This is a genomic window from Corallococcus caeni (assembly GCF_036245865.1).
Taxonomy (GTDB): domain Bacteria; phylum Myxococcota; class Myxococcia; order Myxococcales; family Myxococcaceae; genus Corallococcus; species Corallococcus caeni.
The window spans coordinates 1-114,315 of sequence record NZ_BTTW01000003.1; the positions used below are offsets into that span (position 1 = coordinate 1).

Genomic DNA, 114,315 nt, shown 5'->3' on the forward strand with positions numbered 1-114,315 from the left:
TGGCGGAAGGCGTCGCCGTCGCGCAGTTGGCGGTGGCGGCAAGGCCCATGTCCACGCTGATGACGTTGCCGTGCGCGTCGTGCTTGAAGCACGTGCGCGTCGTGGTGCTGCCCGTCGGGTGCTCGTCCACGCGCAGCAGTCGGTTGGCGCCGTCGTACTGCATGGCGGTGCAGGCCGCTGACGTCGGCTGACCGTCCGTGCCCACCGCGCACCATGCCGGAGGCGCATTGAAGGGCTTGCCTACCCCCGTGAGGTTGTTGGTCGCGTCGTAGCTGTTCGCGGACGTGAAGCTGCCCGTGCCAGAACCCGTCTTCGTCCAGGTGGGACGGCGGTGGGCATCGGCGGCGTAGGAGAGCAGCTTGCGCGTGTTGCCCGAGGCGTCGAGGTAGCGCTCCTCGTTCACCGTGCCATCCGGCCAGTAGGTGTACGTCACCTTCTCGGACCAGCTGGCGGCGGTCGCGGTGGAGGACTTCGCCTTCCACTGGAGCTTGTCGGTGAGAGTGCCGCCGGTGCAACCGGAGGTGGAACCTTGGCGGTAGCAGGAAACCTCGTAGTTGCCCTCCGGCAGCTGCACATAGGTCTTGTTCCCCGCGGAGTCGTAACCGTAGCTGGTCACCACGTCCGGCTGGCCCGTGACCCGCACGGTCTGCGTCAGCAGTTGGTTGCCCTGGTAGGTGGAGAGGAGGGTGACGCCGTTGGCATCCACCTGCTCGGTGACGTGCCCGCCAGCGTCATAGGCGTTGTAGAGCGTCTCGATGGGCGTGCTGGTGAGGCCGGCCGGGTATTGGGCCACCTTCTGCAACTGGTTGCGGCGGGGCGTCGTCTCCGTGTCCGCCCAGTAGTAGTTGCGCGTCACCGGGAAGGGAGTGCCGGAGGCGCAATCCGTGGCGGCCTCGCTGGAGACGAAGCAGGGGCCATGCACTTCCAGGGTTCGGCCCAGCGCGTCCGCGGTGCTCTCGCCCGTGCGGGTGGTGAAGTAGAAGGTGCCCACCCAGCGCTGCTGGCTGCTCCAGGTGCCCGTGCCCGCGTCGAAGACGCGCGTCCAGCCAGAGCGGAGGGTGGCCGAGAGGCGGCCAGAGGAGTCGTAGCGGTTGAAGGTGCGAGCCTTCTGTCCGGCTGCACCCAGCACGCTGGCCTTCTCCGAGGAGGCCAGCAACTGCTCCCCGTTGGGGCCATAGGTGTAGCTGAAGGTTTCTTCTTCCAGCGCGCCGGTGCCCGTCATGTCCTGGGCGCCGCGCTTGACGCTCGTCTTCTCCAGCAGCGAGGCCGGCATGCCGGTGCCCACCGCCGGGGAGGCGTAGGCGTAGACCTCCCAGAAGTCGCGCTTGTCCTTCTTGGCCTTGAGGAAGCCGGGAGAAGTGCTGGTGGCGCACTCCCACTCGTTGCGCTCGTTGCCGGGGCTGCACGCGCCCGCGACGGTGCAGGAATCCACCGTCCGGTAGAGGCGGGGGCCGGTGGCCTGGCTGGCGTTGGTGAGCGTCTCGAAGGACTGCGTGAGGCCCGCGGAGCCGCTGGTGCCGTCACCGCGGCCGGCGTTGCTGTTGGTGATGTCGCGCTTGCTGGGGGCGACGCCGCAGCAGTTGCTGCCGGGCTGGCAGGTGGTGCTCTGCGAGGTGCCCAGCGCCAGCTGCTCTCCGGCGCCTGTCACAGCCGACACCTTGCCGGTGGACCGCCCCTGCCAGTCCAGCGAGTAGGTGTGCGTCATGACGAGCATGCTGCCAGTGGAGACCTGCAGCGCGCTGTTGGTGAAGGTGTACGTGCGCACGGTGCTGGGGGTGGTGGCGGAGACAATCTGCCCGGTGATTTCGGTGCTGCCCTCCTGCTGGTAGGCGTAGGTGACGGCGGGAGAGGACTCACCCCGGCGCGTGACGCTGCGAAGCACGCAGTGCGTGCCGCCGTAGGGGTAGGGCAGGGGGAGGGAGACGTACTGGAAGTCCATGGCACCGGAGGAGCCGGTGACGGAGGCCAGGTAGGGGACGCCCGCGGTGCTGCCCGTCGCGCCGGCCTGGCACGTCAGGCCCGAGGGGGCTGCATAGGCCAGGGTGGCCAGGGTGACGTCCTTGGGCGAGACGATGCGGCTGAGGAAGTAGCGCGTCTGGCCGCCGACGGACTCCAGGTGCTTGGCCTCGAAGACGAACTTGCGGCCGCCGACTTCCACCAGCGTGAAGCCCGTGGCCGTCTTCTGCAGACGCTCGCGCTTGCTGCTGGAGTTGGTGGAGGCGGTGGCCGTGCAGGGGGTGCCGGTGCAGGGGGTGAAGTGGGACTGCGAGCCATTGCCCCGGACGACCGTCCAGCGGGAGGACGTCAGGTGCACGAAGCTGAAGTACTCGTGCGACCAGTTGAGAGAGGGCTGGCTGGCGAGGCTGCCACCGAAGGGCTTGGTGATGTTGCCGACGACGTTGCCGGTGTAGGACCAGGCGGCGGGGTCGGACGTGTAGAAGCGGCGCAGCGTCAGGGCGCCGGTGGCGCTGCCCAGCTGCACGTCGGTCTCCACGAGGATGCTCTCACCCGTGGCGGCGTTGACGGGGTCTCCCGCCGTCGGCAGGCGCTCGCCTTCGGGGCCGCACCTGCAGAGGCCGTCCTCACAGGGCTGGGGCGGTGCGGCGCAAGCCCAGGTGCTGCGGCAGCAACTGGAGCCGTGATTGGGCTCGGACGGACTGGGGTTGATGGGGTTGCAGAACGGGTCGTCGGAGCAATCCGTGTAGTCATTGCAGCGGATGGAACCGTCACAGGTGCACTGCACCTGCTTGCCATCCTCGCAATGGGTGATGAGGTTGTTGACGCACGAGTCCTGGGCAAGGCCGACGCCGGGCAGACACACCAGGAGCGTGGCCAGCAAGGCCAGAGGCTTGAAGAAAGATGACATGAGTTGAGGAGTCCCTGAGAGAATCCAGGTGGGTGTCAGCGGTTGGTTTCGGGAGCCCGAGGAGCAGCGGCAGCGGCCTTCCATGAGGAAGGCGGCACGCACAGGCGCTCCGGGGTGGTGGGCAGCAGTTGCTGGCAACGCCAGTCGGTGGGGCAGTCCGTGGGCTTCTGGCAGGTGCGGCTGCAGAAATAGCCCGCTTCCGCGCGGGCGGCGCCGCCCGGTGCGGCGTGCAGGCACAGCCCGGAGGTGCAATCCGAGTGCGAGCCCTGGGTGCAATCCTCTCCCAAGGCCATACGCCCCGTCCCACTCCCCTGGGGCCGGTGCTCGGTCAATACCGGGGGCGAAGCCGCCGATGCGCTCTCGCGAGAGGTCCCGCTTTCGCTACACCCTGCCAGCGACAGCAGGGCCAGAATCCCCCAGAAACGACTTCCCCCAACGCACACCTTCATGTCGGACTTCTCCTATTCCCGAAGCCCTAAACCTGATCCCGTCAGACGTTGTCAAGCTGACGTTCTGGAGTGCATGAAAAGTTCCGCGCAGTGCAGGCCGTCTGGGATGACGCCTGAGCCGGAGTCATGACGTCTGAATTGACCCCGGATCCAGCGCATCCGTCGGATCATTTCAGCAGGCTGTCTGCCGTTGACTGAGCCCAAGGCAGCGTCCGTCCGGGTCGAAGCCTTCCTTCCTCAGGCCCTTGCTTTGGTGTGTGCCGCCCCCCGTGGCCGCCGAGCCGCCTCCACCGTGGAGGACAGCGGTGCCGCTGTGCTGGTGGCCCAGGCAGGTGGAACGGAGAAGGATGGGCCTGTGCTCGAGTTCAAGGCCGGGCAGTCCTCGCGGCCTTTCCCGGACGTCTGGGTTCAAGCGTGGGGGAGGCACTCTGGAAAAGCTCGATGATGGCTCACCACGTGCTTACGGCACGAACAGGGCGCCATCCGACAGGGCGACCTCCGAGCCGCCGCCGCCCATTCCTCCCCAGATGAAGAGGGCGTCCCCCGTCCACACGCCTGAGTGCCCCGACCGCGCGGGAGGAGCGCCCTGGGTGCGCAGCGGGGTCCACGTATTCGTGGCGGGGTCGTAGGCCGCGCCGTCCGAGCATGCGCCACCGGAGCCACACTTCGACGAGGCGCCACCCCAGACGATCATCTTCGTCCCGGTCCACACCGCGGAATGGCCGGTGCGCGGGGAGGGCGCGTCCTTGTCGGACAGGGGCGACCAGGTATCGAGCACCGGGTCATATGCGGCGCCCCCTTCGCAGTAGCGCGGCGAGTCCTGCCAATCGCTGCCACAACCCAGCCCGCCCCAGACGATCATCTTCGTCCCAGTCCACACCGCCGTGTGTGCCCAACGGGCCTGGGGGGCGCCCTCGGAAGACAGCGGACGCCAGGAGTCCGTCGCGGGGGAGTACGCCGCGCCATCGCTCAGCGCCACGTCCACGGAGGCGCCACCGCTGCCGCCCCAGACAATCAGCGCCTGCCCCGTCCACACCGCGGAGTGGTAGCGGCGGGCCACGGGAGCACCGGCACCGGACATGGGCGTCCAGGCGCCGGCCTCCACGTCGTACCGGGCCCCATCGCCCAGCACGCGGGCCTGCTGGGGCTCCTCGCCGCCCCACACCAGCATCCACCGCCCCGTCCATGCCGCCGAGTGCCAGCCGCGAGCGGAGGGCGCGCCTTGGGCCGAAAGCGCGCTCCAGGAGTCGGTGGACGGGGAGTAGGCCGCCCCATCGCCGCAAGGCGTCTGGGGCCGCTCACCGCACCCCACGCCGCCCCAGACGACCATCCGCTGGCCGGTCCACACCGCCGTGTGCAGCGTGCGCGCGGCGGGAGCCCCCTGGGACGACAGGGGCGTCCAGGTCCGCGACGCCACGTCGAACCGGGCCCCATCTGCGCAGACCCCGTTGACGGTGCAGCCGCCCAGTCCGCCCCAGAGCAGGACGTCCTGGCCGTCGAACACCGTCGCCACCTGGAGCCCCGCGCCAGGGCCCGCGCCCGTGGGCAAGAGCTCCCAGGTGCCCTGTTCCTCCACCCCGGCCTTCTGCGGACTCGAGCAGCAGACCAGGGTGAGGAGGAACAGGCCTGAACCCAGGCGCATCCGAAACGGCTTCACCGCGTCACGCTTCGAATGCGCCATCGGGGATTCCTCCTGCTACCAGGGACGCGGGCTGCCGCAGGTGTAGCCCGGGCCGTTGATGAAGCGAGACGCGGCGCGGCCGTTGGCATCGGCGGCGGCAGTCTGCCGCACGCTCAGCGGGATCCACCACTGCGACTGGTCCGCCACGTCGCAGAGGAACTCCACCTGCACCTGGTTGGGCGAGTGGAACCGGCTGGCGGTGCCATTGTTCTCCCACATGGCGCCAAAGGCATACGCGCCGATGCCATGGAAGTAGAAGTAGTCGCACCCGTTGATGGTGCAGGCGCCCTGCGGGCCGGGTCGGTGGCCGCCGGTGTTGCCATTGTTGAAGTTGTACTTGTCGAAGTACGCGTGCCAGCCCTCGTGCATGTAGTCACCCGCGCGGGAGCCCGGGTTGGAGTTGCTGACGGTGGGGTTGTAGAGCGGGCAGGCCGTCTCCACGCGGTCCGTGTCCCACGGCCAGAACCGCGGGGTGAACGTCCCGAAGACGTCCGTGCGGTCCGTGATGCTGTGATACAGGCTGTCGTGGAACTTGCTGCTGCGCGCCTCCGCCGTCGCCCGGTAGTCCACGGTGCCGTGGAAGGACTGGGCCCCGTTATCCGCCATGCCGTACGTCAGCAGGTAGGACGCGTTCCAGTGCTTGGGGAACTCCAGGTTGACGTTGCAGGCGTCATTCCAGCCGCGGTTGCTCCAGTCCCCGGAGCGCAGGCCGTAGGCCTGGTACTGCCAGAGGAAGAAGTCCTGCCAGCAGCCGTGGGTGTTCCACAGGGCCCGGTCCGCGTTGCTCGCGGCCGTCTGGGTGCAGACGGCGCCGGCCTCGGTGGCCAGGCCAAAGGCCAGGACGGACGACATCAGGGCAATGCCTTGCTTGAGATTCATGGGCGTTCTCGCTCCTCAGGTCGTGAGGGAAGGTCAGAACTTCGGAGGGGTCACGTCGAAGGTGTTGGGCTTCTCCTCGGGCGGGCGCGGATCCTTCGGCTCGGGGTTCGGCGCCTGCACTTCGGGGTGGGCCTTCAGGTAGGCGGTCAGCTTGCGGTTGAACGCCTCCGCGCCTTCACCGCTGACGCGCCGGACGCGGTCCAGGAACAGGCGCTCCTCCTTGCGGACGAACGGCTCCAGCTCCTTGCGAGCCTCCAGCGTGTCCCCGCGGTTCCACAGGAAGGCGCTGATGGCCTCCGCACGGACGATGACGGAGGGGTGGTTGCCGGCCTGGTACGCCACCTCGCGGTCGAACTCCGGGTCACGCAGGTACGCGACGCCCGCGATGGCCTTGGCCTGCAGGCGCGCCTGCTGGGCCTCTTCCTGGAGCTCGCCTTCGATGACGGTGCCCTTGGTGGGCAGGGGCTTGCGGACGAACTCCACGAGGAACTTCGTGCCGTCGTAGGTCCGCATCTCGCCGAGCAGGCCCAGGCCGACGAGCGCGCGGCTGGTGTCACCGGACTCCTGGGCCGCGAGGATCTCCTCGGTGAAGGCCTTGATGAGGTCCGGGCTCTTCGCGGCGGAGGCGAGCGCGCGGCGCGCGTCGTTCTGCTCCTCCACGATGGACTCACCAGCCCAGGTGATGAAGGCATTGACGCTCTTGCGAGCATCCGCCGCATCCAGCTTCGGAGGCGCGTGCAGGACCCGGCCCTCGATGACGCGGCTGGGAGGAATGTCCGACGGCTTTTCCGAAGTGGGCTTGTCCTGAGCGATCGCCACGGAGCCGGACAACAGCCCCAGGGTCACGACAATGGTGCCCGTGCGCGAGAAGACTCGCCATTTGTTGCGCTGCATGGTCCTGCCTCCATTCACAGAAGTGAAGGAAGTGCCCACCAAAGGGCTCCCCCTGCCACGACGCGCCGTTACCGCCGCGACCCGTGGATGGAGTGACTCATTTCAACAGTCGTACCAACGTGGCTCCCCAGAGGGAGGCGAGGGGCTGGCTCATCCCAGATGTTGCTTCCAGAGCGACAGGCGGTGTTGTTCACGTTGCCCGGCAAGCACTGCTTCTACTCTTCGGGGAACACCGGTTCGGGCGAAGGCAGTTGCGAAGGGTCACCCGGAAAGAGGGCCTCGATGAAGTTGTAGTAGCCCTTGCCATCGGAGGTGACGTCCTGGCCACGATCATGGCGGGTCTGGATCCAGTTGTAGATCTCATCGAATCGGAGGCCTGACAGGTCCGCGTGCAGGTATTCGTCCTCGCCAGATGAAACAGGCGTGGCCCAGGACTGGGGCCAGGGAATGGGATCCGCCATGGGTCCTCGAACGGGTGCGAAGATGACTCGAGTACGCTCTGGTTCGTAGGGGACCGCGTTCGCGGATTGGAACTCCACCACTTGATCGTAGACCGCGAGGAAGGCGGGCGGGGTCCTCGTCCTGTCTATCGCTGCCAACTTGGGTTCGATGACGCCGGACACCTCCACCTGTCTCAGGGTCCCCTGTTCATCGCGCCACTGGATGGTCTCATCCGGAACACAAGCTCCACTGGCAACAAAGTAGGAAGGTTTCAAGGAACCGAGCGCCTTCAGGCGATGCTTGAGGTCGTCTCGCTGCGCCTGCGTCAGGCGAGCGCGATAAAACCTGGGAGGTTTCTCCATGCCCATCCGTTGTTTGTAGATGACATCGCCCGATGGATAGATGGCGACGTTCGGAGACTGGTCAAACAAGAAGACGCTCGAAGTCCAATAGACGAGGAGCGGTACCTCCTGTCTGTCAACAGGGGATGACATTGCGCCAGGCCCGGTGGAGGCACATCCGGCGCCTATCAGCGCGACGCAAAGAAGGGACACAGTCGTTCTTGTCAGCAATATGTGCCTTGGGCCAGAGGAAGGGCACGCCTATTGTAACCCGGACGCGCTTGGGCGTCGGGACCGGTGCCTTTCGTCCCTGGCACAGGGGCTTTAACGTAGGGCGGATGCGTTGTGGCACTCACGACTGGTCCATCTCCGGCCCCTTCCTGAACATCCAGCACAAGGTCGGCCCCATTGACGGCTGGCTGGCGCGTGGTGCGGCGCTGGTCGTGGTGGCCTTCCCGGCCATTGCCTACGCGACGGGCTTCTTCGGTGATGTGCGCATCTGGCTCCTGATGATGGCCATGGGGGCCGTGTCCCTCCACCATCTGACGTCCCGGTGGAAGGTGGTCTTGGATCAGGAGGCCCGGACCGTGTGGCGCCGCACCGGTGTCCGGGAAGCCCTGGGGGCGAAGCCGCAGCCTCTGGAGTTGTTCACGTCGGTGGCCCTCTACATGCGCGACAATGGGTCCACGGAGGGGCTCTTCATCGCGAAGGTCTATGTCGTGTCGCTGATGGGACCTTCCGGCGCGCTCGTCCTGTCCCACAGCGACGACCGGGACGAGGCGCTGAGCCTTGCCCAGGCCGTCGCCCGGTTCCTAGGGATGGGTCTGAGCGTGGAGGGTGGGCAGAGCCGTTCCGTGACCGCACGCCTGGAGGATGCGCCGCTCACGGAGGATCGTCTCCCGGACCTGCCGTATGGCAGTGGCATCCAGTTCAAGCAGGACGCGCGGGGGCTGACGCTGGAGCTGCCAGCCTGCGGATGGCGGCCTGAATACGCGGCGCAGGCGGCCTTCGCCGTCGTCATTGCGGTGGGCGCACCGCTCATCCTGTTGAAGCAGTGGCGACAGATGTTCGGAATGCAGTCCGCTGCGTCGCAGGTGCCCATTATCGCGAGCACGCTCTTCGTTGTCTGTGGCGCCGTCTTCTGGTGGTGGGTCGCGAGGGAAGCCACCAGCCGCTGGTCCATCAGCGCCTCCTCGCGGGGCATCGAGCTGACGCGCTACGGCCCCTGGCGGGGCCGGAAGGTCATGAGACTGCCGGCCTCGCGCATCCAGGACATCGACGTGCGCGACGCAAGGACAAAAGTCTCCCGGGGCCGGGGCATCGTCATCGAGCACGACCATGGCAGCGAGCTGCTCGGCCTGGACCTGTCGCAGGAGGAACTCGAATGGGCGGGGGCCGTGCTGCGCCGCGCCCTGGCGACCCGGGCGAGTCCCGCCTCTTCACCCAAAGCCGTGACAGCTTCGAGATCCTGCCCACTGCGCACTGGAGGGCATCGCCAGGAAGGGGGAGACAGTCGAGAGTGACCGACTGCCTCGCCTTCCGTCCAATCAACCAGGCTCGGTGTCAGTCGAGATTGTCACGGGCGTGGGGCGGCTGACTCTCGCGTGGCCGTGCCAGCAACTTTGATGGCGAGGCTGCCGTGAAACTGCCCGTCTGGCGCGTATACGATTTCGTAACGGAGACAGTTGGGCCCTCCCACCTTCGCAAGCGATACTGGGAAGGTCATGTGGCCCGCGTAGATGTCACCCATCCTGAGTCGCAGGACGTCCTGTCGATCATCTGGGTTTGCAGCGTAGTCAACATGAGCCAATGCAATGTCGTCGTGCGTGTCGCAGGTCCACGCTCTGTCAAGGATGAGTGTTTTCCATCCTAGGATGTTCGGGACGTCTACATCCTCCATTGCATACAACTCGATTCGTCCCTCCAGAACGGAACCATCGTATTTGACGTCCCTGAAGCTCAAATCGATCAGCGCAGTGTCGGCTGGGCCAAGTCCGTACTTATTGAGTTCGAGAAGCGACGAGTGAGAGCAGCCGCCGAGTAGCGCTAAAATGGGAAAAATAGTTTTCTTCATGCTGGCCTAATTCCTCGCGAATCCAGGATATCGACGTGCGCGACGCGCGGACGAAGGTGTCACGGGGCCGGGGCATCGTCATCGAGCACGACAAGGGCAGCGAACTGCTGGGAATGGACCTGTCGCAGGAAGAGCTCGAATGGGCGGAGAAGGTGCTGCGCCGCGCCCTGGCCACCCGTCCTCAGCAGGCACGAAGCAAAGTCGCCAGAGCCCTCCACCGTTCGGTCACGGCGACGTGGGCTGGGAAGGAGGCTCCCGCTTCGCCATGCCTTTGACCTTCGTTGTGTGATGGCCACGAAACTGGCCGTCCGGGGCATAAAGAACTTCAAAGCGGATGCAGTCGGGGGCCTGTGGGGAGACATAGAATTTCATGTGTCGGCCGTAGAAGTCCCCTTTCCTGAGTCTCAGGACTGCCTGCCAGGTGTCGGGACTCGCGGCGTAATCCACCTCCGACAAATCGACATCGTCAAAAGTGTCGCAAGTCCAGGCCCTGTCGAGGATGAGTGTTCTCCAGTTTAAGATGTTTGGAATCTCTATGTCATCCAGGGCGTGGAGCTCAATCTGACCATCCAGGGTGGTGCCATCGTATTTGACCTCCTTGAACATCAGTTCAATGAAGTCAGCATCGGAGGGGCCGAGGCCATGTTCGTTGAGTCTGAGCCCAGACTTGTGTGCGCATCCAGTGAGGACAAGAATTAGGGGGATGATGAATTTCATGTTGGCTGGTTTAGGGGTTTCTGGTCCATTGTGCCCCGGGGCGAGCATCGAGGCTGGCACATGCGATCCTTGTTGGGATGGGGGCCTTTTTACCCGGGCCTCCTGAGCCAGGAGGAGGATTCGGATGACGGGCCTCCGCCCGCCCACCTGGAGCTGCATTCCGCGACGCGCTCACCTGATACGGCCCTGTCACGATCCGCCGTCAGGAGCGGTGACTGGGAAGGGGCAGGTGCATTCAACCGTGGTTCCGCAGACCGTCCGCTTTTCGCCGCACTTCCACTTCTTCTCTCCATAGCCCTCGACACCATGGATGCCATCGGGCGTCCCATCAATGCGTGTGCGAGCCTCAATGCCAGTCGTCACCACGCATTCCGCTCCACCTTCCTTGACGGACCAGAAGCAGTTGCCGCCGGGGATTTCACGTGGAGGGTCTGAGTCCTCCTCAAGCGTCTCTTGGGACAAGGAGGCGATCCAGCCGATGAAAAATCCCAAGAGAATGCGCTTCATCCGCGAACCTCCGGGTCATTGCGCTTGAAGAGGCGAAGACGAAGAGGCGTCCTCGCGGTCTCTTTCGACAAGCCCTGATTCAGAAAGTTCCGGGAGTGGTGCGCCCCTCCCCGCAGGGCCACCGTGCGTCCACTGTCCGCAGGCTCAAGGCCGCCCGGGTTGAAGCCCGCTTCCCCCTGCGCTACACCGCTCCGCAGTCGCTAGGGGTGCCTCCGGAAGGGGGCTGAGACGGACGCGTGGCCGCGTTCGATCCCTTTGAACCTGAACCGGTTAGTACCGGCGGAGGGAAGCGGTGTGGGTGCTCCTGGCCCGTCCCGTCTCCCGTCCGTTCTCACGAGGAGCCGTCCGATGAGTGGAGCGTCCAAGAGCCTGAAGGTCGATGGGAAGGTGCTGGAGGGGATCAGCCGCGGCCCGCTTCCCGCCTCGCGCAAGGTCTACGCGCCCGGGTCCCTGCACCCCGACCTCCGCGTCCCCCTGCGCGAAATCGCCCAGACGCCCACGCGTCACCACGGCCACGCCGGCCCGGAAACCGCCAATCCTCCCGTCTACGTCTACGACTCCAGCGGCCCCTACACCGACACCGCCGCCGACATCGACCTGCGCCGGGGCCTGCCCGCCGTCCGTGAGAACTGGATCCGCGCCCGCAACGACACCGACGAGCTGTCCGGCATCACCTCCGAGTACGGCCGCGCCCGCGAAGCCGACCCGCGCCTCAATGGCCTGCGCTTCAGCCACATCCGCAAGCCCCGCGTGGCGAAGGCCGGCGCCAACGTCAGCCAGATGCACTACGCCCGCAAGGGCATCATCACGCCGGAGATGGAATACGTCGCCGTGCGCGAGAACCAGAAGCTCGACGCTTCACTCGCCGCCCAGCACCCCGGCCACTCCTGGGGCGCCTCCATTCCGCGTGTGATTACCCCGGAGTTCGTGCGCGACGAGATCGCCCGCGGCCGCGCCATCATCCCGGCCAACATCAACCACCCGGAGGTGGAGCCGATGATCATCGGCCGCAACTTCCTGGTGAAGATCAACGCCAACATCGGCAACTCCGCCGTCACGTCCTCCATCGAGGAGGAAGTGGAGAAGATGGTCTGGTCCATCCGCTGGGGCGCGGACACCGTCATGGACCTGTCCACCGGCCGCAACATCCACGAGACGCGCGAGTGGATCCTCCGCAACGCGCCCGTGCCCATCGGCACCGTGCCCATCTACCAGGCGCTGGAGAAGGTGGGCGGCAAGGCGGAGGAGCTCACCTGGGCCATCTTCCGCGACACCCTCATCGAACAGGCCGAGCAGGGCGTGGACTACTTCACCATCCACGCCGGCGTGCGCCTCCAGTACGTCCCACTCACCGCGAAGCGCCTCACCGGCATCGTCAGCCGCGGCGGCTCCATCCTCGCCAAGTGGTGCCTCGCCCACCACCAGGAGAACTTCCTCTACACGCACTTCGAGGAGATCTGCGAAATCATGAAGGCGTATGACGTCAGCTTCAGCCTGGGTGACGGTCTGCGCCCCGGCTCCATCGCCGACGCCAACGACGCCGCGCAGTTCGGCGAGCTGGAGACGCTGGGCGAGCTGACCAAGGTGGCCTGGAAGCACGACGTGCAGGTGATGATCGAAGGCCCTGGCCACGTCCCCATGCACCTCATCCAGGAGAACATGACGAAGCAGCTCGCCGTGTGCCACGAGGCGCCGTTCTACACGCTGGGGCCCCTCACCACGGACATCGCGCCGGGCTACGACCACTTCACCAGCGGCATTGGCGCAGCGATGATCGGCTGGTTCGGCACGGCGATGCTCTGCTACGTGACGCCCAAGGAACACCTGGGCCTGCCCGACCGCGACGACGTGAAGGAAGGCGTCATCACGTACAAGATCGCCGCCCACGCCGCGGACCTCGCCAAGGGCCACCCGGGCGCGCAGGCCCGCGACAACGCCCTGTCCAAGGCGCGCTTCGAGTTCCGCTGGGAGGATCAGTTCAACCTATCCCTGGATCCCGAGCGCGCCCGCGCGTTCCATGACGAGACGCTCCCCGCGGAGGGCGCCAAGGTCGCGCACTTCTGCTCCATGTGCGGGCCGCACTTCTGCTCCATGAAGATCACCCAGGACGTGCGCGACTACGCGGACAAGGTCGGCGTCAACGAGACCCAGGCGCTGGAGCAGGGGATGAAGGACAAGAGCGAGGAATTCAAGAAGGCCGGCCACGAGCTGTACCGCTGAGAGCCGGCCGGCGGACGGGGGCCCCCTGGGGCGGCCCCTGTCCACTGGATGACAGGCACCGACACGGCATGCCATGTTGCGCCCATCCGGGCGCACCCGTCGCGCCCCCCAGACTTACCGGAAGGGCTCTCATGGACATGGACCCCCAGCAGCGTGAGGATCAGCAGTTCGGCTCGTTCATCACCGGCTCGCCCACGGCGACCCAGGATGAGAAGACGATGGGGATGTTGTCCCATCTGGGCGCCATCGCCGGCCTGGTGGTGGGCGCGGGCTTCCTGGGCTGGGCGGTGCCCCTGTTCCTGATGCTGACCAAGGGCAAGGAGTCGTCCTTCGTCCGCGGCAACGCGGTGGAGTCGCTCAACTTCCAGATCACCACGCTCATCGCGATGTTCGTCTCCGGCATCCTGATGTGCGTGGGCGTGGGCTTCATCCTGGTGCCCGTCGTCGCGCTGGCGTCGCTGGTGTTCAGCGTCATCGGCGGCATCAAGGCGAACGAGGGCCAGCTGTACCGCTACCCCGTGAACCTGCGGCTGGTGAAGTAGCCGTCAGCCGCCAATGCCCATCATGGGCAGGAGCGTGGCGCCGTTTCCGGCCTCCGTGAAGCGGTGCCCCTCCGGCTTCTCCCCCAGCGCGCGGCGCACGGCCACGGCCAGCTCCTCGTCCGTCGCGCCGCCCCGGATGAGCTGATGCAGCGGCGCCTGCGCCCGGCCGCCCAGGCAGCTGCGCAGGTCGCCGTTGGACGCCACCCGCACCCGGTTGCAGCCGCCGCAGAAGTTCTGCGTCAGCGGGGAGATGAACCCCACGCGCCCACCCTCCGTGCGCCAGTAGCGCGCCGGGCCGGACGTGGGGGACGCGGCGTTCTCCTGCGGCTCCTCGGTGAGGACGCGGCCCGCGGCCGTCAGGCGCTCCAGCAGCTCCGCCGTGGGCACCGGCGTGCCCTGGCCAAAGGGCATCAACTCGATGAAGCGCGGGGTGATGCCGCGCGCGTGCGCGTAGGACACCAGCTCCGGCACCTCCGCGTCGTTGACGCCGCGCATGACCACGACGTTGAGCTTCAGCGACTGGAAGCCCGTGCCCGCCGCCGCGTCGATGCCGCGCAGCACCGCCGCGAAGTCGCCCTGCTTGGAGATGCGCCGGAACACGTCCGCGGACAGCGTGTCCAGGCTCAGGTTGAGCTGGGTGACGCCCGCGTCGCGCAGCGGCACGGCCAGGGACTCCAGGCGGCTGGCGTTGGTGGTGATGGCCAGGTGCTCCACGCCGGCCACCGCGGCGATGCCCCGGGCAATTTCCAGGATGTCCGGCCGGGCAAGCGGCTCGCCGCCCGTCAGGCGCACGCGGCGGATGCCCATGCGCGCGAAGACGGAGACGATGCGCTCGAATTCGCCCGCGTTCAGCAGGTCCTTCTTCCCGCCCCACGACGCGGGCGAGCAGTAGGTGCAGCGGAAGTTGCAGCGGTCCGTGATGCTCAGCCGCAAGTAGGTCATGCGCCGCCCCTGCGCGTCACAGAGCGGCGGGGCGAGCGGATTCGGAGCGGGCAGGGGGGCGGTCATCACGGGGCCTTCCGCCTTCATGGATAGCAACCCTGCCGGGGAAAGACACCGCTTCCCGCGGGCAGGCTCAGCCCTCGGTGCCGGACGCGGAGCGGATGACGACGGGCGGCGCCCCAATTGGCGTGGCCGTGCTGCCCACCGGCGGAGAGTCCGGCTCGTCGTCCAGGTCGGTGAGCCGCGCCAGCTCGGACTCCGCCTCGGCGGCGTCCGCGGCGGCCTGCATCGGGTTGAGCTTCTTCTCCGCCATCTGCTTCTTGATGTGGATGAGCCCCTCCTCGCCGATGTCCAGGAACGCCTTCACCACGTCCGGGTCGAACTGCGTGTTGGCGCAGCGCTTGATCTCCTGGATGGCGTTGGCGAACGTCGTGCCCTTGCGGTACGGCCGGTCGCTCGTCATCGCGTCCAGCGTGTCCGCCACCGCGAAGATGCGCGCGCCGATGTGGATCTCATTGCGCTGGAGGTTGCGGGGGTAGCCCGCGCCGTCGTAGCGCTCCTGGTGCGACAGGACGATGTCCGCCGGGGTGGAGAGGAAGGGGATGTTCTGGATCATCTGGAAACCGATTTCCGGATGACGCCGCATCTCCAGCCACTCGTCGGGGGTGAGCTTGCCGGGCTTGAGCAGCACCGCGTCCGGCACGCCGATCTTCCCGATGTCGTGCAGGAGCGCCCCGCGGCCGATCTCCTCCATCTCCTTGCCGCGGATGCCCATGCGGCTGGCGATGGCGCTCGTGTAGCTGACCACGCGCTGGGAGTGGTCGCTCGTCTCGTGCTCGCGCGCGTCCAGGGCCGCCACCAGCGCCAGCAGCGTGTTCTGGTACGTGTTGGCGATGTTGTGCAGCGCGCTGCGCAGCTCGGCGGTGCGGTCGCGCACCTTGCCCTCGAGCTTCTTCTGGTAGCGCTTGCGCGCCATCTCGATGCGCCGCTTGGCGAGCGCACGCTCGATGGCCCGGATCAGGTCGGTGAGCTTGGGTGGCTTGAGCAGGTAGTCCACCGCGCCCCGGCGCAGACAGTCCACGGCGGACTCGGTGTCGCCGTAGCCGGTGAGCATGATGACGGACGTGTCCGGCAGCCGCTCGCGCAGGTTCTCCAGGAGCCACAGCCCGTCGCGGCCCGGCATCTTCATGTCGCTGATGACGAGCGGCGTCTCTTCTTCACCCGCGACGTCGAGCGCCATCTCGGCGCCGTTGGCCACGACGCAGTTGTAGCCCTCCTCACGGAGGAGCACGGAGATGACGTCGCGGACGGAGTCGTCGTCGTCGACGATCAGGATTCTGGGCGGTGCGGGGGGGATGGCTTCCACGGTGGAAGATTCTAGAGGTTTCCAGGGATTAAAGGCGAACGAGTGCGAGAAATCATCACCCCCTCGCCTCCCTGCCATCCAGGGTGGGGTGCGAGCCCTGGCGCCGGGGTGAACGTCCCGGGTTCCCGGCGCATTCCCCGCCTCCGGGAGTAGGGCGGGCAGGCGCCCTGCGTCAGCCGCGCGCCATTGTCCCCCGGTCGTAGCGGAACGGGGAGAGATCCACCGAGGGCTTCTCTCCCAGCACGGCCTGGGCGACGAGCTTGGCGGTGATGGGGGTGAGGAGGATGCCGTTGCGGAAGTGGCCCGTGGCGAGGAACAGGCCGGGCGTGGGCCCTTCTCCGATGTAGGGCAGCGCGTCCTGGGTCCAGGGACGGAAGCCGGCCCACGTCTCCACCACGGGCGCGCTGCCCAGGTCCGGGCAGAGCTCCAGCGCCATGTCGAGGATCCGCGCCAGGCCCGCCGCGGTCACCTGCTTGTCGAAGCCCACGTGCTCCATGGTGCTCCCGGCGATGATCCGCCCGTCCGCGCGCGGCACCAGGTAGCCCTTCGCGGACGTCACCACGCGCTCCAGGAGCGGCAGCCGCGTCTGCAGCTGCACCATCTGTCCTCGCGCCGGGCGCACCGCCTGCGCCGACACGCCCGCACCCTGGACCAGGGACGACCACGAGCCCGCCGCCAGCACCACGGCGTCCGCGCGCAGCACCTCGCCGTCCAGGTCCACGCCCACCGCGCGGCCGTGCTCGTGCACCACGCCGCGCACGTAGCCGCTCTTGAACACAGCACCCACGCGCGCGGCGGCCATGGTGAGCGCGCGCACGAGGAGCCGGTTGTCCACCTGGTGATCATCCGGGAAGTGCGCGGCGCCCACGGCGGTGGGGGACAGGTGCGGCTCCAGCTCGCGCGCGGCCTTGCCGTCGAGCAGCTGGGCGCGCAGCCCCATGCCGTGCTGCCAGCCCACGGTGGACTCCACATGGTGGAGGTCCGCTTCGTCGAACGCGACGCGCAGCAGGCCGCACGGCCGGTACGCGATGTCCACGCCGGAGAGTTCACGCAGCTCGGTGGCGAAGCTCCCGTAGAGGGCGCGGCTTCGCAGGCAGAGCTCGAAGAAGGGGCCCGGTCCGTCGGCCTCCCACTGCGGCGCGAGGATGCCGCCCGCGGCGCTGGAGGCCTCGGCGCCGGGGATGGAGCGCTCCAGCACCGTCACGCGCACACCGGCCTGACGGAGTCTCAGCGCGATGCCGCAGCCCATCACGCCACCGCCCACCACGAGGACGTCGGAGGTTGCCATGCGCCGCTTGTGCTCAAGCGAGCACGGGTTTGCAAGCGTCAAGACAGGCGATGACCTGGGGTGACTTGACGTTGGGGCCTCCAGTCGTTAACCCTAGGGCCGTGCTTTCCACGTCCCTGCATCACCACCATGCGCATCATCGGCCGGCCCATGACGGGACCGTTCGCCGCGCGCATGCCTGGGTGACGCACTAGAACGCACCCACTTCCGGCAGATGCCGCAGTGATCGAAGGCCCGTCCCCCCAGGACGGGCCTTTTTTCGTTTCCACGACCGCAGTCCCCCGAGCCCGACCATGTTGAAGATTGCCCTGCCCAACAAAGGACGTCTGTCCGAGGAAGTGCGCGAGCTGTTCAACGACGCGGGCCTGGAGGTGCGCGCCCGGGGAGAGCGGGCCCTCACCGCGTCCCTGGGCGGCGAGTTCGAGGCCATCTTCGTCCGCGCCCAGGACATCCCGGAGTTCGTCGCGGACGGCGCCGCGCAGGCGGGCGTCACCGGCTGGGACCTGGTGAACGAGGCCGGGCGCGAGCTGGAGCCGCTGATGGACCTGGAGTTCGGCCGCTGCCGGCTGGTGGTGGCCGCGCGCGACGAGAGCGGCATCACCCGCGTGGAGGACGTGAAGGACGGGATGCGGGTGGCCTCGTGCTTCCCTCGACTGACGCAGGCCTTCTTCCAGCAGCGTGGACAGAAGGTGACGGTGGTGCCGGTGAGCGGCGCGGCGGAGATCGCCCCGCACCTGGGCATCGCGGACATCGTGGTGGACCTCACGTCCACGGGCTCCACGCTGAAGATGAACGGCCTGCGGGAGGTGTCCACCGTGCTGGAGTCCAGCGCCCGGCTGGTGGCGTATCCGGGCAACGGCGCGGAGGCCCGGCGCGCGCTGGAGGAGCTGACGCAGGCGCTGGGGTCCGTGCTGGCGGCGCGCGGGCGGCGCTACCTGATGGCCAACGTCCCGAAGTCGTCGCTGGAGCAGGTGCGCGAGGTGCTGCCCGGCCTCAACGGCCCCACGGTGGTGGACGTGATGAACGGGGGCCACTTCGTCGCGGTGCACGCGGTGGTCTCGTCGAAGACGCTCTACCGCACGGTCAACGCGCTGAAGGCGCTGGGCGGGCAGGGCATCCTCGTCACGCGCATCGAGAGGTTGATGGCATGAGCGCTCCGGTCCTCAAGTATCAGGGTGCCCTGTCCGCACTGGATCCCGAAGCGCGGCGGAAGCTGCTGGCGCGCACGGGAGAGTCGGACGCCCAGGTGGCTTCCCGCGTCCAGGCGATCATCGCCCGTGTGCGCGCGGAAGGCGACCGGGCCCTCTTCGACTTCGCTCGCGAGTTCGACCGCGTGGAGTTGCAGGCCCTGGAGGTTCCACGCGCACGGTGGGACGTGGCGCTGGAGTCGATTCCGTCCGGGGTGCGCGAGGCGCTGACCCGCGCGGCGCGCAACATCGCCCGGGCCCACGCGGCGCAGCGGCCCCAGGCCACCGAGGTGGAGACGGAGCGCGGCGTGGTCGTGGGCCGCCGGCCGGATCCGCTGAGCCGGGTCGGCGTGTACGCCCCCGGCGGCCGGGCGGTGTACCCCAGCAGCGTGCTCATGGGCGTGGTCCCCGCGAAGGTGGCGGGCGTGGGCGAGGTCATCGTCTGTTCTCCGCCAGGACCGGACGGTCTGCCGAGCGCGGGCGTGCTCGCGGCGGCGGCATTGGCGGGCGCGGACCGGGTCTTCGCGTTGGGCGGCGCGGGTGCGGTGGCCGCGCTGGCCTATGGCACGCGGAGCGTTCCCCGGGTGGACCGCATCGTCGGACCGGGCAATGCCTACGTGGCGGCGGCGAAGCTCCAGGTGGTGGACGCCGTCGCCATCGACGCTCCCGCGGGCCCGAGCGAGATCCTCGTGGTCGCCGACGCGAGCGCCCAACCGGAGGCCGTGGCGCGCGAGCTGTTGGCCCAGGCGGAGCACGACCCCGAGGCCTGCTGCGTGGCGCTGGTGGTGGGCGCTTCGCTGGCGCAGGCGGTGCGGGACGCAGTGGAGCAGCAGGCCCGCGTCGCGCGGCGCGGGGACATCGTCCTTGCGGCGCTGGGCAGCCGGGGCGCGGTGTTGCGCATCGACTCGCTGGAGGAGGCGTGGCCCTTCGTCGCGGACTTCGCGCCGGAACACCTGCTGCTCGCGACGTCGAAGCCCTCGGAGGACCTGGCACGCGTTCGCAACGCAGGCACGGTGTTCGTGGGACAGCGCGCGTCGGTGGCCTTCGGCGACTACCTCACGGGCGCGAACCACGTGCTGCCCACCGCGGGCCTGGCCCGGGCGTACTCGGGGCTGAGCGTGCTGGACTTCTACCGCTGGACCACGTGGCAACGCGTGACGCCGGAAGCAGCGGCGGCGATGGCTGACGACGTGGGGACGCTGGCGGACAGCGAGGGCCTCTTCGCCCACGCGGCCGCGGCGCGGGCCTGGAGGGCGCCATGATTCCGTTCCGCGACACGTACCGGGACATCCCGCTGTACTCGCCGGCGAAGAAGCCGTGCCGGGTGGACCTGAGCGACAACACCAACCTCTTCGGAGCGCCCCCGTCGGCGGATCGCGTGCTGCGGGAAGAGGGCCTCCTGAAGCTCTCCCGCTATCCCGGCGGCTATGCGCCGGACCTGAAGCGCGCCGTGGCGCGGTACGCGGGCGTCGCGGTGGAGAACGTGACGACGGGCTGCGGCTCGGACGACGTCATCGACTGCGCGCTGCGGGCCTTCCTGGAGCCCGGAGACGTGGTGGCCTTTCCGGACCCCACGTTCGTGATGGTGCCCATGTTCGCCCGGCTGAGCGCGCTCAAGCCGGTGCCCGTGCCGCTGCGGGCGGGTTCGGACCTGGACCTGGACGTGGAGGGCCTGCTCGCCACGGGGGCGAAGCTCATCTACGTGTGCACGCCGAACAACCCCACTGGCACCGTGGCCTCCCGCGCGGCGCTGGAGCGGCTGGTGGATCAGGCGCGGGGCGTGGTGCTCATCGACCAGGCCTATGTGGAGTTCACGCGGGGCGGAGACTTCCTCGACCTGGCGCGGACGCGGCCCAACGTCCTGGTGACGCGCACGATGTCCAAGGCGTTCGGGCTCGCGGGCCTGCGGGTGGGCTGGGGCGTGGGCGCGCCGTCGCTGGTCGCGGAGGTGGAGAAGGCCCGGGGGCCCTACAAGCACACGACGCTGGGCGAGGCCGTGGCGGTGTCCGCGCTCACGGAGGACGTCCCCTGGATGGAGGCCTGCGCGGCGGAGGCCGTGGAGAACCGCGAACGGCTGCGCGGCGGCTTGAGGGCGCTGGGCCTGGAGCCGCTGCCCTCGGAGGGCAACTTCCTCCTCGTCCCCGTGCCGGAAGCGCGGCGGGTGGGCGAAGCGCTGCGGGAGCGCAACGTGAACGTGCGGGTGTTCGAAGGGCTCACGGGCGTGGGCGATGCGCTGCGCATCGGCTGCGGTCCCTGGCCCCTGATGGCTTCAGCGCTGAAGGCGCTCAAGGAGGTGCTGTGATGCGAGTGACCCTGTTCGACTACGGCGCGGGCAACCTGCACTCGCTGATCAAGGCGCTGGCCACCACGCCAGGCGCGGAGGTGCGCGTGCAGGAGGAGCCGTCGCGCGCGCTGGATACGGACGTCCTGGTGCTGCCCGGCGTGGGGGCATTTGGTTCCGCGGCGGCGCGGCTGGCTCCGGGACGCGAGGCGATGCGCAAGGCCCTGGACGCGGGCCTGCCGTGCCTGGGCATCTGCCTGGGCATGCAGCTGCTCTTCGAGGAGAGCGACGAGGGGGCAGGGCAGGGACTCGGCTACTTCCCGGGCCGGGTGACGCGGCTGGCCGCGCGGCATGTCCCCCAGATCGGCTGGAACGACGTGGAGGAGGACCGGGCGCTTAAGTCCGCGCGGCTGTCCACCGTGTACTACGCGCACAGCTTCGTGTGCCGTGCCGTGGAGCCGCGCGAGGTGGTGGGCTGGACGACCCACGAAGGCGACCGGTTCCCCGCCTCCGTGCGGCGCGGCAACGTGCTGGGCGTGCAGTTCCACCCGGAGAAGTCCTCCGACGCGGGCGTGCGCTTCGTGCAGGCGTTCCTCCAGGAGGTGGCCTCGTGATCGCCATCCCGGCCATCGACCTGCGGGAAGGCGCGTGCGTGCAGCTCGTGGGAGGCTCCTACGAGGCGGAGCGCGTGCGCGTGAATGATCCGCTGGATGCCTTGAAGCAGTGGCTCTCGCTGGGCTTCCGCACGTTCCATGTCGTGGACCTGGACGCGGCGCTGGGCAAGGGCTCCAACGCGGATGTGGTGGCGCGGCTGGTGTCGTATGCCCCGGGCCTTACCTTTTCGGTGGGCGGCGGTGTGCGCGAGGCCTGGCGGGTGGAGGCGGTGCTCGCGGGCGGGGCGTCCTCGGTCGTCGTGGGGACCCGCGCCATCGAGGATCTCGCCTGGCTCACCGAGGTCTCGGAGCGCTTCCCGGGCCGCGTGGTGGTCGCCGCGGACGTGAAGGGCCGCGAGGTCGTGACGCGCGGCTGGACGGCCGGCAGCGCGCGCGACATCCGCGACGTGCTGTCCGCGCTGGAGCCCCTGCCGCTGGGCGGGTTGCTCGTCACGGCGGTGCACAAGGAGGGGCAGCTGGGCGGCGTGGACCTGCCGCTGATGGAGGAGGTGGCCCGTTCGAGCCGGCACCGGATCCTTGCCTCCGGCGGCGTGACGACGTTGGAGGACCTGCGCGCGCTGGCGAAGGTGGGCGCGCACGGGGCTGTGGTGGGCATGGCGCTTTACACAGGACGGCTGGATGCGCGCGCGGTCGCGCGGGAGTTCACGGAATGAGCACGGTCACGACGGTCGTCCGGGAAACGAAGGAGACGCAGGTCACGGTGGAGCTGGCGCGCGGCACGGGCGTGGCCCGGGTGGACACGGGCCTCAAGTTCTTCGACCACATGCTCGCCACCTTCGCGCGCTACGCGGGGCTGGACCTGACCCTGCGCGCGCGCGGCGACCTGCGCCACCACCTGATGGAGGACGTGGCCATCACCCTGGGCACCGCCGTCCAGCGCGTCATCCCCGCCACGGCGGCGCGCTACGGCGAGCGCACCCTGCCCATGGACGACGCGCTGGTGCAGGCGTGCCTGGACGCGGGCGGGCGCTTCTACTACCGGGGCCCGCTGAAGAACCGGCTGTACGAGCACTGGATGCGCTCCTTCTGCGAACACTCGCGCATCACGCTCCACCTGCGCGTGCTGCGCGGGAAGGACAGCCACCACCTCACCGAGGCGGCCTTCAAGGCGCTGGGGCTCGCGCTGCGCGACGCGATGGTGGACTCCGGCGTCGTCTTCAGCATGAAGGGCAGCGTCTCCCTGGAGGTGAAGTGATGCTCCGCCGACGGATCATCGTCTGCCTGGACGTGAAGGGCGGCCGCGTGGTGAAGGGCATCCAGTTCGAGGGCCTGCGCGACGTGGGCGACCCGGTGGAGCTGGCGCGGCGCTATGAGGAGGCCGGCGCGGACGAGGTGACGTTCCTGGACATCTCCGCGAGCGCCGAGGAGCGGCAGACGCTGTGGGACCTGGTCCAGCGCACCGCGGAGCGCCTCTTCATCCCGCTCACGGTGGGCGGCGGCGTGCGGACCGTGGAGGACGTGGGGCGCGCGCTGCGGGCCGGCGCGGACAAGGTGAGCATCAACTCCGCGGCCGTGGCCACGCCCGAACTGCTCACCGGCTGCGCGGAGCGCTTCGGCGCCCAGTGCGTCGTGGCCAGCATCGACGCGAAGCGGGAGGGCGACCGCTACCGCGTCTACACGCACGGAGGCCGCCGCCCCACCGACCTGGACGCGGTGGCCTGGGCGAAGGAGTGCGTCCGGCGCGGCGCGGGCGAGGTGCTGCTCACCAGCATCGACCGGGACGGCGCGCGCACGGGCTATGACCTGGACCTGACGCGCGCGGTGGCGGAGGCCGTGGACGTGCCCGTCATCGCCTCCGGCGGCGCGGGCCGCGCGGAGCACGTGCGAGACGCGCTGACGATTGGCGCGGCGGATGCGGCGCTGGTGGCCGGCATCCTCCACGATGGCCTCACCACCGTGGGCGCCTTGAAGGCCCTGCTGAAGGACAACGGCATCTCCATCCGGAGCACGACATGAACGCGGACCCGAGAGATTTGATGGAGGCCGCCGCCGACGTGGCGCGCAAGGCCGGTGACGTGGCGCTGGACTTCTTCCGGCGCGGCATCGCCGTGGACACCAAGAGCGATGGAACGCCCGTGACCGTGGCGGATCGCACCGCCGAGTGGACCGCCCGCGAGTGGCTGGAGGCGCACTTCCCCGAGGACGGCATCCTGGGCGAGGAGTTCGGCGAGTCGCGGCCGGGCGCGAAGCGCCGCTGGATATTGGATCCCATCGACGGCACGAAGACGTTCATCCGGGGCGTGCCGCTGTGGGGCACGCTGGTCGCGGTGGCGGAAGGGGAGAACATCCTCGCGGGCGCGGCCTACTTCCCGGCCGTGAACGAGCTGCTCGTCGCGTCTCCGGGCCTGGGTTGCTTCTGGAACGGCTCCGCGGCGCGCGTGTCGGAGCAGGACTCGCTGGCGCAATCCGTGGTGCTCATCACCGACGAGCGCTTCCTCCAGAACCCCGCGAAGGGCCAGGCGTGGCGGGAGCTGTCCCGGCAGGCGTCCCTCTCCCGCACGTGGGGGGACTGCTACGGCTACCTCCTCGTCGCCACCGGCCGCGCGGAGGCCATGGTGGACGAGGCCCTGTCCCCCTGGGACGCGGCGGCGCTGCAACCCATCATCGAGGAGGCGGGCGGCGTGTTCACCGACTGGAAGGGTACGCGCACGGCGTTCGGCGGTGACGGCATCGCCACCAACGCGGCGCTGGCGAAGCAGGTGCGCGAGGTGCTGGGCAAGGGAGTGCGGCCATGACGCTGGACCTCTCCACGTTGAACTTCGACAAGGGCCAGGGGCTGGTGACGGTGGTGACGCAGGACGCGAGCACCGGCGACGTCCTGATGGTGGCGCACGCCGACCGCGAGGCGCTGGAGCGCACGCTCGCCACGGGCGAGATGCACTACCGCTCCCGCACGCGCGGCCTCTGGCACAAGGGCGCCACCAGCGGGAACACCCAGCAGGTCGTCTCCCTCACCGCGGATTGCGACGGTGACGCGGTGCTCGCGCGCGTGCGGAAGGCCGGCCCCGCGTGCCACACCGGCGAGGAGACCTGCTTCGGTGAAGGCCGCTGGGACACGCTCGCGCACCTGGACGCGACGCTCGCCGCCCGCGCGACGGGCCCCCTGCCGGAGGGCGCGAAGCCCAGCTACACGCGGCGCCTGCTGGAGGACCGGAACCTGCGCCTGAAGAAGCTGGGCGAGGAGGCCGCGGAGCTCGTCACCGCCTGCGCGGACGCGGACAAGCACCGGGCCGCCGAGGAGGCCGCCGACGTGCTCTACCACGTGCTCGTCGCGGTCCGACCCCTGGGCCTGACGCTGGACGACGTGAAGGCCGTCCTCGCCGCGCGCGCACGTCCGAAGGTGCCCTGAAATCCCAGGATTCCCCGGCGTGTCGGTTGCGACCCAGGCGGAGTTGTCCAACTGCACTGCATCCTCACAGCGTGGCTGGCACACAGGCACCCCAAAGGTGCAGGCGTGTGTCCGCTACTCTTCAAGTGCTTCTGTGATCCTGGTACAGATTCCGGTCTGCGACACGGGCCGTGCCCGACGAAGCGGCCCCGTCGTCATCAGCGTTCGCATCCCGGAGGCTTCGTGTCTGCCACGTACCAATCCGAACTCATCGACCGCGTCCTCTTCTCGCGCTGGCACAACCCGCCGACGAAGGATGACGTCCAGGCCATCATGGCGCAGATGGAGGAGGCGACGCAGCGGCTGGGACAGAACGTGCTGTACATCGCGTCCATCAGCCCCAAGGCGAAGGTTCCCGATGCGACCGAGCGCGCGCACCTGAACCAGATGGTGGCCGAGGGCCGCCGCTACTGTGAGCAGTCCTGGCTCGTGTACGAGGGCACGGACCTGCAGCACAACCTCCAGCGCGTCATCATCTCGGGCGTGCTCATCCTCACGCGCACGTTCGACAACTACCTGTCGGTCGCGAAGTCGGCGGACGCCATCGTCAAGGACGTCTCCACCGCCCTGAAGAAGGACGCGACGTCCATCTTCCGCCAGGCGCGCGACCGCGGCCTCATCGCCTGAGACCCACGCGGGCGACGTCGGAGGCCCTCCGACGCCGCGTGCGTGATGGCGCCCGCGCTACCGGGCGCCGATGATCTCCAGCTCCTTCAGCTCCACTCCCGGCCGCTCCGGAAGGACGCTCAGCGCGTCCACGTCGAGCAGGGGGACCGCGGGCTTGCAGATCTCCCACCTGCCCGTGCCGCGGAAGCGGCAGACGGTGGGGTCCACGAAGTACCCCGTGCCTCCCGGCCCAGCGCGCCCCACGCCCTCCGGCGCGCGGACGTGCGCCCGCAGCGAGCCCGGCCCCGTGGCGAGCACCTGGAAGGACACCGCGTACTTCAGCACCGGCGCGTACTCGAGCCGCAGCGTGCCGTCCGAGCCCGAGCCCGTGCCGCTGCTCGCCAGGGGCAGCTTCACCCCCGACAGCTCGTCCCGGTCGAACGCGCGGAACGCGTCTCCCGGCCCCGTCGGGTGATCCGGTTCGATGGGCTTCGTCTCCACCGCGCCCTGCGTGTGCAGCGTCGCCAGCTGGGGTGCTCGCGAGCCCTGCTGCACCGCCGCCGCGTTCAGGAGCGGGGCGGGCAGCTGCCCCGTCTTCACACAGGTGGGAGCCAGCGTCTCCAGCAGCGCCAGGAGCGGCGGCTCCACGGTCGCTCCCGTCAGGGCCGCGGGCCCCACGGCCTGGCGCACGAGCTCCTGGCAGGTCGCGCCCAGGGCGGGCCCCGCGTGCTCCAGGCTCCACTGCGCCTCCTGCAGGGCAGGGTTCCCCCGGTTCGCGGCCTCCTGCAACGCGTGCGTCACGGCCTGGCCGCAGGGATTGTCGTCCGGCGCACAGCGCTCACAGAGGGTGGCGAGCAGCTCGCGGGGCAGGCCGTCCTTCGCGGTGAGGGGCGCGCGGGAGGCCAGGGCAGGGCCCCTCGCGCAGGCGGCGGCGGGAGGGGTGGGACAGTCGCCGAGCTGCCGGCGCGCATCGCTCCAGGCGGTCCCTGCATCCGCAGAGGTGCCTCCGTCGGACGCGAGCAGGTCCCCGAGGACGGCGTCCAGGCTCCGGCACGCGGCGGGGCCCAGGTCGGGCGGGGTGAGCCTCACCGGCGTCGCGGCCGGTGGCTGCCCGGGGGCCGGAGCGGGCGGGGTTTGATGCGACACGTAATAGAGGCGGGCGAACGCCAGCAGCGCTACTAGCATCAAGAGAAGCGTGTGGAGCGGGAAGCGACGCACGAGCAAACTCCTTGATTCCAACCGGGACCGGGGGTTATCAGCGCCCGCGAGTTCCATCCGCAAAAATGACCGGAGGCGTGTGTGGCTGAGACTTTCGACGTGGTGATCATCGGCTCGGGTCCTGGCGGCTATGTGGGCGCCATCCGCGCGGCCCAGCTCGGGCTGAAGACGGCCATCATCGAAAAGGACAAGCGCCTGGGCGGGACGTGTCTGCACCGCGGGTGCATCCCCACCAAGTCGCTCCTGTGGACGGCGTCGCTCTTCCACCACATCAAGGAGTCGTCCGACTTCGGCATCGACGTGGCGAACCCCACCGTGAACTGGGCCAACGCCCAGAAGCACAAGGACAAGGTCGTCACCAAGGGTGCCAACGGCATCGACTTCCTGATGAAGAAGAACAAGATCACCGTGGTGAAGGGCCACGGCCGCATCTCCGGCAAGGGCAAGGTGGAGGTCACGGCGGAGGACGGCTCCAAGCAGACCCTGGAGACGAAGAACATCATCATCGCCACGGGCTCCGTGCCCAAGTCCCTGCCGAACGTGCAGGTGGACCACAAGCGGGTGATGAACAGTGACTCCATCCTGACCATCGACCGCATCCCCAAGAGCATCATCGTCCTGGGCGCGGGCGCGGTGGGCTGCGAGTTCGCCTCCGTGTTCAACCACGTGGGCAGCAAGACGGCCATCGTGGAGTACATGCCCGCGCTGCTCCCCATCGAGGACGCGGACGTCTCCAAGGAGCTGGACAAGATCTTCCGCCGCCGCGGCATCGACGTGCACACGGGCTCCGCGGTGCAGAAGGTGGAGCACACGGCGGACGGCGTGCGCGTCACCATGAAGGTGGGCGAGGAGACGAAGACGCTGGAGGCGGAGATCCTCCTGTCGGCGGTGGGCCGCGCGCCCGTCACCGAGGAGGTGGGCCTCAACAAGACGTCCATCCAGACCGACCGCGGCTTCATCAAGGTCGACACGCTGTGCCGCACCAGCGAGCCCAACGTCTACGCCATCGGCGACGTCATCCCCACGCCGATGCTGGCGCACATGGCCAGCGCCGAGTGCGTGATGGTGGTGGAGCACATCGCCGGGAAGAACCCCGCGCCCATCAACTACGACCTGACCCCGTCGGCCACGTACTGCTACCCCGAGGTGGCGTCCGTGGGCCTCACGGAGAAGAAGGCCAAGGAGCGCGGCTACGACGTGAAGGTGGGCATCGCCCCCTTCGGCGCCGTCACGAAGTCGGCCATCTCCAACGAGTCGATCGGCATGATCAAGATCGTCTCCGACCGGAAGTACGACGAGGTGCTGGGCATCCACATCATCGGGCCGCACGCCACGGAGCTGCTCGCCGAGGCCTGCGTCGCGATGAAGCTGGAGATCACCACCGAGGAGCTGGCCCACACCATCCACGCGCACCCGACGCTCTCCGAGATCATGCACGAGGGCGCCGAGGCCACGCTGGGTCACCCGCTGCACTTCTAGCGGGCGCGGCGGCCCGGCCCCTTCTTCCGGCCGGGTCCGCCGTAGAGCGCCACGAGTGAGGCCGCCAGCGCGGCCAGCCGTTGGCGCAGCGGTTCCGGGGCGAGCACCTCCACGCCCGCCCCGATTTCGCACAGCTGGGAGACCGCGATGGACTCCCGCTCGAAGTCCAGCGTCACCTTCCGCTTCCCACCGCGTGCCGCGGGCGCCTTGTCGATGCGCTCACCGTCGGCCGGGGGACGCAGCCTCCGCAGCGCCGCTTCGCCTTCCTGCGTGCAGGCGAGGGTGACGTCGTAGCGGGGGCGCTCCACGGCGAACTTCGCGCACCAGTCCTTCCAGAACGCGGGCAGGTCGAAGCCGTGGGGGCGGGTGAAGCCCTGGGGGGAGAGCCGCACGTCGCCAATGCGCCCGCCCCGGAAGACGCGGGGGCCCTTGTTCGTCCCGGCGACGAGGTACCAGCGGTCCGCCTTGATGACGAGCCCGTAGGGGTCCACCGTCCGGCGGGAGCGGGCGCCGTCGAAGTCCTGGTAGCTCAGCGACACGCGGCGGTCCTGCCAGGCGGCGTCGCGCAGCTTGCCCAGGTGCGGCAGCGGCTCGCGGCCGGTGAACCAGCCGGAGGCGTCCACGTGGAGCCGCTGGCGCGCGTGCTCCAGCGCGGGTTGCTGGAGGGCGGGGAGGGCCGCGGCCAGCTTCACCAGGCCCGTGCGCAGCGGCGTGGACAGGCCCAGGTCCTCCAGGGCTCCGGGGGCTCCCAGCGTGGCCAGGGCCTGGAGCTCCGGACGCGTGAGGCCGGTGAGCTGCGTGCGCCAGCCCTCCATCAGCGCCACGCCGCCCGCCGCGCCTCGCGTCGCGTACACGGGGACGCCCGCCGTCGAGAGGGCGTCGAGGTCGCGGTGCACGGTCCGGCTGGAGACCTGGAGCTCGCGCGCCAGCTCGCCCACCGTGCTGCGCGGGCGGACCTGGAGGCGCATCAAGAGGTGGACGAGGCGATCCGCGCGCATGGGCCCTCCGGGCTTGGGGTGAGGTGCAGCCTGGACCGGGAATCATGACAGGGGTTGTCAGGATTGGGCGTGCAAGGTGGCGCGTGAAAGGGGAGCACTGACATGAAGCCACTTGAGGGACAGGTGGCCCTGGTCGCGGGAGCGACGCGGGGCGCGGGCCGGGGAATCGCGACGATGCTGGGGGCCGCGGGGGCCACGGTGTACTGCACCGGGCGCAGCGTGCGGGGCCGGCTGGCGAGCGGGGACTCGCGGCCGGAGACGATCGAGGAGACGGCGGAGCAGGTGACGGCGCTGGGCGGGAAGGGCATCGCGGTGCGGGTGGACCACACCGTGGAGGAGGAGGTGGAGGCGCTCTGCCAGCGCATCCGCGCGGAGGCCGGGAAGCTGGACGTGCTGGTCAACGACATCTGGGGCGGGGAGACGCTGCACGAGCTGGGGCTGGCCTTCTGGAAGCAGTCACCCGCGAAGGCGCGGCTCATGTTCGACCGCGCCGTGTACACGCACCTCTGCACCAGCCGCTACGCGGTGCCGTTGATGCTGGAGCGCGACCGGGGGCTCATCGTGGAGGTGACGGATGGGGACTCGTTCGGGTACCGGGGCGGCGTCGCGTATGACGTGACGAAGATGGCGGTCATCCGGCTGGCCTTCGCGATGTCGCGGGACCTGCGCCGCACGAACGTCACGGCGCTGGCGGTGACGCCGGGGTTCCTGCGCTCGGAGGAGATGCTGGATGGCTTCGGGGTGAAGGAGGCGAACTGGCGCGACGCGGTGAAGACCGTGCCGGACTTCATCGCGTCGGAGACGCCGTCGTACGTGGGCCGCGCGGTGGCGGCATTGGCGGCGGATCCGCACGTCCACCGCAGGGCGGGGCGCGTGGTCGCGTCGTGGACGCTGGCGCGCGAGTACGGCTTCACGGACCTGGATGGTTCCCAGCCGCACTGGGCGGAGTACTTCGAGCGGACGTACGGGAAGGCGTACACCGTCGCGGACGACGCGGCGTATGCGTCGTGGCTGGGGGGCGCCATCGAAACTGTCTGCCCGGACTGGCCGCGGTACTGACCGCGCACGCCCCATCCCCGGCGGCGGGACGAAGCGCTATGGTCTGACGCGAGAGGTCGCGCACATGGCCAAGGGGCACCGCAGGAACGACGCGCCGGAGCGGATCGACGAGACCCGGGTCGCACCGCTCGACGACGACCTGGACGAGACGGAGGAGGTCCGCACCGAGCAGACCCAGGTGCCGGCCTCCACGCAGCGGGCCGCCGCGGAGGCGGCCCGCGCGTCCGCGAGCGGTGCGGGCCGGAAGTCCTGGGGCAACCAGACCCGCGTCGCGCCCACCACGGGCGCGGCCATTCGCGCCGCGGAGCTCACGGGCCTCGAGACGCGGATGACGCCGCCGCCCGTTCCCGACGAGGACCTCGTCGAGGAGACCCGCGTGGACGGCCTCACGCCCCCGCCTCCGCCCAACGCGCGCGAAGGCTGGGACGTTCGTGGCGAGGATGACGACGAGGGCTTCGCCGCGCCGCAAACCGCCTTTCGCCCCTCGCGTGGCGGTGCACGCGAGGAAGGGCAGGGCCTTCCGGAGATCGCGCGGCCCGGTCGTGCGGTGACTCGCGAAGAGGGGCAGGACCTTCCAGAGATCATTCGTCCAGGTCGAGGCGGCACGCGGGACGACGGTCAGGGGCCTCCAGAGAACGCGCGCGCGGGCCGTGGTGGCGCGCGTGAAGAAGGCCAGGGGCTTCCGGAGATCATCCGTCCGGGTCGGAGTGGTGCTCGTGAAGAAGGCCAGGGCCTGCCGGAGATCGTCCGCCCTCCCCGGAGCGGTGGCTCCGCGCGCGGCGGCGGCCGTGAAGAAGGGCAGGGCCTTCCGGAGATGGCCCGCCTGGGCCGCACAGGCGCGCAGGATGAGTCCATCGAGCTGCCGGAGCTCATCCGCGCGGGCCGTGGCGCCGAGTTGGACGGAAGCTCCCCCGAGCCGCCTCGCGCGGCACGCGCCGACAGTCCGCCGAAGGCCAGCCGGCCGGAGCCGATGATCTTCGCGCCCCTGCCTTCCGCGCAGGCTGCGAGCCAGGCCGCGCAGACGCCCGAGCTGCGCACGATGTTCGCCACCCACTCCGCGCTGCTCGCGGAGCGCCTCAAGACCGAGCTCCAGCACAAGATCTACGGCCGCTCCCCGCACCGCATCCTGCGCGTGGACGAGCCCGAAGGCCCCAGCACCGCGGGCGGCAAGCAGGCCCGGCAGGCCATCTCGCTCGTGGACCGCAAGGGCGTGGCCCCCGCGCTCGTCGCGGGCTGGGTGGACGTGGCCAGGGGACAGGCCTCGCTGCGCAACCACGAGGCCGTGGCCCGGCGCTACGAGTTCCAGCACGGCAGCCCCCTGGAGCTCGCGCCGGAGGAGTACGAGAAGTTCCTCACCGACGTGGACGAGGTGCTGCGCACCGCCGCCATCCAGGTCCGCATCCTCGTGCCGGACGAATCCGCGCCCACCCGCGCCACCGTGGGCCCGCAGGCCCCGCGCGCGACGGGCGTCGCCGTGCGCTGGGTGATGCTGCTCGTCGCCGTGGCCTTCCTGCTGGGACTCGCCGCCGGGAGCCTGCTGCTTCCGCGCGGGTAGAGCCCCGCCACTGTCCGTTGAAGGAAGGGCGCTCGCGCACCGGTGCGATGGCCGGTGCGCGGTCCCCCTTCCACCTTGGTGTCTCCCCCATCCGGCCGGAGGCATCCATGGCGTCACCCGCCCGTCGTCCCAAGTCCCACTGGCGCAAGCTGCTGGGTGGCTGTGTCGTGTCCGTCGCCCGGGCCTTCGCGCCCACGTCCGTGCTCGCGGACGGCCCTCCGGTGCTGGATGTCCGGCCGCGTTACCCCCGCGTCACGGGCCGGGACTCTCAGTCGCTCGGAATCCGAGGCGCGGATCCGCGGCTGCCGGGATGACTCGGGAGTGAAGGCGGGGCGGGGGGCCCCATGGTACGGTGCTCGCGTCATTTTTCAGGGGGGACAGCCACGTGTGCCCGCCCTGGAACTCCGTGAGCCCCACCATGCGCAGACTCTCCCTGCTGGCCCTCTGCCTCGTCGTCGCGACCGCGTGTTCGCGGGGCGACAAGGACGCGAAGGGCGGCCCGTCGGAGACCGGCACCGCGCCGACTCCGTCCTCGAAGTCCCCTGGCCTCGCCGTCGAGCCGCTGCCCGAGCCTCCCGCGCTGAAGATCGACGCCCAGGACGCCGCGGAGCAGGGCCCGCTCACCATCGCGGCCGTGCGGCCCCAGGGCCAGGCCTACGGCAACGTCCGGCCGACCATCACCTTCACCAAGCCGATGATCGCCCTGGGCTCCGTCGCCGCGGAGCGCGGCCTGGCGGCGCCCGCGAGCATCTCCCCCGCGCTGGAAGGGGAGTGGCGCTGGCTGGGCTCCGCGAGCGTGGAGTTCGTGCCGGGCTCCCCCGTGAAGCTGGGGACGCAGTACACGGTGACGGTGCCCGCGGGCCTCAAGGCCATGGACGGCACCGCGCTGGCGGAGCCGTACACCTTCCAGTTCGAGACGCCGCGCCCCGCCATCCAGACCGCGCAACCGGAGGCGGAGTACCGCTGGCTGGAGCCGGAGCAGGTCTTCACGCTGACCTTCAACCAGGCGGTGAAGGACCTGGCGCAGCACGCGCGCCTGGAGCCCGCGACCGGCGCGCCCGTGCCGCTCACGCTGGTGAAGGCGACGCCGTACGCGGAGCTGAAGGAGACGCAGGTGGGCAGCGGCCCGGAGCGCAAGTCGCAGGACCGCCGCGTGAAGTACGAGCTGAAGCCCGCGCGGAAGCTGCCCGCGGGCACGCAGTTCACCCTGGTGGTGGACGGCGAGCTGACGGGCACGGACGGCCCGCTGCCCATGGGGGAGGCGGTGCGCTACGCGTACGCCACCTACGGCGCGCTCAAGATGGAGTCCGCGGGCGCGTGCGTCTTCACCTGGGGCGAGGAGAAGTGCTCCTACGGCCCGCTCATCCTCTTCACGTCCAACGAGCTGGACGCCGAATCGCTCAAGGGCAAGGTGACGCTGGAGCCCAAGGCGGAGATCGACTGGGAGCGCGTGCAGACGCAGCGGCCGTGGGCGGGCGCGGAGCTGAAGAACCCCTACGTGTCGCTGCCCGGCCGCTACCGCCCCGGCACCACGTACAAGATCAAGGTCGCCGCGGGCTACAAGGACCTCTTCGGGCAGACGGGCCCCGCCTTCCAGGGCGAGGTGACGCTGGCGGACGTGGATCCGGCCTTCGACTCGGGCTCGCGCGAGGCGCTGGTGGAGGCGTCCGGTGACGGCTCCATCCCGCTGGTGACGACCAACGTCCCGGAGATCCAGGCGGAGGTGTGGTCGCTGTCCCCCGCGCAGCTCGCGCAGCTCATCGACACCAACGAGTGGCCGTCCACGGAGCCCTTCCGGACGACGGTGGACACGAAGGCCGCGCGCAACGTGGAGCGCACGTCGCCGCTGGACCTGCGCCAGGCGTTCAACGGCGCGAAGACGGGCCTGTTCCTCGCGCGGCTCACGGCGCCGACGCTCAAGGAGCGCTACCCGCACCGCGTCATCGGGCAGGTGACGGACCTGGCCGTGCACGCGAAGCTGGGCGCTGCCTCCGGCGTGGTCTGGGTGACGTCGCTGGCGACGGGCGCCCCGGTGCCGGACGCGCAGCTGACGCTCTGGGACAAGGCGGGCACGGAGCACTGGACGGGCACGACGGACGCCAATGGCCTGGCGAAGGTGCCGGGCCTGTCGGAGCTGCTCAAGCCCAAGGACGAGTCCTCCTGGAGCACGCCCTGGGCCATGGTGTCCGCGGTGAAGGACGCGGACATCGGCGTGACGCTGTCCACGTGGGAGGGCGGCATGTCGCCCGGCGCGTTCTCATTGCAGAGCGCGTGGGAGGGCCGCGTCCCGGACAGCCTGGGCTTCGTATTCGCCGACCGCGGCATCTACCGCCCCGGTGACGACGTGATGCTCAAGGGCGTGGCGCGCTACCGCCGCCTGGGCGTGCTCAAGTCGCCGCCCGCGAACACGAAGGCGCAGATCACGGTGACCAGCTCGCGCGGGGAGAAGGTCTTCCAGACGGAGGCCGCCGTCACGAAGTACGGCACCTTCCGCGCGGACCTCAAGCTGGGCAAGGACCTGCCGCTCGGCTACTACGACGTGGCCGCGAAGCTGAAGGTCGGCGGCGAGTCGCTGAGCTACGGCGGCACCTTCCGCGTGGAGGAGTACCGCGCGCCGCAGTTCCGCGTGGACGTGGCGGTGCCCAAGAGGGACGCCGCGGCCGGCGATCCGCTCACCGCCCGCGTGGACGCGCGCTACCTGTTCGGCGGCGCCATGGGCGACGCGCAGGTGCGCTGGAACGTGCAGCGCGCCAGCTCCTTCTTCGCGCCCCCGGGCAACGAGGCCTTCACCTTCGGCGTGAACACCTGGTGGTGGGACGACGAGCACCCGGAGACCAGCACTGAATCGTTCGGCTCCGGTGACGGCCGCACGGACGCGCAGGGGCAGCTGGCGCTGGCGCTGGGCACGGCGGACGCGCCCGGCGGCAAGACGTGGGAGTACACGCTGGAGGCGGAGGTGGAGGACGTCAACCGCCAGCGCGTCGCCAACCGCAACCTCATCATCGTGCACCCCGCGGACGTCTACGCGGGCCTGCGCCTGCTCTCCACCGGCTTCGCGGAGGCGGGCAAGGAGGTGGGCCTGGAGGTCATCGCCGTCTCCCCGGAGGGCAAGCGCCAGGACGGCGTCGCGGTGGACGTGAACGTCAAGCGCCGCGACTGGAAGTCCATCCGCAAGAAGGGCGACGGCGGCCAGTGGTTCACCGTCACGGAGCCCGTGGAGACGGAGGCGGCGAAGTGCTCGGTGAAGAGCGCGGCGACGCCGCAGGCGTGCAGGTTCACCCCCGCGGAGCCCGGCCTGTACGTGATGGAGGCGGTGGCCACGGACGCGAAGGGCCGCAAGGCGACGACGCGCGACTCGCTCTACGTCACCGGCTCCGGCTGGGTGTCCTGGCAGCGCAACGACACGGACCGCATCGACCTGGTGGCGGACAAGCAGCTGTACGACGTGGGGGACACCGCGAAGGTGCTGGTGAAGAGCCCGTACCCGCAGGCGGATGCGCTCGTCACGGTGGAGCGCGAGGGCGTGCTCAGCGTGCGCCGCGTGAAGCTCAAGGGCAGCGCCACCGCGCTGGACATCCCGCTGGGCGAGGGCGCCATCCCCAACGTCTACGTGGGCGTGGTGCTGGTGCGCGGCCGCGTGGAGGCGGCCAAGGGCATCGAGTCCGGTGACGACCCGGGCCGCCCCGCCGTCCGCGTGGGCTACACGCAGCTGCGCGTGGAGAAGAAGGCCAAGCGCCTGTCGGTGGCGCTGACGCCGGACGCGCCGGAGAAGCGCCCGCGCGACAAGGTGACGGTGGACGTCGCGGTGAAGGACTCGGCGGGCAAGGGCGCGAAGGCGGAGGTGACGCTCTGGGCCGTGGATGAAGGCGTGCTGCGGCTGACGGGCTACAAGGCCCCGGATCCGCTGGACGCGATGTTCCAGGAGCGCGGCCTGTCGGTGCGCATCGGCGAGCCGCTCATCCACCTGGTGCTGCGCAAGCTGTACGGCGAGAAGGGCTCGCGGCCGGGCGGCTCCGGCGGCTCCGACACGACGGGCTCCGGCATCCGGTCCAACTTCAAGACGACGGCGGTCTTCCAGTCGGTGGAGACGGACGACCAGGGCCAGGCGAAGGTGGAGTTCACGCTGCCGGACAACCTGACCACCTTCCGCATCATGGCCGTGGCCGTGACGGACGCGGACCGCTTCGGCGTGGGGGAGAGCAAGGTGCAGGTGGCCAAGCCGCTGCTGGCGCTGCCGGCGCTGCCCCGGCTGGTGCGCGTGGGCGACAAGGCGGAGGCGGGCGTGGTCATCCACACCACGAACCCGGCCATCAAGGAGGCCAAAGTCACCGCGCAGCTCACCGGCGTGCGCGTGGAGGGCCCCATGGAGAAGACGGTGCAGCTGGACGGCAAGGCCCGCGAGGTGCGCTTCACCTTCGTGGCCGAGCAGCCAGGCACCGCGGTGCTGCGCTTCGCCGTCGCGGGCGGCGGGGAGACGGACGCGGTGGAGCAGAAGATCCCCGTGCAGCTGCCCGTGGGCATGGAGGCCGTGGCGGTCTACGGCGACACGACGAGCGAGCGCGTGGAGGGGCTCCAGCCGCCGGGCGGCGTGCGTCCGGGCATGGGCGGCCTCACGGTGACGATGTCCTCCACGGTGATGGGCGGGTTCGACGAGTCGATGAACCAGCTCGTGGACTATCCCTACGGCTGCCTGGAGCAGATGTCGTCGCGGCTGGTGCCGTTCGTCGCGCTGCGCGAGCTGTCGGGCAAGTTCGGCGTGGCGTGGACCGGCGGCTCGGACGAGCAGAAGCAGGCGTTCGTCCGGAGCTTCCTCAGCGATGACGCGCTGAAGACGCAGGGCACGCTGGATCCGGACACGGTGGTGGCGGCGACGGTGCGCAGGATCGAAGCGCTCCAGAACCACGACGGTGGCTTCCGCTTCTGGGCCTCCAGCGACTGCTCGTCGCCGTATGCCTCCGCGTACGCGACGCTGGCGCTCGCCCGGGCCAAGGAGGTGGGCTACGCGGTGAACGCGGGCGTGCTCGACAAGGCGAAGAAGTTCCTGGCGGACAAGGTGGCCGCGGGCGTGTGCTCGCAGTGCGCCTACGGCTGCAGCGCGGTGGGGCCGGAGACGCGGGCCTTCGCGCTCTACACGTTGGCGCGCATGGGGGCGCCGCGGCCGTCGTACTACAACGAGCTGTTCGAGCAGCGGCAGAAGCTGCCGCTCTTCGCGCGGGCGATGCTGACGGACGCCATCTTCGTGGGGAAGGGCAACCGCGCGCAGGGCCAGAAGATGCTCCAGGAGCTGCTCAACACGGCCCAGGAGACCGCGGCGGGCGTGCACTTCCAGGAGACGGACCCGAAGACGTACGCGCCGCTCTGGTCCTCCGACACGCGCACCACGGCGCTGGTGCTCCAGACGCTGGTGGACGTGCAGCCGGACCACCCCTACGTGTCGAAGATGGGGCGCTACCTGGCGTCCGCGCGCGAGGGGGACGGGCGCTTCCGCAACACGCAGGAGGCGGCCTTCACGCTGATGGCCCTGTCCGAAGTGGTGCGCCGCAAGGAGACGGCCGTGCCGTCGTTCGAGGCGGTGGTGAAGCTGGGCGGACAGGTGCTGGCCTCCGCCGACTTCAAGGGCCGCGACATGGGCGTGAAGACGGTGCAGGTGCCGGTGGAGAAGCTGGGCCCGGCGGACAAGGCGCAGCCCTTCACCTTCGGGGTGAACGGCACGGGCAACCTCTACTACGGGGCGCTCCTGCGCTACGCGCCGGCGCAGCTGCCGGTGGACCCGATGGACCGGGGCATCATCGTCCAGCGCTGGTTCGAGCCGTACTCGGGCGGCGGTCAGGCGAAGGCCGCCCGCGCGGGTGAGCTGGTGCGCGTGCGCGTGCGCGTGGCCACGCCGATGCGCCGCAACTTCGTGGCGGTGGACGTGCCGCTGCCCGCGGGCCTGGAGCCGGTGGACACGTCGCTGGCCAGCACGGCGAGCCTGCCGGGCCCCGCGGGCTCCGGCGAGGAGGAGGGCCCCGGCGAGGGCTACGAGTACGAGAGCGGGGAGGACCTGTCGGAGACGGACGAGGGCAAGAACGTCTGGGCGACGCGCTTCTGGTCGCCGTTCAACCACACGGAGATGCGGGATGACCGCGTGGTGTTCTTCGCCGACGAGCTGCCCCCCGGCGTGCACGTGACGAGCTTCGTCGCCCGGGCCACGACGCCGGGTGACTTCGTGCTCAAGCCCGCGCACGCGGAGGAGATGTACGCGCCGGAGGTGTTCGGCCGCTCCGAGGGTGGGCGCTTCCCGGTGCTGATGCCGGACGAGGTCGCTTCGAAGTGATGAAGCGCCTCACGCTTCGCGGGGCAATGCGCGCCGTGGCGGTCGTCGCGGCGCTCGGGGTGGTGGGCTGCGCGGCCTTCGTCGCGTGGCCCCTGCCGGGGACGTTGTTGTCCCGCGAGGCGCTGTCCTCGCTGGTGCTCACCGACCGCACGGGCCACGCCCTGCGCGAGGTGCTCTCCCGCGAGGACGGACGCAGTGTGGGCCTTCCGGGGGGACGCATCCCCCCGAGGGTGCGGCAGGCCTTCATCGCCGCGGAGGATCAACGCTTCACGTGGCATCCGGGCGTGGACGTGGTGGCGGTGGCGCGGGCGGCGCGCGACAACGTGTCGGCCGGGCGCATCGTGTCCGGCGCGTCCACGATTCCGCAGCAGCTGGCGCGCAGGCTGGTGCCCCGCGAGCGCTCGTGGTGGGGCAAGGCCGGCGAGGCGCTGTGGGCGCTGCGGCTGACGGCGCACCTGCCCAAGGAGCAGGTGCTGCTGGAGTACCTGGACCGCGTGCCGCTGGGGAACTCCACGTTCGGCGTGGAGGCGGCGGCGCAGCGGTACTTCGGGCGGCCGGCGGAGCGGCTGTCGGCGGGGCAGGCGGCGCTGCTCGCGGGGATGGCGCGCTCACCCGCGCGGAGGGATCCCTACCGGCGGCCGGAGATGGCGATGGCCGGGATGCGCGACGTGCTCTCGCGCATGGTGGAGGAGGGCTTCCTGACGAAGGAGGAGGCGAAGGCGGCGGAGGAGACGCCGCTGGACCTGGTGCCTCCGGAGCGCGTGTTCGAGGTGCCGCACCTGACGACGGCGCTGCTCCAGCGGCTGCCGGAGCTGGGGTTGGACCGTGCGTCGCGCATCGAGACGACCATCGACCCTGCGCTCCAGGCGGCGGTGGAGAAGGCCATCACGGAGGAGCTGCGCGGGCTGGCGCACCGGCGCGTGGGCGAGGCGGCGGCCATCGTCCTGGACAACGCGACGGGCGAGGTGCTCGCGTACGTGGGGTCCTCGGACTTCCTGGACGAGGAGAAGGGCGGACAGAACGACGGCGTGCGCTCGCTGCGGCAGCCGGGGTCGGCGCTCAAGCCGTTCGCGTACGGGCTGGCGCTGAGCAAGGGCTTCACGCCGTCGAGCGTGCTCGCGGACGTGGAGGTGCACCTGGCGACGCCGGGCGGCGCGTACGTGCCGAAGAACTACGACCGGCGCGTGCACGGCCCGGTGCGGCTGCGGGCGGCGCTGGCGTCCAGCTACAACATCCCCGCCGTGCGCGTGGCGGACGCGCTGGGGCCGGAGCAGGTGCTGCGCGTGCTGCGCGAGGCGGGCTTCCAGAGCCTCACGGAGAGCGCGTCGCACTACGGCGTGGGCATCGTGCTGGGCAACGGCGACGTGACGCTGCGCGAGCTGGCGCGGGCGTACCGGGGGCTGGCGCGGGGCGGGGTGGTGGGGCCGTTGAGGGAGGTGCGCGCGGCGTTCGGGCCGGACGGCAAGGCGCTGCGGATTCCGCAGGAGCTGGAGGAGCACCGCTTCCTGGCGGCGCGGCCGGTGGAGCTGCTCACGGACGTGCTGGCGGACGAGGCCGCGCGGGCGCCGGCCTTCGGCCTGGACAATGCGTTGCGGCTGCCGTTCCGCGTGGCGGCGAAGACGGGGACGAGCCGGGCGCACGTGGACAACTGGGCGGCGGGCTTCACGCGCGAGCGCACGGTGGCCGTGTGGGTGGGCAACTTCGACGGCACGCCGATGCGCGGTGTGTCCGGCATCACGGGCGCGGGCCCGGTGTTCGCGCGGGTGATGTCGCTGGCGATGAGGGGCCTCCGCGCGGCTCCGCTGGTGGACCGGAGTCACTTCGAGTCCGCTGAGATCTGCCCGCTGTCCGGCGAGCGCGCGAGCCCGAACTGTCCCGGAGCGATGAAGGAGGTCTACCTGCCGGGCACGGCGCCGCGCCACGAGTGCAAGATGCACCGGAGCGACGGCGCGCTGGACGTGGGCCCGGCGTACCTCGCGTGGGCGCAGGCGGAGGGGCTGACCTCCACGTCGGTGAGCGCGGAGGGCGGGCCGGGGATGGAGCCCGGCTTCATCCTGCCGGCGAACGGGGATGAGTTCCTGGTGGAGCCGGAGCTGCCTGAGAGCGCGCAGGCGGTGCCGGTGCGCGTGATGGCGCCGCGGGGAGCGAAGCTGCTGGAGCTGCGCACGGACGACGGCCGCCGCATCGAACTGCGCCCGCCCTTCGTGACGCGGCTACCAGCGGTGGAAGGGGAGCGCCGATTGGAGCTGTGGGCGCCCGGTGGCTCCGAGCCGCTGGCGGTGACGCGGTACCGAGTCCGATGAACGCGGCGGGCGTCGCCGTGCTCATCGCCGCGCTGGTGGCGGGCACGGCTGCCGATGCCAGGAGCACGTCCTCCAGCCCTGGAGCCATCGCGCGTGAGGCGAAGCCGAAGCCCGCCGCCGATACGCAGGTCGACGTGCGGATCCTCTCCAAGCACCGCCCTGCGCGGTTGAGGCTGGATGGCCCGCGCTCGCTGGAGGTCGTGGCGACGGGGGACACGCTCATCGTGGAGGGCCGTCCGCAACCGAACGTGCTCCGGCTGGACGCGGGCCGCTGGCATGTCCGGGGCCGGGGCGTGGATCGACGCTACGAGGCCGCGCTGTCGCTGGAGGCCCGGGACGGGGAGTTGATCGTCGTCGCCACCTTCGCGCTGGAGGCCTACGTCGCCGCCGTCACCGCCAGCGAGACCGAGGTCGACACCCCCTTCGAAGCGCTCCGGGCCCAGGCCATCACCGCCCGCAGCTATGTGCTCGCCTCCGGCAAGCGGCACGACGAGGCCCGGGCCTGCGACCTCACCCACTGCCAGGTCCTTCGCGGCGAGGGCTTCGCTCGCCACCTGCGCCGCGCCCGCGATGCCGCCCGCTCCACCGAAGGCATCGTGCTGCGCCTGTCCGATGGCGCCATTGCCCTCGCTCCCTTCCACGCAAGCTGCGGCGGACATACGGCCGAGCCCGTGGCCGTGTTCGGGGCTCCGGACCGCACTGGCGCCGCCGCCGTGCCAGACCGCTGCCCCGCGTCTCCGTGGCGCGCGGTCGTGCCTCGCGCGCGGGTGTCGGCCGCCGCGTCGGATGCGCTCGGTGGCCCCGCGCAGGCGGAGGATCTGCTGCTGGACCGGGACTCCAGCGGGGCGGTGGTGCGCATCGTGGACCGCGCTTCGGGACGCGATGCGCGGGGCGATGCCTTCTTCCGCGCGCTCGGGGCCCGCGCCGGGTGGGATCGGATCCGCAGCGCGAGGTTCTCCATGACGCTCGGGGGTGACCAGGCACTCCTCGAAGGGCAGGGCCATGGTCACGGTGTCGGGCTCTGCCAGGCCGGCGCGGCCCTGCTCGCACGGCAGGGGTGGACCGCAGAGCAGTTGCTCGCGCACTACTTCCCGCGCGCCCTCCCCGGGAAGCTCGCGGGCAAGTGAACGCGGGGGCTGGAATGCCCTCCCGTTTTCGCAGTCGTCCGCGAAGGTGACGGCCCTCCAGGGGCTCACCCCCGGGCTCACCGCGAGGGCTTACCAGCACCCGCTGTGCTCCGTATCGATTGCACCAGAGCCCTCAGCCCCGCGCGGTCCGGTGGGGAGGTGGCCTCGCGCACCGGCCGTCCCGGTGCGGGACCCAACCGGGAGGCAATACATGGCGTTCAATCTGATCGAAGCCGTCGGCTCACAGTTCATGCAGAAGGGATTGCTCCAGAAGATCAGCGGCTCGCTGGGGGAGGACCCGCAGGCGACCACCAAGACGCTGCCGGGCGCCATCGCCGCCGTGGCCGCGGGCGTCGCGGATCAGGGCGGCAACGAGGCCGGCGCGCACCGCCTGCTGTCGAAGCTCAACGAGGGCGGCTTCACCGGACCCGACGCGCCCGCGCACGCTGGCGACGTCGGAGAGGGGCTGCTCGACGAGGAGGAGCGCGGGAAGGGGATGCTGAGCGGCATCTTCGGCAACAAGCTGGGCGCCGTCACCGAGGGGCTCACGCGCTTCGGAGGGATGCGCAACGCCGGCTCGGCGACGCGGCTGTTGTCGCTGGCCGCGCCCATGCTGATGGGCGTCCTGGGCAAGCAGGTGCGTGATCAGCGCATGGGGTCATCCGGGCTGATGCAGCTGCTCAACGGCCAGCGCAACAACATCGCCGCCGCGCTGCCAGCGGGGCTGGGTGGCATCCTGGGCTTCGGGGGTACGCGCCACGCGGTCGCGGAGGTCATCGAACCCCACCGCGAGGTGTCGCAGGTCCGGGAGACGGGCCCCGTGCGGGAGGCCCACACCGTGCGAGAGACGCCGCCCCGGCAGACCTACAACCGTCCACCGGAGCGCAAGAAGAGCATCGCCGGCTGGGCCATTCCGCTGGCCCTGCTCGCGCTGGTCGTGCTCGCGTGGGGGGCCCTGCGCGGACGCAAGAACGAGCGCGCCCGGGCTCCGCAGGTGACGCGCACCACCTCGCAACCCGAGCAGAACCGCGTCGCGCAGCCCGTGACGCCCGCGCCCGCCGTGCAGCCGACGACGCCCGCGATGGGCGGCTCCGGGTCGACGGGTTCGGTGGGGCATGACGGCACCGGAGGCTCCGGAACGCAGCCGAGCGGGAGCGCCAACGTGGCGCAGGACGCGGGCACCGGCGGGTCCGGCATGGAGCAGGACGCGGGCACCGGCGGGTCCGGCATGGAGCAGGACGCGGGCACCGGCGGGTCCGGCATGGAAAAGGACGCGGGCACCGGCGGGTCCGGCATGGAAAAGGACGCGGGCACCGGCGGGTCCGGCGCGATGGAGGGAGAGGGCACCGGCGGCTCCGGCCAGGAGAAGCAGCGCGTGAGCGACCCCAACAGCCTGCGTGAGGCCATCAACGGCCCGAGCGCGGAGCAGGGCATCGTGCTGGAGGGCGTGGAGTTCCGCACGGGCTCGTCGCAGATCACCTCCAAGAGCAAGCGCATGGTGGACGAGCTGGGCAACGTGCTGAAGGAGAACTCCGACACGCGCGTGCGCATCAAGGGCTTCACGGACTCCACCGGCAACGCGGACGCCAACCGCAAGCTGTCGGAGACCCGCGCGGAGAGCGTCCGCAACGAGCTGGTTCGCGACGGCATCCCGAAGGACCGCATCGAGGTCAGCGGCGAGGGTGACGCGGATCCCATCGCCTCCAATGACACCCCTCAGGGCCGCGTGCAGAACCGCCGCATCGAGGTGCAGGTGCTCGGTCAGTGATCCCCCGGGCACGCGGTCCCGGCGGCGTCCGGTCCTCACACAGGGACCGGGCGCCGCTGTCTACGTCACGGCGGCCGGCTCCGGCCGGTGCAGCGGTTCCCCCAGCAGCTCCGCCAGGTCGAACGCGTCCAGCAGCGCATGGCCCTGGAGGTCGTTGTTGAAGAAGACCCAGGCGGTCCGCCCCGCGTCGCGCCAGGCCGTCAAGTCGTCCGCCACCCGCCGCAGCGCGCGCCGTCCATAGCGGCCCTCGTAGCGCGAGTGCGCGCCGTGGAAGCGCAGGTAGCGGAAGCCGCCGGTGGGGTGGGGCACCGGCACGTCCACCAGGTCGTGCTCGCACACCGCCGCGCCGTACGCCTCCAGCACCGCGAGCACCTCCGGGTGGTACCAGGCCGCGTGCCGGAACTCGAAGACGTGCCGCACGCCGCCCGGCAGGTGGGCGAGGAAGCGCTCCAGCCGCTCCGGATCCGGCTTCGTCATCTGGGGCGGCAGCTGCCAGAGGATGGGCCCCAGCCGGCTGCCCAGCCGCAAGACGCGCGAGAAGAAGTGCTCCACGCCCTCGCCCACCTCCGTGAGCCGCTTCAGGTGCGTGAGGAAGCGGCTGCCCTTGCAGGCGAAGCGGAAGCCCGGGGGCACCTGCTCGCGCCAGCCGTCCACGGCGGCCTCCGTGGGCAGGCGGTAGAACGTGGCGTTGAGCTCCACGGTGGAGAACACGCGCGCGTAGTAGGGGAGCCAGCGGCGGGCCGGCAGCCCGGCCGGATAGAAGAGCCCCTTCCAGTGCTTGTAGACGTACCCGCTGGTCCCCAGGTGGATGGCCGCCATGGGCTGGAGGATGGGCATGTCCGCCCTTCGTGGCCGCGCCCTGTCCACCGCGTTACACCTCCCGGAAGTTCTCCTCGTGGCTGGCCCGCGCTAACGCGAGGCGTTAGGGCTTCACGCTTGACCCTGCTTTCACCCACCCTCTAGAAGGCCCGCGACCCATGGCGACTCCCGACCGGTTCCCCCTCCCACAGGTCTCTGAAAGCACCCGTAAACCCGAGTGGTTGAAGGTGCGCCTGCCGCATGGCGAGGGCTATGAGCGGGTGAAAGCCATCGTGAAGCGCGTGGGGCTGGCCACGGTGTGCGAGGAGGCCCGCTGCCCCAACATCGCCGAGTGCTGGGGCGGAGGCACCGCCACGGTGATGCTGATGGGCGAGGTGTGCACGCGCGCCTGCCGCTTCTGCCACGTGAAGGTCGGGGCGCCCCCGCCGCTGGACCCGATGGAGCCCATCCATCTGGCGCAGGCGGTGAAGGAGATGAACCTCGAGTACATCGTCGTCACGTCGGTGAACCGCGACGACCGTCCGGACGGGGGCGCCAGCCACTTCGCGTCCGCCATCCGGGAGCTGCGCAAGGAGAGCCCGCGCACGCTCGTGGAGGTCCTCATCCCGGACTTCAAGGGCAAGGAGGAGGACCTGGCCACGGTGGCGGAGGCGAAGCCGCACGTGGTGGCGCACAACGTGGAGACGGTGGAGCGGCTGACGCCCACGGTGCGCGACCGCCGCGCCACCTACCGCCAGTCCCTGCGCGTGCTGGAGTACCTCAAGAACCGCCCGGAGAAGGTCTACACCAAGACGTCCGTCATGGTGGGCCTGGGTGAGACGGACGCGGAGCTGGAGCGCACGTTCAAGGACCTGCGCGACGTGGGCGTGGACGTGCTCACGCTGGGCCAGTACCTGCAGCCGTCGCAGTACCACCTGCGCGTGGAGCGCTTCGTGACGCCCGCGCAGTTCGAGGCCTACAAGACGCTGGCGGAGTCCTACGGATTCCTCTACGTGGCGTCGGGGCCGCTGGTGCGCTCCAGCTACCGCGCCGCCGAATTCTTCATGAAGGGCCTGATGGAGCGCGAGCGCGTCGAGCGACTCGGCTGACCGGACGCACCCCTTCCCCAACCCAGAGAGACACTCCCGCTCATGGCGACTTTCGAATTCAAGCTCCCCGATCTCGGCGAAGGCGTAGCGGAGGGCGAGCTCGTGAAGTGGCACGTCAAGGAGGGCGACCTGGTGAAGGAAGACCAGGTGCTCTGCGAGGTGATGACGGACAAGGCCACCGTCACCGTGCCCACCCCCCACGCCGGCCGCGTCGTGAAGACGCACGGCCGTGAGGGCGACATGGCGAAGGTGCACCAGCTGCTGGTGACGCTGGAGATGGAGGGGAGCGCGCCCGCGGCGGAGGCCCCGGCCCATGGCGCCCCGGCGTCCCCCGGCGCTCCGGCGGCGAGCCCCGCTCAGGCGGCCGCGGCGCCGGCTTCGGCGACGAAGGTGCTGGCCACGCCCGTCACGCGCCGCATGGCGCGCGAGCACGGCCTGGACCTGGCGGAGATCTCCGGCTCGGGGCCGCAGGGCCGCGTGACGAAGGCGGACGTGGTGGCGGCGCTGGAGGGTGGCGGCGCGCCGAAGAAGAACGAGGTCGCGGCCCCCGCGCCCCAGGCCGCGCGTCCGGCGGCGCCGCCCGTGTCCTCGGGCAAGGGCGACGAGCGCATCGCGCTGCGCGGGCTGCGCAAGAAGATCGCCGAGAAGATGGTGCGCTCGAAGTTCACGATGCCGCACTTCGCGTTCGTGGAGGAGGTGGACGCCACGGACCTGGTCGCGCTGCGCACGCGGCTCAACAGCCAGCTGGCGGCGGCGGGGGACGGCACGAAGCTGACCTACCTGCCGTTCATCGTGAAGGCGACCATCGCGGCGATGAAGAAGTTCCCGCACCTCAACGCCAACTTCGACGAGTCGACGCAGGAGCTGGTGGTGCGCGGCGAGTACAACATCGGCATCGCGGTGGCCACGCCGGACGGCCTCACGGTGGCGGTGGTGCGCAACGCGGATCAGCTCACGCTGGGCGAGCTGGCGAAGGAGATCTCCCGCCTGAGCGTCGCGGCGCGCGACCGCAAGCTGAAGATGGAGGAGCTGACGGGCGGCACCTTCACCATCACCTCGCTGGGGCAGAGCGGCGGCCTGTTCGCCACGCCCATCCTGAACCACCCCGAGGTGGGCATCCTGGGCGTTCACAAGCTGAAGAAGCGCCCGGCGGTGAAGAACGACCAGGTGGTCGTCCGGGACATGATGAACCTGTCGCTGTCCTGCGACCACCGCGTCATCGACGGCGACGTGGCGGCGAGCTTCGTGTACGAGATCATCAAGTACCTGGAAGCGCCGGACCTGCTGTTCCTCGCGATGGCGTGAGGACACGCGTCGCGGGGCTCGCCCGACCGCTCCAGCTCCGGGGGGCGGCCGGGACGCGGGGGACTTCCGGAACAGCAACGCTGAAGGCGGGCATCCGCGATGGCCGACAATCCCCGTGAGTTGATCCGCGCCGCGCAGACCGCCGAGCTCCAGGGAGACCGCGCGCGAGCGGCGGAGTGCCTGGAGCAGGCCGCCGCCCTCTACCAGCGCTCTGGGCACACCTCGCGCGCCTCGCAGCTGTTGCGGCAGGCGCGCCAGTTGAAGGCCCGAGCCCCCGACGTGAGCCCCGCCTTCACCGCGGCGATGGCGGGAGGCAAGGACGCGATGGCCTTCCGCGCGGTGGGCTGGGGCGACGCGGTGTCCGCCGCGTTCAACGACAAGGCCGACGCCGTGACACACACGCTGGATGCCCACGAGGACCCCACCGTGACCGGCGGCGCGCCGCTCCCCTCCGAGCCCGGCCTGCCCAGGCTCGCGGGAAGGATCGCCGCCATCGGAGCCCTGTCCCCGGCCGACGCCGTCACGCTGCATGACGGGCCTCGTGCCACGAGCACGGCCAACGGCCTGAACGCGGAGAAGGGGCCCGCCGCTTCTGACGAGGCGCGGAACCCGGCCGCGAGTCCGGCCGCTGCCGCATCCAACGATGCCTCGCGGCCTGCCGTGGATGGAGCCGACCTGGCATCGCAGCGGCCCCTGTCCAGCGATGCCTCGCCGCCTGCCGCGGATGACGCCGACCCGGCAGCGCAGCGGCCCCTGGCCGAGCGGACGCAGGCCGACGACACGGAGGGCCCGCGCGGTGCTCCTGAAGGCGACGTCGTCGTCCCGGGCGGCCTGCTGCTTCCTCCCGAGGAGGACGAGCTCATCCCCGCCACCGGCCTGCTGCGGGCTTCAGGCGCCGAGGACGTCGTCGTCCCCGGGGGGCTCCTGCGTCCACCGGACGAGGACACCTCCCCCGCGCACGCCGAACCGGCACGGGGCCGCCGACGCGAGAAGCGCATCATCGAGCGGGGCCCCACCCGCGCCGATCCCGCCCTGGACGCGTGGTGCTCGTTCTGCTGCCGCCCCCGGGGCGAGGTGGGCGACCTGGTGGCGGGCCCGGCCGGTGCGTTCATCTGCAAGGGCTGTCTGGGCGAATCCCAGGGCCTCCTGGGCGACGTCGTCCCTCCGCCCCCCGTGCGCAAGCCCGTCGTGGAGGAGCCGCGCACAGGAGCCGTGGAGATGGTGGGCCACGACGAGGTGAAGACCCTGCTGGAGCGCACGCTCCAGGCGGGCGCGCGCTGCCTGCTGCTCGTGGGCCCCGAGGGCTGCGGCAAGAGCCTCTTCTTCCAGTCGCTCCAGCGGCGCGGCCAGGGCGTGCTCGCGACCGTGGAGGCGCTGGAGTCCACGCCGGGCACGGAGCCGCTCCTCGTGGAGGACGTGGACCGTCTGGAGTCCGGCGGGCAGGCCGCGCTGGTGGCGTTCCTCTCCGGCCGCCGGGAGCGCGCGGTGGTGATGAGCGCTCGCGGCGCGGTGTCGTCGCTGGGCCTGTGGGTGCGAGGGGAGGGCGGCAGCCTGCCGGTGCCCACCACCGCGGGCATGCTCGAAGCGGTGCAGGGACTCGTGCCGGTGTCCCTGCTGGAGCGCGTGCAGGTGCTGCTCCCGGTGCGCCGCCCCACGGTGCCGGAGCTGGTCGAGGTGGCCCGCCGCTCCCTGGCCCTGCGCCAGCCGGCCGTCACCCTGTCGGAAGAAGTCCTGGGCGCGTTCGCCGCCGAAGCGGTCCGCTCCCCGCGCGCGGGGCATGAGCTCCAGGCGCTCCTGTCGCGCGTCTACGCGGGCAGCTGGAGCCTGGAGGCGGCGCAGACGCCCGCCGCGCCATCCCACAACCCACGAGGGGGGCGAAAGGGAACACCATGAACACGCTCACCGTCTTCCGCCTGGGCCGGGTGGAGTACGAGGACGGACTGAAGCTGATGCACCTGTTCGGCGAGGCCCGCCTGCAGGGGCTCATCGGGGACGCGCTGCTGCTCCTGGAGCACCCGCCCGTCCTCACGCTGGGCCGCGCCGCGAAGCGCGAGAACATCACCGCCACCGACGCGCGCCTCGCGCAAGAAGGCGTGGAGGTGTTCGACACCAACCGGGGCGGCGACGTCACCTACCACGGCCCGGGACAGGTGGTGGGCTACCCCATCCTCCTGCTGCCGGAGGACCGCCGCGACGTGCGCCGCTACGTGCGCGACGTGGAGCGCGGCCTCGTCCAGACGCTCGCGGGCTTCGGCCTCACGGCGGGCGCCATCCCCAAGTGGCCGGGCGTGTGGCTGGGGCACGAAGGCTCACCGGACGCGCGGAAGATTGGCGCCATTGGCGTGCACCTGTCGCGCTGGCTCACCACGCACGGCTTCGCGCTCAACGTGAACACCAACCTGGAGCACTTCCAGCTCATCGTCCCGTGCGGCATCCGCGAGGCGGGCGTCACGTCCATGCAGCGCGAGCTGGGCCACCCCGTGTCCGTCCCGGACGTGGAGGAGGCGCTCGCCCGCGAGTTCACCCGGGTCTTCGATGCGCGGCGCGTGGACGGCACGGTGGACCTGCGCACGGTGAGCGTCGCGGTGGTGCACGGCCGCGGCCCCGAAGCGCGCGTGCTGCTGCTGCGCCGGACGCCGGAGCGCGGCGGCTTCTGGCAGACGGTGACGGGGCGCCTGGAGCCGGGCGAGTCCCCCGTGGAGGCCGCCCGCCGTGAGGTGGCGGAGGAGACGGGCCTCACGCTCCCCGTCGTGGAGCTGGCCTACCGCCACGCGTTCGCGCTGGGGGAGGCGCTGCCGCCGAAGCTGGTGGAGGAGCACGGCTTCGCGGTGCACGCCGCGCCGGACACGCACGTGCGCCTGGGCCCGGAGCACGACGCCTTCGAGTGGGTGGACGTGCCCACCGCCCTCGCGCGGCTGCCCTTCCGGGGCCTGCGCGAGACGGTGACCCGGGCGCTCCAGACAACGCCCAGGCCGTGACGGCCGCTACAGCTCGATGACCATCGCCTCTTTCGCGGCGATGGTGGCCTTGCGGTGCTTGCGCACCTCGCGCAGCAGCTTGTCCATGCCCACGTCGTCGCGGCCCGGGTCGTGGTGGAAGAGCACCAGCTGCTTCACCTCGCTGGCGTCCGCCGCGCGCACCGCCGCCTCCCAGGTGGAGTGGCCCCAGCCCGTGCGGGCCGGCCCGTTGCGGCCGCGGTACTCGTCCTCCGTGTACATGGAGTCGTAGATGAGCGCGTCCGCGCCGCGCGCGAAGTCGAACAGCTTCGCGTCCAGTTCGGTGCCGTGCTCCACGTCCGTCGCGTACACCAGCGAGCGCCCGCCGAAGTCCACGCGGTAGCCCACGTTGCCGCCCGGGTGGTTCAGCTCCAGCGTGCGCACCGTGGCCTTGCCCACCGGGATGTCCTCACCCACCACCACGTCCCGGTACGCCAGGCGCGTGCGGAACACGTCCTCCGCCGTCACCGGGAAGTACGGGGGCACCATCTGCCCGGCCAATATCTGCTTGAGCGACTTGCCGTCCCGAGGCGACCCGTACAGCGTCACGTCGTTCGCCGGAGAGAACATCGGCGAGAAGAACGGCAGGCCCTGCAGGTGGTCGTAGTGGTAGTGCGAGATGAAGATGGACGCCTTGACGGGCTTGCGCGTCGCCACCAGCGCATCCCCCAGGCCGCGCGCTCCGGAGCCCAGGTCGAAGATGAGCAGCTCGTCCCCGCAGCGGACCTCCACGCACGGCGTGTTGCCGCCGTAGCGCCGGGTCGCGGGGCCGGGCGCGGGGATGGAACCGCGCACCCCCCAGAAGCGCACCTGGAAGCGCGCGGTGCTCCGCCGGGCCGGGCGCTCAGCCGGCCTTGGCTTCGGTGTCGTCGTCCTCCGCGAAGAGCTCAATCAGGTGCCCCGTACGCTCACGCTTCGTCTTCAAATAGTCGACGTTATGCGGATTGTGCTCGGTCCGGGAAGGGATTCGGCGCCGGACCGCCACGCCTTCCTCCACCAGCCCGGCGATCTTCAGCGGGTTGTTGGTGATCAGGTCCACCGAACGCACATCCAGCGACCGCAGCATTTCCGCAGCGATGTCGTACGAGCGCAAGTCGTCCGCGAAGCCGAGCTGCCGGTTGGCCTCGTAGGTGTCCAGCCCCTTGGACTGCAGGGCGTAGGCCTTGATCTTGTTGCCCAGGCCGATGCCCCGGCCCTCCTGGCGCAGGTACAGCACCACGCCCAGCCCGTTCTGGGCCACGAAGTCCAGCGCCCGGTCCAGCTGCTCGCGGCAGTCGCACTTGAGGCTGCCAAAAACTTCGCTCGTGAGGCACTCCGAGTGGATGCGCACCGGCACCCCCTCCAGTCCCTTGGGGTCGCCCACCACCAGCGCCACGTGCTCACGCCCGTTGCGCTTGTCGCGGAAGACGATGGTCTTCAGCACCCCGCGGGCCGTGGGCACGTCCGCCTCCGAGTACCGCTCCAGGTGCTGGGTCGGCTTGCGGGTCGGCAGGACCTGGGGTGAGCGCGTGTCGGACATGGTAGGTCGTCTCCCAGTAGGGGGCCGTTACTTCTCGCCCCCCCGAATGCAAGTCAAGGTGACACCCGGAGGGGTGTGGTGAAACCCGCCTGTTTGGATGCGGCGGGCGTGAAATGCGTTGCTCAAGCGACCCAGGACAGGGGGAGCAGCTCCACATGGGAGCCATCAGTCAAACTGCTGGAGTCTTGGGGGAAGTGAAGCAAATGTGTGGCTGCCGAAGCTGAACGCAGGGCCCCCGACGTCTGAGTCCCCAGCGGTTTCGCCCACAGCTCGCCCGCCCGCCAGGTGGCCGTGACGCGGACGAAGTGGGCAAGCCCGGGGGCCTTGGAGAGGCGCCCGTCCAGGCGGCCGGCCACGCGCGGAGGCTCCACGTCCTCCAGCCCCTGGAGCCGGCGCAGGGCGGGGCGGACGAAGAGCTCGAACGTCACCAGGGACGACGTGGGGTTGCCGGGCAGGCCCATGAACAGGGTGCGCCCCCGCTGGCCCACCACCAGCGGCTTGCCGGGCTTGATGGCCACGCGCCAGAAGCGCTGCTCCACGCCCAGGGCCTCCAGGGCGTCCTTCACGAAGTCGTGGTCCCCCACGGAGACGCCGGCGCTGGTGAGGACCACGTCGAAGCCCTCCACGCGCGACAGGGCCTCCTGGACGGCCTCCCGCGTGTCCCGGGCGATGCCCAGCAGCGAGGGCACGCCGCCCGCGCGCCGCACCGCCAGGGCCAGCGCGGGGGCGTTGACGTCCACGATGCCGTCGCCGGGGGGCTCGTCCACCCGGCACAGCTCGTCGCCGGTGGACAGCACCGCCACGCGCGGCCGGCGGGGCACCGGCACCGTGCCCTGGCCCTGCGCCCACAAGAGGCCCAGCTCCGGGATGCCCAGCGGGGTGCCGCGCCGCAGCAGCACGTCGCCCTCCCTCGCGTCCTCGCCCCGGGGGCGGATGAAGTTCCCCGGCCCCACGGCCTCCAGTATCTCCACCGCGTCCGGCGCGTCGGGGCTGGCGGCGGGCACGGGGCGGGTGCGCTCGCGCATCACCACGGCGTCCGCGCCCGGGGGCAGGGGGGCGCCGGTCATGATCCGCGCGCAGGTGCCGGGGACGACCTCCCGGGTGGGGCGCTTGCCGGCGAACACCGTCTCCCCCACGGTGAGGCGCACGGGCAGGGGGCCCGCCAGGTCCCGGGCTCGCACCGCGTAGCCGTCCATGGCGGAGTTGTCCCAGGGGGGCAGGGTGCGGCGGGCGTGGACGTCCTCGGCCAGCGCGCGGCCCAGGGCGTCATCCCCGGGCACCCATTCGGTGGGCAGCGGCGTGCACAGCCCGAGGATCCGCTTTCGGGCCTCCTCCACCGGCAGCAATGCGGGGGTGTCGCTCATGCTGTTTTCCCACCCAAAGTCCGTGGGAAAATCAAGTGTTAGTTTGACAGCCCAGCTGATCATCGTTACAAGCAACCGTGATCGCGAGGCTCGCGTCCAACAGCAGGGGCGTCCCGCCAACCCGTTGATAGCACACGGGAAATTTCCAAGGAGACAGCGTCGATGGCCAAGCCCAAGTCCGGGGCGAAGAAGCCGACTCCCGCTGCAAAAGCCGGTGCGAAGCCTGCCGCGAAGAAGGACAACGCGGCCCGCCTGGATCTGATCAGGAACGCCTCGAAGAAGGTGGCGACGGCCGCGACGAAGGTCGTCAAGGCGGTGGCGGAAGGGGCGAAGGGAAAGGTCGCGGCGGCGAAGAAGGCGGTCGCGGAGAAGGTGGAGAAGGCCCCCGCTGCCGCCAAGAAGGCGGCGGCCAAGGCGGCTCCCCCTGCTGCTCCCGCGAAGGCTGGCAAGGCCGCGCCCGCGGCGAAGGCCGCGGCTGCCGCGCCCGCCGCTGGCAAGAAGGGCGCCGGCAAGGCGGGGGGCAAGTCCCCGCCGATGGTCCCCGCCGGCCCCGCCGTGGAGAAGCCGCGCCCGCGCGCCACGAAGCTCCCGCCCGTGGGCGAGCCGCTCACGAAGCGTGAGATGGAGCAGCTGCTCACGGCCGGCGAGGGCCGCGGCGTGATGGGGGAGGGCAGCCTCAAGGGCCGCCTCATCCTCAGCGGCGAGCTGCCCCACCTGGTCGTCGTCGGCCGCGACAAGCGCGAGCTGACGTTCCTCTTGCAGGGTCCGGATCAGGAAGTGCTGCCGGCCTACGTGGACCACAAGGTCTCCGTGAGCGGGCTCATCAAGAAGACGACCAACCACAGCGGCGTGGTGGAGGTGCGCAAGTACTCCGCCAAGAAGCCGGAGGTGGAAGAGGTCGCGCCGCCGCCCGCGGACACGGAGCCGAAGCTGCGCTACCTGTCGCCCGGCGAGGTCTCCATGGCCGTCGCCGCGGGCATGGGCGCCGGCATCAAGGGCTTCGCCAGCATCCGGGGCAACCTGGAGATGATGGGCGAGGACTTCGTGCTCGTCGTCTCCAACGGCGGCACGCGCCAGCAGGTGTCCTTCGCCATCGAAGGCAAGGCGGCCGTGAAGAGCCTGCGCAAGCACGTGGGGCAGACGCTCCAGGTGACGGGCGTGGTGGACAAGACGTCCGGCTGGGGTGGGCGCATCACCGCGGAGACGGTGGAGCCGCGTCCGTCCGAGGCGCGCTCGGTGTCTCGTGACGAGATGGAGCTGGTCCACATCGAGGGCGAGGTGCCCACGTCCGTGGACGTGAAGCTCAACCACGGCCTCACCGTGCGGCTGCAGGAGCAGCCCGGCGCCACCTGGGCCATCGAGCCCACGCTGGCCAAGCGCGTGGGTCTGCGCGAGGCCAACTTCGAGCCGGGTCCCAACGGCAGCCCGGCCACCCGCGAGTTCTTCTTCACGCCGCGCAACCCCGGCAGCTTCGAAGTGGAGTTCTTCCTCGCCAAGGCGTTCACGCCGGGCGTGGTGGAGCGCTCCTTCAAGATCAACGTCACCGTCAAGCCCTGAGGGCTTGGGCGCACGGGCCCTCCCCGGACCGCAAGGTCCTCTGGGGAGGGCGAATGGGGGCCGGGGGGTTCCCGCCCGCACCCTTCGGGCTTACCCGTTCCCTCAGCGGCCTTGCCGCATCCCCACCGTGAGCCTCTCCCAAGACCACATCCGACAGCTGCTCTCCGAAGCCGACCACCCCCTGGGCTTGAAGGAGCTCCTTCGCCTGGGAGGGCTGAATCCCGGCCAGCAGACTGAACTCAAGCGCGCCCTGCGTGAGCTGGTGCGCGCGGGCGTCATCGTCAAGGACGGCAAGCGCTTCCGGCTGGAAGGCCCGCGCACGCCCCGGGCGCCCGACGCCGACTTCGAATCCCGCCAGGCCCCGTCCACGCCTCCCTTCAAGAAGCGCGGCCCCACGCCGGGCAGCGGGCGCGAGGAGCGCCGGGGTGGCTTCCGGGCGGAGCGTCCAGGGTTCCAGGGCGGCGGCGACTTCCGGCGCTCGCTCCAGCGCGGCTCCCGGGACGACCGCTTCGAGGAGTCCGGGCAGCCCGAGGTGGAGGGCATCCTCCACATGCACCGGGACGGCTTCGGCTTCGTGCACCCGGTGTCCGGCGAGGGGGAGAACATCTTCCTGCCGCCCGGCGAGGCGCAGCGGGCGCTCGACAACGACCGCGTCCTCGTGGAGGTCGCGGGACGGCCGGGCCGCTTCGAGGGCCGGCTGGTGCGCGTGCTCAACCGGCGGCGCGAGCTGGCGGTGGGCACGTACGTGGCGCAGGGTCGGCACTCGCTGGTCATGACCACCGACACGAACCTCCCGGGCCCCATCCGCGTGCCGGCGACGCAGATGGCGCGCGACGGCGACCTGGTGAAGGTGCGGCTGGGCGTGGGCGCCGACCTCCTGGAGCCCGGGCAGGGGCTGTTCGGTGAGGTGGCCGGCTCGCTGGGCCGGCCGGGCGACCCGAGCGCGGAGGTGCTGGGCTCGGCCTTCGCCCATGGCTTCTCCGACGAGTTCCCGCCGGAGGTGATGGACGAGGCGGACGCGTTCGCGGTGAAGGTCACGGAAGCCGAGGCCACGGAGGGCAACCGCCGCGACCTGCGCTCGGTGCCGCTCATCACCATCGACGGCGAGGACGCGCGCGACTTCGACGACGCGGTCTACGCGGAGCCGCAGGCCGGGGGCTGGCGGCTGGTGGTGGCCATCGCGGACGTGTCGCACTACGTGAAGGAGCGCAGCGCGCTGGACGCGGAGGCGCTCAACCGCGCGACGTCGGTGTACCTGCCGGACCGCGTGCTGCCCATGCTGCCGGAGCGGCTGTCCAACGGCATCTGTTCGCTGCGCCCGGAGGAAGACCGGCTGTGCATGGTGGCGGACATGACGTTCGACCGCCACGGCCAGCGCCGCTCGCACGAGCTGTACCCGGCGGTGATGCGCAGCGTGGCGCGCTGCACGTACAACGAGGTGCAGGACGTCCTGGACGGCAAGGACGTGCCGCACCGGAACTTCCTCAAGCCCCAGTTCGAGCAGCTGATGGCGCTGGCGCGCGCGCTGATGGGCATGCGCAAGGCGCGCGGCGCCATCGACTTCGACGTGCCGGAGCACAAGGTGGTGCTGGGCGAGGACGGACTGCCGCTGCGCATGGAGAAGCGCGAGCGCAAGGACAGCCACCGGCTCATCGAGGAGTGCATGCTGGCCGCCAACGAGGCGGTGGCGACGTACTTCCAGGACGAGGGCCTGCCCACGGTGTACCGGTTCCACGGCGAGCCGGATCCGCAGAAGCTGGCGGCGTTCGCGGTGCTGGCGGAGGCGTACGGCTTCCACCTGGACGTGGAAGACGGCGTGTCGTCCAAGGAGCTGGACGCGTTCATCACGCAGCTGGAGGGACACCCGGAGCAGCGGGCCCTGAACCAGCTCCTGCTGCGCTCCATGATGCAGGCCGTCTACACGTCGACGCGCGTGGGCCACTACGGGCTCGCGGCGGAGAACTACCTGCACTTCACGTCGCCCATCCGGCGGTATCCGGACCTGCTGGTGCACCGCATCCTGAAGGCGGTGTGGGCGCGCAAGGGCAAGCGGCCGTCGGAGTCGCAGCTGGAGCGCGAGGAGGAACGGCTGGAGGGCATGGCGCAGCAGTGCTCCGAGCGTGAGCGCGCGGCCATGACGGTGGAGCGCGAGGTGGTGGCGTTCTACGCGGCCCTGATGATGAAGGACCGCGTGGGCGAGGAGTTCGACGCCACGGTGGCGGGCATCGCCGAGTTCGGCTTCTTCGTCGAACTGGACGAGGTCCACGTCGAGGGCCTGGTGAAGGCGGAGACGCTGGGGCCAGGCTCCAAGCTGGACAAGCGCACGCACTCGCTCGTGTATTCGAATGGCCGGCGCGTGCGCGTGGGGCAGAAGCTGCGCGTGCGGCTGCTGTCCGCGAACACGACGTCGCGGAAGATCGACTTCGAGGCGCTCCAGTTCGAGGACGAGGCCCCGCTCCCGAGTGCCACCGGAGCGCGGCCGCCGATGCGCCGCCGCGAGTTCGCCAACGAGGCGCCGGTCCGTCACGCCGGGGCCCGGCACGAGCGCCCGGGCCGGCCCGGACGCACCGAGCGGGAGACTGCGAAGACGGGCCGCACGCCGTGGCGGAAGCCCGTGGCGGGAGAGGCCTCGGACGCGGAGCAGTGGAGGTCGCTCGCGGAGGCGGAGGAGACGCCGTTCGGGGTGAAGACGTGGGAGCCGCCCACGGCCGAGGACGTCGCGTCGGAGGACGCCGCGGCGCTCTCCGGGTACGGCAGCGAAGCCTCGGAGGAAGAGGCGGCCCGGCCGCGTCCGCGCGGGCGGTTCAGCCGGGAAGGGCGCCGCGAGGAGGCCGCGCCCGCGCGTAGCACCTCCCGCTTCCTGCGTGCCCGTCCGGAAGAGGCCCCCGCGCCGAAGGCGGAGCCCGCGACCCCGGCCAAGGGCAAGCGCAAGGTCATCCGTCCCGCGCTGCCCGCGGCCGACGAAGGGGGCGAAGCCGGTACCCCGGAGGCGCCCTCCGGCGCGGACTTCACTCCGCCATCCTTTGACGCCGACGACACCGCGCCGGCTGCTTCACCGCACCCGGGCTTCGACCGGATCCGCGCGCTGGCCGCGCAGCGGGGCCAGCTCTCCACGGGGGCGGCTCCGGGCCGCGCGGGCGCGTCCAAGAAGGTCCGCAAGGCGGCTGCGGGCGCGGGTGGCCGTGCGAAGCCCTCGAAGACGGCCGCGCCGGGGAAGAAGTCCGGCGGGTCGAAGGGCGCGGGCAAGAAGCCGGGGCGCGGAAGCCCGGGCAAGCGCAAGCGCTGAACGCGGGGCCGGGACGTCCGGCCGCGCCGCCGTTCCACTCAAGGAGGCCTTGTGGGTGCTGTGCGAATCGTGGGGTTGATGCTCGCGGTGGCGGGCGGGGTGCTGCTGTTCACCGGGCTCAAGGCGCGGGACTCGCTCACCGAACGCGCCACCGAGCTCATCACCGGCCGCAACACCGAGCAGACCACGCTGTACGTCGCGGGCGGCGGCGCCGCGCTCGTGGGCGGCATCCTGCTGGCCCTCTTCGGGGGAGGACGAGGCCGGCGTTAGGCCCCGTCCCCACCACCCGGACTACTTGTTGGAGGCCTGCGCGGCCTTGGCGCGCTTGGTGGCCTCGCCGAACTGCTTGGTCGCCTCGTTGGCCTGGGCCGTCAGCTCCTCGATGCGCTTGGCGTGCGCGGCGGCGCTGGCCTTGGCGGCGGCGACGCGCTCCGCGGCCTGCGGATCCACGACGGCCTTCTTGCCCTTCTCCGGCTTGGGCGGCGTCGCGGCCTCGACGGCCTCCTGCTCGGCGGCCTGCTGCAGCGCCTTCTCGTGCTCGATGTACTTGAACATCACGATGCGCTTGTTCAGGTACGTGTTGGCCGAGTCCGGGTTGAGCGCGATGACCTGGTCATACGTCTTCAACGCGAGGTCCAGCTCCGAGGGGATCGCGGGCGCGGACATGGAGCGGGCGCCACCGCGCTGCGAGTGCACCTCCGCGATCCAGCTCAGCGCGTCGGTGTCCTTCGGGTTGATCTTCAGGCACTCCTGGAAGTACTGCTCCGCCTTCTCCAGCGGGCCGTTCTTCGCGTACATCGCCGCGACGTTGCGGTAGGCCTCGGCCTTGTCCTGGGGCGTCTTCGCGAAGTCCACCAGCTTCAGCGCGGCCTGCGCGGCCTCGTCCGTCTGGCCGGCCTGCATGAGCGCGAAGGCCTTCTTCTCCCAGACCTTCTCCTGGGTCGGGTCGATCTTCAGCGACTCGTCCAGCTCCTTCACCGCCTCCGCGTAGTTCTTGTCGGCGAGGAAGTTGGTGCCCTTGATCCGGTGCTCCTTGGCCTTCTCCGCCTTCTCGTCGGCGCAGCCAAAGGACCCGCCCAGGGTCAGCAGACCCAGCATCAAACCCACGCTACCCAGCCGCTTCATGCCCAAAGCCTTTCGTGAAGTTCCAGGGGCACGTCCCAGCCAGGGCGCCCCGCGTGGCGCGGAATATACCCGAACTCGCCTCGTGAACCCCCCGTCCTGAAGGCCCGGTCCCTCCTCGGGCGGGCCTCTCCTGCGGGGCTTCAGGAGCGGGAACGCGCGAGCAGGGAGACGAGCAGGGGCGCGCCCAGGGCGGCTGTCACCACTCCCACGGGCAATTCACGCCCCGGGAGGATCAGCCGCGCCGACGCATCGCACAACGCGAGGAACGCGGCCCCCACGACCACGGAGCCCGGCAGCAGCACGCGGCGGCTCACCCCCAGCGTCCGGCGCACGAGGTGCGGGACGATGAGCTCCACGAAGGCGATGGGGCCGCACCACGCGACGCAGGCGGCGACGCCCAGCGCCCCCAGGCCAATGGCCACCGTGCGCACGCGGCGGACGGGGACGCCCTGGGACTCGGCGTGCTCCTCGCCGGCGATGAACACCTCCAGCGCGCGGGTGAGGGCGAGCAGCCCCACGACCGTGACGGCCGCGAACGGAGTGAGGAGCAGCACGCCCGAATAGCCCACCTGCGGCAGGTGGCCCAGCGACCATTGCATGGCGGCCATCAGCTCCGCGGAGTCCGCGGTGAACTGCAACCCGGTGGCGAGCGCGCCCGCCGCCATGGAGCAGGCGATGCCGGCGAGCACCACGTCGTTCATCCGCACGCGGCGGCCCGCGGCGATGGCGGCCACCACCAGGCTGACGCCGAGCGCCCCCACGAAGGCCGCGGCGGTGATGAACGGCATGCCGCCCGGAGCGAGCCGGACCCCCAGGATGATGGCCACCAGCGCGCCCAGGGTGGCGCCCGCCGTGGTGCCCACGGTGCTGGGCGCGGCCAGCGGGTTCGCGAAGAGGGACTGGTACACGGCGCCCACCAGCGACAGCGTGCCGCCCACCAGCATGGCCATCAGCGTGCGGGGCACGCGCAGCTGCCAGAAGATGAAGTCCGCCGAGTCCGGGGAGAATCCCGGACCGATGAACGGCGCCGCCGCGCACGCGGCCAGGCAGACGGCCAGCAGGAGCCAGACCTTCATGGGGTGCCTCCGCTCCGGGGCAGTCCCACGAAGACGCGGTGGCCGTCCGCGGACGTCGCGAGCATGCGCACGCCGAACAGCTCGCCCAACTGCTCCCCCAGGTCGGGGGCGTCGTGGTCCCGCTCGAACGCCACGCGGCCCTGGAACAGGCCCACGACGCGGGGCGCGCGCGTGCCGGGAGCGTGGGCGTGCGTGAGCACGTTGACGTCGTGGGTGACGCAGAGGATGCCGCGCCCCGCGCGCCAGAGGTGCCCCATGCGCGTGTACAGCTCCAGCTGGTGCGCGGGGTCCAGGAAGTTGGCGGGCTCGTCCAGCAGCACCAGCGGGGTCTCCTGCGCGAGCAGCCCCGCCACCGCCACGCGTTGCCGCTCGCCGCCGGACAGCTCCGTGATGGGCCGCGTGGCGAAGGACCCGGCGCCCACCTCCGCCAGCGCCTTGTGCGCCGCCGTCTCGGAGGCGCGGCGGGATTCGGGGAAGCGGTAGCGCGCGGCGACGACCTGCTCCAGCGCGGTGATGGGCTCCGCCGCTTCCAGCCGCTGGGGCAGCCACGCGAGCCGAGCCGCGCGCTCCCGGGGGGCGAGCCCCGACACGTCCTGTCCGTCCACGAGCGCATGGCCCGCGTCCGGCCGCAGCAGGCCCAGCGCCACGCGCAAGAGCGTGGACTTGCCCGCGCCGTTGGGCCCGACGATGGCGACGAAGTCTCCCGGGGCCACGCGCAGGGACACGCCGTCCAGCAGCGTCCGTCCCCGCGCCCGCACCGTCACCGCGTCCAGCGTGAGCCCGGCCGTCATCGCGGGGAGGGCAGGGTGCCCAGGGCGGCGTGGATCCGCTCGACGACGTCGAGGATGGCGGGCCCGGTGGACTGCACGTCGGAGCCGATGACCAGCCGCACCCGGTCCTCGCGCGCCGCGCGCAGGGCGGTGAGCTGCTTCCACGGGGCCAGGACCTGGGCCTGCTGCGCGGCGTCCAGGGCCGGCACGCTGACGAGCACCAGCACCGCGTCCGGATCCAGCGCGATGACCCCTTCCAGCGACAGGTTGGGAGGGCCGGTGCGCTCGTCGGAGACCGCGTTGCGCGCGCCAGCGGCCTCCAGCGCGGCGCCGTGCAGCGACGCGCGCTTCATGTACCAGACCTCCGACAGCGTGCCCGCGACGTCGCCCAGCACCAGCAGCACGCGGGGCGCGTCCTTCGGCGCGGAGCGGGACAGCGTGCGCTGGAGCCGCTCCGCGAGCGCCGTGGCCTGGGGCTCGCGGCCGCTCAGGCGGCCCAGCGCCTTCACGCTGTCCACCACCTCCTGGAGCGACGTCCAGGGCAGCACCTTCAGCGGCGCGAGCGCGGAGAGCGCCTCCGCCGGGGCCTGCTTCACCTGCTGATCCACGATCAGCGTCGGCCGGAGCTTCGCGATGGCCTCGAAGTTGGGGGCGAACGTGGTGCCCACCTTCGGCAGGGCGGGCGTGCCCTCGGGCAGGGCGGTGTAGTCGGACACGCCCACGAGTTGCGCGCCCGCGCCCAGGGCGAAGAGCGTCTCCGTGACGGACGGCGACAGGGAGACGATCCGCCGCGCCTGGGGCTCCGGGGCGGGGGGCGCCGGACGCTGGCAGCCCGCCGCGAGCGCGAGCACCACGCAGAGCAGGGAGGGGAGGCGGAAGAGACTCATTGGCGGGGCGACTTCTAGCACGCGGGTCGCGGGAAGCGGCGTCTGGGTTTCGCTCGGGAGGCGCGGATATCCTGGGGACTCCTCACAGGGGGAATTACCCGGACATGGCTTGGATGAATCTGTCTTCGCGCGCGCTCTGCGCCGCGGCGTTGCTTTGCGGTTCCTCGGCCCTTGCCGCGTCGCCGTTCGCGGAAGGGATGATCTCCATCACGTTGGATGACGGCTGGAGCACGCAGTACACGCTGGCGAGGCCGGCGCTGAAGTCGCGGGCCATCCCCGCCACGTACTACCTGGTCACCGACGCCGTCGCCCAAAGCTGGGGCGGCTACATGACCCTCGCGCAGGTGCAGACGCTCAAGGCGGAGGGCAACGAGATCGCCAGCCACACGCGCACGCACGCGGACCTCACCGCGCTGACGTCCGCGCAGCTGACGTCGGAGCTGCACGACTCGCGAGCGTGGTTGGAGGCGAACGTGGGGGCGGCGTGCGGCAAGGACTTCGCGTCACCCTACGGCGCGTACAACGCGACGGTGATGACGGCGCTGAAGCCGGAGTACGCGAGCCACCGCACCATCAACGCGGGCCGCAACTACCGCGACACGGTCGTCTACGAGCTGCGCGCCAACGACGTGTCGAGCGCGGTGACGGTGGCGCAGGTGAAGGGGTGGATCAACCAGGCCATCGCGGAGAAGAGCTGGCTCATCATCCTCTTCCACGAGTTCACCAGCGGCACGCCCACGCGGGAGACGCAGTACAAGACGACCAACTTCACCAGCATCCTCGGCTACGTGAAGTCGACGGGCATCCGCACCGTGACGGTGGAGGAGGGGCTGGCGCTGACGGACGGCCTCACGGAGGCGCCGCCCTCGGTGGGCACGGTCGTCTACGACGACGCGATGGGCAGCGGCTTCCAGGACTGGAGCTGGGCGACGCACGACCTGGACCAGGCCGTCACGGTGCACTCCGGGTCCACGGCGGTGGGCTTCGAGCCGGACTACTGGGAGGCGCTGATGTTCCACCACACGGGCCTGGACCTGTCGCTGTACCAGTCCGTCGACCTCTGGGTGCACGGAGGCACGACGGGAGGGCAGCAGGTGCGGCTGGCGCTCTACAACGGCGGCACGCCGCTGGGCAGCATCAACCTGGAGACGGCGCTGGGGCACCCCATCGCGGCGGGCACCTGGCAGAAGGTCTCCATCCCGCTGAGCACCCTGGGCGCGACCTCCGGCACGGTGGATGACTTCTACGTGATGGACGACTCCGGCTCGGATCAGGGCACGCTGTACGTGGACGACTTCGTGCTCGTGCCGTACTGAGCCGCGGTGCCGCACCCTGCGCGCGCCGGTGTCATCTCCGGCGCGCGCTTTCAGGCAGCCGGGGCCTACAGCTTGATCAGCTCCACGTCATCCATGTGGATGAAGTTGGAGCCGTTGTGGGCGGGCGACTTGCTGTGCAAGCCGAACTCCAGGTAGCCGTTGGTGACGGAGATGGCGGGCGTCTCCACCAGCGTGTAGTTGCCGTAGCTGCCCAGGTTGGTGATGGCCGCGGCGCAGTCGCCGCAGTTCTTCACCTGGAAGCGCGCGAAGTCGAACGTGCCTCCCTTGCGGAACCAGGCGCGCAGCTTGTAGTTGCCTGACGCCAGGCCCGACTTCGTCTGGTACGTCCACGCCTCGTAGGCCGCAGCCGACGTCCAGTGCGTCAGGTGGAAGCTGCCCGAGTGCCCGCCGTTGTACGTCTCCGAGAACGCCGCCGCCGCCGTGCCGTTCGGGCTCCAGGTGTTCCAGCCCGTCATCCCGCTCTCGAAGCCGGGGTTCGTCAACGTCAGCGGCTGCGTGGTGCCAGGCTGGTACCAGCGCACCCACTCCACCTCCATCGTCTTCTTCGCGCCCCAGGCCAGGTCGACGGAGGCCGGCGCCGGGTTGCCGTACCAGACGCCGCCCAGCGCCAGGTTCAGGATGAGGTAGTGGTTCTGCTGGAACTCCGTCTCGTTGTGGTTGAACGTCGCCGTGGACACGAAGTCCTTGTCCAGGCGGAACACCATGGTGTTCGCCGTCCACTCCACTTCATACGTGTGGAAGTCCTGGGACAGGTCCACGCCGCGGCTCGCGCCCGTGCCCCAGTCCGCGTTGCCGCCGTTGTACCAGTGCACCGCGGACTTCATCCACGTGGGCTCCGTGGACTTCCACTCCAGGATGTCGATCTCGCCCGCGCCCGGCCAACCCGCGCTCTGGATGTTCGAGCCCAGCGTCCAGAACGCCGGCCACATGCCATAGCCCGGCGGAACCTTGATGCTCGCGACAATCTTGCCGTAGCGCCCCTCCACCTTGCCCTTGGTGTGGATGCGGCCGGAATAGAACGACCGGTACTGCCCCGGGCAGTGCGAGTCCGTGGGGTTGTCCGCCGTGCGCTCCGCAGAGATGACCAGCTTGCCGTTGCCCACCGTCACGTTCTGCGCGCGCGGGAACTCCAGCTCGCCCGTGCCGAAGTTGCAGTTGTTGGTCACCGGATCCCAGTTGCTCGTCAGCGCGGTCCACGCGCCCGTGTTCAGCGCCGTGCCCGTGAAGTCGTCCTGCCACGCCAGCGACCAGCCCGCACCGGGGTCGTACGCGCGCTCGCCCTGCTGCGTCTGGCCGTAGCCCTCCGCCTCCACCGGAGCGGCGGCTTCCGGCTCCGGTGAACAGCCGGAGAGGGTGGTCAGGAGTCCTGCGGCGACGAGGCCTGCGCGAAAGGGGCGGTGCATGAATGCTCCGGGGAAAGGGGAGCATTCATATTTGCCGGTTTTGACGCGCCTTGCCAGGAAAGCCAGGAGCGACTCAGCCGAGCCACTGTGGGTTCTGGACGGTCCCGTCGAAGTGGTGGCTCGTCTTGTACTTCTCGAAGGCGCCGTCCCTGGCCGCGTCCTTCGTCTTGGCGAGCAGCGCCTGGACTTCCTTTTCGCTCAGGGGCTTGAAGGTGCGTGCGGCGGTGAGGGCCTGTTGCAGGCGCTCCTGCGAGTCGATGCCGGTGATGACGACGCTGACGGGCAGGGACAGGTTGTAGCGCAGGCACTCGGGCGCGGTGACGGTCTTGCTGTCGAGGATGAACGGGTCGCCCATGGACTTCATGGCGAGCACCCCGATGCCTTCCTTCACGAGCACGGGCAGCACGCGCTTCTCGAAGCTGTTGAAGTGGGCGTCCATCACGTTGAGGGGCATTTGCACGGTGTCGAAGCGGAAGCCGTGCTGCTTCGCCGTCTCCAGCATCTTCAGGTGGATGTCCGGGGACTTGTGCCCGGTGAAGCCCAGGAAGCGCGCCTTGCCGGCCTTCTGCGCGTCCTTCATCGCCTCGATGGCGCCGCCTTCGGCGAAGGCCTTGTCCGGATCATTGTCGCGGATGACCTCGTGGAGTTGGAGCAGGTCCACGTGGTCCGTCTGGAGGCGCCGGAGGGATTCGTCGATCTGCTTCGCCGCGGTCTTCTTGTCGCGGCCGTCGATCTTCGTCATGAGGAAGGCCTTGGCGCGGTAGCCGTCGCGCAGCGCCTTGCCCATGCGCTCCTCGCTCTTGCCGTCGTTGTAGTCCCAGCAGTTGTCCAGGAAGTTGATGCCCTGGTCCAACGCGCCGCGGATGAGCGCGAGGCTCTCCGACTGGTCCTTCTGCTTGCCGATGTGGAAGCCCCCGAGCCCCACGCAGGACACCTCCTGGCCGGTGCGGCCCAGCTTGCGGCGGGGCACGGCGGGCGCGTTCTTCGCCTTCGCGGGCGTGGCCCCCAGCACGGGCGGAGCAACCATCAGCGACAGCGTCGCGGCGAGGAATTCCTTCCGGGTCATGTCAGGGCGTCCTTCCAGAGGAGCAGGTGGCTTCTGGGAGGCCGACGTTGGGACCGCTCCGGGCCGGGGACAACGGGCGCCGGGGCCGAATGTGCAGGAGCCACCGCTGCACGGTGGGTGTGCAGGGCGGTCGGGTGCCGCATAATCGACACCCGCATGCGCATCCCCCTCCTTGTGCGGCGCGTGGGTCCGCTCCTCGCGCTGATCCTCCTGGCCGCGTGCCGCATCGAATCCGCCGCGCCGTCGGGGGGCGCCGCCGTGGCGCAGGCCTCGACCCCGTCCGGCGAGGTGTGGGTCTACACGTCGATGTACCGGCACGTGCTGGATGCGCTGGAGCCGTTGTTGAAGGAGCGGCTGCCCGGTGTGCAGGTGCACTGGTACCAGGCGGGCAGCGAGAAGGTGGCCAGCCGCCTGGAGGCGGAGCGGGCCGCGGGCGCGGTGCGCGCGGACGTGCTGATGACGTCGGATCCGTTCCTGTACGAGCGGCTGGCGAGGGAAGGCGCGTTCCTGCGCTACGCCTCCGTGAACGCGCTGCGGATCCCTCGCTCGCTGCTGGACCTGGACGCGAGGTACGCGGCGGTGCGGCTGTCCACGATGGTGCTGGTGCACCGAGTGGGCGCGGGCGAGGCGCCGAAGTCGTTCGCGGCGCTGGTGGACGGAAGCTGGAAGGGAAGGGCAGCCATCGGGGATCCGCTCACGTCGGGCACCGCGTTCACGTGGGCGGTGTTCCTGCACGCGAAGCGCGGGGAGGCCTACTTCTCGGGGCTGAGGGAGAGGGGCGCGGTGGTAGCGGGAGGCAACGCGGCGGTGCTCCAGAAGGTGGAGAGCGGCGAGGTGGACGCGGGCGTGCTGCTCCTGGAGAACGCGCTGGCGGCGAAGGCGAAGGGCAGTCCCATCGAGGTCATCTGGCCGGAGGACGGCGCGGTGGTCATCCCCGGGCCGGTGGGGCTGTTCGCCGCGACTCGAAACCCGGTGGCGGCGAAGGCCCTGGTTGACGTGCTGCTGTCACCGGAGGGCCAGCGCATCATCGTGGAGAAGGGGGACATGCACGCGGTGGATCCGCGCCTGGGCGGACCCCGCGGAGAGTCCGGTGTGGAAGGTCTGCTGGGCCGCGCGCAGGCGTGGACTCCGGAGTTGCTGGAGCAGGGCCTGCTGCACGGTGGCGACATCAAGGAAGCCTTCAGCCGGGCGTTCGCGCGATGAGCCAGGAGCGCCTGTCCAGTGTCGCGGAGACCTCCCGGCCGATGGGGCTTCAGCGGGTCCGACAGTCGGACCGGTTTCCGCTGTTCGGTTTCCCCAGAGGCCCCTGGCCGGGGGCCGCCAAACGGGTCCGACAGTCGGACCGGTTTCCGCTCCGTGGGTGGACCTGGAGCCCCCCGTCGACGGCGCATGACGAGATGCGTAATGGCCGTGGGAACTCGTCGGCCCCGGGTGGGCCGGGGCGGTTGTCCCAACTGGTCCGACAGTCGGACCAGTTCGCGTGGTGCGCCGCGGCCGGGGAGGCCCGACAGGATTCTCCCTTTCTCATCGCCGGGGACGCGCGATGAGAGGCCGGTGGCTTGCGTTGGCCGCGTGGCTCGTACCGTTGCTGCTCTTCGCGGTGGGGCCAGTCGTGGCGTTGCTGATCCGGGGCGTAGGGGCAGCGACGGGCGGGCTCGGGCACGTGCTCGCGGCGGAGTCGGGGGCGCTGGTGAACACGCTGGGCATCTCGCTGGGCGCGACGGCGTGGGCGCTGTGCCTGGGGGCTCCGCTGGCGTTCCTCCTGTTCCGCACGGACCTGCCCCTGCGCGGCGCGTTCACCGTGTTGTTCACGCTGCCTTCCGCCATCCCCGCGTTCATCTGGGGCATGGGGTGGCTGTCGCTCGCGAGCCCTCGCGCGGGGTATCTGAACCGCATGCTGGGCGCGGACGTGTTCGACCTCTATGGCGCAGCGGGCATCGCGTTCGTGGAGGGCCTGTCGGGCCTGCCGCTGGTGCTGCTCGCGGGGGCGGCGGCGCTGCGGCGCGTGGACCCCGCGCTGGAAGAGGCCGCGCGCGTGTGTGGCGCTTCGCCGCTTCGCGCCCTGCTGAACACCACCGTGCCCCTGGTGCTGCCCGCGCTGCTGTCTGGCGCGGTGATGGTGTTCCTCATGGCCGCGTCGTCCTTCGGTGTGCCGTACCTGCTGGGCGTGTCGGCGTCGCCACCCACGCGTGTCCTCACCACCCGCATCTATGAGCTGGTGCTGCTAGGCAGCGAGGAGGGCTTGCCGCGTGCATCGGTGCTCGCGTCGTTCCTCCTGCTGCTCACTCCGCTGGCGCTGGGACTGACCTGGGTGCTGGGCCGGAGTGGACGCGTGCGGTTGAGCGCGGGCAAGGGCGTGTCTCCGCGCGTGCTCGCGCTGGGGACCTGGCGGACGAGGGCGCTCATGGGGGTGGGCATGGTGGGTGGAGTGCTGGTGGTCCTGCCCCTGGCGGCCATCCTGCTGACGTCGCTGCAACGCAGCTTCGGCGCGGCGCTGTCGTGGGACACGCTCACGCTGTCGCACTGGTCCGGCGTGCTGTGGGACGCGCGCACGCTGCGGGCCACGGGGCGCAGCGTGTTGCTCGCGGCCGGGGCGGCCCTGCTGGTGGTGGGGCTGGGGCTCGCGGGTGCGCTCCTGCGGCGGGCCTTCCGTCGCGGCGGCGCGGGCGTGGAGGCCATGGCGGTGTGGCCCTTCGCGGTGCCGGGCACGGTGCTGGCGCTCGCGCTGCTGGTGGCGTTCTCACGCGACTGGCGGCTGGTGGTGTTGGATCGCTTCGCGTTCGTGCTGGCCCTGGCGCACACGCCCTGGCTGCTGCTCGTGGGCTACGCGGGCAAGTACCTGGCCCTGGGGGAGCGCAACAGCTCCGAGGCGCTGGCCCAGGTGGATCCCTCCCTCGCGGAGGCCGCGCGCGTCGGAGGTGCGGGGCCCATGCGGGCGTTCGTGGACGCGACGCTGCCGCTGCTCCGTCCCGCGCTGACGGTGGCGTTCGTGCTCGCGTTCCTCGCGTGCGCCACGGAGATCACCTTGTCCGTGCTGCTGGTGCCCGCGGGCTCCGAGGTGCTGGGCACCTTGCTGTTCGAGTTGCAGAGCTACGCGGACCCGGCCGCCGCGGCCGTGCTCGCGTGCGCGTTCGTGGCGCTGGTGGTGGCGGGACAGGCCGTGCTGGCGTGGGCTCGTCGTCGTGTACCGGAGGTGCGGTGATGGCGGCCATCGTCCTGGAGGGACTGGTCAAGGCCTACGGCGGGACGCCCGTGGTGCGCGGCCTCAGCCTGGAGGTGGGGCAGGGCGAGCTGGTGTCCCTCCTGGGCCCTTCCGGCTGCGGGAAGACGACGACGCTGCGGATGCTCGCGGGGCTGGAGCATCCGGACGTGGGCGTCATCCGGTTGGGGAGCGACGTCGTCGCCGGACCCGGCGTGCGCGTTCCGCCCGAGAAGCGCGGCCTGGGCATGGTGTTCCAGAGCTACGCCATCTGGCCGCATCGCAGCGTCGAGGCGAACGTCGCCTATCCCCTGGTGCTCCGGAAGGTGCCTCGCCACGAAGTGGCGTCCCACGTGCGCGAAGCCCTGCGGTGGGTGCGGCTGGAGGCCTATGCGGCGCGAATGCCGCATGAGCTGTCCGGCGGGCAGTTGCAGCGCGTGGCGCTCGCGCGGGCGCTGGTGGCGGGGCCTCGCGTGCTGCTGCTGGACGAGCCCCTGTCGAACCTGGACGCGGCCCTGCGCGAGGAACTGCGCGCGGAGATCGCCGCGCTTCGCGCCCGGCTGGGCACGACGCTGGTGTTCGTCACGCACGATCAAGGCGAAGCGCTGGCCCTGTCGGATCGCATCGCCGTGATGAACCGGGGCGTCATCGAACAGGTGGACACTCCGGAACGGCTGTACCGGGAACCCGCCACGCCGTTCGTCGCGGGCTTTGTTGGGGGCGCGAACGTGCTGCGCGGTGAGGTCCGCGCGGGCGCCTTCCACTGCTCGGGGACGGACACCGCGTTCGAGCTGCCCAGCGATGCGAAGGGCGGACCGGGGACGCTGGTGGTCCGCCCGGAGGACCTGGAGCTGGGGGACACCGGCACGCCGCTGGTGCTCTCCGCGCGCCTGTTCCTGGGCCATGCGGCGGAGTACCGCTTCCCGGTGGGGGACGCGTTCCTTCGCGTCATCGGACCGGCGCTGGAAGGCGTGCGCGCAGGACAGACGCTCCGGGTGCGCGTGCGCAAGGCCACCGTTTTCGACGCGGGCGCTTGAGGCTCAGTACAGCGAGGTCTTCAACCGGCCCGGCAGCTCGCGGTCGTACTCCCCGCCGTTGATGGTGCCCTGGCTCAGCGCTTGGAGGATGGCGCCGTTGCTGGGCAGTTCCGCTCGCGCGACGTGGCGGGCCGGGTCCCAGAGCCCGGAGCGGATCAGCGCCCGGCTGCACTGGAAGAAGACCGTCTCCACGGTGATGCGCAGGACCGAGCGCGGCAGCTTCCCCTCGAAGGGGAAGCGCTCCAGCATCGACGGCTCGATGACGATGCTCGCGCGGCCGTTGACGCGCAGGGTCTCGTTGACGCCGGGCACGAAGAACAGCAGCGCGACGCGCGGATCCGCCAGGATGTTCCGCAGCGAGTCGATGCGGTTGTTGCCCCGCCGGTCGGGCAGCAGCAGCGTGTGCGCGTCCTCGATGACCACGAAGCCGGCGGGGTCCCCTCGCGGCGAGGCATCCAGCCCTCCAGGGCCGGACGTGGCCAGCACCATGAACGGCGAGCGTTCGATGAAGGGCCGGTACGCAGGGTGGAGGTGGTCCACCTCCTTGAGCACCGACGACTGCCCGACGGCCCCGTACAGGCGTTCAAGCGTCTCCACGTCCTTCACGGTCTGCATGGCGCCACCTCCAGGACGGGCATTTTCGCTTTTAAAATGCCCATGTCACACGCGGGCCATGCTGCGTCGTCCTGGGGATGAGGGTAGGCACTTCGCCGCCCGGAACAGGGAGTTCCTAATGAAGCCCAGGATGAATCCTTTCGCGGTCGCGCCGGAAGCCGTCAACGTCATGCTGGAGCTCAGCAAGAAGGTGGAGGCCCTGGGGCTGGAGCGCAGCCTCCTGGAGCTGATCAAGATCCGCGCCTCACAGCTCAACGGCTGCGCCTTCTGCATCCACATGCACACGCGCGACGCCCGCGTGCACGGGGAGACCGAGGAGCGCATCTACCTGCTGGACGGCTGGCGGGAGTCGCCGCTGTACACCGAGCGTGAGCGGGCGGCCCTTGGCTGGACCGAGACCCTCACGCTCGTCTCCGAGACGCACGCCCCGGACGAGGACTACGCTGCGCTCAAGCCGCACTTCACCGAAGAGGAGATCGTGAAGCTGACCCTCATGATTGCCATCATCAACTCCTGGAACCGGTTCGCCATCGGCTTCCGGAACGTTCACCCGGTGGCCGCTCGCAGTGACGCCGCCTGACCTGAATCCCGCGGACGTCTTCGACCCGCTCCGCCCCCGGCTGCTCCGCATCGCGTACCGGATGCTGGGCATCGTCGCGGAGGCGGAGGACGTGGTGCAGGAGGCGTATCTGCGTTGGCACCAGACGGACCGCGCGGCCGTGCGGGACGCCGAGGCCGTGCTCGTCCGCACGGTGACGCGCCTGTGCCTGGACGTCCTGAAGTCCGCGCGTGTCCGCCGCGAGGAGTACGTGGGCACCTGGCTCCCGGAGCCCATCATCGAGCCAGTGGAGGGCGACGACTTGACGCTGACCCTGATGATGGCCCTGGAGCGCCTGTCCCCGCTGGAGCGGGCCGCCTTCCTCCTGCACGACGTGTTCGGCATGGATTTCGAGGAGGTGGCGAAGGCCATCGACCGCGATCCCGCCGCATGCCGCCAGCTCGCCAGCCGGGCACGGGCCCACGTGCAGGAGGCCCGGCCCCGCTTCCCCGTGTCGGAGGCGAAGGGGCACGAGCTGGCCTCTGCGTTCCATGCCGCGTCACGGAGCGGGGATGCGCACGCGCTCAAAGCGCTCCTGGCCCAGGACGTCATCCTGTACGCCGACGGTGGCGGCAAGGCGAAGGCGGTCCTCAACCCCATCTACGGCCAGGAGAAGCTGTTGCGCTTCTTCGCGGGGCTCAGCCGCATCGCGACCGTGCGCGCGGCGCAGCTCGTATACGAGGGCACCATCGACGGCCTGCCCGCGTACGTCACGCTGGAGGCGGACGGGACGCTGCAGACCACGGCGCTCGCCATCGAGGACGGCCGCATCGTCGCCCTCTATGTCACGCGCAACCCCGACAAGCTGAAGGGCATCCGGCGGGCGGTGGGCAGCGAGCCGTCGTAGGGGTTCAGCGCGCGGCGAAGGACTCGCGCGCGAAGTCGACGAACTGGAGCAGGGCGGGCGTGGCGCCGGACTACCTCCAGGCTCCGTCACCGGCAGGTCGATGAAGGCCACGCCGGAGGGGTGCTCCGGATAGGGTGGGGCGCATGTCCCGTCGCTTCCACTCCGAGCCGTTGCTCCTCGTGCTGCGCCACCTGGAAGCGTCGCTGCCGTCCGGACCTGTCTCCATCGAAGTGCCGGATCCGGATCTGGGCCACGGACGCTATCCCGGGGAGCGCGTGGAGGGCGGGCTCGTGCACCGGCCGCTGCGGAGCTGGTGCGACCTGGCGGAGGGGCTGTCGTGCCGCCTGCGCACGCCGCGCGCGGTGGACGCGACGCACGTGCGGCTCACGTTCGAGCCCCTGGGGCCGGAGGCGTCGTGGCATGCCGGAGGCGGGGCTCGCACGCAGGCGCCGCAGGAGCGCTACGGCGCCGAGTCCGACTTCGCGCGCGTGCGGAAGTTCGAGGACGCGGGCTTCCTGGTGCCCTGGCTGGAGGCCGTGGGGCGGCTGGCATTGCCACCGGGAGCGCGGCTCCTGGATCTGGGCGTCAACCGGGGCGACGAGCTGGCTGCCTTCGCGGACGTGGAGGGCATCCGCTTCGTCGGCGTGGACCACAGCGCGAGCGCCCTGGCGGAAGCTCGGGCGGCGTTCCCGGACGCACGCCATGCCTTCGTGCAGGCGGACCTGAACGCGCTGCCCCCGGACCTGGGCCGCTTCGACGCGGTGGTGTCGGTGGGCACGTTGCAGAGTCCGGGCGTGGATGACCGGGCGTTGTTGCGCAAGCTGGTGCAGGAGCACCTGGAGCCCAAGGCCGCGCTGCTGCTGGGCTTCCCCAACTCACGCTTCCGGGACGGCGAGGTCGTCTACGGAGCGCGCGTGCGCAACCTGCGTGAGCCGGACCTGTCGCTGCTGGTGAAGGACCTGTCCTTCTACCGCCGCTACCTGCACCAGCACGGCTTCCGCACGTTCCTGGGCGGCAAGTATGACCTGTTGCTCACGGCTGTGAGGGGGCAGGGGTTCGGCTCGGATGCCGAAGACACCTGAGTCAAGACCGCGTGTCTCGCTGCGACAGGAGATGGGCCGTGACAGGCACCACCAGCAGGCTGGCCATCCAGACATAGAAGCCGATGGCGGTCAGCCTGGGGGCTCCAGGTCCCCGCCAGCGGACACTGTCCGCAGCGGGGCCTGGCGACCCGGGTCTACTTCGCGGCCTTGGCGCGCAGCTTCTCCAGCGTCTGGGCGAGGCGGCGCGCGCGGGTCTCCTCTTTCTTCGCCTCCGTGAGCGCCTGCACGAACTCCTTGCGGTGCGTGAAGGCCAGCTTCGTGAACACGTCCCGCAGCGCGGGCTCCGCGTCCAGCGCGCGCTGGAGATCCTCCGGCACTTCGATCTCCCGAGGTGCCGTGTCCTTCTCCAGCGTGATGCTCAGCATCGCGCCTTCCTCCACGCCCGCGGCCTCGCGCACGTCCTTGGTGAAGCCCAGGTAGGTGATGCCGCCGTACACCATCAACCGGCTCCGGAAGGGATGCCCGTTGACGGTGCCCACCACGGGCGGCCGTGCTTCACCGTATTCCTCGCGGCTGTCGAACGGACAGCGCACGAAGCGGCCTCCCGCGTCGTTGGCCACTTCGAGCTTCGCCTTGAACTTGCGTGAGGCCATGGGCGCGTCTCCCTGCTACGGCTTGACGAACTTGAACGCGAACCGGTCGCTGGTGCCCCGGCGCTCGCCCGCGGCTCCCGGGCTGGAGTTCCAGTCGCGCGTGTCCTCGGGGTTGCGCCAGGTGTTGGCCTCCTCCTGGAGCTTGAAGCCCGCGGCCTGCACCTCCTCGCGCACCAGCTGCTCGTCGATGCGGTGCAGCGTCTGGCCCTCCGTGATGCCCGTGCCCGGCCGCCCGCTGGAGTCGAGGATGACGTAGACGCCGCCGGGCTTGAGCGCCTGGAACACCGCCGCGTTCATCTTCGCCCGGTCCACGGCCAGCCAGCCGGTGTCGTGGTAGATGATGTGGCTCACCACCGCGTCCAGCGTGCCGTTCAGCTCGGGCGGGAAGGGGGCGTCCAGCTCGCGGTCCAGGCGCACCACGTTCTGGTTCACCGGCCGCGCCAGCCGCTCCTGCCACGGCTTCTCCGCGAACCGCTCCAGCACGACCTTGGGATTCTCACCGTACACCTTGCCCGTGGGACCCACCGCGCGCGCCAGCAGCTCCGTGGTGTATCCGCCGCCCGCCATCAGCTCCGCCACCTGCATGCCGGGCTTCACGCCCACGAACTCCAGCAGGGCCGCGGGGTGCCGGCCCGCGTCCAGCTTGCGGTCCGCCTCCGTGCGGTCCGGCGCGTCCACCAGCGCCTGCGCCGGCACGGACGCCGCCTGGGCCTGCGTGGAGGACGCCGGAGCCGTGGGCGTCGAGTGGGAACAGCCCGCGAGGGCAAGGAACGAGACCGCCATCAGTGCATTGCGCATGGCCCATCCATATCGCTGGCGTCCGCGCCTGCCTTCCGAAAAGAAGGCAGTTGTCCGCTTGCGGGACGCTCGTGGCCAGCTGGCTGCCTGCGCGCTGCGCGCTGACGAATAGGCCTTGTGGTTCCTGGCGGGTCAGGCGACCTCGTGCGCGGCCCTGGCCCAGCGCACGCCGTGCAAGCCCAGGCTCCGCGCCTCGGACTGCATCAGCGAGCCGTACTGCTCATCCACCCACTGGCGGAAATAGGCGTCCGGCGCCGCGAGCACCAGGTGTCCGTCCTCCAAGCCCACCGCCCGGGCCTTGCTCAGCCAGGACAGCGCGTACCGCTTGCCCTGGGCACGCACGCCTTCCAGACACGCGCTCCAGACGCGAGCGGACTCCGAGGACGCGGCCTCCGCGGGGACCGCGACACCGGCCTCCGAGGTGTCCGCCTCCGCTCCGTCCTCCAGCGGCGGGACGTAGCGCGTCCAAACGCGGGGCGAACAGAACGCGACGACGGTGCCTACGGGCTGCCGGGTCCGGCCCCAGTCGGACTGGAGGTAGCCCTGGCAGGCGGCATGGAGCCGGGCCTCATCGCCGTCCACGCCGCGCAGCGCCTGGGCGTACCAGTCCGCCCAGCCGGCGGGCGGCTTCTCCCGGGGAACGCCCCGGAAGGCCTTCGCCCGGGCGTCCTGGAAGGTGTCGAAGAAGGCCGCCGCGCGGGCGGCCAGGGTGGGGGCGGGGAGGGGACGGACCGCGTCCGGAGGCGGCTTGGGTGTGTCCTCGCGGGGCGGGGTGGCCGGGACCAGGTGCGTGCCGGGGAGGGAGAGCTGGATGGGATCCTGCTCCGCTTCCGGGGGCGTGGTGTCCTCGACCGCGAGGAGGGCCACGGGAGCCAGGTGGGCCGGGAGCGAGGCCGCGTTTTCCAGTTCAGTCAGGTCGGCAGCAGCAGATGAAGATCTCTTCTTCTCCTTCTCCCTTCTGTTTCTGGCGGAGGACGTCCCGGACGTGTCCTTGGGACGTCCGGCGGACACGTCGATGCCCCGGGCGGCGGCGCGCTCACGCCGCTTGCGCTCGGCCTCCTTCTTCCGCTTGTCGAGCACTCCGACGTAGCGATCGCAGAGGGTGAGGCGCACGCCGTCGTCTTCACGGATCAGGAGGCGGGCGCGGAGGAGGGCGGACCAGAAGGCGCCGGGGGTGCCCGTCCAGCGGACAGCGGACTCCAACGCCTCAATCCACACGGCTTCGTCCGCGGACGCGTCCCACGCCTGTCCTTCGGACGCGTCCGCGGACGGTCCGAAGGACACGAAGCGCCCTTCGGGCAGTGCCTGCACGGCCCAGATCTGCAGCTCCACCATGGCGCCCAGGAACGCGCGGCGCTCCATGCCCAGCGAACGCGCGGCGCCGATCACCGCGAGGCTCATGGGGAAGCCCACGTCCACCTGCACCCAGTCCAGACCCGCCACGTCCACGCCTCCCAGCCCGGACGCGGTGAAGCGTCCGGCCCTGTGCCCTGGTGCCCGCTACGAGCGCACGTCGCTGCCCGATGTCGTGGGTCGTCCCCCGGTCCGCTGCTCCTGCGTTGATCGCACGGAGCCGGCCAGAAGCCGGGCGCACCACGAGCGCAGGAGGTGGGATGGGGGCGGGGGATGATCCACGGACCCGCGATCTGTGTCGTCGGGCCCGAACCGTCTACCCCCCGGGTTCTCCAGCGGACGTCCCGCGAACGGCGCTACAGGGCGCTACAGCGGAAAGAGGCCGTCGCTCCACAGAAGGGAGCGACGGCCGGGAGCCCGCGTGGATTAGCGGACGGGGGCCGTCACGGCCCGTTCACCTGGAGGTTGTCGATGGCCAGACCGCAGCCGACGCCGCCGGAGGTGCTGGTGAGCTGGATGCGCGACGTGGTGCTGGTGGCGTTGAACACGTAGGTGCGCAGGCTCCACGACGCGGACGCGTTGGAGAAGCTGGCGCTGGACGGGCCATAGTTGATGGTGGCCGACCGGGACACCGTGGCGCAGTTGGGGCTGTTGGACAGGTAGAACGTCACCGTGTAGCCGGCGCCGACGACGGTGGGGACGTCCTGGTACAAGGAGCCCGCGCCCAGGCCGTTGAGGTCAATGGACTGCAACCCGTTCTGCGCCGCCTTGTACGGGCTCCGCATCACCTTGATGCCGGAGGTGATGGTCCAGCCCGGCAGCGCGGTGCTGCCCGCGCTGAGGACCACGTAGTTGGAGGCAATGGCGTTGGTTTCGAAGCTGCCGTTGGTGGCGACGTTGATGCCCTGCTCGACGTTGCCCAGCTCCGGGTCGTTGATCACCGCGTCCGGGCCCCCACAGCCCGCCAGCGCGAAGAAGCCAAAGCCCGCCACCGCGCTGCAACGCAGCACATGCTTGCGATTCATGATGTGATTCCCCCTGAGATGTGTTTCGCCCGCGCGCCGTGCGACAGGCGAAACACACACTACATGTTTTCACATGTGGTGTGTGAAACTTCACATTCAGGGTTGCTGCCCTGGCTGCCCTCCAGGCGGGTCAGGGCGCAGTGCAGGTGCTGGAAGGGCTGAGCACGGCGCCTGGGTCGATGGAGCAGGATTGGACGCTTCGCAGGTGGACGTAGCCGGCGGCGCCACCGCCGCCGCCACCGCCGCCCCTGGTTCCAAAGCCATCCATGATGCCATCGCTGCCCTGGGTCGGGGAGGCCATCCGGGCCCCTCCCGCGCCTCCGGCGCCACCCGTGGTATTGCCCGTGGTGCCGCCGCTGGCAGGGGTTGCCGTCGTCTGGGACCCGTTGGCGCCATCCGAGCCTGCATTGTTGGCGTCGGAGCCACCCTTGCCTCCGCCGCCACCGTTGGCGGTGATTCGGGCCGCGGACGTGAGTTGGAGTTGGAAGGCCTCCAGCACGATGCGCCCGCCGCTTCCTCCTCCGCCGCCACCGGCTCCGGCGGAGCCACTGGCATCGCCGCGTTCGCCGCCATTGCCGCTCGCCGAGAGGGTCTTCGCCACGGTCAGCGTGCGTGACACGGAGAGCTGGAGCGCACCGCCTCCCGCTCCGCCCTTGCCACCCGCGGCGGATTGATTGCCTCCACCATTGCCTCCCGCGCAGCCTCCCAGCAAAGGCTGGGGCGTGGCCGGGCGGCCATTGCCCGCGCCGCCCTGGGTCGGGCCGTTGCTGCCCTTGCCGCCGCTCCCGCCGGGGGTGCCATTGCCCGCGCCGCCACCGCCACCGCCAGTGCTGCCAGTGAAGGTCCCGGCGACGCCGTTGGAGGAACCGCACTCCGTATTGCCATTCAGGATGCTGCCCGTGGTCAGCAGGGATTGGTCCACGTTCGCATTGCCGTACACGGCCAGGATGACGGGGGAGGGACCCTTGATGGTCAGGGTCCCATTCAGCACCAATGTCCGCACCGGGATGAGCAGGGCGGGAGGGTTTCCGGAGCCCTGGGAGAGCGATTGGATCTTCAAGGTGCTCAGCGTCGTGACCGCGGCTTCGGGCGCGAAGGTCGAAGTGGCGGTGTCGAACGTCACGTCCGAATTGGTCCTGAGCTCACCGATGTCCGCGGCCGCGATGGCGTTCGGATCGAAGTTGTAGGGCTGATAGGGGAACGGGCTGCAAGCAGCGCTCGCCAGGCACACGCCCGGAACTCCACTGGAGGTCGTGCAGGCCGCGTTGAGGTCGACCTCGAACTCACATTCGTTGCTCACCGTGCACTGCTGCTTCACGCGGTGGCACGCAGGAGGGGAGCAGGCCGTGGGCGTGCCTACGCAGTGGCCATTCCCATCGCATTGGTCCGCCTGGGTGCACGTCAGCGGATCCTGGCAGGACGTGGTGGCCGGGAGCGGGGCGAAGGCACAGGCACCGGTGGCTGGGTTGCAGGTGCCCTGCGCATCAAAGCACTGCTCCGTGCCGGTGCAGGTACGCTGCGTGCCCGCGCACATCCCGTTGGCGCCGCACTTGTCATCGTTCGTGCACTTGTTGCCGTCGTCGCAAGGCTGTCCCGCAGGGGACTCGGCGGCGACGCACATTCCCGTGGCGGGCTGGCACTCCTGCCGCGGTTCGCACGCGCCGCTGGGCTGGGTACAGGTCTTCGTGCTCGCGGGCACACATCGCGCCTCCAGGCCCGCGCCTTCGCAGTGGTCGCCCACCGTGCAGGCGTTGCCGTCATCGCATGCCGAGCCCCCGCAGCCCGCCTCCTGGCAGCCCACCCGCTGGTTGCAGTTGAGGTCCACCGTGCTGCCGCAGGTCTCGGTGGCGCCGGGGTGGATGGCCCCGTTGGAATCATCGCAGTCAGTGGGCTTCGACCACGTGGCACCGGCCAGGTAGCCGTCCTCGTCCCCGTCCGACGCGAAGAGCTGGAGGCTCAGCTGGGCGAACGCCTTCGCGGGGACGACCACGGGCTGCTCGCTGGCGCGCGCCTCCACGACCTCCCCCGCGCACCGGTCCCCCGCGGCCTCCGTGTACGACGACACGGTGACGCTCAGCGCCGTGTCCCAGTCCGCCTTGCGGCGCACCGCGACCAGGAGCTCGTTCTTCTCCGTGTTCTTGAACCGGGTGGCCGGGATGTCCGTGGCCTCCTGGTGCCCCTGCGCGTCCTTCGCCTCCACGCGCACGCACGCGGGCTTGAAGGAGCCGTACGTCACGGACACCCGGATGGCGCCTTCGTCGGGAGCCTTCTCCCCACAGGCAGCCAGCAACACCACACATCCCAGCAGGCAGAGCCGATACATGGCGCCGCACTGTACTCAACCCGTCCGGGAGCAGGGGAGCGGGGTCGCCTGGACCCCGCTCCTCCGTCACAGGGGGCTTCAGCCGCGCAGGGACACCACCGTGACACCGTCGCCGCCCTCGTGGCTCTCCCCGGGGCGGAACATGCGGATGTACGGCGACGCGGCCAGGTGGTCGCGGATGGCCTGCTTGAGCGCGCCGGTGCCGTGGCCGTGGATGATGAGCGCGGCCTCCTCACCCTTGCGCAGGCCCTGGTCCAGGAACGTCTCCAGCTCCGCCAGCGCGTCGTCGGCGCGCATGCCGCGCACGTCGCATCGGAAGTTCGTGGCGTCCACCTGGGACGGCGCCGCGGAGGCCGCGCGCTTCAAGGCCGCTTCGCCCTTCCGCTGCTCCGGGAACTTCGCCTGCTGCGGCTTCTTGCCCCGCGAACCGGACAGCTCCGTCGTGGGCACGCGCATCTTCAGCGCGCCGCCCGCGGACACCACCGCCTGGCCGTCCGTCAGCTCCAGAATCTCCACGTCCCGGCCCAGGCCGGAGTGGTGCACCCACGCGCCCACCTTCAGGTTCGCGGGCCCCGGGGCCTCCACCTGGAACAGCTCCGCCTTGGCCGCCGCCGCGCGCTTCAGCGCCTCGTCCGCGCGCTGCTGCAGCTGCTGCCGCGCCTCCGAGAGCGCCTTCTCGCTCTGCTCCGCGCGCAGCTTCACCAGCAGGTCGCGGACCTCCTGCGCGGCGTGCTCGCTGGCCGCGTGCACGTCCTCGTTGAACTGCATCATCCGGCCCTTGCGCTCGCGCTCGAAGGCGACCTTCTGCTTCTCCAGCTCCGCGCGCAGGGCCTCCGCCTCCTTCGCCGCGAGCCGCGCCTTCTCCAGCTCCTCGGAGAGCTTGCGCCGCTCGTCCTCCGCCGCCGCCAGCGCCTTGGTGAGCGGGCCGCCCGCGTTGAGCGACAGCTCCCGGGCGCGCTCGCACACCGAGGCCGGCAGGCCCACCCGCGCCGCCATGTCGATGGCGGACGACTGTCCGGACGCGCCCATCTGCAGCCGGTATGTGGGCGCCATCCGCTTGGAGTCGAAGCCCACGCGCGCGTTGAGGAAGCGCGGATCCATGTGCGCCAGCGCCTTGAGCTCCTCCAGGTGCGTCGTCACCAGGACGTACGCCCCCTTGCCCAGGAGCTCCTCCAGCACCGCGATGGCGATGGCCGCGCCCTCGCGCGGATCCGTGTCCGCCGCGATCTCGTCGATGAGCACCAGCGAGTCCGTCGCCACCGCCGACAGGATGTCGCGCAGCAGGGTGACGTGGCCGCTGAACGAGGACAGGCCCTGCGCCAGGTCCTGCGTGTCACCCACGGTGGAGTGCACGGAGCGGTACAGCGGCATCCGCGATCCTTCGCTCACCGGGATGGGCAGGCCCGCGCGCAGCATCAGCGCGCACAGCCCCACGCCCGTCAGCGTCACCGTCTTGCCGCCCGCGTTGGGGCCGGACACCACCAGCGCCCGGGCCTCTTGCGTGAGCGTCACGTCGTTGGACACCACCTCCGAGCCCTTGAGCACCAGGCGCGGGTGGCGCAGCGCGCGCAGCTGCAGCTCCTTCACGGCCTCGAACGTGGGCGTCGTGGCGTCCAGGTCCGCGGACAGGACGGCGATGGCCTCCACCTCGTCCAGCTCCGCCACCGCCTCCAGGCCCTCCAGGATGCGCACGGACTCGCGGCCCACGAGCCGGCTCAGCTCCTGGAGCACCTTCAGCTCCTCCTCCGCGACCTCCGACTGCGCGATGGCCAGGTCGTTGCCCAGGCCCACCATCGCCTGGGGCTCCATGAAGAGCGTCTGCCCCGTCTGGCTGGCGTTGTGGACGATGCCGTCCACCTCCGAGCGGTAGTTCGACACCACCGGCACCACGTACCGCCCGTTGCGCAGCGTGTAGTAGTTCTCGCGCAGCTTGGTGGTGAACGTCTCGTCGTGCAGCAGCTCGTCCAGGCGCGTCTTGATGCGCCGGTGCAGGCCGCGCGCCCTGTCCCGCGCCTCCTTCAGCTCCGGGCTGGCGCGGTCGGCGATGGTTCCGTCCGGTTCGAAACACTGATCCAACCGGCGCGCCATGGCCTCCAGGAAGGGCAGGCGGCGGGAGATCTCCACCAGGCGGGGGACGCGCTCCTTGCGCTCGTCCAGCGCCTCGCGGGTGCGCGCGAAGGCGAAGAGCAGCTGGGCCGCGTCGATGAGCTGGCGGGGCTCCAGCACGCCGCCCTTCTCCGCGTGGCCCACCGCGGTGCGCAGGTCCGTCACGCCGCCCAGGGGCAGGGAGAACTGCTGCTGGGAGAGGAAGCGGGCCTCGTCGACCAGGGCCAGCGCCTCGGCCACTTCCGCCTCGGTGTCGAGGAAGGGACGGGCTAGCACCCGCTCCCTCCCTGGCTCCGTGCGACAGCGCTGCGTCAGCGCGCGGAGCACTTCCGAGAATCCAAGGTCTTCCAACGTCCTTTGGGAAATCTGCACAGTCATGGGTTTCATGCGAGGCCGGGTGTCCGTCAAGGGGAAGTATTGAGGTGGCCCACCTGGCTCTGCTATCTGCCAACCATGATGTGGGTTCTCGTGGCGGCGGTGCTGGCGGGCGCGTCCGACGCAGCGGCTCCCCCGGTCCTGACGGCGCAGGCGGCCGCGGCTCCCGGCTCGCTGGCGGACGCACTGGCGCTGGAGACCGCGGGCAACGACGCGGGAGCCCTCGTCGCCCTGGAGCGGCTGGTTTCTAACCAGCCCCGCTGGGAGTTGCCCAGGCTGGAGGCCGCGCGCCTGCTCCTCAAGGGAGGCAGCGCCCCGGAGCTGGAGCGCGCTGGAGCGCACCTGGAGGCCGCCCTGCGCGAGGCCCCGGACAACCCCCGCGTCTGGTTCCTCCAGGGACAGCTCCTGGAGGAGCGGAGCGCCTCCTTCGACGCCATCCGCGCCTACGAGAAGGCCGTGGCCCTACGGCCGTCCTATGACGACGCGCGCTTCCGGCTCGCGGGCCTCTGGGCGCAGATGGGGGACTGGCTCAAGGCGGAGCTGCACTACCGCCCCCTGTCCAAGTCCCGGCCCGCGTGGGTGCAGGTGCGCATGCAGCTGGCGGCGGTGCTGGAGAAGCAGGGCCGGACGCTGGACGCGGAGCGGGAGTTCCTGGCCGCGCGCGACGCCCAGCCGGACAACCCGGGTGTCTTGAGGACCCTGGCGGCCTTCTACGAGCGGACGGACAGGCCCCAGCTCGCCGCGAAGGTGAGGGCGCGGCTGACGGCGCCGGAGAAGCGCAACATGCGGGCGCTCAAACCTTCCAAGCGCTGACAGCGAGTAGCGGGGCGCGGTCCGTGGCGATTGCTTCGCGCGACGCGCTGCATACACTGCCCCCGCTTTGAAGACCGCCAACCTCGCCATCGTCTTCACCGACATCAAGGGCTTCACCGAACGCACCAGTCGGCAGACGCTGGAGGAGAACCAGCGTCTGCTCCAGGTGCATGAGGCGTTGCTCGCGCCGCTGTTCAAGGCGTTCGGTGGACGCATCATCAAATCGATTGGCGACGCGTTCCTCGTCACCTTCGAGTCCCCCACCCAGGCCGTCCTGAGCGGCATCGCCATCCAGGACCGGCTCTGGCACCACAACCGGGAGCTGCTGGAGGACGATCAGATCCACGTCCGCGTCGCCGTGAACGTGGGCGAGGTGCGGGTGGAGAACAACGACATCTTCGGCGAGCCGGTGAACATCGCGGCCCGCGTGGAGGGCATCACCGACGCGGACGAGGTCTTCTTCACGGAGGCCGTCTACCTCTCCATGAACAAGGCGGAGGTGCCGTCGCAGGAGGTGGGGTCCTTCGAACTGAAGGGCATCCCCGGGAAGATCCGCGTCTTCCGCGTGCCGCGCGCGCCCTACCGGGTGGAGGCGCCGGCGCCGGACGCGGTGCTGCCCACGCCGGAAGAGCTGTCCTCGCTGCCGCCGTACGGCAACCTGGCCCTGGCGCGCGTGGCGGATCCGGGCCTGGACCTGGGCGCCCTGGGCCAGCGCGCGGCGGGGGTGGGGGCGGCGGTGGGCCAGCGTGCGGCGGCGGGCGCGGTGGCGGTGGGCCAGCGGGCCACGGTGCTGGGAAAGCAGGCGCGCACCGCGACGGATGCGCTCTGGGCGCGCGTGTACGCGAGGCTGCCGCCCGCCATCACGTCGAAGGTGTCGTCCACGGTGGCCGGCTGGGGCGTGAGCGCGGTGCTGCTGGCGGTGGTGCTGCTGGGTGGAGGGCTGCTGCTGGGCGAGGGCGGCCCTGCCCTGCGGGCCATCCGCGACGTGGAGGGCACCTCCGGCGCGGAGCGGGCCGCGCGCGTGAGCGAGGCGCGGCGGCTCATCAAGCAGGAGGAGCCGGATCAGCGCGTCTACCTCAACGGGCGGCTGGAGGAGGCGCAGGGCAACTGGGGCCCCGCGATGGCCCTCTACGCGCAGGCGGTGCGCAAGGACGGCAACGGCCGCGCGGAGTCCCGGCTCATCTCGTTCCTGAAGCACGAGCAGTGCGGCGTGCGCTCCGGGGCGGCGGAGGTCCTGGCCGGCCTGCACCTGGAGTCCGCGCGCGGGCCGCTGGAGACGCTGGCCGACGACGGGGGCCCGAACGACGGCGCGTCCGGGGGCTTCCTGGGGCTGAGCACCTGTGACTCGAAGAAGGCGGCCGCGAGCGCGCTCAAGCGCCTGGCCGCGAACTGACCTGCGAACCTGATCCGCCTCGCCCGCGCAGGCCGTGGGCGGCGGGACGAGGCGACCGAACGTGACGAAGGTGAAGACGGGACTGGATGTGTGGGCCGCGCAGGGCTTCTCCGCGCTCAAGGGCAAGCGCGTGGGCGCCATCGTGAATCCCACGAGCGTGGACTCGCGCTTCCGCCACCTGGCGGACCTGCTGGCCGGCACCGAGGGCGTGACGCTGGCGGCGCTCTTCGGGCCGGAGCACGGCATCCGCGGCGAGGCCCAGTACATGGTGGCCGTGGACGAGGCGCGCGACCGCAGGACGGGCGTCCCGGTGCACAGCCTCTACGGCTCCACCTTCGAGTCGCTCTCCCCGCGCCAGGAGTGGCTCAAGGGGCTGGACGCGCTGGTGTTCGACATCCAGGACGTGGGCAGCCGCTACTACACCTACGTCTACACCATGGCCCTGGCGATGAAGGCCGCCGCCCAGGCCCGCGTGCCTTTCTACGTGCTGGACCGGCCCAACCCGCTGGACGGGGTGACGCTGGAGGGCAACCTGGTGGGAGAGAAGTTCCGCTCCTTCGTGGGGTTGTACGCGCTGCCCAACCGCCACGGCATGACGGCGGGGGAGCTGGCCCGGCTGTTCAACGCGCAGGAGGGCTTCGGCTGCGACCTGACGGTGGTGCCGTGCGAGGGCTGGACGCGCGACATGTCCTGGAGCGACACGGGCCTGCCGTTCCTGCCGCCGTCGCCCAACATGCCCACCGCGGACACGGCGCTGGTGTACCCCGGCATGTGCCAGCTGGAGGGCACCAACGTGTCCGAGGGCCGCGGCACCTGCCGGCCCTTCGAGCAGTTCGGCGCGCCGTGGGTGGACACGGACAAGCTGATGGCGCGGCTGGACAGGGAGCGGCTGCCGGGCGTGGCCTTCCGTCCGGTGGGCTTCACGCCGACGTTCGACAAGTTCCAGGGCCAGTCATGCAGCGGGGCCTTCATCCACGTCACGGACCGCAAGGCGTTCAAGCCGCTGCGCACGGGCATCGCCATCACCCAGGCGCTGCACGACATTGGCCCGGGGCACTTCGACTGGCGGGCGGACGCGTACGAGTTCGTGGACGACGTGCCCGCGTTCGACCTGCTGTGCGGCACCGACCAGGTGCGTCGCGGCATCGAGGAGGGCTGGAGCCTGGACCGGATGCTGGAGGGCTTCGAGCTGCAGACGGAGGCCTTCCGCAAGCACCGCGAGCCCGCCCTGCTGTACGCTTCCGGGCGGTGACCCTCACGTGATTGGCGTCTTCTCCGATACGCATGGCGACCTGGGCGCCTTCGACGCGGCCTACGAGCTGCTGCGGGCGAAGGGCGCGCGGCGCTTCCTCTTCACCGGCGGGCGCTACACGGACCTGGATGAGTGGGTGCTGTGGCGCCGGCAGAAGGGCCGGGGCGGGCGCGAGTACTCCGACGCGGACTTCCTGGCGGACGTGACGCAGTGGCTGGTGGCGCCGCAGGAGGGTCTGTCGCGCACGCCCGCGTCGCGGGAAGCCCCCTCGGACCTCACGTCCGAGGACGACCGGCGGCTGGTGATGGAGCGCTTCGTGCGCGTGCCGGAGCGCGACTCGCTGGCGTACCGGGACCCCGCCGTGGCGAACAAGGCCATGGACCTGGTGGGGGACACGCTCTGCTGCGTGGTGCACGACAAGAACGACCTGGGGCGGGACGACCTGCTCAACGCGCAGGTGTTCATCCACGGCAAGGAGCCGGAGCCGGCGGTGGTGCAGATTGGCCCGCGCTACTTCGTGACGCCGGGCCGGCTGGTAGGGGCCGCGGAGCAGACGTGTGGCCTCCTGGAGAAGGCGGAGCGCAACCTCAGCTTCTCCGCGTTCCGGTTGGATGGGCACCTGGTGCTGCCGCCCCGGGTGCTGCAGGTCGATTCGCGCTCGACGAAGCTCACCGTCAAATAAGAGGCCCGCCGTGAAGGTCGCGCTGCTCGGAGGCTCGTTCAACCCGCCGCACGTGGGCCACCTGATGGCGGCGTCCTACGTCCACGCGACGCAGGGCGTGGACGCGGTGTGGCTGATGCCCACGTTCCACCATCCGTTCGGCAAGCAGCTGGAGCCCTTCGAGGCGCGCGTGCGCATGTGTGAAGCGCTCTGCCGCGAGACGTCCGGCTGGCTCCAGACGAGCCGGGTGGAGCGCGAGCTGGGCGGCGGCGGGCGCACGGTGGACACGCTGGCGTTCCTGGTGGAGCGGTACCCGGACACGCGGTTCTCGCTGATCATCGGCAGCGACATCCTGAGGGACCTGCCGAACTGGAAGGACTTCGACCGCATCCAGCGGATGGCGCGCGTGCTGGTGCTCTACCGCGCGGGCTACCCGGCGCCGGACACGGTGGGGCCGCCGCTGGCGGAGGTGTCCTCCACGCAGGTGCGAGACCAGCTGGCGCGCGGCCTGGAGCCGTCGGAGCTGGTGCCGTCCGCGGTGCTCGCGGTGGCGCGCGAGGAGGGGCTGTTCGGGCTGCGCGGCAGGTAGGCCCGCAGGTCAGAAGCTCAGAAGCTCAGAAGGTCAGCCCGATGATGTGCAGGTCGCCGAAGCCGTCATCGAAGCGGTGGGCGTACTGGTAGAAGAACGAGAGCGCGTAGGCCTGGCCCATGGTGAGCCGCAGCGTGGCGGATCCGCCCACCGCCCCGTGGTTGTCCCGGTTGTCCGTGCGCGCGATGGCCCCGAAGCCGTCCAGCTCCAGCTGGCTGACGAAGAGGGACGGCAGCACCCACAGCGTGGAGGCCCAGCCGTAGTCGATGATGAAGCGGTAGCGGTAGCGCGCGTTGGCGATGAGCACGTTGCGCGCGCGGAAGGTGTGGTCCTCGTAGCCGCGCAGGTATTCGCTGAAGGCGAGCCCCGGCTGCAGCTGGAGGGGCAGGCCGCCATCGCTGGTGCTGTCGCGGTTGATGAAGAAGGCCTGGCCCGGGAGGATGCCGCCGACCTCCAGGAGGCCGTCGGGCGCGCCGGGCAGGGCTCGGCCCACGACGGAGAGCTGGAGGTTGTCCTTGCCGGTGAAGGGCAGGCCGCCCAGGTAGCCGTCCACGCCCAGGCGCACGTCGCCCACGGCGGAGTCGAGCGCGAAGGCCTTCGGGAAGATGCCGCCGCTCGCGGACAGCCCCAGGCCGCGCTGCGTGCCGCCGTAGGACGTGCCCTCGCCGGAGAAGTACGACGCGGCGACCTCCGGACCGATGAGGCGCGTGGTGATGCTCGGCCGGCGATCCGTGGCGTCGAAGCGGCGGTCGAGCGCGAGCACGCCGAAGCTCACCGGCGTGGTCCAGAACGTGCGGGACGCGAACGCGGTGGCTTGCAGATCCGTGCGATCGTCCTCGCGCAGGCGCGACGCGGAGACCTGGATGTAGAAGGGCGACAGCAGCGCGTTGCCGTACGCGAACGACACGCCAGGCTGCTTCTCCTTCAAGTCGTAGGTGAGCGTGAGCGCGTAGGCGTTGAAGCCCAGCCGGTCCTGGCCCGCGATGGAGATGCCCCCCGCGAAGTACGGGTCCTCGCCGTCGACCTCGTTGGGGACCGTGTAGAAGTAGGGGACCCGGTAGTTCGGGATGAAGAAGCCCTCGAGCGGCGAGTAGGGCTCGTCGGTCAGCACGTCCACCGCGCGGCCCACGACGGCGGGCGGCGTCACGGGAGCGTTCACGTCCTGCGCGGGATCCACCGGCGGCGGAGGAGGCGGCGCCACCTGTGCGATGGGGGCATCGGAAGGGGTTGGCGCGGAGGCATCCGTCGGGGCCGCGGGCTGACCTGGGAAGGCGACGAAGCCGTCCTGCGCGTCCGTGCTCGGGGAGGCCGGAGCGGAAGGGGACTCCGCCGGTGGCACGGGTTCCGGAGCCGACGCGGTCGCGACGCTCCCGGACGGCGACGCCGGGGTCGCGCGCAGCTCCGCCAGGGCCTCGGTGAGGGGCGCGCGGTCCACGGTGAAGTTGATGCCGTCGCGGTTGAGGAAGACGACCGCGTCCCCACCCACGGGCGCCACGTCGAGCACCAGGATCGGCGCGTCGGTGACGCGCGCGATGCGACGGGTGGACACCGTCATGACGTGTGCCTGGAGCCGGCCCTCGTGCTCACGAAGGAACACGAGGTGATCGTCGTCCAGCCACCGGGGCGAATAGTTGAACAGCCCGTCCCGCGTGAGCCAGCGCAGCGAACCGTCCGGCTCGCGCAGCACCAGGTCCCAACCCTCCGCGCCGGCCATGGGGAACACGTACCGCCCACCGTCCGGCGAAAGGACGGGCGTGCCCAGCGCGGTGTGCGCCTTGAAGTCCGTCAGCCGCTCGCGCTGGCCGCTCTCCAGGTCCAGCCGCACGAGGTTCGCCGCGTCGCCGCGCACCTCCACGAACACGTACGACTTGCCGTCCAGCGTGACGTCGCCGCCCATGCCCTCCAGGTCGCCCCACAGCCGCACCACGTCGCCCGTGCGCGCGTCCACCCGCCACAGCTTCCCGATGTAGCTGCCCACCGAGTCCACGTCCGCGCTGACCAGGTAGAGCCACTGGCCGTCGCGGCTGAACGTCATGCCGCTGACCAGCGACGGGCTGGCCACCACCCACCGGCGCCCGGGCAGCAGCTGCACCAGCGAGCGGCTGAAGCGCTCGCGGCCGTCGCGCTCGCGCACGGTGAGGTGGGTGATCTGCTCGCGGCCCACGCTCAAGAGCGCGGTGCTGCCGTCGAGCGGGTTCGCGGCGAGCCGCGAGAAGTAGCCCCCCTCCCGCACGAGCACCTGCTGGGTCGCGGGGCGCTCGCGGTTCGCGAGGTGCTTCTGGAGGCTCTCCTCGAACTCGCTGAACAGTGACCCGATGTCCTTGCCGTACACGCGCTTGAACCGCAGCGTCACCGCGATGGGCGGGACCAGCGAGCTGCCCTGTTCGTCCACCAGCTTCCACAGGCGCTCCTCGCCGTAGGTCCGCGCGAGGAACTCCACGAAGTTCATGCCGGTCAGGTAGTTGCCGCCGAACGGCTCCAGCGCGCGGTTCTCCGGGGACAGGTAGCCCGGGTTGAGCTCGCCGCGCCGGGCCTGCACCGCGCCCTCCCACCAGCCGCTCCACACCGGGCTGTGCGGCCGTCCCGTGTCCTTGCCCAGCCTGCCCTCGTAGTAGGTGGCCAGGCCCTCCAGGAACCAGGACTCGGTGAAGATGTTGGGCTGGAAGAGGCCGCCCGTGACCTTGTTGAGGACGTTCCAGAGGCCGCCCACCTGCTGCATCTGCACGTAGTGGACGGACTCGTGACAGGCCACGTCGCCGATCTCCGTCTCACCCAGGCCCAGCAGGTTGAACTGCTCCAGCGTCATGTGCTGCGGCAACACCATCTGCTGCGGCGTGCTGGCGAACTCCGACTGGACGTACGCGTTGTTGAAGTCCGCGCTCGTCAGGTAGACGAGGACCCGCTTGCGCTCGGCCTTGCTCCACGCGTCGGTGCGCAGCCGGTCCACGCAGCCTTCCATCCGGGCGGCCACCCGCAGCGCCGTCGCGCGCAGGTGCACCGGGTAGTACAGCTCCATGGAGCGCGTGGTCAGCTTGTGCATCTCGTCCCGGGCGAACGACGCCTGGACGTTTTGCGGAAAACGGGGTGCGACGAAAGCACACCCGGATGTCAGCAGAAGGAGACACGCGAGGATGGCGGGCTGGCGGGCAGGCCCGCGAGAAGCTGACATGGTGGGCATCCTAGCGACCACAATTCGTAGTCACGAACGCGTTTTTCACGGTAAGGGAACGCGTCGCCTTCCTCACAGGAATCTTTCCATGACCGACCCCGCCGAGCCCCAGGGGCTCCCTGTTCCGCAGCACGTCCACAACGCGCAGCTCCAGATTTCCGCCGCGCTGGAGAAGGCCGGCGGCGCGCCGGTCGACCTGACGAAGGCGCCGTGGGCGGACGTGGAGAAGGCGGTCATCCAGCTCCTGGGCGGCCGGTTCGACCCGAACAACCCGAACCACCAGGGTGCGGCGCTGGGCCTGGCGGGCGGCTTCGCGCTGCGCCTCATCTCCGAGCACCAGGCCTTCTGGTTCCCCAACCGGGACTCGCCCGAGGGCGCCTCGCTGGGCTTCCCCGAGGCCATCATCATGCTGTCCCCGTTCGGGGCGGTGATGGACGCGCTGGCGCAGGGCAAGTTGACGCGCCTGGACGACCTGGCCAGCGACATCCGCCGCTCGCTGGGGCAGGTGCGCTTTGGCGCCAACCCCGCGCAGGCCCTGGGCGGCGCTCAGCCCCAGAAGCTGGCGCCCCAGGACTACCAGCGCCTGTTCGACCCGGGCTTCCTCCAGTTCATCGTGGTGGATCAGGCCAAGGCGAAGCAGACGCTGGAGGCGAAGACGGACGCGCTGGCGCGCGACGTGCGTGACGCGCTGGGCCGCACCCAGCCGCCGCTGCCGCCGGAGGCCCGCCAGCAGTTCGAGGGGCAGATCGTCACGTCCCTGCAGCGCATGGAGCAGGGCAAGACGCTGGCGGAGCAGGCCGAGCGCGCCCCCCGCCTGGCGGAGCTGATGACGCACCTGGTGGCGACGGTGGGCGGCACGGGTTCGGCGCCGGAGGAGTTCTGGCACGACGTGGTGCTGCCGCTGCTGTTCATCGGCACGCCCGCGAGCTTCCCGCCGCTGGATGACGAGGAGCTGGAGGCGTTCAAGCAGGGCGCGGATCCGCTGGCGCTCTTCGTGGACGTGGTGCCGCACTCGCACCGCGCGCCGGACGAGGGCCTGCTGGGCGCGTTCGAGATGTCCGAGATCGGCCTGGTGCACCCGGCCTTCCAGAAGGTCGGAGCGCTGCGCCTCATCCGCATCAACCCGGACCGGCTGAAGCCGCTGCTGGAGAAGTACGACCCGAACGCGACCATGGACGCGGTGCAGCGCTTCGCGGCGCACGTGTCCAAGGCCGCGGGCCAGCCGGCCGCGGAGTCCCCGCAGGGCAAGGAGATGCTCCAGGCGGCGCTGACGCTGCTGGCGGACCTGAAGCGCTCCGTGTCGGTGCCGGGCGACATCTGCCTGCGCCGCCTCACCGAGGCCGAGGCCGCCTCCGAGCAGGCCCTGGCCATCGTGCGCCGCGCGCTGCAGAGCCCGCGCATCATCCTCACCTAGTCCGGTGGGCGGGGCGCGCGTCCGGGGCCACCGGGACGCGCGCCGTCACTTCTTCGCGAGCAGGGCTTCCAGCGCGGCGCGCGGCTCCGGCTGGAGCCGCCCGGAGGCCAGCCGCAGGGCCCGCCGCGAGAGCTGTGCGTAGAGCGGAGCGATGTCCGAAGGCAGCGCCGCGAGGTGCGCCGCGACAACGCCCGCGTCGCCCCGGACGATGGGGCCGGTGAGCCCGCCTGAGAGTCCGCGCGCTTCGATGCCTCGCAGCGCCGAGCGCATCAGCGGCAGCAGGGCCTTCAGGGCGGCCTCCGGTTCGATGCCAGCCGCGCCCAGGGCGCCCACGGCCGCGTCCGCCAGGGACACCAGTCCGCCAGCGCTCAGCACCGCGCCCGCGTGGTAGGCGGCCCGGTGCGCCTCCGGCACGTCGAACATCGCGAGGCCCACGTCCTCCGCCATGCGCTGGAGCAGGGCGCGCAGGGCAGGGGAGCGCGTGCTGATGGCGGCCGTGTGGCCCGCGAGCGAATCCCGCGCGGAGGACACGGCGCAGAGTGGATGGAAGGAGCCCACCGCGCGGCCCCGCTGCGTCCCCAGCACGGAGAGGGGCAGGGCGCCCGCGGTGTGCACCAGCGCCACCGTGCGCGGCAGCTCGCGTGAGAGCGCTTCGGAAACGGAAGGCACCGCCGCGTCCGGGACGCACAGCACGCAGACACGCGCCTTCTTCAGGTCCGCAAGGGTCGCGGACTTCAGGCCCAGGGCCTGTGTGCGCTCACGGCCCGTGTCGTCGCGCGAGTGCACGCGCACGGGCCAGCGCTTCGCCTGCAACGCCAGCGCGAGCGCACCACCGAGCCTGCCCGCGCCGACGATCACCACGGGGACGCGCTTCGCCTTCGACGTGGCGCTCCGGCCTTGCCGCGCCACCGTCAGGCGGCGTCCCGCGCGAACTGGAGCTGCCCGGCCTGCACGGCCACGCGCACGCGGTCTCCCGCGCCGAACTCACCGGAGAGGATGCGCTCCGCCAGGGGGCCTTCCACCAGCCGCTGCACCACCTGGCGCATCGGCCGCGCGCCCAGCATCGGATCGAAGCCGCCGGACTTGAGCAGGTGACCCACCACGTCCGTGCCCGCCGTGTAGACGATGCCGCGCTCCGTCGCGAGCCGCTTGCTGCTCTCCGCCAGGATGAGCGTGGCGATCTTCGCCACCTCCTGCTCCGCCAGCGGACGGAACGGCAGCCGTTCGTCGATGCGGTTCCACAGCTCCGGAGGCAGCGCCTTGCGCGCCGTGTCCGACGCCAGGTCCAGCGCCTTGCCCTCGGCCGCGTCCGCCGCGCCGAAGCCCACCGCGCGGCCCGTGCGGTTGAACGCCTCCGCGCCCAGGTTCGTGGTCATCACGATGACCGTGTTCGAGAAGTCGATGTGACGGCCCTTGCCGTCCGTCAGCCGCCCCTCCTCCAGCACCTGGAGCAGCAGCATCTGCACCTCGCGGTGCGCCTTCTCGATTTCATCCAGCACCACCACCGACGACGGCCGGCGGCGCACCGGCTCCGTGAGCTGCCCGCCCTCGCCGAAGCCCACGTAGCCCGCGGGCGAACCGATGAGGCGCGACACGCCGTGGGACTCGGACATCTCGCTCATGTCCAGGCGCACCAGCGCGTCCCGGTTGCCGAACAGCACCTCCGCCAGCGCCCGCGCCATCTCCGTCTTGCCCACGCCCGTGGGGCCCAGGAAGAGGAAGCTGCCCATGGGCCGGCGCGACGCGAAGCCCGCGTAGTTGCGGCGGATGACCCGCGCGATGCGCACCACCGCGTCGCCGTGGCCAATCACGCGCTCCGCCAGGTCGCTCTCCAGCCGCAAGAGCCGCGCGGAGTCCTTCATCAGCAGCCGCTCTTCCGGCACGCCCGCCAGCTTCGCCACCACGCGCGCCACGTCCGCCGCGTCCACCCGCTGCTTGCCCTCGCGGTGGCAGCGGCTGCCCGCCAGGTCCACCACGCTGATGGCCTTGTCCGGCATGAACCGGTCCGTCACGTAGCGGCTCGCCAGCGACGCGGCCGCCTCCAGCGCCTCCGGCAGGTAGCGCAGCGCGTGGTGCTCCTCGTAGCGCCCGATGATGCCCTGGAGGATCTGCACCGTCTCCGGCACCGACGGCTCGTTCACCACCACCGGCGTGAAGCGCCGCTCCAGCGCCGGGTCCGCCGCGATGAACTTGCGGTACTCGTCGTGCGTCGTCGCCCCGATGCAGGGGAACTCGCCGCGCGCCATCGCCGTCTTCAGCTCGTTGGCCGCGTCCTGCGGGCCCTCGCCCGTGGAGCCCGCGCCCACCAGCGTGTGGATTTCATCGATGAAGACGACCACGCGCCCCTCGGCCCGGCGGACCTCCTCCTTCAGGGCGTTGAGCTTCTCGGAGAACGAGCCGCGCAGTTGCGTGCCCGCCACCAGCGTGGCCATGTCCAGCTCCACGAGGATCTTCTCCGCCAGCGTGCCGCGCAGCCCCAGCAGGCGCTGCGCCACGCCCTCCACCACCGCCGTCTTGCCCACGCCGGGCTCGCCCAGGAGGCACGGGTTGTTGGTGCGGCGCTTGCCCAGGATGTCGATGACCTCCTCGACCTCCCGCGCGCGGCCCACCACCGGGTCCAGCTTCCCCTCGCGGGCCGCCTGGCTCAGGTTGCGCCCCAGCGACGTGAGCATCGGGAACGCCTTGGCGTCCAGCGTCAGGGCCTGTCCGCGGGCCTGCGAGGGCGGAGGCCCGGCCGGACGGGTGACCGGAGCCGCGGGGGCCGGGGGCGGGGCGGGCGGGGTCGCGCGGGCGACCGGGGCCGGAGGCGGGGCCATGCGCGGCATCGGCGGGGGAGGCGGCTCCGCGCCCGCGTCCTGCGTCGCGTCGTCCTCGTCCACGTCGATGAGGTCGCGCGGCGACAGCGCGGGCGTCATGCGCGAGGCGGGCGGCGTCGTCACCGGCGGCGTCATCACCGGAGCCGGGAGCGGGGCCGGGGGGACGGCGGGACGCGGCACGCTCAGCGCCACCGTGGAGGAGGGAAGGGGAGACGGCGGCGCACCCACCGGGCGGCTCACCGGCGCGCGCGTGGCCACCGCCTGGCCGTAGCCCGGCTGGAGCCGGCGCGGCAGCCCGCCGCTCGTGGAATAAGCCAGGGCGGTGTTGGACAGGGAGATGAGGTCCAGGCCCGTGCGGCCCAGGAGGTCGCTCGCGGCGCAGCGCTTGCGGATGATGGCGATGAGCAGGTGGAGGCAGTCCGCCTCGCCCGCACGGAACGTGCTGGCCAGCTCCCGGGCGCGCGCGGTCAGCTCCTGCACCACGTTGCCCGTCTCCGCCGGGGCCTCCGTGATGAGCTGCAGGAGCGCGTCCTCGTCCACGCCCTTCTCCTTCAGGAGGAGCTGGGCGCGGTTCTCCACCGTGAAGAGCGCGAGCAGTACGTGGGCCGACGTGGGCTTCTGGGCGACGCTGCGGGCAATGTCATGCGCCTCATGGAGAACCTGGGCGAGATCCGTGCTGTCGACCATTCATGCTCCGGCAAGCGTGCAGCCGAGCGGAATACACCGTCCGCCGCCCCGCCGCAAAATTTAGGCTACAGACCGCTACAGGATGGATGCAAGGCAGGATAAACCTTGGGGCGCGGCCGGATTTCGATTGGCTGCCCGCCCGTTTCCCGACTCAATTCGAGCGACCGGGCAATCACGCCGGGTGGGCTGCGTAATCCGCCCAGAGACCCCAACCCTATGACCTCCCTTGTCCAACCGGCGCGCGTCTTCGTGGACCCCCTTGGGGGAACGCGTACCGCCGTCGAGGCCCGGCGCTGGCTGTGGCCCCTCCTCATCCTCGCCTTCTGCGTCGCGGCCTCCGGTGTCGCCTACGCGCTGCGCTGGGACGCCGCCACCTCCGTGGTGAGCGCCCTCCCCACGGACTCCTCGGCGTCCAGCGTCTCCGAGTCCGACATCACCGAGCAGATCCAGACGGCGTCGCGCAAGGCGCTGGTGGGCGGCATCGCCAAGGGGCTCATCGTGATGCCCCTGATGGTGCTGCTGCTCGCGTGCATCCTCTGGGTCACGGCGTGGCTCTTCAACAAGCCCGCCGCCTTCGGGCAGCTGATGGCGGCCGCCGCGGTGGCGCTCTTGCCCATCGCGCTGTACCACCTCATCTACGCGGTGTGCGCGGGCTACCAGCACTCGCTCACCGAACTGCGCGCGGAGCGGCTCGTGCCCTCCAGCCTGGCCCTGCTGGACGGGCTGTCGCCCAAGATGCAGCGCGTGCTCAAGGGCGCGGACTTCTTCAACCTGTGGAGCGTGGGCCTGCTGGGCGTGGGCTTCTCCACCGCCACCGGGATGCGCCTGGGGCGCTCGCTCGTCCTCGTCGGGGTGCTCTACCTCATGTATGTCGGCGTCTTCCTCATCGGGCTGCCGGCGGGAGGTGGCCAGTGAGCGGCTTCCTCGTCGTCGCGGCGCTTCTGACCGCCACCCCCATCACGCTGGAGGAGACGCGCCAGCTGGGCCGCAAGAACACCCAGGCGCTCCAGGCCGAACTGGACGTCGCCGTGGCCCGGGAGGACCAGCGCGTGGCGCGCTCCGGCCTCCTGCCCCAGGTGCAGCTCAACCTGGGCCCCAGCCTCAACTACCTGGGCCGCCGCCGGCAGGTCTTCAGCGTCCCCATCAGCGAGACGGAGACCGTCACGCGGGAGGTGGTGAGCTCCTCCAACACGGCGGACAGCTACTCCGCGTCCCTGGGCCTGTCGCAGGTCATCTACAACCGCGGCCTCTGGAAGCAGCTGGAGCAGGCGGGCGTCAACGTGGACGCCGTCCGCAACCAGTCCATCGAAGAGGCGGACACCTCCGAATTGGAGGCCATCCGCCGCTTCTTCAACCTCTTCCTGTCCCAGGCCACGCTGGACGTGCTCAACGCCACCGCGAAGCGCAGCGAGGAGCAGCTGGAGCGCGCGCGCGCCCTCTTCCAGGCGGGCCGCGTGGGCAAGGCCGAGGAGATCTCCGCCCAGGTCAACCTGGGCAACGACCGCATCAACATCGTGCAGCGCCAGAACCAGCTGGTGGCGGACCAGGTGCAGCTGGCCGTGTGGCTGGCGCGCCCCGGCACCGAGGCGATGCAGGCGGTGGATCCCGGCGTGCTCCAGCAGGAGCCCGCGCCCGCGCCCGCCCTGGATGACGCCATCAAGCAGGCCCGCGAGCACCGCGCCCTGCTCAAGGCGCTCCAGCAGCGCGTGCGCGTGGCGGAGCTCCAGCGCGCCATCGTGCAGGGGGACTACATCCCCCGCGTGGGCCTGTCCGCGCAGTACTCGCACACCAGCCAGGCCCCGGGCCCGTTCTTCAGCGAGCCCGGCTACGGCAACATCTTCTCGGGCGGGGTCAACCTGACGTGGGACCTGTTCAACGGTTTCAACACGCAGGCCCAGTCCGCGCGCGCCCAGGTGAACATCCGTAAGGCGGAGCTGACGTTCGCGCAGACGGCGCGCGAGCTGGAGGCGGAGGTCCGCCGCGCCCACCAGGTGCTGGATGGCCAGATTGCCTCCGCGAAGCTCGCGACGGCCAACCGCGCGGTCGCCCAGCAGGGCCTGGCGCTGGCGGAAGAGCGCTTCCGCGCGGGCGCCGGCTCCACGCTGGACGTGCGAGACGCGCAGCTCAAGCTGACCCAGGCGGAGCTGGTGTTGCTCCAGAGCCGCATTGATGTCGAAATCGCCCGCTATGCCCTGTTCCGGGCCATGGGCACGCTGAACCCGGGAGACTCACAATGACGTGGTGGAAGGCGGCAATCGCCGGCGCGCTGTTGCTTGGAGCGGTGGCCATCACCGTGGGCGGCCTGCGTGACCGGCCCCCCCCGACGCAGGAAGTCCAGATGGCCAAGGCCCGCAAGGGCACCATCACCCGCACCATCACCGGTGCGGGCAAGGTGCAGGCGGCCACCACCGTGAAGATCTCCTCCAACCTGTCCGGCGACCTCATCGCCCTCAAGGTGAAGGACGGCGACGCCATCACCAAGGGGCAGGTGCTGGGGCAGATCGACAAGCGCTACTACGAGGCGGCCGTGAAGCAGGCCACCGCGTCCCGCGACGCGGCCCGCGCCGAGGTCCAGGTGTCGGAGGTGGACGCCGCGCGCCAGCGCGCGGAGCTGGCCCGCGTGAAGGGGCTCGCGGAGAAGGGGCTCGCGTCCGCCGCGGAGGTGGAGCAGTCCCAGGCCGTGACGGACACCGCCGAGGCGCGCCTGGGCGCCGCCAGGCAGCGCGTGGCCCAGAGCAACGCCGTGCTGGAGCAGGCGACGACGGACCTGGCGCGCACCACGCTCCTGTCCCCCATCGACGGCAACGTCATCGAGCTGTCGCGTGAAGTGGGCGAGCGCGTGCGCGGCTCCGACTTCTCCGAGGACGTGGTGATGACCATCGCCGCGCTCAACCAGATGGAGGTGAAGTTCGAGGTGGGTGAGCACGAGGTGGTCCACCTGAAGTACGGCCAGCCCGCGGAGGTGACGCTGGACGCGCTGGAGGGCCAGTCCTTCACCGGCACCGTGGTGGAGATCGCCCAGAAGGCCACCATCAAGAACCCGGGCACGGAGGCCGAGGTGACGAGCTTCCCCATCACCGTCGCCCTGGACGCGCGCCCGCCGGGCGTGCTCCCCGGCATGAGCGCCGAGGCGCGCATCAGCGCGGAGACGCACGAGGACGCGGTGCTCGTGCCCATCCAGGCCGTCACGGTGCGCTCCGAGCGCACGCTGCCGGACTACCAGGCGCCCGTGGAGGGCACCTCCCTCACCGCCAAGCGCCGCACGGAGACGCTGGCCAAGGTCGTCTTCGTGGTGGACAGCGACAACAAGGCCCAGGTGCGCCGCGTGCGCACCGGCATCGCCTCCGACACGGAGCTGGAGGTGCTCGAGGGCCTCCAGGTCGGTGACCGCGTGGTGGAGGGCCCCTACCGCACGCTGTCCAAGGAGCTGTCCCACGGGGACGCGGTGCGCGAGCCGGAGAAGGCCGCGGCGAAGGGCAAGTCGTGACGCCAACCCCTGCACCGGACGCGGGCCCCCTCATCCAGGTGGAGGGGCTCACGCGGGCCTTCTTCGTGGGCGGTGAGGAGGTGCGCGCGCTGCGCGGCGTCTCCTTTGGCATCCAGCGGGGGGAGTGGGTGGCCATCATCGGCCAGTCCGGCTCCGGCAAGAGCACGCTCATGAACGTGCTGGGCTGCCTGGATACGCCCACGAGCGGCCGCTACATGCTCAACGGCAAGGACGTGTCGCGCATGGACGACGACGACCTGGCCGTCATCCGCAACGTGGAGATCGGCTTCATCTTCCAGACGTTCCAGCTGCTCCCCCGGGAGACGGCGCTCGCCAACGTGGAGTTGCCGCTGGTGTACCGGGGCATGGGCGCGAAGGAGCGGCGCGAGCGCGCGAAGGCGGCGCTGGACAAGGTGCAGCTCACGCACCGCATGCACCACCGGCCCAACGAGCTGTCGGGCGGTCAGCGCCAGCGCGTCGCCATCGCGCGGGCGCTGGTGTCGGAGCCGTCCATGCTCCTGGCGGACGAGCCCACGGGCAACCTGGACTCGGCCACCGGCGAGGAGATCGTCAAGCTCTTCGAGCAGCTGCACCGGGCGGGGCACACGCTGGTGCTCGTCACGCACGAGCCCAAGCTGGCCGCGCGCTGTCCCCGGGCCATCCGGTTGAGCGACGGTGAGATTGTCGCGGACGGGCCGGGGCCGGAGGTGGCGCTGGGGGTGCACGGGGTGGCGCCGCAGGCGGGCACGGCATGAAGTTCCAGCAGGGTTTCCGCGTGGACGTGCTGGAGGGGGCCCGCATCGCGGTGTTCTCCCTCCGGGCGAACCGGATGCGCACGGTGCTCACGACGCTGGGCATCGGCATCGGCGTGGCGACGCTGCTGGCCATCGTCGGCATCATCCAGGGGCTCAACTCGTCGTTCGAGAAGCAGCTGGCCACCCTGGGGGCGAACACGATCTTCATCTCCAAGTACCCCTGGATGATCAAGGGCAACTGGTGGATGTACCGCAACCGGAAGAACTTCACGCTGGAGCAGGTGGCGCAGCTGCGCGCCCAGGCGGACTTCATCACCGCCATCTCCCCGGCGGTGCTGCGCTCGTCCGACGTGTCCCACGGCGGCCTCCAGGTCTCCAACGTGCGCATCAACGGCGTGTGGAGTGACTACCTGGCCATCGGTAACTACGAGGTGGTGTCCGGCCGGTTCCTCACCCGCGCGGACGAAGAGGTGAACCGGCCGGTGGCGGTGCTGGGCGCGGACGTGGCCGCGACGCTCTTTCCCAGCGTCAGTCCGCTGGGGCAGACGGTGCGCATCGACGGGCGGCCCTTCCAGGTGGTGGGCACGCTGGGGCGCAAGGGGAAGGTGGTGGCGGAGAACATGGACATGTCCGTGTTCATGCCCTTCAAGACCTTCAACGCCAGCTTCGGCAAGGGGCGGCCCATGCAGATCGCCATCGCCGTGGCGGACGCGGGCCAGATGGCGAAGGTGGAGGACCAGCTGGTGGGCATCATGCGGCGCGTGCGCGCGACGCCGCCGGGCCAGGGGGACGACTTCAACATCAACCGGACGGACTCGCTCGCGGCGACCTACGAGCAGCTCACCGGCGCGCTCTACGCGGTGGCCACGGGCGTGGGGCTCATCACCCTGCTGGTGGGTGGCATCGGCATCATGAACATCATGCTGGTGTCGGTGCGCGAAAGGACGCGGGAGATTGGCGTCCGGCGGGCGCTGGGCGCGCGGCAGCGCACCATCGTGCTCCAGTTCCTGATGGAGGCCTCCAGCGTGTCCGCGGTGGGCGGCCTTCTGGGGACGGTGGTGGGGCTGGGCACGGCGAAGGTCGTGTCGCTGGTGACGCCGCTGGCGGCGGACGTGCGGCCCGGCACCGTGGTGGGCGGGGTGGCGTTCGCGGCGCTGGTGGGCCTGCTGTTCGGCATCTGGCCGGCCGCGCGAGCCGCGAAGCTGGACCCGGTGGAAGCGCTCCGCTACGAATAGCGCGATGCGTGCCTTCCTGGACAACCTGCGGCTGTCGGTGGGCACCTTCCTGGGCAACCCGCTCCGCTCGCTCCTGACGCTGGTGGGCATCGTCATCGGCGTGGCCACCGTCATCACGATGATGGCGCTGATTGAAGGCCTGCGCGAACAGGTGAACAAGAACCTGGGCAGCCTGGGCGCGCACACCTTCGAGGTGACGAAGTGGCCCACGGGCTTCGGCCGCATCAACTGGGCGAAGTACGCCAAGCGCAAGGACCTGCTCGGCGACGACGTGCGCGCCATCGTGGAGTCCTGTCCTTCAGTGGGCGCGGCTACGCCCGTGGCCCAGGAGTGGGGCAAGAAGCTGACCACCGCGTTCCGGGAGACACCGCCTTCGGTGAGCGTCCTGGGCACGGAGCCCACGTACCTGGAGACGAGCGGCGTCGTCGTGTCGACCGGCCGCTTCTTCAACGAGACGGAGACGCTGGACGGCCGCCCGGTGATGGTCATTGGCGTGGACCTGGCGGACACGCTCTTCCCGGGCATGAATCCGGTGGGCTCCGAGGTGCGGCTGCAGGGCCGGCCGTTCCAGGTGATTGGCGTGCTGCAGAAGCGCGGCAGCGTCATGGGGATGGCCAGCCAGGACAACCAGGCCATCCTGCCCATGCGCGCCTTCCAGCAGTTCTACGGCAAGAACCGCTCGGTGGAGATCGACATCCAGGCGCGCGACGGCGCCGTGTTCCAGAAGGCGCAGGACGAGGTGGTGAACCTGATGCGCCGCCGCCGGGGGCTCACGCCCCAGGACGCGAACGACTTCGAGCTGCACACCAACGAGTCCATGACGGCGTCCTTCAACGAGCTGTCCCAGGTCATCGCGCTCGCGGGCGTGGGGGTGTGCCTCCTGTCGCTGGTGGTGGGCGGCATCGGCATCCTGAACATCATGCTGATGTCGGTGACGGAGCGGACGCGGGAGATTGGCATCCGCAAGGCGCTGGGCGCGCGCCGCCGCCGCATCCTGGGCCAGTTCGCGACGGAGGCGGTGATGCTGTCGCTGGTGGGCGGGATGCTGGGGCTGGGGCTGGGCTTCGGGTTCGTCTTCCTGGGCAAGTGGGTGCTGCTGTTCCCCATGAGCGTGCCCGCGTGGGCCGTGGCGCTGTCGCTGGGCATGAGCTGCGGCGTCGGGCTTCTCTTCGGCATCTACCCGGCGTCGCGCGCTGCGCGGTTGGATCCGGTGGAGGCGATGCGCGCGGAGTAGGCGCTCCGCGTGCGCGTGCCCTATGTCCATGTCCATGTCCATGTCCATGTCCTACGTCACCTTGCCGCTGCCCGCCGTTCCCGCGCCGCACCGGGTGCGCCTCTTCACTCCCGACGACATGGACGGGGTGATCGCGCTGTACTCGCATCCCGAGGTGGCGCGGAGCCTCAACTTCACGGTGCCCGTGCTCCGGGAGACGCTGCAAACGAAGCTGACCGGCGACCTGGAGGCGATGCGCCAGGGCAAGGGCATCCGGTGGGTGCTGTCGCGGGAGGAAGACCCGACGCCCCTGGGCTACCTGACCCTCTTCAACTGGAGCCAGAAGGACCGCCGCGCGGAGGTGGGCTACATGGTCGCGCGCGCGCTGTGGGGCCAGGGCGTGATGACGGGCGTCCTGCCCGCGTTGATCCGCTTCGGCTTCGAACACCTGAACCTGCACCGCATCGAAGGCATGGTGAACGCGCGCAACAGCGCGTCGTCCAAGGCGCTGTTGCGCGCGGGCTTCCAGCAGGAGGGCGTGCTGCGCGGCTATCAGGCCGACGGGAACGGCGGCGGCTTCAACGACATGCTCCTGCTGGCGCTGCTCGAGGACGCCTGGCGCGCGTCCGTGGCGAAGTAGGCCGAGCGCCTCACGGCAGGTCGCGCGCGAACTGTTCGCGGTAGCGGACCTGGAGCGGCTTCAGCTGACGGGTGCCCCGGTACTCGCGGGCGAGCAGGTGCCAGGCCTCCGTGCGCGACGGCTCCAGGGCGATGACGCGCTCCAGGTGCTTGCGTGCACGCGCATGCGCCCGCGTGTTCGTCGCCAGCACGCCGAGCAGCAGGTGGGCCTGCACCGCATCCTCCCGGAACGCGAGCACGCGCTCGCAGGAGGTCCGCGCGGAGCCCAGCCGCCCCTGGAGCAGGTACAGCTCACATTGCAGGAGCGTGACGGACGGGCTCGCCGGGAACGCCTGCGCCAGCGCGGCGATGCGTTCACGCGCGGGGCCCGAGGAGCCCGCATGCAGCAGCGCCTCGACGTCGGACACCGCTCGCACCAGCGGCCCTTCGCGCGCGGGCTCCAGGGCAGGGGAGGTGCCCGCTCCGCTCCTGGCCGGCAGCGCCACCTGGCGTCTCAGCCGGGCCGCCTGTTCCATGACTGCCGCTGACGCCGCGAGCCCCGGCGCCCGGGCCGCCGTCTCCTCCGCCCACGTCACGCAGTGGGCGCGCAGGAAGAGGGCCGCCAGGTCCGCCCACTGCGCGGGCTCGCCGCCTTCCGTCCGGGCCTCCAGGTTCCTCCTGGCCGCCACCAGGCTGTCTTGCGCCTCGTCGAAGCGGCCCGCGTGCAGGTGCAGCAGCGCGACGTTCATGCGCAGGGAGGGCTCGTCGGGGAACCGCGCGATGGCGCGCTCGCAGCGCTCACGTGTGGCGTCCAGCCCCGGCGTGAGGTGCACCGCGAGGTAGCACGCCAGCAACTGCACGCGTTCGTCGTGGGGATGCCGCACGGCCAGCGGCTCCAGGGCCTTCGCGGCGACTTCCGGCCGGCCCGCCTTCTCCAGCGCGATGACCTCCGCCAGCCGCTGCCGCTCCAGCGGCGACAGCGAACGGGGTGTGCCCTCCGGCCCCAACACCACGCCGGAGGCGCGGACCCGCTCCGTCCACTCCAGGAGGAAGTCCCGTTCAGGCCCCTCCCACGCCGGGCCGCTCATGGCCTCCACCACCCCACGCAGCTCGCGAGCCCAGGCCTTCTGCGCCTCCAGCTCCACGCGCGCCCCGGGCAGGTGCCGGAGCCCCGCGCCCAGCAACGCGAGCGTCCGCGCGTCGAACCCCGTCTGGCCCACGTCGTACTTCGGCGACATCCATCCACGCCCATCGCGCACGTGCGGCGCGCCCAACGTGTGCGCCCACTCGTGCAGCAGGACCGCCACCTCCAGCCGCTGCCGCGCGCCCACCGGCAGCCCCCCGCCCGGTCCGCGCAGCACGCAGTGACGCCCCAGCACGCGCGCGAAGCCCAGCTCGTGCTGGGCGCCGTCGAAGGACACCGGCGCCGCCACCAGCCCGATGACCAGGTCCACGTCCTCGCCCGCGTCCACCGCCTCCAGTTCCCCCAGCACCGGCTCCAGCGGGCCTTCGGAGCCGCGCCGGTCCCAGGCCCGCGCGGCTTCCAGCTCGAACGTCACGCCCAGGGGGCCGCGCACCGCGTCGCTCGCGCGCTGGAGCCACGCCTCGAAGGCCCGCTCCCAATGGAGGACCCGCGCCCGGTGGTCCACGTCCGCGTACACGCGCACCCGCAGCACGCGCGCGGCCGGGGCAGGGGATGAGGTCGGTGAAGGTGGGATCCTCGCCAGCGGGCCGTCACGCGGCGCGGCGGGGGCGGCGCAGCCCGGCCCCAGGAGGCCAAGGATGGGGATGAGGAGCAGGACCGCCCCGAACCAGCCTGGCTTCCGCGGGGACCCGGGAATCACGGACAGGACCTGGAGGGTAGCGGGGGAAACGAGAGGGCCCGACCGGGCAGGGGAGGCGGTGGGCCTCTCGAAGGGGGCCTCCACCGCCATCACTCCTGGGACTCACATCAGGCCGCGGCGTCCTCTTCCTTCGAAGGCTCCGTGGCGTTCGTGATCCAATCGATCGCCTTGTGCTCCCAGTCCGTGTCCTTGGACGCGTCGATGTAGCGCTCCCACTCGTACACGCCGCTCTGCTTGGCCATGCGCACCATCATCAGGCGCGCCACGGTGCTGTCGAGCACCACCGCCGAGCGCACCATGCCGTTCTGCCGGAGCCATCCCATCGCGTTCTTGATGATCTCCTGGGTCTCCGGCGGGTTCGCCTTCTGGCTGCGGATGTCCACCATCAGCCCGAAGGGGCGCCCCCGCTTCACACCCACCTTGGTACGAAGGTCTTCGAACCAGACCTTGGCCTCGGCAGGGGTGATGTAGCCGGGCGCATTGATCCGGAAGCCGTACTCCGTCCGCAGATTCTCAGCCATGAAACCCCCACGTTGTTTTTGTGGTGCGCGCGCCATTCCCGTGCGACTCCGGCCGGGTGGCAGCGTGCCTACGAGCCTACTCCAGTCAGGCCCACCGTGGATCCACTCCTGCTGCACCTACGTACGCGCGCGAGCCTCATTCTCCGCGTGAACCCGGGGCCGTCCCGGGGTAGACGTGGTAACCGGTCCCGAAGTGTGAGAATCCAGCCTCAGGCGAACTTTCCACTGATTTTACTTCACAGTCGCTTGGATACCCGCTATTAAAGGGATGCAGTTTTCCAGCACCCCCGCAAAACTGTCACAACGCATCGAGGTCCCCCCGGACTCGGTGGCAGCGACCCGGCGATGGACTGCCGGGCACACGGGTTCCGGGGCCTTGGAGACGTCCTTCAATGTCCAACTCCTCGCTCGTTGACCTCCAGTCCGTTACGTCGACCTCCCTGCGGACCGAGGTGCCCGTCGAGGCGCTGCGCCACGAGGCGCCGTCCACTGGGATGACGAACGCGCTGGAGGCTCGGCACGGCGATCCGATCCCGATGTACGGGGACACGAACGCGCGGGGCTTCAAGACGGTGGAGGACCTGTCGGTCGCCGACTGCGTGATCGCGCACCTGGAGGCGGAGGAGGTGGATGCGGTGTTCGGCATCCCGGGCGGCAACCTCGCCCCGTTCCAGCAGGCGCTGCGCAAGCACGCCTCCATGCGCTTCATCATCTCGTCGCACGAGGCGGGCGCGGCGTTCATGGCGGACGGCTACGCGCGCGCCACCGGCAAGCTGGGCGTGTGCATGGTGACGGCGGGCCCGGGCGCCACCAACGCGCTGACGGGCGTGGCCTCCGCGCACCTGGACGGCGTGCCCATGCTGGCCATCAGCGGCAACGTCGCCACGGACCGCGTGGGCCTGATGGCGATGCAGGAGAGCAGCAGCACCCACGGCGTGAACACGGTGGAGATGTTCCGCCAGGCGTGCGCCAGCTCCACGGGCGTCGCCGACCCGCAGAGCTTCCAGCGCCTGCTGGCGCGCGCCCTGCGCACCGCGCAGGGCCTGCCCGGCGGCGCCGCGCACCTGAGCGTGCCGTCCAACATCGCGCGCCAGCCCATCCACCGCGCTTCGGTCCCCACCACGCGCGGCGCCTTCCGCGCGCGCCCGGCGACCGCCCCCTTCGAGGACCTGCGCGCCGCCTTCACGCTGCTGCGCACCGCGCGCCGTCCGCTCATCTTCCTGGGCTCGGGCGCGCGTGAGGCGATGGCCCAGCACGGCGACGTGTTCACCGCGTTCGTCACCCAGCACGGAATCCCGGTGGCCACCAGCATGCGCGGCAAGGGGCTGTTCTCCGAGCGCGAGGCGCTGTCCCTGGGCGTGCTGGGCCTGGCCGGCAGCAAGCGCGCGGAGGCGTACCTGCGCGACGGCGTGGACGTGATGGTGGTCCTGGGCAGCCGCCTGGGGGAGTGGGCCTCCAAGAGCTTCCACCGGTACTTCCAGGCCGTGCACCACGTCATCCAGGTGGACGTGAACGCCTCCAACATCGGCCAGTTCCTGCCGGTGCGGCTGCCCATCGTGGCGGACGTGGGCTCGGTGGTGACGGGCCTGGCGGAGCTGGGGCAGATGATTGGCCCGTCCAGCGGCGCGCGCGTGCAGGAGCGCTGGTCGCAGGTGATGGCGCTGAAGGAGCCCGCGCTCACCGTGCGCGCCCCGCAGGACCGCGATTCGATCAAGCCGCAGGACCTGATGACGGAGCTCGACAAGCACCTGAGCCCGGACATGGACCTGTACATCGACATGGGCAACTGCACGGGGTGGACGGCGCACGTGCTGCACGTCACGCCGCCCGCGCGCATCTTCTACCCCTGCGGCCTGTCGTCCATGGGCTGGTCCTGCGGCGCCGTCATCGGCGGCAAGATTGGCCGTCCCGAGCGCGCCGCGGTGGCCGTCGTCGGCGACGGCGCGTTCCTGATGAACGGCACGGAGATGCTGACCGCCTCGCGCTACCGTGTGGGCACGGTGACCATCGTCCTCAACGACAACTTCCTGGGCATGGTGAACCACGGCGAGCACGTGCAGGACCGCACGCAGCCGCTGGAGGACGACTTCTACAGCCTGGGCAACCCGGACCTGAAGGCCTTCGCCGAGTCCCTGGGCGCGCGCGCCTACACGGTGAACGGCCCCGGCCAGCTGGACGCGCTGCTGCCGGAGGTCCTGCGCCGCGCGGACGAGTCCGGCCAGCCGCAGGTCATCGTCGCGCACATCGACTACCGCGAGGTGCCGCCGTACGGCGACCGCTTCGCCGCCGTGGCGTCGGACGCGACGTAGCACCATGACGGACGCGACCTTCGCGCTCCTGGGAGTCGGTGCCGCGGTCCCCGACGCGGTGCGCGGCAACGACGACCCGCTGTTCGAGCCCCTGCGCCGCGCCGCCGGAAGTGGCGGCGAGCACGCGCTCTTCTACGGCAACCGCGAGCGCCGCGTGCTGGCGCCCGGCGAGTCCCTGGCCGCGCTCACCGCGAAGGCGGGCGCCGCCGCGCTGCGGGACGCGGGGCTGACGGTCGCGGACGTGGACCGGCTGTACGGCTACGTGTCGGTGTCGGAGTTCGTCACGCCGAACGCGCTCTACGCCGTGCACCGGGACCTGGGCCTTTCGCAGGGCACGCTGGTGGTGCCGGTGCAGGCGGACTTCGTCAACTTCCTCATGGGCATCGTGCTGGCCTGGGAGGCCCTGCGCGCGGGCAGCATCCAGCACGCGCTGGTGGTGGTGGGCGCCGCGTGGACCCGCAACGTGGACTACACGCAGGGCCACGCCATTGGCATTGGCGACGGGGCGGGCGCGGTGGTGGTGGGCGCGGGCACCCGGCTCGCGCTGGTGGACTGGGCCGCGGACACCTTCAGCGACGAGTACGGCGCGATGATGATGGGCGTGCGGCCGGAGTCCGGCATCGCGCACCCCACCTATGGCATCGCGCCCGCGGAGGGCGTGAAGGCGTTCCTGAACTCGGGGATGAACGGGCCGCCCCGGCTGGTGGAGCGGCTGCTCGCGAAGCACGGCGTGGCGCGCGACGACGTGACGCTCATCTCCCACCAGGCCACGCGCAAGCTGATGGACCACTGGGCGAAGGAGATCCGCCCGCGCGAGTACCTGGACACCTTCGAGGACTACGGGAACATGGTGCACGCGTCCATGCCGGTGACGCTGGCCCGGTTCCACCGCGAGCTGCGCACGAAGTACCTGGTGATGGTCGGCCTGGGCATTGGCGCGCACCAGCTGGCGCTGCTGGTGCGCGTCTAGCGCGACGGTCGGGCTACTGGTCGTCGCAGGGCGTGCCCAGCCGGATGCCCGTGTAGACGCCCAGCTCGTTGTAGATGAGGGGCAGGTTCTGCTCCACGGGGACGTTGCGCAGCTCCACCTCCTTGCGCGCCTTCTCGATCCACAGGGGCTTCTGCGCGCGGTCGATGACGAGCCGCAGCTGGCCCTTCTTCGTGGTGAAGATCTCCCCCTCGGAGTCCGCCACCACGTTGGTCATCTTCTGCGGCTTCAGGTCCCCCCGCGGCCCGATGAACACGCGGAAGTTGCGGGACTCCGCGGGCGTGAAGCCCTTGTCCACGTAGTAGTACGTGCCCTCCGAGTCGCGCAGCAGCGCGTGCGGCGCGAACTTCTGCGGGTTGGGGACGTAGGCGGCCTTGCGCAACAGCTCCCGCGCCTCCGTACCGGGCAGCATCTCCAGGGCCACCTTGCGCTCGCCACAGCGCAGCGAACAGGTGCGCTCCTTCGCGTCCACGGCCAGCTGCGAGTGCACGCGCAGGTCCACGCCGTCGTAGTCGGCGGTGCCGGCCGGGTTGAAGAAGCGCGGATCCAGGAACGTGGTGGCGGACAGGTTCCGGGTGCGCGGCCGCGGCACCTCCACCAGGATCTTGGCGTCGCCGTAGTAGAGCCGGTCCTCCAGCTCGTCCGTGTCCTCGCGGGGCACGGAGACGACGTAGTGGCCCTTGCCGTCGGTGCAGACGGACGTGGCCTCCAGGTGCATGCGCTGGCCCAGGTTCTCCGCCTTGCCCCACGGCGGTTCGACGGCGGCGGGACTGGCGGCGAGGAGCGCGGCCACGGGAAGGATGTGTTGGAAGAGCATGGTGCGCGGGCCTAGAGGTGCTTCTTGAAGTAGCGGGTGGCGGCCTTCTCCTGGTTGGTCGCCTCCGGGGTCGTGGTCCACACGAAGCGGTCGCCTTGCAGGGCGGGCTCCAGCGCGGATCCGAAGCGGCAGTCGAAGTGCTGGAGGCGGGCCTTCACTGTGCGGCGGGCCTCCTCGGAGACGTCGCACATCGCCTTCAGGGCGGTGAGGGGGAAGGCGCAGAAGCGGGCGATCTTCTGGGCCTTGAGGAAGGGCTCGGTGACGGTGCTCCAGTCGATGGCGCCCGCCGCGGAGGTGCCGCAGGAGGTGTTCAGTTCCTGGAGCGCTTCGGCGTAGGCGGTGTCGTGGACGGCTTCCTCCGCCTTGCGGTCGAAGGCCATCAGCTTCGCGAGCTGGCCGCTCTGGGTCTGCTGCTGGTGCTGCGCGTAGACCTCCTCCGGCTTGAGCTTCTGGGAGCGCGCCTCGTCGTACTGGACCGCGATGCCGTTGCCGGGGCCGCCGGGGAAGTGCAGCTCCGTGTTCTTGCCCACGACGATGAGCGGCGAGTAGTCCTTGCCGTGCCACTGCGTGGTGTAGTTCTGGCGCTGCGTGCTGAGGCTGCTCCAGTCCTTCACCGTGTAGGGGAGGACCAGGTTGTCCAGCACGGAGCCGGTGCCCTGGATGCGCAGCAGGAACTTCTTCTGCTCGCGGGGCGTGAGCGGCACGACGGCGACCTGTTCGCCCTGCGGGCCCACGAACACCTTGCCGGCTTCAACGGGCGCGGGCGGCGCGGCTTGGGCGGGCAGGGTGCCCAGGAGGGTGGCCAGCACGGCCACGGCGACGATGCATTTCATGTTGGGTGTTTCCCCCTCACCCCTCCGCGGTCCCACGGAGGGGCGGTGTCAGCTCACAACGACAGGTCGACTTCGTAGTGCATACACTCCTGCTCGGCCTTTCGTTTCAGGTTGCCGGGCAGCAGGTTCCAGTACGTGCGCGCTCCCCCGAGGTCCTTCTGCCGGCAGTAGGTCTCGGTCAGCAGCAGGTAGGCCGCGAGGTTCGGACCATCGCTGTAGCTGCGCTTGGCCCGCGCGATGGCCTTGGTCAGGTCGCCCGCGGCAACCGCCTCGCGTGCTTCGGCGAGGGCCGCGCGAGACGCCTCGTTCGGAGGATTGAAGGCCGGTCCCTGGGGATCCTTCGTGGTGCCGGGGGCCTTCTGCTTCGGCGGCGGATCCGCCTTGGGAACAGGCGGGGGCACGTCCTGCTGTGCCACGACGGGCGTCGAGGGCTGGGTCGGCGGGGGAGCCACGGGGGGCGGGGCCACGGTCGGCGGGGGAGAAGGAGGCGGGGCCGCGTTCACGACAGCGGGCTGCGCCACGACCGGCGGCGGAGGCCGCAGCCACCACCCGAGCCCCACGGCACCGAGGATCAGCGCGGCGGCGCCCGCGATGGGGAGCACGCGCGACTTCTGTGGGGCGACCGGGCCTGAAGGCAACGTCATCGGACCGGGCATTCCCGGCTGCCCCGTGACGCTCACCGGGGCGAGCGGCTGACCCTGGGGAACGACCATGGCTCCCGGGAGACTGCCCGGCACGGCCTGCTGTCCACCGAAGCTTCCAGGCACGGCCTGCTGTCCGCCCATGCTGCCCGGCATGACGTGCTGGCCCGTGCCATGGCCATGGGCGACCTGCTGGCCGCTGTAGCTTCCTGGAGACTGCGCGGGGACACCCGGCGACGGCAGGGCCACGCCCGAGCTCCCCACGCCGCTCCCGGGCAGCTGCGTGGCGCCGAAGCCCATCGTGCCGCCCGCCACCTGCGGCTGCTGGCCGTACGGGACCGTGCCGCTGGCTCGGGGCGCCATCGTCGCGTCGAAGCCGATGTCATCCGACGCCGCGAGCGCGTCCGCTCCAAAGCGGCCCGTCCCCGGCCCCTTGTTCGCCGCCGGTGCCATCGTGGCGCCCAGCGCGTCCTCGTCGCTCGGCGCCACGGAGGGCAGCGCCACACCCGAGGGCCGCTTCGTGCGCGAGAAGGTCCGGGCCGCGATCTGCTCCTCGGTCTCCGGCAGCGACTGGAGCGTCGTCCCCGTGAGCTCCGCGATGAACGACGCGACGTCCGGATGGCGGTTCTCCGGCTTCTTCTCCAACGCCCGCGCCACCGCCCGCGTGACGTTCTCCGGCAGCTCCGGCATCAGCGTGGCGAGCGACACCGGCGGCTCATGCACCACGCGGTAGATGATCTGCGCGAGCGACCCGCCACCAAAGGGCGTCATCCCGGAGATCATCTCGAACACGATGCCGCCCAGCGCGAACAGGTCCGTGCGCGCGTCGATGCGGCTGTTCTGCCCCTGCGCCTGCTCCGGCGACATGTACTGCGGCGTCCCGATGAGCACCGCCTCCTGCGTCTGGAGCGTCTCCGACGACATGACCTTGGAGATGCCGAAGTCGAGCAGCTTCACGCGCTCGCCCACCACGCCGCCGGAGTCCGTGGGCACCAGGAAGATGTTCGCGGGCTTGAGGTCGCGGTGCACGATGCCCGCGCGGTGCGCCGTCTGCAGCGCGGAGCCCATCTGCCGCGTGAAGGAGAAGACCTCCTCCAGCGACAGCCGCCCGCGCCGCAGCCGGTCCGCGAGGCTCTCCCCGCGCAGGTACTCCAGCACCAGGAACGGACTGCCGTCCTCCAGCGTGTCGAAGTCCAGCACCTCCACGATGTTCGGGTGCCCCAGCCGGGAGGCGATCTCCGCCTCGCGCCGGAACCTCACGTGGAGGTCCGGCCCCACGTGGTCACCCACCCGCAGCACCTTCACCGCGACCTGCTTGCCGGGAAGCCGCAGGTGCTGGGCCAGGAACACCGAACCCATGCCGCCCCGACCCAACACGGAGACGACTTTGTAGGTGTTCCGGAGGACCGAATCGATGTGCAGCTCACCGTCAGCCGAGCGCGTCATGGAAGAGGGCGTGTCCTGATGACAAGAGGGGTGCGAGGCACCCCGTAAAATCAGGGCGCCACGCTACCACGCCCCATCCGCCAGGGCGCGAGCCCGACCCACTCCAGCCCCACCCCGGACAGTCGAACGCCCGGACCCTCGAAAGAGGACCCGGGCGTCGTGAACTCCATCCGTCCCTGCTCAGCCGGAAGAGGCGCGACCGTCACGGCCACGCCCGACCCGGGAGGAGGGCCTCAGCCCCACTTGGACATCGTGCGCCGGGGCGGAGGCGAGCCCGGCCCCGCGGCGGGGGAAGCCACCGCCGGCCGGGCCTGCTGCGAACGGCCCTGGCCACCGCCGCGCGGCGCCTGGGCGTTTCCGCCGCTCGCCTGACGCGACTGGCCACCGTTCGGACGGCCGCCCTGGCCGCCGCCACCACCCGCGCGGCGCTGACCGCCGCCACGGCGCTGACCGCCACCGCCGCCACCGCCGCCGTTGCCGCGCGAGGGACCCCGGCCACCCCGGTTCATCGGGGGCCGGCTGTCCTCCACGTCACCGGGCAGGGGAGGGGGCAGCTGCGAACGGAAGGCGGAGTCCGCCACCACCGGCACGCTGCGGCGGATGGTGCGCTCGATGTCGCGCAGGTACGCGCGCTCCTCGGAGTCGCAGAAGGACACGGCCTGGCCGCTGGCGCCCGCGCGGCCCGTGCGGCCGATGCGGTGCACGTACTGCTCCGGCACGTTGGGCAGGTCGTAGTTGAACACGTGCGACAGCCCGTCGATGTCGATGCCGCGCGCCGCGATGTCCGTGGCCACCAGCACGCGCAGGGTGCCCGCGCGGAACTCGTCCAGCGCGCGCTCGCGGGCGTTCTGGCTCTTGTTGCCGTGGATGGCGTCCGCGCGCACCCCCGCCGCCGTGAGCTGCTTGGCCACGCGGTTGGCGCCGTGCTTCGTGCGCGTGAAGACGAGCGCGCGCGGAATCGCCTTCGCGTCCTGGAGCAGGTGCGTGAGCAGCGCGCGCTTCTCCTCGCGCTCCACGAAGTACACCTGCTGGCTCACCGTCTCCGCCGTGCTGGACGCGGGGGACACCTCCACGCGCACGGGGTCCTTCAGGATGTTGCGCGCCAGGTCCATGATGTCCGGCGGCAGCGTCGCGCTGAAGAACAGCGTCTGGCGCACCTGCGGCAGCACCTTGATGACCCGCCGCACGTCGTGGATGAACCCCATGTCCAGCATGCGGTCCGCCTCGTCGAGCACGAACACCTCCAGCGCCCGCAGCGTCACGAAGCCCTGGTCGATGAGATCCAGCAGGCGCCCCGGCGTCGCCACCAGGATGTCCACGCCCTGGCGCAGTGCCTGGACCTGCGGGTTCTGGCCCACGCCGCCGAACACCACCGCGTGGCGCAGGGGCAGGTGCTTGCCGTAGGTGCCAAAGCTGTCGCTCACCTGGCTGGCCAGCTCGCGCGTGGGCGTCAGCACCAGGCAGCGCACCGGACGGGCGCCGCCCGCGGGCGCCTTCGCCGACAGGCGCTGGAGGATGGGCAGCGCGAACGCCGCCGTCTTGCCCGTACCCGTCTGGGCCACGCCCAACACGTCCTTGCCCGCGAGGGCATGGGGAATCGCCTTCACCTGGATGGGCGTCGGCGTGGTGTAGCCCTCCGCCTTGACGGCCTTGAGGAGCGAATCGGTCAACTGCAGTTCGTCGAAAGTCATGAAATCCCGCATGAGATGGGTGGGCGCACTCCCCGTTCTGGCGGGGGACCACTCCCCCCTCTGGCGGGGGACCGACCGCGCAGCGCGCCCTCCCGCGGTATTGCGGGGGCGCCTGGCGGTACGCGGTCAGGCCAACCTGCGGCCCGAGGCACCTGGAAACGTCTTGGAACCCCTGGGCCTCCGGATGGATTCCCGGCGCCGCCCAGGGCGCGGCCACACTGCCTGCAACGGGGGGCAATGTCCCGGGAAATCCTTCCCGCCCGGCTGCCCCACGCCGCTGTGGAGATTTCGGACAGGGCTGTTGGCCGCCTGTCCCCATCGTCCACAACCCCCCAGTCCAGGCGCCGATGGCCCTCTCTCTCGGACGCCCTCCCAAGCAACCGGAATCATTTGGGTAGCAAGTATCCGCCCTGGACCCGTCCAGGAGCAAATCATTGGAATGATTGGGCAATTCCCCAGGGCCTGTCGTTTGGCATGACCGTTGCTAGCCTTTGCCGCGTCGCGCCGTACTGGCGCGGGCGGTGGCCCCTGGTGAGGAGCGGGACTTGAAGCGGTGGCAGCGACAGACGGTGGGGATGGCCTGGGGGATGGGGCTGTGCGTTGCGGCGCTGGCGTGTGCCCAGCAGCCGAAGGCGGGGGCGGCGGCGAAGGCCTCCGGCTTCTCGGCGGCGGCGGTGGAGGAGAAGGCCCGCGCGCTGGCGGCGAAGCCGTACCAGGAGCCGCCCGTCGGCGTGCCCTCGTCCTTCGAGAAGCTCACCTACGATCAGTACCGCGACATCCGCTTCCGCGACGCCGCGTCGCTGTGGCGTGAAGAGGGGCTGCCCTTCCGGGCGCAGTTCTTCCACCCCGGTTTTTATTACACGCGTCCGGTGGGCGTGAACGTGGTGGAGGGCGGCAAGGCGCGCCCGGTGCCGTTCTCCACGGACCAGTTCACCTACGGCCCGCTGGTGGGCAATCCGCCCAGGGGCAAGGTGAACGGCTTCGCGGGCTTCCGCCTCAACGCGCCGCTCAACACGAAGGACTACTACGACGAGCTGGTGGCCTTCCTGGGCGCCAGCTACTTCCGCGCGCTGGGCCGGGGCAACGTGTACGGCCTGTCCGCGCGCGGGCTCGCCATCGACACGGCGCAGCCGGGGGGCGAGGAGTTCCCCACGTTCCGCGAGTTCTGGCTGGAGACGCCGGCGAAGGGCTCGGACACGGTGGTGGTGCACGCGCTGATGGACAGCCCCAGCGTCACGGGCGCGTACCGCTTCGCCATCCACCCGGGTGAGCGGACGGTGATGGACGTGGACTCCACGGTGTTCGTGCGCAAGGCGGTGCGCCAGCTGGGCGTGGCGCCGCTCACCAGCATGTTCCTCTTCGGGGAGAACGACCGGGGCGACTTCGACGACTTCCGCCCGGAGGTGCACGACTCCGACGGCATCTCCGTGTGGATGAAGAACGGCGAGCGGCTGTGGCGCCCCCTGAAGAACCCCAAGCAGATCCAGGTGAGCAGCTTCCACACGGACGGGCTGTCGGGCTTCGGCCTGTTGCAGCGCGACCAGGCCTTCAGCAGCTACGAGGACCTGGAGGCGCGCTCCGAGCGGCGTCCGGGCGCCTGGGTGGAGCCGGTGGGCGACTGGGGCGCGGGCTCCGTGCGGCTCGTGGAGCTGCCGACCCGCGAGGAGATCCACGACAACATCGTGGCCTTCTGGGTGCCGGATGCGCCGGTGCAGGCAGGTGCACAGCTTCGCTTCTCCTACCGGCTGTCCTGGGGCTTCGCCCCCGAGGGCGCGAAGGCCGGAGGTTCCACCGTCGCGGCGACGCGTGTCGCGGCGGGCAGCAAGCCGGGGGCGCGTCGCTTCGTCCTCGACTTCACGAAGGCCAGCGGTGAGGGCACGGGCCCGGTGGAGGCGGTCGTCACCGCTTCACGCGGCCAGGTGCTGCACCCGCGCGCGGAGGTCCACGCCGTCACCGGTGGCTTCCGCGCCGCCTTCGAGCTCATGCCCGACGGGGATGGCCCCGTCGAGCTGCGCTGCTTCCTGAAACGCGGTTCCGAGACCCTCACCGAGACCTGGAGCTACCTGTGGATTCCGTGACCACGCACCCGTTCATCTCCTTCGCCCCGGCGATGCCGCAGGCGCCCCGTGCGGACACCCAGGCCGCGCTGGTGGGCTTCTTCCAGGACTTCGGCTTCACCGCCCGTGGCGACCTGGAGAAGCTGGCGGGCTGGATCCTGGGCACGCGCGAGCTGTCCCTGTCGCCGGAGGCCGCGCTGGCGCTCGCGCGCTGGCGGGTGGAAGGGTGGCTCGCCGAGGTGCTGGGGCCCGCGCACGTGGGGCCGTCGCTGCTGGTGCGCGGCCGGGCCGCGTTCGTGCTGGTGGGCGGCGCGCGCTGGGGCGCGGACG

At 70.9% G+C, this 114,315-nt stretch carries 92 protein-coding genes and 1 riboswitch (1 of these 93 only partly in view); of the genes, 52 read left to right on the forward strand and 40 right to left on the reverse strand.

Translation table 11 applies throughout. From position 1 onward, the window contains the following. The 6 genes from AABA78_RS14290 to AABA78_RS14315 all read right to left on the reverse strand — a co-directional run. A partial coding sequence (locus AABA78_RS14290; protein ID WP_338263606.1) for an RHS repeat domain-containing protein occupies positions 1-2,866 on the reverse strand: 2,866 nt, incomplete at its 3' end. Between the two features lie 35 nt (positions 2,867-2,901). Beyond that, positions 2,902-3,159, reverse strand: coding sequence for a hypothetical protein (locus AABA78_RS14295; protein ID WP_338263607.1), 258 nt, complete (start codon positions 3,157-3,159; stop codon positions 2,902-2,904). A gap of 616 nt (positions 3,160-3,775) precedes the next feature. Next, positions 3,776-4,996 carry a Kelch repeat-containing protein gene (locus AABA78_RS14300; protein WP_338263608.1) on the reverse strand — a complete coding sequence of 407 codons (1,221 nt, stop codon included), beginning with the start codon at positions 4,994-4,996 and terminating at the stop codon, positions 3,776-3,778. 15 nt (positions 4,997-5,011) lie between these two features. Beyond that, complete coding sequence (locus tag AABA78_RS14305) at positions 5,012-5,875, reverse strand: hypothetical protein (RefSeq protein ID WP_171412394.1); 864 nt, start codon at positions 5,873-5,875, stop codon at positions 5,012-5,014. A gap of 33 nt (positions 5,876-5,908) precedes the next feature. Continuing rightward, positions 5,909-6,769 carry a hypothetical protein gene (locus AABA78_RS14310; protein WP_338263610.1) on the reverse strand — a complete coding sequence of 287 codons (861 nt, stop codon included), beginning with the start codon at positions 6,767-6,769 and terminating at the stop codon, positions 5,909-5,911. Between the two features lie 215 nt (positions 6,770-6,984). After that, positions 6,985-7,641, reverse strand: coding sequence for a hypothetical protein (locus AABA78_RS14315; protein ID WP_338263611.1), 657 nt, complete (start codon positions 7,639-7,641; stop codon positions 6,985-6,987). Positions 7,642-7,889: 248 nt separating this feature from the next. Between AABA78_RS14315 and AABA78_RS14320 the strand changes: the two genes are divergently transcribed. Continuing rightward, entirely contained in the window at positions 7,890-9,074 is a 1,185-nt protein-coding gene (locus AABA78_RS14320) for a hypothetical protein (protein WP_338263612.1), read from the forward strand. 53 nt (positions 9,075-9,127) lie between these two features. Here the strand turns inward: AABA78_RS14320 and AABA78_RS14325 are convergent, their stop codons facing one another. The 3 genes from AABA78_RS14325 to AABA78_RS14335 form a co-directional block, all read right to left on the reverse strand. After that, positions 9,128-9,625, reverse strand: a complete 498-nt coding sequence (locus tag AABA78_RS14325; RefSeq protein WP_338263613.1) for a hypothetical protein — start codon at positions 9,623-9,625, stop codon at positions 9,128-9,130. 225 nt (positions 9,626-9,850) lie between these two features. Continuing rightward, positions 9,851-10,342 (reverse strand): hypothetical protein, encoded by a 492-nt coding sequence (locus AABA78_RS14330; RefSeq protein WP_338263616.1) that lies wholly within the window; start codon positions 10,340-10,342, stop codon positions 9,851-9,853. A 189-nt stretch (positions 10,343-10,531) separates the two neighbouring features. Next, positions 10,532-10,849 (reverse strand): hypothetical protein, encoded by a 318-nt coding sequence (locus AABA78_RS14335; RefSeq protein ID WP_338263618.1) that lies wholly within the window; start codon positions 10,847-10,849, stop codon positions 10,532-10,534. Positions 10,850-11,041: 192 nt separating this feature from the next. Continuing rightward, positions 11,042-11,154, forward strand: a riboswitch (TPP riboswitch). Between the two features lie 43 nt (positions 11,155-11,197). On the opposite strand from AABA78_RS14335, the gene thiC reads away from it, so the two are divergent. Next, positions 11,198-13,069, forward strand: a complete 1,872-nt coding sequence (gene thiC / locus AABA78_RS14340) for a phosphomethylpyrimidine synthase ThiC (protein WP_338263620.1) — start codon at positions 11,198-11,200, stop codon at positions 13,067-13,069. A 131-nt stretch (positions 13,070-13,200) separates the two neighbouring features. After that, positions 13,201-13,611 (forward strand): DUF4870 domain-containing protein, encoded by a 411-nt coding sequence (locus AABA78_RS14345; protein WP_171412400.1) that lies wholly within the window; start codon positions 13,201-13,203, stop codon positions 13,609-13,611. 3 nt (positions 13,612-13,614) lie between these two features. Here AABA78_RS14345 and moaA read toward each other — a convergent pair whose 3' ends face one another. From moaA to thiO, 3 genes are all read right to left on the reverse strand, one after another. Next, positions 13,615-14,619 (reverse strand): GTP 3',8-cyclase MoaA, encoded by a 1,005-nt coding sequence (gene moaA / locus AABA78_RS14350; protein ID WP_338264289.1) that lies wholly within the window; start codon positions 14,617-14,619, stop codon positions 13,615-13,617. A 67-nt stretch (positions 14,620-14,686) separates the two neighbouring features. Continuing rightward, positions 14,687-15,919, reverse strand: coding sequence for an HD domain-containing phosphohydrolase (locus AABA78_RS14355; protein ID WP_171412401.1), 1,233 nt, complete (start codon positions 15,917-15,919; stop codon positions 14,687-14,689). Between the two features lie 172 nt (positions 15,920-16,091). After that, positions 16,092-17,207 carry a glycine oxidase ThiO gene (gene thiO, locus AABA78_RS14360; protein ID WP_171412402.1) on the reverse strand — a complete coding sequence of 372 codons (1,116 nt, stop codon included), beginning with the start codon at positions 17,205-17,207 and terminating at the stop codon, positions 16,092-16,094. Positions 17,208-17,500: 293 nt separating this feature from the next. Here thiO and hisG point away from each other — a divergent pair, with 293 nt between their 5' ends. The 10 genes from hisG (at position 17,501) to AABA78_RS14410 (ending at position 25,364) form a co-directional block, all read left to right on the forward strand. Next, entirely contained in the window at positions 17,501-18,358 is an 858-nt protein-coding gene (hisG, locus tag AABA78_RS14365; protein WP_171412403.1) for an ATP phosphoribosyltransferase, read from the forward strand. Then, positions 18,355-19,656 carry a histidinol dehydrogenase gene (gene hisD / locus AABA78_RS14370; RefSeq protein WP_338263623.1) on the forward strand — a complete coding sequence of 434 codons (1,302 nt, stop codon included), beginning with the start codon at positions 18,355-18,357 and terminating at the stop codon, positions 19,654-19,656. The genes hisG and hisD overlap by 4 nt, the downstream gene beginning before the upstream one ends. After that, the gene (locus AABA78_RS14375) at positions 19,653-20,696 is read left to right on the forward strand and encodes a pyridoxal phosphate-dependent aminotransferase (protein ID WP_338263625.1); all 1,044 of its coding nucleotides are present in this window, start codon (positions 19,653-19,655) and stop codon (positions 20,694-20,696) included. Before hisD ends, AABA78_RS14375 begins: the two co-directional genes overlap by 4 nt. After that, positions 20,696-21,289 (forward strand): imidazole glycerol phosphate synthase subunit HisH, encoded by a 594-nt coding sequence (hisH, locus tag AABA78_RS14380; protein WP_338263626.1) that lies wholly within the window; start codon positions 20,696-20,698, stop codon positions 21,287-21,289. Before AABA78_RS14375 ends, hisH begins: the two co-directional genes overlap by 1 nt. After that, positions 21,286-22,002, forward strand: a complete 717-nt coding sequence (locus AABA78_RS14385; protein WP_338263627.1) for a 1-(5-phosphoribosyl)-5-[(5-phosphoribosylamino)methylideneamino]imidazole-4-carboxamide isomerase — start codon at positions 21,286-21,288, stop codon at positions 22,000-22,002. The genes hisH and AABA78_RS14385 overlap by 4 nt, the downstream gene beginning before the upstream one ends. Continuing rightward, positions 21,999-22,544 (forward strand): imidazoleglycerol-phosphate dehydratase, encoded by a 546-nt coding sequence (locus AABA78_RS14390; protein ID WP_120549859.1) that lies wholly within the window; start codon positions 21,999-22,001, stop codon positions 22,542-22,544. Before AABA78_RS14385 ends, AABA78_RS14390 begins: the two co-directional genes overlap by 4 nt. Then, a complete protein-coding gene (gene hisF / locus AABA78_RS14395) occupies positions 22,544-23,305 on the forward strand; it encodes an imidazole glycerol phosphate synthase subunit HisF (protein WP_338263633.1) in 762 nt (253 codons plus the stop codon). Before AABA78_RS14390 ends, hisF begins: the two co-directional genes overlap by 1 nt. Next, a complete protein-coding gene (gene hisN, locus AABA78_RS14400) occupies positions 23,302-24,084 on the forward strand; it encodes a histidinol-phosphatase (RefSeq protein ID WP_338263634.1) in 783 nt (260 codons plus the stop codon). Before hisF ends, hisN begins: the two co-directional genes overlap by 4 nt. Beyond that, positions 24,081-24,698: a bifunctional phosphoribosyl-AMP cyclohydrolase/phosphoribosyl-ATP diphosphatase HisIE gene (gene hisIE / locus AABA78_RS14405; RefSeq protein ID WP_338263636.1), complete on the forward strand. Its 618-nt coding sequence runs from the start codon at positions 24,081-24,083 to the stop codon at positions 24,696-24,698. The genes hisN and hisIE overlap by 4 nt, the downstream gene beginning before the upstream one ends. A 222-nt stretch (positions 24,699-24,920) precedes the next feature. Continuing rightward, positions 24,921-25,364, forward strand: coding sequence for a DofB protein (locus AABA78_RS14410; RefSeq protein ID WP_171412412.1), 444 nt, complete (start codon positions 24,921-24,923; stop codon positions 25,362-25,364). 57 nt (positions 25,365-25,421) lie between these two features. Here AABA78_RS14410 and AABA78_RS14415 read toward each other — a convergent pair whose 3' ends face one another. Further along, entirely contained in the window at positions 25,422-26,528 is a 1,107-nt protein-coding gene (locus AABA78_RS14415) for a hypothetical protein (RefSeq protein ID WP_338263637.1), read from the reverse strand. A gap of 114 nt (positions 26,529-26,642) precedes the next feature. On the opposite strand from AABA78_RS14415, the gene lpdA reads away from it, so the two are divergent. After that, positions 26,643-28,040, forward strand: coding sequence for a dihydrolipoyl dehydrogenase (lpdA, locus tag AABA78_RS14420; RefSeq protein WP_338263639.1), 1,398 nt, complete (start codon positions 26,643-26,645; stop codon positions 28,038-28,040). Here lpdA and AABA78_RS14425 read toward each other — a convergent pair. After that, complete coding sequence (locus AABA78_RS14425) at positions 28,037-29,038, reverse strand: helix-turn-helix transcriptional regulator (protein WP_338263641.1); 1,002 nt, start codon at positions 29,036-29,038, stop codon at positions 28,037-28,039. The genes lpdA and AABA78_RS14425 overlap by 4 nt on opposite strands. 102 nt (positions 29,039-29,140) lie before the next feature. On the opposite strand from AABA78_RS14425, the gene AABA78_RS14430 reads away from it, so the two are divergent. The 7 genes from AABA78_RS14430 (at position 29,141) to AABA78_RS14460 (ending at position 43,166) form a co-directional block, all read left to right on the forward strand. Next, the gene (locus AABA78_RS14430) at positions 29,141-30,097 is read left to right on the forward strand and encodes an SDR family oxidoreductase (RefSeq protein ID WP_338263642.1); all 957 of its coding nucleotides are present in this window, start codon (positions 29,141-29,143) and stop codon (positions 30,095-30,097) included. A gap of 64 nt (positions 30,098-30,161) precedes the next feature. Further along, positions 30,162-31,652, forward strand: a complete 1,491-nt coding sequence (locus tag AABA78_RS14435; protein ID WP_338263643.1) for a hypothetical protein — start codon at positions 30,162-30,164, stop codon at positions 31,650-31,652. A gap of 107 nt (positions 31,653-31,759) precedes the next feature. Further along, positions 31,760-31,966 carry a hypothetical protein gene (locus AABA78_RS14440; RefSeq protein ID WP_338263644.1) on the forward strand — a complete coding sequence of 69 codons (207 nt, stop codon included), beginning with the start codon at positions 31,760-31,762 and terminating at the stop codon, positions 31,964-31,966. Between the two features lie 104 nt (positions 31,967-32,070). Then, on the forward strand, positions 32,071-37,968 hold the full coding sequence (locus AABA78_RS14445; RefSeq protein WP_338263646.1) for an alpha-2-macroglobulin family protein: 5,898 nt from the start codon (positions 32,071-32,073) through the stop codon (positions 37,966-37,968). Further along, positions 37,968-40,271 carry a penicillin-binding protein 1C gene (gene pbpC / locus AABA78_RS14450; protein WP_338263648.1) on the forward strand — a complete coding sequence of 768 codons (2,304 nt, stop codon included), beginning with the start codon at positions 37,968-37,970 and terminating at the stop codon, positions 40,269-40,271. Before AABA78_RS14445 ends, pbpC begins: the two co-directional genes overlap by 1 nt. After that, positions 40,268-41,398 (forward strand): SpoIID/LytB domain-containing protein, encoded by a 1,131-nt coding sequence (locus AABA78_RS14455; RefSeq protein WP_338263650.1) that lies wholly within the window; start codon positions 40,268-40,270, stop codon positions 41,396-41,398. The genes pbpC and AABA78_RS14455 overlap by 4 nt, the downstream gene beginning before the upstream one ends. Before the next feature lie 211 nt (positions 41,399-41,609). Further along, positions 41,610-43,166: an OmpA family protein gene (locus tag AABA78_RS14460; protein ID WP_338263652.1), complete on the forward strand. Its 1,557-nt coding sequence runs from the start codon at positions 41,610-41,612 to the stop codon at positions 43,164-43,166. 60 nt (positions 43,167-43,226) lie between these two features. On the opposite strand, the gene AABA78_RS14465 is transcribed toward AABA78_RS14460, so the two are convergent. Next, a complete protein-coding gene (locus AABA78_RS14465; protein WP_338263655.1) occupies positions 43,227-44,003 on the reverse strand; it encodes a DUF72 domain-containing protein in 777 nt (258 codons plus the stop codon). Between the two features lie 140 nt (positions 44,004-44,143). On the opposite strand from AABA78_RS14465, the gene lipA reads away from it, so the two are divergent. The 4 genes from lipA (at position 44,144) to lipB (ending at position 49,356) form a co-directional block, all read left to right on the forward strand. Next, positions 44,144-45,073 (forward strand): lipoyl synthase, encoded by a 930-nt coding sequence (gene lipA / locus AABA78_RS14470; protein WP_338263657.1) that lies wholly within the window; start codon positions 44,144-44,146, stop codon positions 45,071-45,073. Positions 45,074-45,115: 42 nt separating this feature from the next. Then, positions 45,116-46,378, forward strand: a complete 1,263-nt coding sequence (locus tag AABA78_RS14475; RefSeq protein WP_171420292.1) for a dihydrolipoamide acetyltransferase family protein — start codon at positions 45,116-45,118, stop codon at positions 46,376-46,378. A 99-nt stretch (positions 46,379-46,477) separates the two neighbouring features. Further along, positions 46,478-48,271: a ClpX C4-type zinc finger protein gene (locus AABA78_RS14480; RefSeq protein ID WP_338263659.1), complete on the forward strand. Its 1,794-nt coding sequence runs from the start codon at positions 46,478-46,480 to the stop codon at positions 48,269-48,271. Beyond that, the gene (lipB, locus tag AABA78_RS14485) at positions 48,268-49,356 is read left to right on the forward strand and encodes a lipoyl(octanoyl) transferase LipB (protein ID WP_338263661.1); all 1,089 of its coding nucleotides are present in this window, start codon (positions 48,268-48,270) and stop codon (positions 49,354-49,356) included. Before AABA78_RS14480 ends, lipB begins: the two co-directional genes overlap by 4 nt. A gap of 6 nt (positions 49,357-49,362) precedes the next feature. Here lipB and AABA78_RS14490 read toward each other — a convergent pair whose 3' ends face one another. From AABA78_RS14490 to AABA78_RS14500, 3 genes are all read right to left on the reverse strand, one after another. After that, positions 49,363-50,184 carry an MBL fold metallo-hydrolase gene (locus tag AABA78_RS14490; protein ID WP_338263662.1) on the reverse strand — a complete coding sequence of 274 codons (822 nt, stop codon included), beginning with the start codon at positions 50,182-50,184 and terminating at the stop codon, positions 49,363-49,365. Between the two features lie 34 nt (positions 50,185-50,218). Further along, a complete protein-coding gene (ribA, locus tag AABA78_RS14495; RefSeq protein WP_120525803.1) occupies positions 50,219-50,893 on the reverse strand; it encodes a GTP cyclohydrolase II in 675 nt (224 codons plus the stop codon). A gap of 122 nt (positions 50,894-51,015) precedes the next feature. Then, positions 51,016-52,257, reverse strand: coding sequence for a molybdopterin molybdotransferase MoeA (locus AABA78_RS14500; RefSeq protein ID WP_338263663.1), 1,242 nt, complete (start codon positions 52,255-52,257; stop codon positions 51,016-51,018). Positions 52,258-52,419: 162 nt separating this feature from the next. On the opposite strand from AABA78_RS14500, the gene AABA78_RS14505 reads away from it, so the two are divergent. The 3 genes from AABA78_RS14505 to AABA78_RS14515 all read left to right on the forward strand — a co-directional run bounded on the left by AABA78_RS14505 (position 52,420) and on the right by AABA78_RS14515 (position 57,370). Beyond that, a complete protein-coding gene (locus AABA78_RS14505; RefSeq protein ID WP_171415902.1) occupies positions 52,420-53,814 on the forward strand; it encodes a protease inhibitor I42 family protein in 1,395 nt (464 codons plus the stop codon). A 127-nt stretch (positions 53,815-53,941) separates the two neighbouring features. Next, positions 53,942-57,100 (forward strand): ribonuclease R, encoded by a 3,159-nt coding sequence (rnr, locus tag AABA78_RS14510; protein ID WP_338263665.1) that lies wholly within the window; start codon positions 53,942-53,944, stop codon positions 57,098-57,100. A gap of 51 nt (positions 57,101-57,151) precedes the next feature. Next, the gene (locus AABA78_RS14515; protein WP_171415907.1) at positions 57,152-57,370 is read left to right on the forward strand and encodes a DUF3185 family protein; all 219 of its coding nucleotides are present in this window, start codon (positions 57,152-57,154) and stop codon (positions 57,368-57,370) included. Positions 57,371-57,391: 21 nt separating this feature from the next. Here AABA78_RS14515 and AABA78_RS14520 read toward each other — a convergent pair whose 3' ends face one another. The 4 genes from AABA78_RS14520 to AABA78_RS14535 form a co-directional block, all read right to left on the reverse strand. Beyond that, positions 57,392-58,225, reverse strand: a complete 834-nt coding sequence (locus AABA78_RS14520) for a tetratricopeptide repeat protein (protein WP_338263666.1) — start codon at positions 58,223-58,225, stop codon at positions 57,392-57,394. A gap of 140 nt (positions 58,226-58,365) precedes the next feature. Beyond that, entirely contained in the window at positions 58,366-59,301 is a 936-nt protein-coding gene (locus AABA78_RS14525) for a FecCD family ABC transporter permease (RefSeq protein WP_338263669.1), read from the reverse strand. After that, a complete protein-coding gene (locus AABA78_RS14530) occupies positions 59,298-60,092 on the reverse strand; it encodes an ABC transporter ATP-binding protein (protein ID WP_338263671.1) in 795 nt (264 codons plus the stop codon). Before AABA78_RS14530 ends, AABA78_RS14525 begins: the two co-directional genes overlap by 4 nt. Further along, positions 60,089-60,958 carry an ABC transporter substrate-binding protein gene (locus tag AABA78_RS14535; RefSeq protein WP_338263672.1) on the reverse strand — a complete coding sequence of 290 codons (870 nt, stop codon included), beginning with the start codon at positions 60,956-60,958 and terminating at the stop codon, positions 60,089-60,091. The genes AABA78_RS14530 and AABA78_RS14535 overlap by 4 nt, the downstream gene beginning before the upstream one ends. A gap of 104 nt (positions 60,959-61,062) precedes the next feature. On the opposite strand from AABA78_RS14535, the gene AABA78_RS14540 reads away from it, so the two are divergent. Beyond that, on the forward strand, positions 61,063-62,274 hold the full coding sequence (locus tag AABA78_RS14540; protein ID WP_338263673.1) for a polysaccharide deacetylase family protein: 1,212 nt from the start codon (positions 61,063-61,065) through the stop codon (positions 62,272-62,274). 65 nt (positions 62,275-62,339) lie between these two features. On the opposite strand, the gene AABA78_RS14545 is transcribed toward AABA78_RS14540, so the two are convergent. After that, positions 62,340-63,698, reverse strand: a complete 1,359-nt coding sequence (locus tag AABA78_RS14545; protein WP_338263674.1) for a glycoside hydrolase family 16 protein — start codon at positions 63,696-63,698, stop codon at positions 62,340-62,342. Positions 63,699-63,771: 73 nt separating this feature from the next. After that, positions 63,772-64,764, reverse strand: a complete 993-nt coding sequence (locus tag AABA78_RS14550; protein ID WP_338263676.1) for an aldo/keto reductase — start codon at positions 64,762-64,764, stop codon at positions 63,772-63,774. 156 nt (positions 64,765-64,920) lie between these two features. Here AABA78_RS14550 and AABA78_RS14555 point away from each other — a divergent pair, with 156 nt between their 5' ends. The 3 genes from AABA78_RS14555 to AABA78_RS14565 all read left to right on the forward strand — a co-directional run bounded on the left by AABA78_RS14555 (position 64,921) and on the right by AABA78_RS14565 (position 69,000). After that, a complete protein-coding gene (locus AABA78_RS14555; RefSeq protein WP_338263677.1) occupies positions 64,921-65,967 on the forward strand; it encodes an ABC transporter substrate-binding protein in 1,047 nt (348 codons plus the stop codon). 340 nt (positions 65,968-66,307) lie between these two features. Continuing rightward, the gene (locus AABA78_RS14560; protein WP_338263679.1) at positions 66,308-67,966 is read left to right on the forward strand and encodes an ABC transporter permease; all 1,659 of its coding nucleotides are present in this window, start codon (positions 66,308-66,310) and stop codon (positions 67,964-67,966) included. Next, entirely contained in the window at positions 67,966-69,000 is a 1,035-nt protein-coding gene (locus tag AABA78_RS14565) for an ABC transporter ATP-binding protein (RefSeq protein ID WP_338263681.1), read from the forward strand. The genes AABA78_RS14560 and AABA78_RS14565 overlap by 1 nt, the downstream gene beginning before the upstream one ends. A 3-nt stretch (positions 69,001-69,003) precedes the next feature. Here the strand turns inward: AABA78_RS14565 and AABA78_RS14570 are convergent, their stop codons facing one another. After that, positions 69,004-69,615, reverse strand: coding sequence for a pyridoxamine 5'-phosphate oxidase family protein (locus AABA78_RS14570; protein ID WP_338263682.1), 612 nt, complete (start codon positions 69,613-69,615; stop codon positions 69,004-69,006). A 118-nt stretch (positions 69,616-69,733) separates the two neighbouring features. On the opposite strand from AABA78_RS14570, the gene AABA78_RS14575 reads away from it, so the two are divergent. From AABA78_RS14575 to AABA78_RS14585, 3 genes are all read left to right on the forward strand, one after another. Further along, a complete protein-coding gene (locus AABA78_RS14575) occupies positions 69,734-70,195 on the forward strand; it encodes a carboxymuconolactone decarboxylase family protein (RefSeq protein WP_338263685.1) in 462 nt (153 codons plus the stop codon). Between the two features lies 1 nt (position 70,196). After that, positions 70,197-71,060 carry a sigma-70 family RNA polymerase sigma factor gene (locus tag AABA78_RS14580; RefSeq protein WP_338264290.1) on the forward strand — a complete coding sequence of 288 codons (864 nt, stop codon included), beginning with the start codon at positions 70,197-70,199 and terminating at the stop codon, positions 71,058-71,060. A gap of 143 nt (positions 71,061-71,203) precedes the next feature. After that, entirely contained in the window at positions 71,204-72,142 is a 939-nt protein-coding gene (locus AABA78_RS14585; RefSeq protein ID WP_338263687.1) for a class I SAM-dependent methyltransferase, read from the forward strand. Positions 72,143-72,297: 155 nt separating this feature from the next. Here the strand turns inward: AABA78_RS14585 and AABA78_RS14590 are convergent, their stop codons facing one another. The 6 genes from AABA78_RS14590 to AABA78_RS14615 form a co-directional block, all read right to left on the reverse strand. Continuing rightward, entirely contained in the window at positions 72,298-72,756 is a 459-nt protein-coding gene (locus AABA78_RS14590; RefSeq protein WP_338263688.1) for a YdeI/OmpD-associated family protein, read from the reverse strand. Between the two features lie 15 nt (positions 72,757-72,771). Then, positions 72,772-73,554: a class I SAM-dependent methyltransferase gene (locus AABA78_RS14595; protein WP_338263690.1), complete on the reverse strand. Its 783-nt coding sequence runs from the start codon at positions 73,552-73,554 to the stop codon at positions 72,772-72,774. Positions 73,555-73,686: 132 nt separating this feature from the next. Next, complete coding sequence (locus tag AABA78_RS14600) at positions 73,687-74,997, reverse strand: hypothetical protein (RefSeq protein WP_338263691.1); 1,311 nt, start codon at positions 74,995-74,997, stop codon at positions 73,687-73,689. A gap of 353 nt (positions 74,998-75,350) precedes the next feature. Continuing rightward, positions 75,351-75,932, reverse strand: coding sequence for a DUF642 domain-containing protein (locus AABA78_RS14605; RefSeq protein ID WP_171421179.1), 582 nt, complete (start codon positions 75,930-75,932; stop codon positions 75,351-75,353). A 130-nt stretch (positions 75,933-76,062) separates the two neighbouring features. Then, complete coding sequence (locus AABA78_RS14610) at positions 76,063-78,255, reverse strand: putative metal-binding motif-containing protein (protein WP_338263693.1); 2,193 nt, start codon at positions 78,253-78,255, stop codon at positions 76,063-76,065. Positions 78,256-78,333: 78 nt separating this feature from the next. After that, positions 78,334-80,739 carry an endonuclease MutS2 gene (locus AABA78_RS14615; RefSeq protein ID WP_338264291.1) on the reverse strand — a complete coding sequence of 802 codons (2,406 nt, stop codon included), beginning with the start codon at positions 80,737-80,739 and terminating at the stop codon, positions 78,334-78,336. Positions 80,740-80,814: 75 nt separating this feature from the next. Between AABA78_RS14615 and AABA78_RS14620 the strand changes: the two genes are divergently transcribed. From AABA78_RS14620 to nadD, 5 genes are all read left to right on the forward strand, one after another. After that, positions 80,815-81,549, forward strand: a complete 735-nt coding sequence (locus AABA78_RS14620) for a tetratricopeptide repeat protein (RefSeq protein WP_338263695.1) — start codon at positions 80,815-80,817, stop codon at positions 81,547-81,549. A gap of 67 nt (positions 81,550-81,616) precedes the next feature. After that, positions 81,617-82,942: an adenylate/guanylate cyclase domain-containing protein gene (locus AABA78_RS14625; protein ID WP_338263697.1), complete on the forward strand. Its 1,326-nt coding sequence runs from the start codon at positions 81,617-81,619 to the stop codon at positions 82,940-82,942. 61 nt (positions 82,943-83,003) lie between these two features. After that, positions 83,004-84,194 carry an exo-beta-N-acetylmuramidase NamZ family protein gene (locus AABA78_RS14630; protein ID WP_338263698.1) on the forward strand — a complete coding sequence of 397 codons (1,191 nt, stop codon included), beginning with the start codon at positions 83,004-83,006 and terminating at the stop codon, positions 84,192-84,194. A 7-nt stretch (positions 84,195-84,201) separates the two neighbouring features. Continuing rightward, complete coding sequence (locus tag AABA78_RS14635) at positions 84,202-84,876, forward strand: hypothetical protein (protein ID WP_338263699.1); 675 nt, start codon at positions 84,202-84,204, stop codon at positions 84,874-84,876. Positions 84,877-84,886: 10 nt separating this feature from the next. Beyond that, the gene (nadD, locus tag AABA78_RS14640; protein WP_338263700.1) at positions 84,887-85,444 is read left to right on the forward strand and encodes a nicotinate (nicotinamide) nucleotide adenylyltransferase; all 558 of its coding nucleotides are present in this window, start codon (positions 84,887-84,889) and stop codon (positions 85,442-85,444) included. 25 nt (positions 85,445-85,469) lie between these two features. On the opposite strand, the gene AABA78_RS14645 is transcribed toward nadD, so the two are convergent. Then, on the reverse strand, positions 85,470-88,613 hold the full coding sequence (locus AABA78_RS14645; protein WP_338263701.1) for a hypothetical protein: 3,144 nt from the start codon (positions 88,611-88,613) through the stop codon (positions 85,470-85,472). 88 nt (positions 88,614-88,701) lie between these two features. Between AABA78_RS14645 and AABA78_RS14650 the strand changes: the two genes are divergently transcribed. Then, positions 88,702-90,027, forward strand: a complete 1,326-nt coding sequence (locus AABA78_RS14650; RefSeq protein ID WP_338263702.1) for a hypothetical protein — start codon at positions 88,702-88,704, stop codon at positions 90,025-90,027. A gap of 45 nt (positions 90,028-90,072) precedes the next feature. Here AABA78_RS14650 and AABA78_RS14655 read toward each other — a convergent pair whose 3' ends face one another. Further along, a complete protein-coding gene (locus tag AABA78_RS14655) occupies positions 90,073-90,936 on the reverse strand; it encodes a Rossmann-like and DUF2520 domain-containing protein (protein WP_338263703.1) in 864 nt (287 codons plus the stop codon). Positions 90,937-90,938: 2 nt separating this feature from the next. After that, positions 90,939-93,530: an AAA family ATPase gene (locus tag AABA78_RS14660; RefSeq protein WP_338263704.1), complete on the reverse strand. Its 2,592-nt coding sequence runs from the start codon at positions 93,528-93,530 to the stop codon at positions 90,939-90,941. A gap of 216 nt (positions 93,531-93,746) precedes the next feature. Between AABA78_RS14660 and AABA78_RS14665 the strand changes: the two genes are divergently transcribed. From AABA78_RS14665 to AABA78_RS14695, 7 genes are read left to right on the forward strand one after another with little or no spacing between them, the layout of a single operon-like run. Further along, positions 93,747-94,445 (forward strand): YIP1 family protein, encoded by a 699-nt coding sequence (locus tag AABA78_RS14665; protein WP_171421835.1) that lies wholly within the window; start codon positions 93,747-93,749, stop codon positions 94,443-94,445. Further along, positions 94,442-95,767 (forward strand): TolC family protein, encoded by a 1,326-nt coding sequence (locus tag AABA78_RS14670; RefSeq protein WP_338263705.1) that lies wholly within the window; start codon positions 94,442-94,444, stop codon positions 95,765-95,767. The genes AABA78_RS14665 and AABA78_RS14670 overlap by 4 nt, the downstream gene beginning before the upstream one ends. After that, positions 95,764-97,017 (forward strand): efflux RND transporter periplasmic adaptor subunit, encoded by a 1,254-nt coding sequence (locus tag AABA78_RS14675; RefSeq protein WP_338263706.1) that lies wholly within the window; start codon positions 95,764-95,766, stop codon positions 97,015-97,017. The genes AABA78_RS14670 and AABA78_RS14675 overlap by 4 nt, the downstream gene beginning before the upstream one ends. Continuing rightward, positions 97,014-97,772, forward strand: coding sequence for an ABC transporter ATP-binding protein (locus AABA78_RS14680; protein ID WP_338263707.1), 759 nt, complete (start codon positions 97,014-97,016; stop codon positions 97,770-97,772). The genes AABA78_RS14675 and AABA78_RS14680 overlap by 4 nt, the downstream gene beginning before the upstream one ends. Next, complete coding sequence (locus AABA78_RS14685; protein ID WP_338263708.1) at positions 97,769-99,007, forward strand: ABC transporter permease; 1,239 nt, start codon at positions 97,769-97,771, stop codon at positions 99,005-99,007. Before AABA78_RS14680 ends, AABA78_RS14685 begins: the two co-directional genes overlap by 4 nt. A gap of 4 nt (positions 99,008-99,011) precedes the next feature. Then, the gene (locus AABA78_RS14690) at positions 99,012-100,241 is read left to right on the forward strand and encodes an ABC transporter permease (protein ID WP_171420665.1); all 1,230 of its coding nucleotides are present in this window, start codon (positions 99,012-99,014) and stop codon (positions 100,239-100,241) included. A 46-nt stretch (positions 100,242-100,287) separates the two neighbouring features. Continuing rightward, positions 100,288-100,860, forward strand: coding sequence for a GNAT family N-acetyltransferase (locus AABA78_RS14695; RefSeq protein WP_338263709.1), 573 nt, complete (start codon positions 100,288-100,290; stop codon positions 100,858-100,860). A 10-nt stretch (positions 100,861-100,870) separates the two neighbouring features. On the opposite strand, the gene AABA78_RS14700 is transcribed toward AABA78_RS14695, so the two are convergent. After that, positions 100,871-102,514 (reverse strand): hypothetical protein, encoded by a 1,644-nt coding sequence (locus tag AABA78_RS14700; RefSeq protein ID WP_338263710.1) that lies wholly within the window; start codon positions 102,512-102,514, stop codon positions 100,871-100,873. Positions 102,515-102,789: 275 nt separating this feature from the next. Continuing rightward, complete coding sequence (locus tag AABA78_RS14705; RefSeq protein ID WP_171420662.1) at positions 102,790-103,203, reverse strand: hypothetical protein; 414 nt, start codon at positions 103,201-103,203, stop codon at positions 102,790-102,792. Between the two features lie 392 nt (positions 103,204-103,595). Between AABA78_RS14705 and AABA78_RS14710 the strand changes: the two genes are divergently transcribed. Both AABA78_RS14710 and AABA78_RS14715 read left to right on the forward strand, forming a co-directional pair. After that, positions 103,596-105,512: a thiamine pyrophosphate-binding protein gene (locus tag AABA78_RS14710; RefSeq protein ID WP_338263711.1), complete on the forward strand. Its 1,917-nt coding sequence runs from the start codon at positions 103,596-103,598 to the stop codon at positions 105,510-105,512. A 4-nt stretch (positions 105,513-105,516) separates the two neighbouring features. After that, complete coding sequence (locus tag AABA78_RS14715; protein WP_338263712.1) at positions 105,517-106,482, forward strand: 3-oxoacyl-[acyl-carrier-protein] synthase III C-terminal domain-containing protein; 966 nt, start codon at positions 105,517-105,519, stop codon at positions 106,480-106,482. A gap of 13 nt (positions 106,483-106,495) precedes the next feature. Here AABA78_RS14715 and AABA78_RS14720 read toward each other — a convergent pair whose 3' ends face one another. The 4 genes from AABA78_RS14720 to AABA78_RS14735 all read right to left on the reverse strand — a co-directional run bounded on the left by AABA78_RS14720 (position 106,496) and on the right by AABA78_RS14735 (position 111,928). After that, positions 106,496-107,317, reverse strand: coding sequence for a hypothetical protein (locus tag AABA78_RS14720; protein ID WP_338263714.1), 822 nt, complete (start codon positions 107,315-107,317; stop codon positions 106,496-106,498). Between the two features lie 11 nt (positions 107,318-107,328). Next, positions 107,329-108,150: a hypothetical protein gene (locus AABA78_RS14725; protein WP_338263715.1), complete on the reverse strand. Its 822-nt coding sequence runs from the start codon at positions 108,148-108,150 to the stop codon at positions 107,329-107,331. A 53-nt stretch (positions 108,151-108,203) separates the two neighbouring features. Beyond that, positions 108,204-110,237 carry a serine/threonine-protein kinase gene (locus tag AABA78_RS14730; protein WP_338263716.1) on the reverse strand — a complete coding sequence of 678 codons (2,034 nt, stop codon included), beginning with the start codon at positions 110,235-110,237 and terminating at the stop codon, positions 108,204-108,206. Between the two features lie 233 nt (positions 110,238-110,470). Next, positions 110,471-111,928, reverse strand: a complete 1,458-nt coding sequence (locus tag AABA78_RS14735) for a DEAD/DEAH box helicase (protein WP_338263717.1) — start codon at positions 111,926-111,928, stop codon at positions 110,471-110,473. A 587-nt stretch (positions 111,929-112,515) separates the two neighbouring features. Between AABA78_RS14735 and AABA78_RS14740 the strand changes: the two genes are divergently transcribed. Both AABA78_RS14740 and AABA78_RS14745 read left to right on the forward strand, forming a co-directional pair. Beyond that, a complete protein-coding gene (locus tag AABA78_RS14740) occupies positions 112,516-114,006 on the forward strand; it encodes an OpgD/OpgG family glucan biosynthesis protein (RefSeq protein WP_370469467.1) in 1,491 nt (496 codons plus the stop codon). Further along, positions 113,994-114,315, forward strand: partial view of a hypothetical protein gene (locus AABA78_RS14745; RefSeq protein WP_171421875.1) — the 5' portion only. It continues 194 nt past the right edge of the window; 322 of the gene's 516 nt are visible here — the first part of the coding sequence; the start codon lies at positions 113,994-113,996; its stop codon lies beyond the right edge, outside the window. Before AABA78_RS14740 ends, AABA78_RS14745 begins: the two co-directional genes overlap by 13 nt.

What these genes read in the sequence shown, in the direction of transcription:
- AABA78_RS14620 (WP_338263695.1), top strand. Translation starts at nt 80,815, where the DNA reads ATGATGTGGGTTCTCGTGGCGGCGGTGCTGGCGGGCGCGTCCGACGCA.
- AABA78_RS14455 (WP_338263650.1), top strand. Translation starts at nt 40,268, where the DNA reads ATGAACGCGGCGGGCGTCGCCGTGCTCATCGCCGCGCTGGTGGCGGGC.
- AABA78_RS14665 (WP_171421835.1), top strand. Translation starts at nt 93,747, where the DNA reads ATGACCTCCCTTGTCCAACCGGCGCGCGTCTTCGTGGACCCCCTTGGG.
- AABA78_RS14720 (WP_338263714.1), bottom strand. Translation starts at nt 107,317, where the DNA reads ATGCTCTTCCAACACATCCTTCCCGTGGCCGCGCTCCTCGCCGCCAGT.
- thiO (WP_171412402.1), bottom strand. Translation starts at nt 17,207, where the DNA reads ATGGCAACCTCCGACGTCCTCGTGGTGGGCGGTGGCGTGATGGGCTGC.
- AABA78_RS14440 (WP_338263644.1), top strand. Translation starts at nt 31,760, where the DNA reads ATGGCGTCACCCGCCCGTCGTCCCAAGTCCCACTGGCGCAAGCTGCTG.
- AABA78_RS14465 (WP_338263655.1), bottom strand. Translation starts at nt 44,003, where the DNA reads ATGCCCATCCTCCAGCCCATGGCGGCCATCCACCTGGGGACCAGCGGG.
- AABA78_RS14690 (WP_171420665.1), top strand. Translation starts at nt 99,012, where the DNA reads ATGCGTGCCTTCCTGGACAACCTGCGGCTGTCGGTGGGCACCTTCCTG.
- hisD (WP_338263623.1), top strand. Translation starts at nt 18,355, where the DNA reads ATGAGCGCTCCGGTCCTCAAGTATCAGGGTGCCCTGTCCGCACTGGAT.
- AABA78_RS14645 (WP_338263701.1), bottom strand. Translation starts at nt 88,613, where the DNA reads ATGTCAGCTTCTCGCGGGCCTGCCCGCCAGCCCGCCATCCTCGCGTGT.
- AABA78_RS14595 (WP_338263690.1), bottom strand. Translation starts at nt 73,554, where the DNA reads ATGCGCAATGCACTGATGGCGGTCTCGTTCCTTGCCCTCGCGGGCTGT.
- AABA78_RS14445 (WP_338263646.1), top strand. Translation starts at nt 32,071, where the DNA reads ATGCGCAGACTCTCCCTGCTGGCCCTCTGCCTCGTCGTCGCGACCGCG.
- AABA78_RS14535 (WP_338263672.1), bottom strand. Translation starts at nt 60,958, where the DNA reads ATGAGTCTCTTCCGCCTCCCCTCCCTGCTCTGCGTGGTGCTCGCGCTC.
- hisIE (WP_338263636.1), top strand. Translation starts at nt 24,081, where the DNA reads ATGACGCTGGACCTCTCCACGTTGAACTTCGACAAGGGCCAGGGGCTG.
- AABA78_RS14590 (WP_338263688.1), bottom strand. Translation starts at nt 72,756, where the DNA reads ATGGCCTCACGCAAGTTCAAGGCGAAGCTCGAAGTGGCCAACGACGCG.
- AABA78_RS14530 (WP_338263671.1), bottom strand. Translation starts at nt 60,092, where the DNA reads ATGACGGCCGGGCTCACGCTGGACGCGGTGACGGTGCGGGCGCGGGGA.
- AABA78_RS14435 (WP_338263643.1), top strand. Translation starts at nt 30,162, where the DNA reads ATGGCCAAGGGGCACCGCAGGAACGACGCGCCGGAGCGGATCGACGAG.
- AABA78_RS14295 (WP_338263607.1), bottom strand. Translation starts at nt 3,159, where the DNA reads ATGGCCTTGGGAGAGGATTGCACCCAGGGCTCGCACTCGGATTGCACC.
- AABA78_RS14660 (WP_338263704.1), bottom strand. Translation starts at nt 93,530, where the DNA reads ATGGTCGACAGCACGGATCTCGCCCAGGTTCTCCATGAGGCGCATGAC.
- AABA78_RS14585 (WP_338263687.1), top strand. Translation starts at nt 71,204, where the DNA reads ATGTCCCGTCGCTTCCACTCCGAGCCGTTGCTCCTCGTGCTGCGCCAC.
- AABA78_RS14550 (WP_338263676.1), bottom strand. Translation starts at nt 64,764, where the DNA reads ATGACCCGGAAGGAATTCCTCGCCGCGACGCTGTCGCTGATGGTTGCT.
- AABA78_RS14555 (WP_338263677.1), top strand. Translation starts at nt 64,921, where the DNA reads ATGCGCATCCCCCTCCTTGTGCGGCGCGTGGGTCCGCTCCTCGCGCTG.
- ribA (WP_120525803.1), bottom strand. Translation starts at nt 50,893, where the DNA reads ATGTCCGACACGCGCTCACCCCAGGTCCTGCCGACCCGCAAGCCGACC.
- hisH (WP_338263626.1), top strand. Translation starts at nt 20,696, where the DNA reads ATGCGAGTGACCCTGTTCGACTACGGCGCGGGCAACCTGCACTCGCTG.
- AABA78_RS14610 (WP_338263693.1), bottom strand. Translation starts at nt 78,255, where the DNA reads ATGTATCGGCTCTGCCTGCTGGGATGTGTGGTGTTGCTGGCTGCCTGT.
- AABA78_RS14710 (WP_338263711.1), top strand. Translation starts at nt 103,596, where the DNA reads ATGTCCAACTCCTCGCTCGTTGACCTCCAGTCCGTTACGTCGACCTCC.
- AABA78_RS14605 (WP_171421179.1), bottom strand. Translation starts at nt 75,932, where the DNA reads ATGAATCGCAAGCATGTGCTGCGTTGCAGCGCGGTGGCGGGCTTTGGC.
- AABA78_RS14545 (WP_338263674.1), bottom strand. Translation starts at nt 63,698, where the DNA reads ATGCACCGCCCCTTTCGCGCAGGCCTCGTCGCCGCAGGACTCCTGACC.
- AABA78_RS14500 (WP_338263663.1), bottom strand. Translation starts at nt 52,257, where the DNA reads ATGAGCGACACCCCCGCATTGCTGCCGGTGGAGGAGGCCCGAAAGCGG.
- AABA78_RS14425 (WP_338263641.1), bottom strand. Translation starts at nt 29,038, where the DNA reads ATGCGCGCGGATCGCCTCGTCCACCTCTTGATGCGCCTCCAGGTCCGC.
- AABA78_RS14300 (WP_338263608.1), bottom strand. Translation starts at nt 4,996, where the DNA reads ATGGCGCATTCGAAGCGTGACGCGGTGAAGCCGTTTCGGATGCGCCTG.
- AABA78_RS14305 (WP_171412394.1), bottom strand. Translation starts at nt 5,875, where the DNA reads ATGAATCTCAAGCAAGGCATTGCCCTGATGTCGTCCGTCCTGGCCTTT.
- AABA78_RS14615 (WP_338264291.1), bottom strand. Translation starts at nt 80,739, where the DNA reads ATGACTGTGCAGATTTCCCAAAGGACGTTGGAAGACCTTGGATTCTCG.
- hisN (WP_338263634.1), top strand. Translation starts at nt 23,302, where the DNA reads ATGAACGCGGACCCGAGAGATTTGATGGAGGCCGCCGCCGACGTGGCG.
- AABA78_RS14695 (WP_338263709.1), top strand. Translation starts at nt 100,288, where the DNA reads ATGTCCTACGTCACCTTGCCGCTGCCCGCCGTTCCCGCGCCGCACCGG.
- AABA78_RS14390 (WP_120549859.1), top strand. Translation starts at nt 21,999, where the DNA reads ATGAGCACGGTCACGACGGTCGTCCGGGAAACGAAGGAGACGCAGGTC.
- AABA78_RS14575 (WP_338263685.1), top strand. Translation starts at nt 69,734, where the DNA reads ATGAAGCCCAGGATGAATCCTTTCGCGGTCGCGCCGGAAGCCGTCAAC.
- AABA78_RS14730 (WP_338263716.1), bottom strand. Translation starts at nt 110,237, where the DNA reads ATGACGCGCTCGGCTGACGGTGAGCTGCACATCGATTCGGTCCTCCGG.
- pbpC (WP_338263648.1), top strand. Translation starts at nt 37,968, where the DNA reads ATGAAGCGCCTCACGCTTCGCGGGGCAATGCGCGCCGTGGCGGTCGTC.
- AABA78_RS14480 (WP_338263659.1), top strand. Translation starts at nt 46,478, where the DNA reads ATGGCCGACAATCCCCGTGAGTTGATCCGCGCCGCGCAGACCGCCGAG.
- AABA78_RS14320 (WP_338263612.1), top strand. Translation starts at nt 7,890, where the DNA reads ATGCGTTGTGGCACTCACGACTGGTCCATCTCCGGCCCCTTCCTGAAC.
- AABA78_RS14335 (WP_338263618.1), bottom strand. Translation starts at nt 10,849, where the DNA reads ATGAAGCGCATTCTCTTGGGATTTTTCATCGGCTGGATCGCCTCCTTG.
- AABA78_RS14725 (WP_338263715.1), bottom strand. Translation starts at nt 108,150, where the DNA reads ATGAAATGCATCGTCGCCGTGGCCGTGCTGGCCACCCTCCTGGGCACC.
- AABA78_RS14325 (WP_338263613.1), bottom strand. Translation starts at nt 9,625, where the DNA reads ATGAAGAAAACTATTTTTCCCATTTTAGCGCTACTCGGCGGCTGCTCT.
- lipB (WP_338263661.1), top strand. Translation starts at nt 48,268, where the DNA reads ATGAACACGCTCACCGTCTTCCGCCTGGGCCGGGTGGAGTACGAGGAC.
- AABA78_RS14740 (WP_370469467.1), top strand. Translation starts at nt 112,516, where the DNA reads ATGGGGCTGTGCGTTGCGGCGCTGGCGTGTGCCCAGCAGCCGAAGGCG.
- AABA78_RS14330 (WP_338263616.1), bottom strand. Translation starts at nt 10,342, where the DNA reads ATGAAATTCATCATCCCCCTAATTCTTGTCCTCACTGGATGCGCACAC.
- AABA78_RS14460 (WP_338263652.1), top strand. Translation starts at nt 41,610, where the DNA reads ATGGCGTTCAATCTGATCGAAGCCGTCGGCTCACAGTTCATGCAGAAG.
- AABA78_RS14570 (WP_338263682.1), bottom strand. Translation starts at nt 69,615, where the DNA reads ATGCAGACCGTGAAGGACGTGGAGACGCTTGAACGCCTGTACGGGGCC.
- AABA78_RS14560 (WP_338263679.1), top strand. Translation starts at nt 66,308, where the DNA reads ATGAGAGGCCGGTGGCTTGCGTTGGCCGCGTGGCTCGTACCGTTGCTG.
- AABA78_RS14375 (WP_338263625.1), top strand. Translation starts at nt 19,653, where the DNA reads ATGATTCCGTTCCGCGACACGTACCGGGACATCCCGCTGTACTCGCCG.
- hisF (WP_338263633.1), top strand. Translation starts at nt 22,544, where the DNA reads ATGCTCCGCCGACGGATCATCGTCTGCCTGGACGTGAAGGGCGGCCGC.
- AABA78_RS14685 (WP_338263708.1), top strand. Translation starts at nt 97,769, where the DNA reads ATGAAGTTCCAGCAGGGTTTCCGCGTGGACGTGCTGGAGGGGGCCCGC.
- AABA78_RS14475 (WP_171420292.1), top strand. Translation starts at nt 45,116, where the DNA reads ATGGCGACTTTCGAATTCAAGCTCCCCGATCTCGGCGAAGGCGTAGCG.
- AABA78_RS14505 (WP_171415902.1), top strand. Translation starts at nt 52,420, where the DNA reads ATGGCCAAGCCCAAGTCCGGGGCGAAGAAGCCGACTCCCGCTGCAAAA.
- AABA78_RS14675 (WP_338263706.1), top strand. Translation starts at nt 95,764, where the DNA reads ATGACGTGGTGGAAGGCGGCAATCGCCGGCGCGCTGTTGCTTGGAGCG.
- AABA78_RS14735 (WP_338263717.1), bottom strand. Translation starts at nt 111,928, where the DNA reads ATGACTTTCGACGAACTGCAGTTGACCGATTCGCTCCTCAAGGCCGTC.
- thiC (WP_338263620.1), top strand. Translation starts at nt 11,198, where the DNA reads ATGAGTGGAGCGTCCAAGAGCCTGAAGGTCGATGGGAAGGTGCTGGAG.
- AABA78_RS14520 (WP_338263666.1), bottom strand. Translation starts at nt 58,225, where the DNA reads ATGAAGCGGCTGGGTAGCGTGGGTTTGATGCTGGGTCTGCTGACCCTG.
- AABA78_RS14650 (WP_338263702.1), top strand. Translation starts at nt 88,702, where the DNA reads ATGACCGACCCCGCCGAGCCCCAGGGGCTCCCTGTTCCGCAGCACGTC.
- AABA78_RS14345 (WP_171412400.1), top strand. Translation starts at nt 13,201, where the DNA reads ATGGACATGGACCCCCAGCAGCGTGAGGATCAGCAGTTCGGCTCGTTC.
- hisG (WP_171412403.1), top strand. Translation starts at nt 17,501, where the DNA reads ATGTTGAAGATTGCCCTGCCCAACAAAGGACGTCTGTCCGAGGAAGTG.
- AABA78_RS14705 (WP_171420662.1), bottom strand. Translation starts at nt 103,203, where the DNA reads ATGGCTGAGAATCTGCGGACGGAGTACGGCTTCCGGATCAATGCGCCC.
- lipA (WP_338263657.1), top strand. Translation starts at nt 44,144, where the DNA reads ATGGCGACTCCCGACCGGTTCCCCCTCCCACAGGTCTCTGAAAGCACC.
- AABA78_RS14525 (WP_338263669.1), bottom strand. Translation starts at nt 59,301, where the DNA reads ATGAAGGTCTGGCTCCTGCTGGCCGTCTGCCTGGCCGCGTGCGCGGCG.
- AABA78_RS14540 (WP_338263673.1), top strand. Translation starts at nt 61,063, where the DNA reads ATGGCTTGGATGAATCTGTCTTCGCGCGCGCTCTGCGCCGCGGCGTTG.
- AABA78_RS14715 (WP_338263712.1), top strand. Translation starts at nt 105,517, where the DNA reads ATGACGGACGCGACCTTCGCGCTCCTGGGAGTCGGTGCCGCGGTCCCC.
- moaA (WP_338264289.1), bottom strand. Translation starts at nt 14,619, where the DNA reads ATGACCGCCCCCCTGCCCGCTCCGAATCCGCTCGCCCCGCCGCTCTGT.
- AABA78_RS14565 (WP_338263681.1), top strand. Translation starts at nt 67,966, where the DNA reads ATGGCGGCCATCGTCCTGGAGGGACTGGTCAAGGCCTACGGCGGGACG.
- AABA78_RS14310 (WP_338263610.1), bottom strand. Translation starts at nt 6,769, where the DNA reads ATGCAGCGCAACAAATGGCGAGTCTTCTCGCGCACGGGCACCATTGTC.
- AABA78_RS14430 (WP_338263642.1), top strand. Translation starts at nt 29,141, where the DNA reads ATGAAGCCACTTGAGGGACAGGTGGCCCTGGTCGCGGGAGCGACGCGG.
- AABA78_RS14415 (WP_338263637.1), bottom strand. Translation starts at nt 26,528, where the DNA reads ATGCTAGTAGCGCTGCTGGCGTTCGCCCGCCTCTATTACGTGTCGCAT.